Source organism: Pseudoalteromonas issachenkonii (assembly GCF_002310795.1).
GTDB classification, from domain to species: Bacteria; Pseudomonadota; Gammaproteobacteria; order Enterobacterales; family Alteromonadaceae; genus Pseudoalteromonas; species Pseudoalteromonas tetraodonis.
In genome coordinates this window covers 1-115343 of record NZ_CP011031.1, presented here as the reverse complement: position 1 = coordinate 115343, position 115343 = coordinate 1, and the positions used below count along the sequence as shown (strand labels likewise).

At 40.1% G+C, this 115343-nt stretch carries 97 protein-coding genes and 1 pseudogene (1 of these 98 running past the window's edge); 36 read left to right on the top strand and 62 right to left on the bottom strand.

Annotated elements, in window-relative coordinates; genetic code table 11:
• Window positions 1-1441, bottom strand: partial view of a DNA phosphorothioation-dependent restriction protein DptF gene (gene dptF, locus PISS_RS16260; RefSeq protein ID WP_058155661.1) — the 5' portion only. 152 nt of this gene lie to the left of the window's left edge; only the first 1441 of its 1593 coding nucleotides appear in the window; the start codon lies at window positions 1439-1441; its stop codon lies off the left edge, out of view.
• Window positions 1442-1938: 497 nt separating this feature from the next.
• Between dptF and PISS_RS16255 the strand changes: the two genes are divergently transcribed.
• From PISS_RS16255 to PISS_RS16245, 3 genes are all read left to right on the top strand, one after another.
• Complete coding sequence (locus PISS_RS16255) at window positions 1939-2721, top strand: substrate-binding periplasmic protein (RefSeq protein ID WP_058155660.1); 783 nt, start codon at window positions 1939-1941, stop codon at window positions 2719-2721.
• Between the two features lie 35 nt (window positions 2722-2756).
• Window positions 2757-4268, top strand: a complete 1512-nt coding sequence (locus PISS_RS16250; RefSeq protein WP_058155659.1) for an ABC transporter substrate-binding protein — start codon at window positions 2757-2759, stop codon at window positions 4266-4268.
• Between the two features lie 140 nt (window positions 4269-4408).
• Window positions 4409-5140: a substrate-binding periplasmic protein gene (locus tag PISS_RS16245; RefSeq protein WP_058155657.1), complete on the top strand. Its 732-nt coding sequence runs from the start codon at window positions 4409-4411 to the stop codon at window positions 5138-5140.
• Between the two features lie 274 nt (window positions 5141-5414).
• Here PISS_RS16245 and hepT read toward each other — a convergent pair whose 3' ends face one another.
• Window positions 5415-5834, bottom strand: coding sequence for a type VII toxin-antitoxin system HepT family RNase toxin (hepT, locus tag PISS_RS16235; RefSeq protein WP_058155654.1), 420 nt, complete (start codon window positions 5832-5834; stop codon window positions 5415-5417).
• Window positions 5827-6216 (bottom strand): type VII toxin-antitoxin system MntA family adenylyltransferase antitoxin, encoded by a 390-nt coding sequence (gene mntA / locus PISS_RS16230; protein WP_058155652.1) that lies wholly within the window; start codon window positions 6214-6216, stop codon window positions 5827-5829. The genes hepT and mntA overlap by 8 nt, the downstream gene beginning before the upstream one ends.
• A 731-nt stretch (window positions 6217-6947) precedes the next feature.
• Here mntA and PISS_RS16225 point away from each other — a divergent pair.
• Window positions 6948-8549 carry an ABC-F family ATPase gene (locus PISS_RS16225; RefSeq protein WP_024601143.1) on the top strand — a complete coding sequence of 534 codons (1602 nt, stop codon included), beginning with the start codon at window positions 6948-6950 and terminating at the stop codon, window positions 8547-8549.
• A gap of 872 nt (window positions 8550-9421) precedes the next feature.
• Here the strand turns inward: PISS_RS16225 and katG are convergent.
• Complete coding sequence (katG, locus tag PISS_RS16220) at window positions 9422-11602, bottom strand: catalase/peroxidase HPI (protein ID WP_058155650.1); 2181 nt, start codon at window positions 11600-11602, stop codon at window positions 9422-9424.
• A 920-nt stretch (window positions 11603-12522) separates the two neighbouring features.
• Between katG and PISS_RS16215 the strand changes: the two genes are divergently transcribed.
• A complete protein-coding gene (locus tag PISS_RS16215; RefSeq protein WP_058155648.1) occupies window positions 12523-13407 on the top strand; it encodes a tetratricopeptide repeat protein in 885 nt (294 codons plus the stop codon).
• Between the two features lie 199 nt (window positions 13408-13606).
• Here the strand turns inward: PISS_RS16215 and PISS_RS16210 are convergent, their stop codons facing one another.
• The 5 genes from PISS_RS16210 to PISS_RS16190 form a co-directional block, all read right to left on the bottom strand.
• Complete coding sequence (locus PISS_RS16210; protein ID WP_008467890.1) at window positions 13607-13927, bottom strand: hypothetical protein; 321 nt, start codon at window positions 13925-13927, stop codon at window positions 13607-13609.
• A 9-nt stretch (window positions 13928-13936) separates the two neighbouring features.
• On the bottom strand, window positions 13937-14638 hold the full coding sequence (locus PISS_RS16205; RefSeq protein WP_028834673.1) for a nuclear transport factor 2 family protein: 702 nt from the start codon (window positions 14636-14638) through the stop codon (window positions 13937-13939).
• 90 nt (window positions 14639-14728) lie between these two features.
• Window positions 14729-15472: a ferredoxin--NADP reductase gene (locus PISS_RS16200; protein WP_058155647.1), complete on the bottom strand. Its 744-nt coding sequence runs from the start codon at window positions 15470-15472 to the stop codon at window positions 14729-14731.
• 903 nt (window positions 15473-16375) lie between these two features.
• Window positions 16376-17077: a purine-nucleoside phosphorylase gene (gene deoD, locus PISS_RS16195; protein WP_008110728.1), complete on the bottom strand. Its 702-nt coding sequence runs from the start codon at window positions 17075-17077 to the stop codon at window positions 16376-16378.
• A gap of 65 nt (window positions 17078-17142) precedes the next feature.
• The gene (locus tag PISS_RS16190; RefSeq protein ID WP_028834670.1) at window positions 17143-18360 is read right to left on the bottom strand and encodes a phosphopentomutase; all 1218 of its coding nucleotides are present in this window, start codon (window positions 18358-18360) and stop codon (window positions 17143-17145) included.
• 192 nt (window positions 18361-18552) lie between these two features.
• On the opposite strand from PISS_RS16190, the gene udk reads away from it, so the two are divergent.
• Window positions 18553-19182: a uridine kinase gene (udk, locus tag PISS_RS16185; protein WP_013462847.1), complete on the top strand. Its 630-nt coding sequence runs from the start codon at window positions 18553-18555 to the stop codon at window positions 19180-19182.
• A gap of 17 nt (window positions 19183-19199) precedes the next feature.
• Window positions 19200-20423: a NupC/NupG family nucleoside CNT transporter gene (locus tag PISS_RS16180; RefSeq protein WP_013462846.1), complete on the top strand. Its 1224-nt coding sequence runs from the start codon at window positions 19200-19202 to the stop codon at window positions 20421-20423.
• Window positions 20424-20982: 559 nt separating this feature from the next.
• On the opposite strand, the gene PISS_RS16175 is transcribed toward PISS_RS16180, so the two are convergent.
• The 13 genes from PISS_RS16175 to PISS_RS16115 all read right to left on the bottom strand — a co-directional run bounded on the left by PISS_RS16175 (window position 20983) and on the right by PISS_RS16115 (window position 32091).
• Entirely contained in the window at window positions 20983-21741 is a 759-nt protein-coding gene (locus PISS_RS16175; protein WP_058155645.1) for a substrate-binding periplasmic protein, read from the bottom strand.
• Between the two features lie 213 nt (window positions 21742-21954).
• Window positions 21955-22164, bottom strand: coding sequence for a cold-shock protein (locus PISS_RS16170; protein ID WP_008467029.1), 210 nt, complete (start codon window positions 22162-22164; stop codon window positions 21955-21957).
• A gap of 260 nt (window positions 22165-22424) precedes the next feature.
• Window positions 22425-23138: a hypothetical protein gene (locus PISS_RS16165; RefSeq protein WP_028834668.1), complete on the bottom strand. Its 714-nt coding sequence runs from the start codon at window positions 23136-23138 to the stop codon at window positions 22425-22427.
• Complete coding sequence (locus tag PISS_RS16160) at window positions 23135-23875, bottom strand: FTR1 family protein (protein WP_058155643.1); 741 nt, start codon at window positions 23873-23875, stop codon at window positions 23135-23137. Before PISS_RS16160 ends, PISS_RS16165 begins: the two co-directional genes overlap by 4 nt.
• Window positions 23862-24215, bottom strand: coding sequence for a cupredoxin domain-containing protein (locus tag PISS_RS16155; RefSeq protein ID WP_028834667.1), 354 nt, complete (start codon window positions 24213-24215; stop codon window positions 23862-23864). Before PISS_RS16155 ends, PISS_RS16160 begins: the two co-directional genes overlap by 14 nt.
• On the bottom strand, window positions 24208-25509 hold the full coding sequence (locus PISS_RS16150) for an ATP-binding protein (protein ID WP_029609982.1): 1302 nt from the start codon (window positions 25507-25509) through the stop codon (window positions 24208-24210). The genes PISS_RS16155 and PISS_RS16150 overlap by 8 nt, the downstream gene beginning before the upstream one ends.
• A gap of 62 nt (window positions 25510-25571) precedes the next feature.
• Window positions 25572-26231, bottom strand: coding sequence for a response regulator (locus PISS_RS16145; protein ID WP_013462838.1), 660 nt, complete (start codon window positions 26229-26231; stop codon window positions 25572-25574).
• Between the two features lie 11 nt (window positions 26232-26242).
• Entirely contained in the window at window positions 26243-26890 is a 648-nt protein-coding gene (locus PISS_RS16140; protein WP_013462837.1) for a hypothetical protein, read from the bottom strand.
• A gap of 13 nt (window positions 26891-26903) precedes the next feature.
• Complete coding sequence (locus PISS_RS16135; protein ID WP_058155642.1) at window positions 26904-27674, bottom strand: SDR family oxidoreductase; 771 nt, start codon at window positions 27672-27674, stop codon at window positions 26904-26906.
• Window positions 27671-28360: an iron-containing redox enzyme family protein gene (locus tag PISS_RS16130; protein ID WP_058155640.1), complete on the bottom strand. Its 690-nt coding sequence runs from the start codon at window positions 28358-28360 to the stop codon at window positions 27671-27673. Before PISS_RS16130 ends, PISS_RS16135 begins: the two co-directional genes overlap by 4 nt.
• A complete protein-coding gene (locus tag PISS_RS16125; RefSeq protein WP_058155639.1) occupies window positions 28353-29831 on the bottom strand; it encodes an AMP-binding protein in 1479 nt (492 codons plus the stop codon). Before PISS_RS16125 ends, PISS_RS16130 begins: the two co-directional genes overlap by 8 nt.
• Entirely contained in the window at window positions 29828-30484 is a 657-nt protein-coding gene (locus PISS_RS16120; RefSeq protein ID WP_058155637.1) for a thermostable hemolysin, read from the bottom strand. The genes PISS_RS16125 and PISS_RS16120 overlap by 4 nt, the downstream gene beginning before the upstream one ends.
• Window positions 30485-30570: 86 nt before the next feature.
• Window positions 30571-32091, bottom strand: coding sequence for a sensor domain-containing diguanylate cyclase (locus PISS_RS16115; RefSeq protein WP_058155635.1), 1521 nt, complete (start codon window positions 32089-32091; stop codon window positions 30571-30573).
• A 303-nt stretch (window positions 32092-32394) separates the two neighbouring features.
• Between PISS_RS16115 and PISS_RS16110 the strand changes: the two genes are divergently transcribed.
• From PISS_RS16110 to PISS_RS16100, 3 genes are all read left to right on the top strand, one after another.
• Window positions 32395-34206 carry a glycoside hydrolase family 3 protein gene (locus PISS_RS16110; protein ID WP_058155633.1) on the top strand — a complete coding sequence of 604 codons (1812 nt, stop codon included), beginning with the start codon at window positions 32395-32397 and terminating at the stop codon, window positions 34204-34206.
• A gap of 1 nt (window position 34207) precedes the next feature.
• Entirely contained in the window at window positions 34208-34942 is a 735-nt protein-coding gene (locus PISS_RS16105; RefSeq protein ID WP_058155631.1) for a 5-oxoprolinase subunit PxpA, read from the top strand.
• A gap of 154 nt (window positions 34943-35096) precedes the next feature.
• Window positions 35097-37115 (top strand): S9 family peptidase, encoded by a 2019-nt coding sequence (locus tag PISS_RS16100; RefSeq protein ID WP_058155629.1) that lies wholly within the window; start codon window positions 35097-35099, stop codon window positions 37113-37115.
• 745 nt (window positions 37116-37860) lie between these two features.
• Here the strand turns inward: PISS_RS16100 and PISS_RS16095 are convergent.
• Window positions 37861-39462 carry an isocitrate lyase gene (locus PISS_RS16095; protein WP_033103227.1) on the bottom strand — a complete coding sequence of 534 codons (1602 nt, stop codon included), beginning with the start codon at window positions 39460-39462 and terminating at the stop codon, window positions 37861-37863.
• Window positions 39463-39699: 237 nt separating this feature from the next.
• On the opposite strand from PISS_RS16095, the gene PISS_RS16090 reads away from it, so the two are divergent.
• On the top strand, window positions 39700-41877 hold the full coding sequence (locus tag PISS_RS16090; protein WP_058155628.1) for a malate synthase G: 2178 nt from the start codon (window positions 39700-39702) through the stop codon (window positions 41875-41877).
• A gap of 231 nt (window positions 41878-42108) precedes the next feature.
• On the opposite strand, the gene PISS_RS16085 is transcribed toward PISS_RS16090, so the two are convergent.
• The 4 genes from PISS_RS16085 to PISS_RS16070 form a co-directional block, all read right to left on the bottom strand.
• Window positions 42109-42834, bottom strand: a complete 726-nt coding sequence (locus PISS_RS16085; RefSeq protein ID WP_013462824.1) for a YebC/PmpR family DNA-binding transcriptional regulator — start codon at window positions 42832-42834, stop codon at window positions 42109-42111.
• Window positions 42835-42988: 154 nt separating this feature from the next.
• Entirely contained in the window at window positions 42989-43606 is a 618-nt protein-coding gene (locus PISS_RS16080) for an HAD family hydrolase (protein WP_013462823.1), read from the bottom strand.
• Window positions 43607-43857: 251 nt separating this feature from the next.
• The gene (locus tag PISS_RS16075; protein ID WP_016899988.1) at window positions 43858-44352 is read right to left on the bottom strand and encodes a DUF6702 family protein; all 495 of its coding nucleotides are present in this window, start codon (window positions 44350-44352) and stop codon (window positions 43858-43860) included.
• Between the two features lie 2 nt (window positions 44353-44354).
• Complete coding sequence (locus PISS_RS16070) at window positions 44355-46799, bottom strand: M1 family metallopeptidase (protein WP_033103223.1); 2445 nt, start codon at window positions 46797-46799, stop codon at window positions 44355-44357.
• 429 nt (window positions 46800-47228) lie between these two features.
• Between PISS_RS16070 and PISS_RS16065 the strand changes: the two genes are divergently transcribed.
• The 4 genes from PISS_RS16065 (at window position 47229) to PISS_RS16050 (ending at window position 53092) form a co-directional block, all read left to right on the top strand.
• The gene (locus PISS_RS16065) at window positions 47229-47465 is read left to right on the top strand and encodes a hypothetical protein (protein ID WP_013462818.1); all 237 of its coding nucleotides are present in this window, start codon (window positions 47229-47231) and stop codon (window positions 47463-47465) included.
• Window positions 47466-47531: 66 nt separating this feature from the next.
• Window positions 47532-48779 carry an exonuclease SbcCD subunit D gene (locus PISS_RS16060; RefSeq protein ID WP_058155627.1) on the top strand — a complete coding sequence of 416 codons (1248 nt, stop codon included), beginning with the start codon at window positions 47532-47534 and terminating at the stop codon, window positions 48777-48779.
• The gene (locus PISS_RS16055; protein WP_058155625.1) at window positions 48776-52426 is read left to right on the top strand and encodes an AAA family ATPase; all 3651 of its coding nucleotides are present in this window, start codon (window positions 48776-48778) and stop codon (window positions 52424-52426) included. Before PISS_RS16060 ends, PISS_RS16055 begins: the two co-directional genes overlap by 4 nt.
• Window positions 52427-52435: 9 nt before the next feature.
• Window positions 52436-53092, top strand: coding sequence for a class I SAM-dependent methyltransferase (locus tag PISS_RS16050; protein ID WP_016899984.1), 657 nt, complete (start codon window positions 52436-52438; stop codon window positions 53090-53092).
• A 102-nt stretch (window positions 53093-53194) separates the two neighbouring features.
• Here the strand turns inward: PISS_RS16050 and PISS_RS16045 are convergent, their stop codons facing one another.
• Both PISS_RS16045 and PISS_RS16040 read right to left on the bottom strand, forming a co-directional pair.
• Entirely contained in the window at window positions 53195-53404 is a 210-nt protein-coding gene (locus PISS_RS16045; protein ID WP_008463923.1) for a cold-shock protein, read from the bottom strand.
• A 289-nt stretch (window positions 53405-53693) separates the two neighbouring features.
• Window positions 53694-54146, bottom strand: a complete 453-nt coding sequence (locus tag PISS_RS16040) for an Lrp/AsnC family transcriptional regulator (RefSeq protein ID WP_013462814.1) — start codon at window positions 54144-54146, stop codon at window positions 53694-53696.
• A 114-nt stretch (window positions 54147-54260) separates the two neighbouring features.
• Here PISS_RS16040 and PISS_RS16035 point away from each other — a divergent pair, with 114 nt between their 5' ends.
• Entirely contained in the window at window positions 54261-54905 is a 645-nt protein-coding gene (locus PISS_RS16035) for a LysE family translocator (protein ID WP_058155623.1), read from the top strand.
• A 14-nt stretch (window positions 54906-54919) separates the two neighbouring features.
• Here PISS_RS16035 and PISS_RS16030 read toward each other — a convergent pair whose 3' ends face one another.
• Entirely contained in the window at window positions 54920-55456 is a 537-nt protein-coding gene (locus tag PISS_RS16030; protein ID WP_058155621.1) for a DUF6942 family protein, read from the bottom strand.
• A gap of 1 nt (window position 55457) precedes the next feature.
• Window positions 55458-55913, bottom strand: a complete 456-nt coding sequence (locus PISS_RS16025) for a YaiI/YqxD family protein (protein ID WP_058155619.1) — start codon at window positions 55911-55913, stop codon at window positions 55458-55460.
• Between the two features lie 68 nt (window positions 55914-55981).
• On the opposite strand from PISS_RS16025, the gene PISS_RS16020 reads away from it, so the two are divergent.
• Window positions 55982-56515, top strand: a complete 534-nt coding sequence (locus tag PISS_RS16020) for a lipocalin family protein (RefSeq protein WP_058155617.1) — start codon at window positions 55982-55984, stop codon at window positions 56513-56515.
• 206 nt (window positions 56516-56721) lie between these two features.
• Here the strand turns inward: PISS_RS16020 and PISS_RS16015 are convergent, their stop codons facing one another.
• The 3 genes from PISS_RS16015 to PISS_RS16005 are packed head-to-tail and all read right to left on the bottom strand — an operon-like array spanning window position 56722 to window position 58990.
• A complete protein-coding gene (locus PISS_RS16015) occupies window positions 56722-57063 on the bottom strand; it encodes a DUF3325 domain-containing protein (RefSeq protein ID WP_058155615.1) in 342 nt (113 codons plus the stop codon).
• On the bottom strand, window positions 57060-58649 hold the full coding sequence (locus PISS_RS16010) for a PepSY-associated TM helix domain-containing protein (RefSeq protein WP_058155614.1): 1590 nt from the start codon (window positions 58647-58649) through the stop codon (window positions 57060-57062). Before PISS_RS16010 ends, PISS_RS16015 begins: the two co-directional genes overlap by 4 nt.
• On the bottom strand, window positions 58646-58990 hold the full coding sequence (locus PISS_RS16005) for a hypothetical protein (protein WP_016899979.1): 345 nt from the start codon (window positions 58988-58990) through the stop codon (window positions 58646-58648). Before PISS_RS16005 ends, PISS_RS16010 begins: the two co-directional genes overlap by 4 nt.
• A 1013-nt stretch (window positions 58991-60003) precedes the next feature.
• On the opposite strand from PISS_RS16005, the gene PISS_RS16000 reads away from it, so the two are divergent.
• From PISS_RS16000 to PISS_RS15990, 3 genes are all read left to right on the top strand, one after another.
• Window positions 60004-60513, top strand: a complete 510-nt coding sequence (locus PISS_RS16000) for a hypothetical protein (RefSeq protein ID WP_058155612.1) — start codon at window positions 60004-60006, stop codon at window positions 60511-60513.
• A 131-nt stretch (window positions 60514-60644) separates the two neighbouring features.
• On the top strand, window positions 60645-61412 hold the full coding sequence (locus PISS_RS15995; protein ID WP_232311369.1) for a fimbrial biogenesis chaperone: 768 nt from the start codon (window positions 60645-60647) through the stop codon (window positions 61410-61412).
• A 3-nt stretch (window positions 61413-61415) separates the two neighbouring features.
• Window positions 61416-64634 (top strand): SPOR domain-containing protein, encoded by a 3219-nt coding sequence (locus PISS_RS15990; protein WP_058155608.1) that lies wholly within the window; start codon window positions 61416-61418, stop codon window positions 64632-64634.
• Here PISS_RS15990 and PISS_RS15985 read toward each other — a convergent pair.
• Window positions 64621-64950, bottom strand: a complete 330-nt coding sequence (locus PISS_RS15985; RefSeq protein WP_058155607.1) for a hypothetical protein — start codon at window positions 64948-64950, stop codon at window positions 64621-64623. The genes PISS_RS15990 and PISS_RS15985 overlap by 14 nt on opposite strands.
• Window positions 64951-65112: 162 nt before the next feature.
• On the opposite strand from PISS_RS15985, the gene arfB reads away from it, so the two are divergent.
• Window positions 65113-65526 (top strand): alternative ribosome rescue aminoacyl-tRNA hydrolase ArfB, encoded by a 414-nt coding sequence (gene arfB, locus PISS_RS15980; RefSeq protein ID WP_028834645.1) that lies wholly within the window; start codon window positions 65113-65115, stop codon window positions 65524-65526.
• A 119-nt stretch (window positions 65527-65645) separates the two neighbouring features.
• Here the strand turns inward: arfB and PISS_RS15975 are convergent, their stop codons facing one another.
• The 6 genes and pseudogenes from PISS_RS15975 to PISS_RS15950 all read right to left on the bottom strand — a co-directional run bounded on the left by PISS_RS15975 (window position 65646) and on the right by PISS_RS15950 (window position 70635).
• Window positions 65646-66695, bottom strand: a complete 1050-nt coding sequence (locus PISS_RS15975; RefSeq protein ID WP_058155605.1) for a DUF2955 domain-containing protein — start codon at window positions 66693-66695, stop codon at window positions 65646-65648.
• An 11-nt stretch (window positions 66696-66706) separates the two neighbouring features.
• Window positions 66707-67771 (bottom strand): HlyD family secretion protein, encoded by a 1065-nt coding sequence (locus PISS_RS15970; protein ID WP_036983582.1) that lies wholly within the window; start codon window positions 67769-67771, stop codon window positions 66707-66709.
• Between the two features lie 2 nt (window positions 67772-67773).
• Window positions 67774-68250 (bottom strand): MarR family winged helix-turn-helix transcriptional regulator, encoded by a 477-nt coding sequence (locus tag PISS_RS15965; protein ID WP_024602437.1) that lies wholly within the window; start codon window positions 68248-68250, stop codon window positions 67774-67776.
• A 91-nt stretch (window positions 68251-68341) separates the two neighbouring features.
• Window positions 68342-69054 (bottom strand): annotated as a pseudogene (locus tag PISS_RS15960) (glutamine amidotransferase-related protein).
• Window positions 69055-69125: 71 nt separating this feature from the next.
• Window positions 69126-70022 carry a spermidine synthase gene (locus tag PISS_RS15955; RefSeq protein WP_058155603.1) on the bottom strand — a complete coding sequence of 299 codons (897 nt, stop codon included), beginning with the start codon at window positions 70020-70022 and terminating at the stop codon, window positions 69126-69128.
• Complete coding sequence (locus PISS_RS15950) at window positions 70009-70635, bottom strand: fused MFS/spermidine synthase (protein ID WP_013462798.1); 627 nt, start codon at window positions 70633-70635, stop codon at window positions 70009-70011. The genes PISS_RS15955 and PISS_RS15950 overlap by 14 nt, the downstream gene beginning before the upstream one ends.
• A gap of 161 nt (window positions 70636-70796) precedes the next feature.
• Here PISS_RS15950 and PISS_RS15945 point away from each other — a divergent pair, with 161 nt between their 5' ends.
• Both PISS_RS15945 and PISS_RS15940 read left to right on the top strand, forming a co-directional pair.
• Window positions 70797-72872, top strand: a complete 2076-nt coding sequence (locus PISS_RS15945; RefSeq protein ID WP_058155601.1) for a TonB-dependent siderophore receptor — start codon at window positions 70797-70799, stop codon at window positions 72870-72872.
• Window positions 72873-73131: 259 nt separating this feature from the next.
• Window positions 73132-73740, top strand: a complete 609-nt coding sequence (locus PISS_RS15940; RefSeq protein ID WP_024602442.1) for a hypothetical protein — start codon at window positions 73132-73134, stop codon at window positions 73738-73740.
• Window positions 73741-74033: 293 nt separating this feature from the next.
• On the opposite strand, the gene PISS_RS15935 is transcribed toward PISS_RS15940, so the two are convergent.
• Entirely contained in the window at window positions 74034-76115 is a 2082-nt protein-coding gene (locus tag PISS_RS15935) for a TonB-dependent hemoglobin/transferrin/lactoferrin family receptor (protein WP_058155598.1), read from the bottom strand.
• Between the two features lie 137 nt (window positions 76116-76252).
• Between PISS_RS15935 and PISS_RS15930 the strand changes: the two genes are divergently transcribed.
• From PISS_RS15930 to PISS_RS15915, 4 genes are read left to right on the top strand one after another with little or no spacing between them, the layout of a single operon-like run.
• Window positions 76253-77062 carry a heme/hemin ABC transporter substrate-binding protein gene (locus tag PISS_RS15930; RefSeq protein ID WP_058155595.1) on the top strand — a complete coding sequence of 270 codons (810 nt, stop codon included), beginning with the start codon at window positions 76253-76255 and terminating at the stop codon, window positions 77060-77062.
• The gene (locus tag PISS_RS15925; RefSeq protein ID WP_058155593.1) at window positions 77059-78111 is read left to right on the top strand and encodes a FecCD family ABC transporter permease; all 1053 of its coding nucleotides are present in this window, start codon (window positions 77059-77061) and stop codon (window positions 78109-78111) included. The genes PISS_RS15930 and PISS_RS15925 overlap by 4 nt, the downstream gene beginning before the upstream one ends.
• The gene (locus tag PISS_RS15920; protein WP_058155591.1) at window positions 78108-78896 is read left to right on the top strand and encodes a heme ABC transporter ATP-binding protein; all 789 of its coding nucleotides are present in this window, start codon (window positions 78108-78110) and stop codon (window positions 78894-78896) included. The genes PISS_RS15925 and PISS_RS15920 overlap by 4 nt, the downstream gene beginning before the upstream one ends.
• Window positions 78893-79612, top strand: coding sequence for a HugZ family pyridoxamine 5'-phosphate oxidase (locus PISS_RS15915; RefSeq protein WP_058155589.1), 720 nt, complete (start codon window positions 78893-78895; stop codon window positions 79610-79612). The genes PISS_RS15920 and PISS_RS15915 overlap by 4 nt, the downstream gene beginning before the upstream one ends.
• Window positions 79613-79678: 66 nt before the next feature.
• On the opposite strand, the gene PISS_RS15910 is transcribed toward PISS_RS15915, so the two are convergent.
• Window positions 79679-80611, bottom strand: coding sequence for a ChaN family lipoprotein (locus PISS_RS15910; protein ID WP_058156104.1), 933 nt, complete (start codon window positions 80609-80611; stop codon window positions 79679-79681).
• A 153-nt stretch (window positions 80612-80764) separates the two neighbouring features.
• Here PISS_RS15910 and PISS_RS18935 point away from each other — a divergent pair, with 153 nt between their 5' ends.
• On the top strand, window positions 80765-81184 hold the full coding sequence (locus PISS_RS18935; RefSeq protein ID WP_036959702.1) for a hypothetical protein: 420 nt from the start codon (window positions 80765-80767) through the stop codon (window positions 81182-81184).
• A 44-nt stretch (window positions 81185-81228) separates the two neighbouring features.
• Here the strand turns inward: PISS_RS18935 and PISS_RS15900 are convergent, their stop codons facing one another.
• Complete coding sequence (locus PISS_RS15900; protein ID WP_058155587.1) at window positions 81229-81666, bottom strand: GNAT family N-acetyltransferase; 438 nt, start codon at window positions 81664-81666, stop codon at window positions 81229-81231.
• Between the two features lie 160 nt (window positions 81667-81826).
• Entirely contained in the window at window positions 81827-82327 is a 501-nt protein-coding gene (locus PISS_RS15895) for a lactoylglutathione lyase family protein (protein WP_008130525.1), read from the bottom strand.
• A gap of 104 nt (window positions 82328-82431) precedes the next feature.
• On the opposite strand from PISS_RS15895, the gene PISS_RS15890 reads away from it, so the two are divergent.
• The gene (locus PISS_RS15890; RefSeq protein ID WP_058155585.1) at window positions 82432-83298 is read left to right on the top strand and encodes a LysR family transcriptional regulator; all 867 of its coding nucleotides are present in this window, start codon (window positions 82432-82434) and stop codon (window positions 83296-83298) included.
• Window positions 83299-83335: 37 nt separating this feature from the next.
• On the opposite strand, the gene PISS_RS15885 is transcribed toward PISS_RS15890, so the two are convergent.
• From PISS_RS15885 to PISS_RS15860, 6 genes are all read right to left on the bottom strand, one after another.
• Complete coding sequence (locus PISS_RS15885) at window positions 83336-84415, bottom strand: heparan-alpha-glucosaminide N-acetyltransferase domain-containing protein (protein ID WP_058155583.1); 1080 nt, start codon at window positions 84413-84415, stop codon at window positions 83336-83338.
• Window positions 84399-85037 carry a hypothetical protein gene (locus PISS_RS15880; RefSeq protein WP_058155582.1) on the bottom strand — a complete coding sequence of 213 codons (639 nt, stop codon included), beginning with the start codon at window positions 85035-85037 and terminating at the stop codon, window positions 84399-84401. The genes PISS_RS15885 and PISS_RS15880 overlap by 17 nt, the downstream gene beginning before the upstream one ends.
• Window positions 85030-87327, bottom strand: coding sequence for a GNAT family N-acetyltransferase (locus PISS_RS15875; RefSeq protein WP_058155581.1), 2298 nt, complete (start codon window positions 87325-87327; stop codon window positions 85030-85032). The genes PISS_RS15880 and PISS_RS15875 overlap by 8 nt, the downstream gene beginning before the upstream one ends.
• Window positions 87328-87401: 74 nt before the next feature.
• Entirely contained in the window at window positions 87402-88580 is a 1179-nt protein-coding gene (locus PISS_RS15870) for an MFS transporter (protein ID WP_058155579.1), read from the bottom strand.
• Window positions 88577-89896 carry a lysine N(6)-hydroxylase/L-ornithine N(5)-oxygenase family protein gene (locus PISS_RS15865; protein WP_058155577.1) on the bottom strand — a complete coding sequence of 440 codons (1320 nt, stop codon included), beginning with the start codon at window positions 89894-89896 and terminating at the stop codon, window positions 88577-88579. The genes PISS_RS15870 and PISS_RS15865 overlap by 4 nt, the downstream gene beginning before the upstream one ends.
• Window positions 89896-91434 carry a pyridoxal phosphate-dependent decarboxylase family protein gene (locus tag PISS_RS15860; RefSeq protein WP_058155575.1) on the bottom strand — a complete coding sequence of 513 codons (1539 nt, stop codon included), beginning with the start codon at window positions 91432-91434 and terminating at the stop codon, window positions 89896-89898. Before PISS_RS15860 ends, PISS_RS15865 begins: the two co-directional genes overlap by 1 nt.
• A 382-nt stretch (window positions 91435-91816) precedes the next feature.
• Between PISS_RS15860 and PISS_RS15855 the strand changes: the two genes are divergently transcribed.
• The gene (locus PISS_RS15855; protein WP_058155572.1) at window positions 91817-92266 is read left to right on the top strand and encodes a GyrI-like domain-containing protein; all 450 of its coding nucleotides are present in this window, start codon (window positions 91817-91819) and stop codon (window positions 92264-92266) included.
• Window positions 92267-92597: 331 nt separating this feature from the next.
• Here PISS_RS15855 and PISS_RS15850 read toward each other — a convergent pair whose 3' ends face one another.
• Window positions 92598-93278 carry a haloacid dehalogenase type II gene (locus PISS_RS15850; protein WP_058155571.1) on the bottom strand — a complete coding sequence of 227 codons (681 nt, stop codon included), beginning with the start codon at window positions 93276-93278 and terminating at the stop codon, window positions 92598-92600.
• Between the two features lie 620 nt (window positions 93279-93898).
• Between PISS_RS15850 and PISS_RS15845 the strand changes: the two genes are divergently transcribed.
• Together PISS_RS15845 and PISS_RS15840 are read left to right on the top strand one after the other, a co-directional pair.
• Window positions 93899-95497 (top strand): DUF4435 domain-containing protein, encoded by a 1599-nt coding sequence (locus PISS_RS15845; RefSeq protein WP_058155569.1) that lies wholly within the window; start codon window positions 93899-93901, stop codon window positions 95495-95497.
• 111 nt (window positions 95498-95608) lie between these two features.
• On the top strand, window positions 95609-96277 hold the full coding sequence (locus tag PISS_RS15840; RefSeq protein WP_058155567.1) for a hypothetical protein: 669 nt from the start codon (window positions 95609-95611) through the stop codon (window positions 96275-96277).
• A 344-nt stretch (window positions 96278-96621) separates the two neighbouring features.
• Here PISS_RS15840 and PISS_RS15835 read toward each other — a convergent pair whose 3' ends face one another.
• Both PISS_RS15835 and PISS_RS15830 read right to left on the bottom strand, forming a co-directional pair.
• The gene (locus tag PISS_RS15835) at window positions 96622-97659 is read right to left on the bottom strand and encodes a methionine synthase (protein ID WP_058155565.1); all 1038 of its coding nucleotides are present in this window, start codon (window positions 97657-97659) and stop codon (window positions 96622-96624) included.
• A 31-nt stretch (window positions 97660-97690) separates the two neighbouring features.
• Entirely contained in the window at window positions 97691-98665 is a 975-nt protein-coding gene (locus tag PISS_RS15830) for a DUF1852 domain-containing protein (protein WP_058155563.1), read from the bottom strand.
• A 462-nt stretch (window positions 98666-99127) separates the two neighbouring features.
• Between PISS_RS15830 and PISS_RS15825 the strand changes: the two genes are divergently transcribed.
• Window positions 99128-99937, top strand: coding sequence for a sulfite exporter TauE/SafE family protein (locus PISS_RS15825; protein WP_058155561.1), 810 nt, complete (start codon window positions 99128-99130; stop codon window positions 99935-99937).
• 65 nt (window positions 99938-100002) lie between these two features.
• Window positions 100003-100377, top strand: coding sequence for a hypothetical protein (locus PISS_RS15820; RefSeq protein ID WP_058155560.1), 375 nt, complete (start codon window positions 100003-100005; stop codon window positions 100375-100377).
• 69 nt (window positions 100378-100446) lie between these two features.
• Here PISS_RS15820 and nhaR read toward each other — a convergent pair whose 3' ends face one another.
• Window positions 100447-101340, bottom strand: a complete 894-nt coding sequence (gene nhaR / locus PISS_RS15815) for a transcriptional activator NhaR (protein WP_058155558.1) — start codon at window positions 101338-101340, stop codon at window positions 100447-100449.
• 109 nt (window positions 101341-101449) lie between these two features.
• On the opposite strand from nhaR, the gene PISS_RS15810 reads away from it, so the two are divergent.
• Window positions 101450-101761 carry a hypothetical protein gene (locus PISS_RS15810; protein WP_008110823.1) on the top strand — a complete coding sequence of 104 codons (312 nt, stop codon included), beginning with the start codon at window positions 101450-101452 and terminating at the stop codon, window positions 101759-101761.
• A 274-nt stretch (window positions 101762-102035) separates the two neighbouring features.
• On the opposite strand, the gene PISS_RS15805 is transcribed toward PISS_RS15810, so the two are convergent.
• Together PISS_RS15805 and PISS_RS15800 are read right to left on the bottom strand one after the other, a co-directional pair.
• Window positions 102036-104366 carry a S9 family peptidase gene (locus tag PISS_RS15805; RefSeq protein WP_058155556.1) on the bottom strand — a complete coding sequence of 777 codons (2331 nt, stop codon included), beginning with the start codon at window positions 104364-104366 and terminating at the stop codon, window positions 102036-102038.
• Window positions 104367-104500: 134 nt separating this feature from the next.
• Window positions 104501-105388: a LysR family transcriptional regulator gene (locus PISS_RS15800; protein WP_058155554.1), complete on the bottom strand. Its 888-nt coding sequence runs from the start codon at window positions 105386-105388 to the stop codon at window positions 104501-104503.
• Between the two features lie 71 nt (window positions 105389-105459).
• Between PISS_RS15800 and PISS_RS15795 the strand changes: the two genes are divergently transcribed.
• Complete coding sequence (locus PISS_RS15795) at window positions 105460-106356, top strand: MBL fold metallo-hydrolase (protein WP_096040847.1); 897 nt, start codon at window positions 105460-105462, stop codon at window positions 106354-106356.
• Window positions 106357-106431: 75 nt separating this feature from the next.
• On the opposite strand, the gene PISS_RS15790 is transcribed toward PISS_RS15795, so the two are convergent.
• The 5 genes from PISS_RS15790 to PISS_RS15770 all read right to left on the bottom strand — a co-directional run bounded on the left by PISS_RS15790 (window position 106432) and on the right by PISS_RS15770 (window position 115183).
• Entirely contained in the window at window positions 106432-107229 is a 798-nt protein-coding gene (locus tag PISS_RS15790; RefSeq protein ID WP_024602469.1) for a DODA-type extradiol aromatic ring-opening family dioxygenase, read from the bottom strand.
• A gap of 104 nt (window positions 107230-107333) precedes the next feature.
• Entirely contained in the window at window positions 107334-108803 is a 1470-nt protein-coding gene (locus PISS_RS15785) for a DNA recombination protein RmuC (RefSeq protein WP_036955571.1), read from the bottom strand.
• 590 nt (window positions 108804-109393) lie between these two features.
• Window positions 109394-112540 (bottom strand): DEAD/DEAH box helicase, encoded by a 3147-nt coding sequence (locus PISS_RS15780; protein WP_036955573.1) that lies wholly within the window; start codon window positions 112538-112540, stop codon window positions 109394-109396.
• 426 nt (window positions 112541-112966) lie between these two features.
• Complete coding sequence (locus PISS_RS15775; RefSeq protein ID WP_058155551.1) at window positions 112967-113929, bottom strand: hypothetical protein; 963 nt, start codon at window positions 113927-113929, stop codon at window positions 112967-112969.
• Between the two features lie 15 nt (window positions 113930-113944).
• Window positions 113945-115183 carry an AAA family ATPase gene (locus PISS_RS15770; RefSeq protein WP_008464468.1) on the bottom strand — a complete coding sequence of 413 codons (1239 nt, stop codon included), beginning with the start codon at window positions 115181-115183 and terminating at the stop codon, window positions 113945-113947.
• Window positions 115184-115343 lie beyond the last annotated feature (160 nt).

The following is a 115343-nucleotide window of genomic DNA, read 5'->3' as shown; positions in this document are numbered from 1 at the left end:
GTTTATTTGGTCGGTAACCATCGGCAATTCTTTTCATCAACCGTAATAAGTTGATGTTTACTGGGATTGCTAGTGAGCGCTCTTGAACTTTAATAAAAGCCGTAAAACTTGCAGATGACTTTGGTAAGAAGTTTGAAATACTCTTTAAATCGGCCTTAATTTCTAACTCTGAAACTAACTGGAAGCCGTTTAGCTCAGATATTAGATAATGACTTTTATCTAGATTAGGCGCGTTGCGGTTATTATATTTTCGTATAGCTGTGCGAAGCGTATTATTGTAAAAGTCTTTAATCTGTCTTTTATGCTCTGTGCTATTGTCAAAATCTCTGTGTAATTGATATACATTTATGTACTGTTCAATCAGGGATTCATTGAAATCTTGTTCGAATTTAGCATGATAATCATTAGAGAAATGACCACCTTTAAGAATATAAAATAAACGTAAGTAAGAAAGACTGCTATTTAACGTCTCTATTCCTAAGCTTTTTAAAGACTCTTTGAACTCTGTAAACTCTTGATCTGGTAAGTGCAGATCATTAGCTAATATAAAACGATCTATTTTTTTTGTTCTTAAATGCGCAGGGTCAAACTCAATTATTTTATTTGCCAACTCATTATCGCCACCGGAAAAAAGGTTATCGAAGAGGTAACCAGGACCAGCCAATAACATGAAAATAAAATCGAGTAACGCACGAGCAGTCAGAAATTGATCCCGCATTAATCGCGCTTTAAACAGAAGTTCAATTATAGTTTTTTGTATTTCAGGGACACTCAAGAGCTCATAATTAGCTTGCAGCCTTTTACTAGCTTGGCTCGTTTGTTCTGATTTTTCTTTATCGAAAATCTGACGAATAATATTGTCATCTTTTGCTGTTAGTTTTTGAAGTAACTTTTGCGCGAACTCAGAAGTATATCCCTCTTTATCAATAAAAAATTTAGGGTAATCTTCAAAATTTATAAAGGTTATGTCTTCAGTTAAACTTTTATTTAATAAATAATTTTTTATTACTTGTTTGAATTTTTCGTTCGAGCCTTCCTCAGCGTAATTTCCCAGCATACCGGTATTAATACCAACGATAAGTGGCATAGTACCTGACTCAAATTCTTCAAACACTTTATCTAAGGTTTGAATTGCATTTTCGCGAGGATCAAAGCTGTGAGTTGCATCTAAGTGGAAGTGTGCTCGATTACTAAAACGCTTTTTGCAATCAGTCAATATTTCTGATTTACCATCGCCACTGCTACCACATAAAAACAATACTTCTGGTTTACCTGATGAAAAGCTTGATATCTTCTTCTCTACATCAACAGCTATTGGCATTTTGATGTACAAATATTCTTTTACATCATCAAGCTGACTTTTATTTTTGCTGTCTCGTTCTGTAGACACAGCATAGGGTGATGATTTTGATAAAACGCTGAGGGCTTCTTTCAACCGCATAATTGACCTTTATCCAACGTAATGCGGTTTAATAAAACCGCTCCTTGGTTTATTTATTAACAGCGCGAGCTATTAATCTGGTATTCATTTATAACTAATCTACAGTATCAACATTTAAAAATATAGAGCCACAGCAATATATACGCCCTAAGTAGTATGTTTTTATTACAAAAAAGCACTGTTTAACCTTATAAATCCATGTTATTTACACTTTTACCTAATAGCTCTACACCTTTGAAAAGGTTTAGGTTGTATAAAAAATACGCGCAGCTGTTTAAATCATTATCGCTTGTTAAACTCTGCAAACACTTGCTTTAATCCCCTTAAAAATAGGGTTATTAATTAACCACTTTAGAGTTAAAATGATGCTATTTTACACCGTTCACTTATTGGTCATTATAGTGTGCTATGTTTACCCATAAGATCGTTATTCAACTTTTTCTAGTATGAATATACTGTTGGTGTTGCTGTGTTTAAGTACCGAGGTGTTACTTACAATGAATGTTAGGTTTAGGTGGTTTTTAGCTGTACTTTTAGCGCTTTGTTTAGGCGTGCCTAGCAGTGGTTGGGCGTCGAGCGATATTAAAAAAATTGTACTGGCTACCGACACCATTGACGGGCTGGTAGAAAAAAACGGCTCTGGCCTTTATGTAGATATGCTTACTAAAATTTTTGCTGCGCAATCGATTGAACTTAATATTATGATTGTACCTCAGTCTCGTGCTTATCGATGGACGGCCAATGGCAATGCTGATGCCATGTTAAGCGCAAGGCAAAATGAGGTAGAAGGCTTGTACTTTCCGGTGTGGCATTACGATATTACTTTTGTGTCGGCGATGTTTAAAAAAAGCCGGTTTAAAAATTGGCAAGGCGAGTATTCGTTACAAAACAGATCGGTGGGTACGTTAAGGGGCGCTAACTACAATAATTATCTGTATGTGCCGATTGATTTGCAGCAGGTTACCCAGCGAATTGAAGGCGTTAAAATGCTTAAGCTCGATAGGCTTGATTTCTTTTTAGATAACCGTAAAGCGCTGCAGCAAACCCTGATTGCTAACGCCACTGAGTTATCAAAAATGAATTTTGACCCACAGCAGTATCAAATCGAAAACATTGTGCCTGTAAAACAATACATTGCCTTTACCGATAACGCCAAAGGCCGCGAGTTAGCACAAATTTTTGACGCCGGATTTGCAAAATTACTTGCCAGTGGTGAGTTAGAGGCGTTGTTTATTGCTTACAACTACCTGCCTTTTCCCTTTCCGCAAAATATAGACTAGAGTAGTAATTACATATTGTTGTAGTTGAGTTTTTTATGAGAGTTGTATTTGCTTTAGTTATAAGCTTAATGTTGGCTTTTCAATGCGTTGCACAAATTACCCTGCCCCACTCTAAAATAGAAAGCCAACCAAGCACACCGCAACAAGCCACTACCCAGCTCAATGTGCTTACAGTTGATTTAGGCACCCTCATTAGTAAACCTTTAATTCAACGAGGCTTAGAGTTTGAACAACAAACTGGTATTAAAGTTAATGTCACCAAAGTGCCTTTTGGCCAGTTATATAACGAAATAAACAAAGATTTAAGCTCGCCAACGAGCCAATACGATATTATTGCCTACGCCTCACTCTGGATGGTGGATTTTGCGGAAAATAATTATTTAGTACGTTTAGATAATTACATAGCCTCCGACTCTTTAATTGAATGGAATGATGTATCGCGTTTTTTTAGAGACTTTAGCTCTAAATATAACGGCCAAATTTACTCAATTCCGCTCGATGGTGATATACATTTACTTTATTATCGCCTCGATATTTTAGAAAAATATGGTTTGGCACCACCTAGAACCTGGGATGATTACCTTGCTATTGCCAAGCAATTAAATGGCGTTGATATGAACGGGGATGGCGAGGGCGATTTTGGCTCGTGTATTTCTAAAAAAGCCAATGAGCAATCGTATTGGTCTTTGCTTTCGATTGCGGGCAGTTTTTTGCAAAGCAAAGGCACTTCTCAAGGCATATTTTTTAATACAAGAACTATGGCGCCATTAGTGAATAACGATGCCTTTAAAAAAGCCTTAAAAATTTATAAAAAAACCACTGAATTTGGCTCTGCTGATGAGCTTAACTTTGATACCAATGATGTAAGGTATGCGTTTATAAGCGGTCGCTGCGCCTTAGCCATTGAATGGGGCGACATTGGTACTATGGCCGTGTTACCTGAGTCTAAAGTAAAAAACAAAACAGGGGTGAGTATATTGCCCGGAGCTACTGAGGTATTAAACCGTAAAACAGGCCAGCTTGAACGATGCAATGCTAACTTATGCCCGTTTGCCATTGGCGATATTAACTATGCCCCTTATGCAGCTTTCGGTGGTTGGGTAGGCTCAATTAATAATGCCAGCTCAAAACACAAAAAAAACCTCGCTTATAACTACTTGTCGTATGTTACTCAGCCTTTGCAATCGAATGAAGATGTAACCATAGGTGCCACCGGTATGAACCCGTATCGTACCTCTCAATTGGTTAACCACAAAAACTGGCTTAAACAAGGCATGAGTAAAAGTACGCTGCATTTTTACTTGGGCTCTATTTCTAAAACCGTTAATAACGCCAATATTATTCTTGATTTGAGAATTTTTGAAAACAACCGCTACTTTAGAGACATACTCGACACTGAAGTGGCTAAATACCTAAGGCACACCCAAACCGTAGACCAAACGGTTGAAAACATTGAGGCCGGCTGGAATAAATTAACCGATGAAATTGGCCGCGACAAACAGCTTAAAGCTTATAGGGCGTCGTTAGGGCTAGTGCCAACCCCTTAGTGATAGTGTTATTTAACGTACTTGCCATTATTAGTAAAACATAGGAAGCCAGCATTGTTGCTTAATTGATGTAAAACGAGCTAAATTTGTAGTCTGGTTTATACTTTAGTAATGATAACGCTGTAGCCTCGAGTAATAAAATGCATAAAGTCGCTTTTGTTGTATTACTGCTTAGCAGCTGTAACGTATTTGCTTGCTTTAAAACACTTAAAGTAGGCACAAATGAAAACAATTGGCCACCCTATGTAATTGCCGTTAACGGTAACCTGACGGGCGTTGAAATTGACGTGTTAAACACGATTTTTAACGGCTCATCTTTTTGTTTAAAATTTATGTTACTGCCTACCTCATCGCGCGCTTTTGAAGAATTAAAAGAAGGCCGTATTGATGTTATTTTTGCCGCCAGTAAAACATTAGCAAGAGCTGATTTTGCCTATTTCAGCGATGCCTATCGTGATGAAGTAGTTCGCCTGTATAAATACACCGAATCGCCTGATTTAAATAACATTAGCGATATTTTTTATAAAGATTTAACCTTGGCGGTTAACCGTGGCAGTTATTCTGGCGTTGCGTTTGAGCTGTTTAAACAGAACCACCCCGCTAACGTTATTATGATGCCTACCGCCGAGAAACGTTTTGCAATGCTCAATAAAAATAGAGTTGATTACGCAATTGAAGACGAACTAGCAGCGCAATATTTTATAAACCAATACCCAGCAATAGAAGCGGTTACTAATATGGCGGCCATCAATAAGAGTTCTATTCATTTAATGCTAAGTAAAAAAACCATTAGCCAAATAGAGTTACAAGCTATAAATGAGTTAATTAGACAAAATAAATCCGCTATACAAACCATTTACCCACATTACTAAACCCGTAGATTTCGCAACATTTAAAAGCTGCGCTTTTCGTGCGAGCAAACTCTGAGACTACAATCACAAGCCGGATTATAAACTCCCGCCTACGGATATGATTAACGTTGACGGTTATCGTAGGCGGGGCTTTATGCCGCACAAGATCATTATTCACAAAGAGGTTATGAGGCGCTGCGCTGAAAAGAGAAGGCCCTTGGTAAAAGGCGCTGGGTGCTAGGTTGTGCCCGTAGCCCACTACCCGTGAACTTTTATCCTTCCCCTTTAACCTCAATCAGCTTGCTAATTCGGCCATCGCTTTTTGGCTAAACAAATGCATAGTTACATAATGTCGTTTTTTAATAATCGTCTTCACAATTTCTTGATCTATATTCAAATAATCATGCACAAGCGCATTGCGTAAACCGATTATTTTACGCCATGAAAGCAACTCATTATCGGTTAAAACACCGAGTTGCGTTAGTTCACTAAATGTTTGGTAGGCATTACTGCTTGTCGTGTCTTTATACTTTTTAAGCCAGTGCTTAGATAAACCAATACACACTTCTGTCATTAACTGTAACAAACGCTCTGCGGCACGGTAGTCTCTATTATTAAGTTGCTCTATTTGGCTTAATTCGTCGAGTTCTTGCATATATTCATCAATATGTCGTGTTACTTCACTTATATAAAGCGCTATTCCTGTATCAGTCATGCTTACTCGCTATCATCTCAAATTCAAATTGGCTATAAATACGCTGCTGCTCTTTCATCGCTCTAAGGCTATTTTTACCTAAAATTACACTCCCGTACTCCACGATATTGAATGCAAGGTAGCTGGGGATTAAATTTATATCAACGATTGAAATAAGCTGCTCGTTTAAACTAAGCGCATTACTGATCTCTAACTCGAGCTCCTTTGGCCTGAGTCGTTTATCAAAAGAGCTAAGGTCAAAATTTTTAAAAGCGATAGCAAGATCTATATCACTATGAGGTTGCGCTGTACCTTTGGCGTGAGAGCCATACAGCCAAACTACTTCAATGTCGCTATTTTTCTGCAAGTAATTAACTATTTGTTGAAAAATATTATTGCTCAAAATAAAAAACCATTAGTAAAAACTAAGATAATCATAACTTATCTGTTTTATACTGAACACTAAAACCGATAATGTACTTTTATTCACGTAAATTAATTTTAAGTGATGTATTCACCAAAGAAGCCCTAGGTAAAAGGCGCTAGCTTCTGGGGAAGTAACTAGGTGCTAAATTATGCCCATAGCCCAAAACCCGCCGCCCGAGAACTTTTACCTTTAATCACTTTCTCTGTGTACTCTGCGACCTCGGTGGTAAATAGTGTTTTAATTTATTTATTCACCACAGAGGAAGAAGAGGCGCTGCGCTGAATGAGAAAGCCAAAGGCGCTAGGCTGTGTTCGCTACTCGTCGCTCGCAACCTTTCATTTCAACCTTTCACTTTTTTCATTTACTTTTTCTCAGCCAAAACAAGCTGCATTTAGTGGGCATTATTATGTCGGGCAGTAAGCCTAATCACCCTGAATGAAGTCATGGTCTGGCTTCTTTACACCCAGCTTGCTAAGCTTTATGACTTCGCTGCGAATTTTTGTAGGCGACATAACTCACTCTTTTTTGATATTTTTACCACAATAAAGTCGCACTTAAAAACAATCACGTATGTTAGCGTTTAAATAGGCTAGCCTTTAGTATACTTGGCCTGTATAATTTGCCGCCTTATTTACACCTATTGCCTGGTCTATTTTCGCACCTGCTGCGCCCATAACCCTGTCAGTATTTTTCTAGGATTACTTTTTTTGATCTCCACCGCAAATATTACGATGCAGTTTGGCGCAGAGCCGTTGTTTGAAAACATTTCAGCTAAATTTGGTAACGGTAACCGTTACGGTTTAATTGGCGCTAACGGCTGCGGCAAGTCGACATTTATGAAAATTTTAAGCGGTGCGCTTACGCCTAGTGCAGGTAATGTGTCTATTACGCCGGGGCTAAAATTAGGTAACCTAAGCCAAGATCAGTTTGCGTTTGAGCAATACAGCGTAGTTGATGCGGTAATTATGGGGGATGTGGAGCTTTGGAAAGTAAAACAAGAGCGCGACCGTATTTACTCTTTGCCTGAAATGAGCGAAGAAGACGGCATGAAAGTAGCCGAGCTTGAAAGCGTATTTGCTGAAATGGACGGTTACACCGCAGAAAGCCGCGCAGAAGAAATTCTGCTTGATGCGGGTATCGATAAAGAGTTTCATTATGGCTTAATGGCAAACGTAGCCCCAGGTTGGAAATTACGTGTGCTGTTAGCACAGGCGTTATTTGCAAACCCTGATATTTTGCTACTTGATGAGCCTACTAATAACTTGGACATTCATACTATTACGTGGCTTGCGAATGAGCTTAACCAACGTAAATGCACCATGATCATTATTTCCCATGACCGTCACTTTTTAAACTCGGTATGTACTCACATGGCCGATATTGATTACGGTGAGCTGCGTATTTACCCAGGTAACTACGAAAAGTACCTTGAAGCTTCAGGCTTACAACGCGAGCAATTACTTGCTGAAAACGCGAAAAAGAGCGCTGAAATAGACGAGCTCCAAGACTTTGTTAACCGTTTTGGTGCTAACGCCTCTAAAGCGAAACAAGCCAGCTCGCGCGCTAAAAAAATGGATAAAATTAAGCTTGATGAAGTTAAATCATCGAGTCGTATGAGCCCATCACTCAACTTTGATGAGGGCAAAAAAATGTATCGCCAAGCGCTTGAGCTAACCAAGCTCGGCCATGGGTTTGACGGTGAAACGTTATTTACTGGTGGTGATTTACTACTCGAAGCCGGTGCTAAACTGGCGGTTATCGGCGAAAACGGCGTGGGTAAAACCACCTTCTTACGCTGTTTAGTTAACGAGCTTAAAAGCAACGAGGGCGAAGTTAAGTGGTCAGAAAACGCCACGTTTGGTTATTGCCCACAAGACAGCACCAAAGACTTTGATAACGACTTAACTTTATTTGATTGGATGTCGCAATGGCGTACCGCTAAACACAACGATTTAATGGTACGTGGTATGTTAGGCCGTTTATTGTTTACTGCAGACGATTCAAATAAAAAAGCCCGTAACTGTTCAGGTGGTGAAAAAAACCGTTTGTTATTTGGCAAGTTAATGATGCAAGACGTTAACGTACTGATAATGGATGAACCAACTAACCACATGGATATGGAAGCCATTGAAGCACTTAACAATGCGCTAAAAGACTTTAAAGGCACGCTTATTTTTGTAAGCCACGATCGTGAGTTTGTATCGTCACTGGCAACCCGTATTGTTGATATTAAAGACAAGCAGGTAATTGACTTTCAAGGTACGTTTGACGAATACCTTGCGAGCTGCGAAGAAAATAAAGTAGCTTAAGAGCTAGGTTAAAGAAATAGCCTAAACCATTTAAAAGCGGTGCTTGTTTAAGCGCCGTTTTTTTGTGCCTGTAGTTCGGGGTTCGGGGTTCGGGGTTCGGGGTTCGGGGTTCGGCAGAATTTTGCTTGGTATCAATTAAAACGCAATTGGTAATTTGTTTATAAAAAAGGTCGAGAAAAGCTGTATTTTTTATTTGCTCTCATTCTTTGCTCTTTGTGCAAATAGGTTTTAAGTTATTTATTCACCACAGAGATTAAGAGGCGCTGCGCTCAAAGAGTAGGTTAAAGGTTCATTGCTGATACGACTAGGTGTCAAACTATTTGTACAAGCTCGCTGCTCGCCACGCGAAGCCCGTTATCTTCTTACTCGCTTCTCTGTGCTCAAACAAGAAATTAGATTTAGACGTTAGATAAAATGCGCGAGGTAAACTCCCACCTACGGATATGATTAACATCTGGATTTAACGTAGGTGGGGCTTTATGCCGCGCAAGACCATTATTCACAAAGAGGGCTATGAGACGCTGCGCTTTTAGAGGAAAAAAGCAACTATCAGGGTGTAGCAGCGATTTTATATCGTGTCAGAGTTAAACCTAAATATGTATTTACCACCGAGAACACAGAGTTCACAGAGAAACGCTTAAAAAATACCAAACCACCTCTGTGCAGCGCAAAGCGCCTCGGGAACCTCTGTGGTGCAAAAATTGTTTTTAGCAGAAAATATCTTTCGTAGCAGCGATTTTATATCGCGTCAGGCCAAGGTCATTGAACTATACCCGCTCCTCGCAGCCCGCAGCTCGTGACCTTTAACCTTTAACCTTAAAGTAATTATAAAAAAAGGAGCATTACTGCTCCTTTTTAAATTTTACTTAGGTTTATTTAATATCAAACCGGTCGGCGTTCATCACTTTTACCCACGCGGCGACAAAGTCGTGTACAAAACGAGTTTTGTTATCGTCTTGAGCATAAAACTCTGCCAGTGCACGGAGTATTGAGTTTGAACCAAATACTAAATCAACCCGCGTAGCCGTGTACTTAGTTTTACCACTAGCGCGGTCAACTATGTTGTACTCGCCTTTAGCTGCAGGCTCCCAGCGGTTGTTCATGTCGGTTAAATTAACAAAAAAGTCGTTACTCAGTACGCCTACCTTGTCGGTAAATACACCATGTTCACTATTGCCATAGTTAGTGCCTAGTACGCGCATACCGCCTAGTAATACGCTCATTTCTGGTGCGGTTAGCCCCATCAATTGGCTGCGCTCTAGTAATAGCTCCTCGGCGGATACAGCATAGTCTTTTTTCAGCCAATTTCTAAAACCGTCATGAATTGGTTCTAATGGCTCGAATGACTCTGCGTCGGTCATGTCATCACTAGCATCGCCACGCCCTGGGGCAAACGGTACGGTTATATCAACCCCTGCCTTTTTAGCCGCTTGCTCAACCGCAGCGGTGCCGCCAAGTACAATTAAATCGGCCATACTAACAGGCTTAGTTAAACTCGCTTGCAGTGTTTCAAGTGCGCTAAGTACTTTAGCTAAACGCGCAGGCTCGTTACCTTGCCAGCTATTTTGCGGAGCTAGGCGAATACGGGCGCCATTTGCACCACCACGGTGATCGGAGCCTCTATAAGTGCGGGCGCTATTCCATGCGGTATTAATTAAGTCGGTTTCACTTAATCCACAATTAAGTAGCTTCGCTTTTAAATCGGTTATTTCAGCGTCGCTTAGGGTGTAATCAACTGCAGGAATAGGATCTTGCCAAATTAAATCTTCGCTGGGTACATCGGCGCCCAAATAACGTGATTTTGGCCCTAAATCACGGTGGGTTAACTTAAACCATGCGCGGGCAAATACGTCAGTAAAGTACTCAAAATCGTCATTAAAACGCTCAATAATTTTACGGTACGCTGGGTCGAGCTTCATTGCCATGTCGGCATCGGTCATTATTGGGTTTAAACGAATCGATGGGTCTTCCACATCAACGGGTTTATCTTCTTCTTTAATATTAACCGGCTCCCACTGATGAGCACCTGCAGGGCTTTTGGTTAGCTCCCACTCGTAATTAAGCAGCAGTTTACAATAACCGTTGTCCCATTTAGTTGGGTAGGTTGTCCATGCGCCTTCAATACCTGAGGTCATGGTATCGCGGCCAATGCCACGGGTTTTATGGTTATTCCAGCCAAGGCCTTGCTCGTGCACATCGGCGGCTTCTGGCTCTGGGCCTAAGTTTTCTTCTTTGCCGTTACCATGCGTTTTACCTACTGTATGGCCACCGACCGTTAGCGCTGCGGTTTCTTCGTCGTTCATTGCCATACGCGCAAAGGTTTCGCGCACTTGTTCTGCGGTTTTAAGCGGATCGGGTTTACCATTTACCCCTTCTGGGTTTACGTAAATTAAACCCATTTGCACTGCCGCTAATGGGTTTTCCATGGTATCGGGTTTATCAACCTGGGTATATCGCTCATCACTTGGCGCAAGCCATTCTTTTTCTGCGCCCCAATAAACGTCTTTTTCTGGATGCCAAATATCTTCACGACCACCGGCAAAACCAAAGGTTTTTAATCCCATTGATTCGTACGCCATATTACCGGCTAAAATAATTAAATCGGCCCATGAAAGCTTGTTGCCATATTTCTTTTTAATTGGCCATAATAAACGGCGCGCTTTATCTAGGTTGGCATTATCTGGCCACGAATTAAGTGGTGCAAAACGTTGATTACCGGTACCACCACCGCCTCGACCATCAGCTAAACGGTACGAGCCCGCAGAGTGCCATGCCATACGGATCATCAGGCCTCCATAGTGCCCCCAATCAGCTGGCCACCAAGGTTGGCTTTGAGTCATTAAATCTTTTAAATCGGTTTTAAGTGCTTCTAGGTCGAGTGAATTAAAAGCGTCGGCGTAATTAAAGTCGCTGTCGTAGGGGCTGCTTTTGCTATCGTGCTGATGAAGAATGTCTAAATTAAGTGAGTTTGGCCACCAATCTGTATTGGTGTTTTCGGTTGTAGTATTACTGCCGTGCATAACTGGGCATTTACCCGCTTTATGATTATCCATATTGAGCTCCTTTTTAAGTATAAATAAAAACGCCCATGCTTACTGCTTTTGGTATTCACCAATTGGGAGCGCTGTTATTTTTTTGCCATTATATTAGGGTCTGTTGACCTTTGTGGATTAAAATTCGTTCAAACTAGGGGCGGTTTAATCGCGGCGCGAGGTTTGTAACCTAGTGGGCTAAGTCAAAACCGAGCAACAAAGAGTAAATCGCCCCTGGGCAGAACCCTTCGGGCAGCGCCTGTTTGGAATTGATGCTGCGTTATCGCCTATTTATGGGGAATAACCACACCACATAGGCGCTGCCTTGCCTAAATACCAAACAGACTACTGCAAATTTAACCTTAAAAGGTCAACAGACCCTAATGACGTGTATGGTCTCTACTTATTCAATATACGTGTAGCTGCTTTGATACGCTAGGGCAAAGTAATGCTTTAAAACGATTACTCTCATTTATAAATATGATGATGCAGCCAATGTTTGTGCTTAGCGTAAATAAATATTAAAACTTTTTATAAAATAGATGATCGTTATTAAAAATAGCCACGTAATGTACGATGAAGGGTTTGAAAGTGACTTAGGTTTTCTTAAGTGCACAGTGGAATACCCCCCTTCGCCATGAAATTATAGTTATAAAAGGTGTATAAGTTACTTATGCACCTTTATTTCTTTTTTATTTTTATCTATTTGAATTTAGTTAAGTAAAAATTCAGGTAGGCAAACTTACAATAGCACCTATCTCCTATTGTTCCCTTGATATGTTGATGTAGTTTTTTCCAGCCCAACTTGGGCTGGATTTTTTTTGCCTGTAATAAAAGATTTTTGAGTTAATTCCAGCTTCCCTATCCTCACCCTAGTACCAATGATGTGCGCATGTTAAAGTTAACAAAGCGATTAACTAATTTTTTAACTAGGCATATCAATGCGTTTTTATTTTTTACTATTTATTGTATTTATTGGTGTTTTTTCATCTGCGGTGCAAGCTGCTGATAAAAACACCGAAGCACTCAACGAGCAACAACAGCGTGAATTAGCACAGCTAGAAGCCCCTTTGTACAAACCATTACTTGAACGTTATATTCTCGATGAATTAAAGTCGGTTCGCCAAGATCAACAAAAACTGCGTGAAGACGTGACCAAACAAGTTACGCATGCACAGTTAGACACCGCCGATCGGGCGCTTACCTACACCACAGATACCATTAATAATGTATTTTTTATTATTACCGCCACCGCGTCTATTTTGGTATTAGTGGGCTGGAACTCGTTACGTGATGTAAAGAACAAAGTAGAAGATATAGTAAACACCCGAGTGAGTGTTATTACTGATGAGTATGAAGATCGCTTGAAAATATTAGAAGAAAAACTGCGAGTACGCTCTGAAGAAATACTCAGTAACCAAGAACGCATATCAATCACTAATGAAGTTCATTCGTTATGGATGCGAGCCAACCTTGAAAGTGATATTGCGAATAAAATTGAAATATTCGATGAAATTTTAAAACGTAAACCAGAAGATGTAGAAGCCATTGCCTACAAAGCGGATGCTTTATTAGAATTAAATGAGACTGAGCAAGCTATTGAGCTTTGTAATCAAGCAATTGATATAGATAGCGACTATGGTTACGCATACTGGCAGCGCGCCTGTGCGTATGCTTTAACGCATGAGCATGCAGATGCTCTAGCCGATATAAAAATGTCGCTTGAATACTCACCCAACTTACGAAACGAGCTACTTCATGAAAGTGCCTTTGCCAGTCTGCATGATAACGACAGCTTTAATGCGATAGTTTCAAACGAAGCCTAAACTTCGTTGCCTACAGGGAGGGTGGTAAAAAGCGTGAGCAAAACGCGAAAGTTTTGCTCAGTTTTTACTTATTATTACAAGGATGTAAGCCAGTAGAATAACTTAGGCGCAGTTATCGACCCCACTAGGTTAGAAGCTCGCGCCGCAATTAAACTGCCTCTAGATTAAATAAATATCAATCTACAAAGGTCAATAGAGCTTAGCGTTTAAAGTATAAGTCTATTGACTTAGTAAGCAGCTCGTCGAGCTGCTCTTCAAAGTCTTCTATGTTGATTTCAAAATGATTTAAATACGCTTTAGCCTGCACTTGAGATAAGTTGCGGTTTTTAACGCTGTATTGCCGCTCATCTTTTTGCTTATCGTATCGAGGTAAAAATAATAACTGCGCATAATAAGGCGACTTAATATGCTTGTTCGCAAAGCGACAAAAGTCTTCAATGTGGTCTGCGCCCTCAGGGCCTAAACAGCCAGGCTCTACACGATACATTACACGAATTTTTTTCTCGTCACTTAGCTGCATAATTAATAATTACCTAAAAAATAATACCCTAACCACTTTGCCATCTTTAATTTGATAGCTTGAAATAAGCTCTGAACGTTTATCTATCACGTTCGGATCGTTAGAGCAGGTTTCTGATAGCTCATGGTCAATCACAATGTCACCATGCACAATACGCTTAATAGGTGATGAGTGAAGACACTTTAGCTTTTTAAACATAATGCCATAACGCGCAATTAATTTTTCTTTACCTTTAAATAATAGCTCATTCGGGAAAATATAAAACTCAACATCTTCATCATACATACGAATAAATTCTTCAATGTTACGCGCGTTGTAAGCTTTAACTAATTGCTCTATAACAGCAAGTGACTCACGAGACTGTTTTGCTTTGGCTTGTTGCCTTGCTGTAAGTGCCTCTTTTGCTTGCGTTACTGCTTGCTCAGCCTCGACGACCGCTTGTGCTTTATCTACTTTACTTTTAGGCTGTTCAACCGGCTTCGTTGATTCGCTGCCAAGTACTTTAGAATCATCTGCAGTCACTTTCTTTACATCGGGTTGTTTAGGTATGTTAGCCTCTTGAGTTAACGTATCAAGTGCATCTTGTTGCGGCTGTACTTTTTCTGGCTGTGTCAGTTCAGCATTGTTTGATGATGCCGATTGCTCTATGGCATGACAGTTTAATGTGAAAGCGGCGAATAAACACGCATATATAATGAATGAAGGTTTCATGGTTTTCCTAAGTACAAAGACAAAATGCAATTAACGCGCAACATAGCAAATTTTACCCTCATGAGATAGTTATTATAGCGTTATAGCTCATTACCAATACTGCTCAACCGTAATATGCCCCGGCTCTTTTCGACGATTACGCTTATAGTTTTGAGCCACTAATAACTCACTGGTATCTTTAACCATTTGCGGATTACCACACAACATAAACTGCGCATTATTGGGAGTAGCACACAGCCCCACATGTTCAGATAGCGCGTTATTTTTTATCACTGTGGTTATTCGCCCTGCTAAACCTTGTAAAGGCTCCTCACGGCTAACTACTGGCACATAATTAAGCTGCCCAGGATGAGCCTTTAATAACTTATTAATTAGCTCCTGATAGCTTAAATCGCTATTTAGGCGCACCCCATGTACTAAGTTGATATGTTTGTATTTTTGCCATACCTCACTTTGCTGCAATATAGATAAAAACGGGCCAATAGCGGTGCCGGTGCTAAGCATCCAAAGTTGTTCACTCGCTGGCACTTCGTCAAGGGTAAAAAAACCGCTAGCGCGGCGCTCTATTAGTACAGTGTCACCTGGGGTAAGTTGTGCTAAATGCGATGACAATTGGCCATCGACTACATTAATTAAATAAAATTCTAAATTTGGATCATCTGGTGCGTTAACATACGAGTAAGCACGAGCAATGCGTTTATCACCGTCCATAACAGAAAGCTTTGTAAATTGCCCTGCTTTAAACGGTTCTACATCGGCGTTAACCGTTAAGCTAAATAACGATTCATTCCACCATTTAACTGACTTTACTGTGGCATCAATCCAATTAGACATAATTACTCCAGAGTGTAAAACGTGTTTTAGCTATCAGCTAAAACTTTAAAGTGGTTCATTTTAAAAGCAAGTTTTATAACTTAAACATTAGCATTAAGTTATAAATACTGACAGGGAAATAAATGAGAAGGCAGCGAGCTTCGAGTGACGAGTATCGAGTATCGAGCAACGAGCTAGTGCTAAAACCTGAGACTTTTAATCTACTCTTTTAGCGCAGCGTCTCTTTGTCCTCTTTGTGAATAATGACCTTGCGCGGCATAAAGCTCCGCCTACAGTAAATTCAGAAGTTAACCATATCAGTAGGCGGGAGTTTACCTCGCGCATTTGTGTTTAATATCCTAGACCTGACGTGATATAAAATCGCTGCTACGAAAGGCACTTACTGCTAAAAACAATTTTTCACCACAGAGGACTCCGAGGCGCTTTGCGCTGCACAGAGGTGAATTGGTATTTTTTTAAGCATTTCTCTGTGAACTCTGTGTTCTCGGTGGTAAATATTTTTTAAATTAATGACCTTGCGCGGCATAAAGCCCCGCCTAAAATAAATTTAGAAGGTAACCATATCAGTAGGCGGAAGTTTACCTCGCGCATTTTAATCTGACATCTAAAGTCTAATTTCTTGTTTAAACACAGAGAAGTGAATGAGAGTAAATGAGAAGACAACGGGCTTCGAGTGACGAGCTGCGAGCTACTGCTAAAACCTTTGACCTTTAACCTGAAACCTAGGAACCTAAAGCCCGTAGCTCGAACCCCGTGGCCCGCACCCCGAGGCCCGAATCTCACACCTAAATTTCAGGCATAAAAAAAGCCGCATAAAATGCGGCTTTGGGGGTTTAGTCTCACTTCACTTTGGGCGTGTCTCCAAAACTTAGTGAATACGTTACCAAGGAACTGTTGTATTTATTAAATTGACTCTAGGGCAATTTTAACCATTTCGTTGAACGTGGTTTGACGCTCATCTGCAGGTGTTGCTTCGCCTGTGATTACATGATCACTGACGGTAAATAATGCCATTGCTTTTGCGCCGTATTCTGCTGCTACGCCGTATAAGCCAGCTGTTTCCATATCAACAGCGAGTACACCTAGTTTGTCTAGATCTTTATAAAACGTGTCGTCTGCTTGATAAAAAGTATCGGTAGTAAATACGTTGCCTACTTTTGCATCAATACCTAAATCTTTAGCTGCATTTACGCCGTTTAAAAGTAGGTCAAAGTTAGCAATGGCAGCAAAGTCAGTACCACGAACGCGGGCACGATTTACGTTTGAATCTGTGCTTGCACCTTGTGCAAAAATTACGTCGCGAATTTTAATATCGCTACCAATACCACCACAGGTACCTATACGAATAATATTTTTAACGCCAAAACTGACAATAAGCTCACGAGCATAGATTGACATTGAAGGAATGCCCATGCCAGAACCCATAATGCTCACTGGCTTACCTTTGTAAGTTCCAGTAAAGCCGTACATGTTACGTACGCCGGTTACTTGCACTGCATCATCTAAAAAGTTTTCAGCAATATATTGTGCGCGTAGCGGATCGCCTGGCATTAATACTGTTTCGGCAAAATCACCTACGTTTGCACTGATATGCGGAGTACTCATCGATTGTTTTCCTTTTGTTTGGCTAAAAGCCCTATTACTTTAAAAATAGCGAGCGTATTTTTAAGTTACTTAACTGTGTTCAGCTTATCAATAAAGCCATCACCATATTCTAACGCTTTAAGGTTAAACCATTGTGCAAGCGTTTGGCCAATATCGGCAAAGCTATTGCGTTCGCCCAGCGGGGTATTTTTCATCCCTGTCTGATAGGCAATAACCGGCACATATTCACGGGTGTGCTCAGACCCTGGAAAGGTCGGGTCACAGCCATGATCGGCGGTGATCATTAATAAATCATCCGGCTTTAATTGCGCTAAAATAGTGGGTAAGTAATCATCAAACTCTTTGAGCGCTTTCGCATAGCCAACAGGATTTCGGCGGTGACCAAACTTTTCATCAAAATCAACTAAATTGGTAAAAATCAAACTGTGATCCGGCGCCGTCGCCACCACTTCGCTGGTTTTTTCTAGCAAGTTCATTAACCCTGGCGCTTTATGCTTTTGGGTAATGCCTTGATGCGCATAAATATCTGAAATTTTACCAATACTGATAACTTCGCCACCGTCTTTTGCAAGTACATCAAGCAATGTTGGCGATGGCGGTAATACTGAATAATCACGACGATTACCTGTTCTGGCAAAGTCTTGATTATTAGAACCCAAAAATGGCCGCGCAATCACTCGCCCTATATTCATTTCATCAAGCAGCGCCCGTGCGATTTCGCAAACTTGATAAAGCTTCTCTAGGCCGAATGATTCTTCATGCGCGGCTATTTGAAACACACTGTCAGCTGAGGTGTAACAGATTGGTTTACCTGTTTTTACGTGCTCTTCACCTAGCTGCTCTAAAATCGTGGTTCCTGAGGCATGGCAATTGCCTAAAATGCCCGGAATACCTGTGCGAGCAATAAACTCGTCTACAAATTCTTGTGGGAAACTCGGCTGTGTTTTAGGGAAGTAACCCCAATCAAATAACACTGGCACGCCTGCCATTTCCCAATGACCCGATGGCGTGTCTTTACCGCTTGAAAGCTCTTTTGCGTAACCCCATGCACCTTGTGGTTCATGTCGCTCAGCAACTAAACAGGGTTCTTTACCAGCGGCTTCACATGCATCCACTAACCCTAATTTTGAAAGGTTAGGAAGCGAAAGCTTACTGCCAGTCTCGTCATAATATGCCTTGAGTAAATGTGCGAATGTATTAGCACCAACATCACCAAATTTATCTGCATCGGGTGCTGCGCCAATTCCTAAACTATCCGCCATTAAGATAATTGCTCTTGCCATTGTGACCTCACATCTGTTCTAGGTGGTTACTTTATCTGCTCTTCGAATTTTCCGTACAGGACATAAGTCCTGTTTCATAAAACCTAAACATTATAAATTTGCACTCTTAAGCGAAGCAAAAGAGATTAATCGTGTCTTTTTTGCTATTGTGATCTACCAACAATATATCCTTCTGTGTGGGTGAGAACTTTAGTGACACGAACTATTATAGCTATTGCAGGCGCATCGGCGTCCGGCAAATCTCTATTTAGCCAAACTATTTACAATGAATTGGTAAATGAGCTTGAACCAGGCGCTATCGCCATTATTGAAGAAGATGCTTATTACAAGGATCAATCGCATTTGCCGATGGCACATCGTACGCAAACGAATTACGACCATCCTGATGCATTTGAACACGAGCTATTGCTTGAGCATTTAACGCAACTTCGTAATGGCCACTCTGTTGAAGTACCAACTTATGATTATGCTCAGCATACACGTAGCGATAAAACGCGCCGTGTGGCTTCGGCTAAAATACTCATTGTAGAAGGTATTTTATTACTGAGTGATAAAGCGCTTAATAAAGAATTTGATATCAAGGTGTTTATAGATACGCCATTGGATATTTGTTTAATGCGCCGAATGCAACGCGACATGGAACAAAGAGGCAGAACATTACAATCTGTTGTTGAGCAATATCAAGCAACTGTTAGACCGATGTTTTATCAATTTATTGAGCCTTCAAAGCATAACGCTGACTTAGTTGTGACTCGAGGCGGTATGAATCGCGTTGCGATTGATATTATAAAAAGTAAAATAAAGTACATTTTACAAGAATAACAACGGGAAACGTTTGTATGACAACATTTATGAGCTTAGTAGGCATGCTAGTGCTACTAGGCATCGCTTTTGCGGCCTCAACTGATCGCAAAGCAATAAAACTAAGAACCGTGGGTATCGCATTTTTAATGCAAGTCATTATCGGCGGTTTTGTACTGTTTTTTGAAGCAGGCAAAAATGTATTAGCGAGTATGTCTCGCGCCGTTTCATCGGTTATTGGGTATGCCAACGATGGAATTGGCTTTTTATTTGGCCCATTAGCATCGCAAGATACGCTAGGGTTTATTTTTGCCATTCAAGTATTGCCAGTGATTGTGTTTTTCTCAGCACTTGTTGCTGTGTTATACCACTTAGGCATTATGGATTGGATAATTAAAATTTTAGGCGGTGGTTTACAAAAATTATTGAAAACCTCTCGCACCGAGTCGCTTTCAGCCACCGCAAATATTTTTGTTGGCCAAACTGAAGCGCCACTCATTGTTAAACCGTTTATTGCGACAATGACCAAATCTGAGTTATTTGCCGTAATGGTAGGTGGTTTGGCCACCGTAGCAGGCTCTGTAATGGCCGGTTACGTAATTATTGGTGTAGACCTTAAATATTTAATTGCAGCCAGTTTTATGGCAGCACCAGGTGGTTTCTTAATGGCAAAAATGATAGTGCCAGAGACAGAAACACCTAAAGATGATTTAGCCGATATAGATTTAGGCGACGACAAACCGGTTAATGTTATTGACGCAGCAGCATCAGGCGCAGCAAACGGTATGCACTTAGCATTAAACGTAGGTGCCATGCTTTTAGCATTTGTTGCACTGATTGCGTTATTAAACGGTTTATTAGGCGGTATTGGTGGGTTGTTTGATTACCCTACATTAACGCTACAAGAAATTTTAGGCTACTTATTTGCCCCTGTTGCATGGTTATTAGGTGTACCGTGGAATGAGGCAATTTTAGCCGGCAGCTTTATTGGTCAAAAGTTAGTAGTAAATGAGTTTGTTGCTTACTTAGACTTTATAAATTATCGCGATACGTTGAGTGCGCATACACAAGCAATTGTTACCTTTGCTTTGTGTGGCTTTGCTAACTTATCATCGATAGCCATTTTACTAGGTGGATTAGGCGGTATGGCGCCTAGTCGGCGAAAGGATATCGCACGCTTAGGGCTCAGAGCAGTGTTAGCAGGATCTATGGCTAACCTTATGAGCGCAGCAATTGCTGGGTTTTTCCTCTCGCTAGCTTAGAAACTTAATGAGACGATCCAACTGTTGCAAAACAATAGGATAGCGCTTTAAGGGGTTAAAGCACTATCTGACTTGAACGATACTTCACCAAGGGCCGCAAGGCCCTTTTATCGTTTTTATAGCCTCTATTTTCTAAATCCTCAGCAATTCATACCTAAAAATTCCTAGCAAAGCTTTCATTCACGCACTCTTTACGCCATCAAAAGCCATCATTGCACTTATACCAATCCGCAATAATACTTAATCATTTTGCGGGGCTAAACGTGTCGCTACCTGTGTTAAAAAATTCTCATTTAGAACAACTAAATAGCGAATTTTTTGCCTAGCTATCAACTCGTTTTTCCAGCCTCAAAATAGACCACTTAATTAAGCGAATTGGTATTACTAAAAAATATGAACAACTGTGTAGCTGTAGGAGCATTTACTTATTAGCCCTTTACAAGGCACTTGAGAGTATAAAAGGTAGCGAAGTTAACAAGAATGAATGGCTGTGAAGAGGTAATATAGGCATTATTGAGTGGGAACTTTTTGAGTTTTTCTGTGCTTATGGTCTAAACGCTTAATTTTTTACATAACGTTTAATGTAAGCCTCATAGCCAGACTCAGCCTTAAGCTGCTCAAGTGCTTGATTAAAGCGTTTTACTACCACAGGTGAAGCGGCTTTATTAAAGCCAATATAGTTGCCTTTAAGCTCATCCACATGAATTTGCTTGAGTTTCACCAAGTCATCCCTAGTGTACCCAAATGGCTCAGTTTGATGATCAATAGTAAAGTCAGAGCCAATAATTAAATCGATGCGTTTTTTAAAAAACAGTCGCATAAATGAGTCTGCTTCACTAAACAGTAGTAAGTTTTTATCGGTAACAAACCCAAGTCGACGCACCAGCATTTCATAAATGTCGCCTCGCACTATGCCCAACGAGTAGTTTTTAGCTTGTGAAATATCATTCATCACAATATGGTCGCTAGTTTTTAATTTAAAAAAGTAGGTTTGGCTCGATACCAAAGGTCCCACCCATTCAAAAAGAGGAATACGTTCTTGCGTTTTTGCTAGAGAAATGATGGCTGAGTGTGGGTTATTTTGCACTAACTGGTAAGCACGCTTCCAAGGTAACATAATAAATTCGCACTCTAGTGCGGCACGAACACAAGCATCTTTCACTATATCATGATTAATACCCGCTAGCTGCCCAGCTTCATTTTGAAAATTGTAAGGGGCAAAGCTTTCGGTATAAATAACCAATTTAGGCGCATTAGCCTGGATATTATGGCTAAATAGCAACCCTAACGCTAATAATGTAAATTTAAAAATAAACACCCCCTATAATTTAAGTAATAACCTTAACCTAGAAAGCATGTAGAAACTATTAATTTATAGCACTTTTATAATGTTAAAAATAGCAGGTGATGTAAATAGAAATGAAAATGACCGTGGTGATATATTTGCGCAACACAGTGGTGGCAGATCTTAAATTTTAGACACAAAAAAAGCGCCTTAAGCGCTTTTTTTTCATTTTACTTAAAAGTAAAATTATAGAGCTGTGATGTTATCAGCTTGAGGACCTTTTTGACCTTGTGAAAGAGTGAACTCTACACGTTGGCCTTCAGCTAAAGTTTTGAAGCCTTCGCTTTTGATTGCTGAGAAATGTGCGAAAACGTCTGGACCATTTTCTTGCTCGATGAAACCAAAACCTTTAGACTCGTTGAACCACTTAACTGTACCTGATACGATGTTAGACATAGTATTATTCCTGATATAAAAATTAAATTGTGCCCTAATGGGCGGTGTAGCAAAAAATGAGATGGTACTTAAAAACTTCAGGACGGTACTACAAGTATTACTTATACAACAACGAAATGGAGATTTATAAATTATCATGCTTTCTTTCTAGCTGCGGACTACTATATAGAGTTACAGACTCAAGTCAACCCTTAATGCGATTTAATTTATAAAATAGCTTAAGCAGCCCGTTTTATAAATTAAGTACTTGTTTAAAGAGCTTAAAATTCAAATTCTAGTGCCATTCTAAAGCTATGATTTTTCTCTGACTGGCTGATTTCAGTAATAAAACCGGCTTCCCACTTTAATTGTTTTTGTCCATCAAAGCGATGTAACCCTATAAATCCGGGGCCAATACCGACAAAGTCTTCGCCAAGATAAACCTCAACCGCGGGCTGAAAAGCAGACAAATAGCGGTAGCGATATTGCGCTCTAAATTCGCTTTCCCACTCATTTTGTATATCTTGGCCCCACTCGTACACTAAAAATGCATTCATAGTGAGACTTGCACGACCAAACTCTTTTTCAATCACAAAACCGGTGGTTGCTTCGTATGCGTCGGCGTCATGCTGTTTTTCAAATTCAAATAACGCGCCCCAATCAGCCCATAGCCTGCCCTGCTCTATTAACTGCCAACGAAGTTCTAACTCATACGCTTGCAAGCCAAAGTCACCATTATCATCGCGCTCGCCCACTAAATAGCCTTCCAATGCCATGGTGTCGTTAATTGCGCCGCCTAAGCCAACGCGCTGCGCTAAAATATTACCACTGTCGGTTTGATGTGACACAAGCCGCCACTCTAGCTCGCGCTCAAACGGCAACACATAAGGATGATAAACTTTATCAACCACTATGCCATCAGCATAAGCCAGCTTAGGTATTAATAAACAAAAACCAATTAATACAGTGGCTGCAAATAGGTTTATTGCTTTCATGATTGTTCCTTAGTTATTGATTTAGGAATAAAATAACAAACTGATAAAAATAACACGCTGCTCAGCACATAACTTAAAACACTGGTTAAACTAGGCGTAGCCTCATAACCGATAAGTGCGCGCAAAACCCGTCCAAACTCTGAGTTTTCAGTTAAAATAGCACGTAAATCCCATACGGTTGCCGTTGTTGCTATCAAATCAATTTGGCTCGCCAAATCAAGTGCCACAACCAGTTTTGCCGCACTGTTTAATGCTAACAATACCAATAAAGGGATAAGCCCAAAGCGCTGTTTGATTGCACTCAATAAAAAATACAACAACACACTAAAGCTACTGCATATCCCTAAGCCTAAAAAAGTGCCAATAAATAAGCTTTGTGCTGCTTCGTTGTTTTGCCAAAAGCCAATCAGGTAAATAATGTAATGACTTAAATAAAGAGTCATTACACTGATAATCGCAATCATAAATGCAGGCGTTGCTTGTTTAATGGCGTAGTACAGCGCACTGATAAACACTAAAACACATAAAGCAATTTGGGTATATTCTAAACCCTGGTAGTCGAACAAGGGACTAATTAGCGGAGCACTTTTTACAAATAAAAATGATAACCCCACACCTAAAACAAGCATCCCCAGTACCTTCACTAAACTTTGCTTGGCAATCACTTGGAGTAAAATAAGTAAAATGGCCACCGGCAATAACTGATTGAGGCTCATCACAAGGCTAGTTATTAGCATCAGAACCCTCCTTTTCGGTCGCTATTACAGCACCACGCGCCGTATTGGGCGAGAACTCGCCAAAAAATTCATAACGCCCAGGAGTTAGCGGCCCAATATAGATAACGCTTTTGCGATTAGGGTAAAGTACTTTCTCTCGGTTGAGATCGAAACTGTCGAATTCTTCAGGCGTACTATCTTGATTTTCGATTAACAAGCGTACCTTTTTATTGGCTGGCACCACGATTTCTGCGGGATAAAACAAATGATCTTTAAGTACAATAAGATAGTCTTTACTGGCGGCGTTAAATGATAAAAATACGCAACAATATAAATAGGGGTGAATAAGTCGTTTAATCACATTTAGCTCCTGCAAAAACTACCTGTACTTTTAAGCCGCCCAAATCGCTGTCTGTTAAATTAATTTCAGCGCTATAAATAGCAATAATGTGCTGGACTATTGCCATGCCTAAGCCCGCACCTTGTTCACCCGAAGGATGTTGGTCACCGCCAACGCGATAAAAACGGTTAAATATCCGTTGTTTTTGATCGTCCGTCATACCTGGACCGCTGTCTTCTATTTGCCAAATACGCTGCCTGTGCATCTGCTTTAGGGTAATTTTTATTTGTCCGTTTGCAGGCGCGTACTTTATAGCATTACTCAGTAGGTTTGAAATCAACGTCACTAAGGTAAACTCATCACCGTTAATAGTAAAGTCATCTCCCTCAAGGCTAATAGTGTGATTTTTAGCCTCTATTTTTTCATATAGTTGGCTAACTACTTCTTGCGTGATCGCTAATAATGACTGTTCTTTAAACTGCTTTTGCCACTGCTCTGGCTGAGTACGCCCTAGTATTAGCATTTGCTCCACTATATTGGTGAGTCGATTAATACCTTGAGTCATGGCTTGTAATTCTTGGTTATCGCCTTGTTGGGCGGCCAAATTATGCACATTAATTTTTAAACTGCTCAGGGGTGTACGTAATTCATGGGCGGCATCTGAGGCAAAAAAACGCTCTCGTAAATAGGCCGTTTCTACGCGTTTAAATAAGTCGTTTAAGCGGCTGATCACTGGTTTTATTTCTTCATCCGTCACCTGCCAATTGATCGCTGTGAAATCATTTGCTTGGCGCAGGGCTAACTGTTTTGATAAACGGGTTAACGGTGCCAGTGCATATTTAACAAAAAAGCTAATAAATAGCGCAAGCAAAGGAACCGCCCATAACATGGGTAACATGGCTGATAAAATCACCGCCTCGGCAAGCTCAAACCGCTTAGCAATCGGCTCGGCAACAATAACAGTGCGTAAAGAAGTAGCAAAAACGAATACCCGCATTCGCTGCCCTGCAATATTAAGCGTTTGAAAACCCGCTTGATATTGGCTCAAATCAAGATTTAATTCGTCAGAACCGCTAAGTAGTTCACCACTTTGCCAAATTTGATACAGTAACTGGGCGCTTTCTTGCATTTTTGGCGCCATAGCGTTAATAGATAGAGGCTGTTGCATCAAGACTCCAGCCACCACTTTTAGCTCACTATCGAGTAATTGCTCACCATGGCTCATACTTTTTTGATAGCCTTTTACTAAAGCTAAAAAGCAGGTTAACACCATCATTGACAGTAAGATAAGTGTTAAACGCTTACGAATTGACATAGTGCATGGTTACCTTTGTAAATTCAAGTTTGTGCAATCTAGGGGCGTTTTAATCACGTGAGCTATCTCTTTCCCACAACATAGCCAATACCACGGAGAGTTTTAATAAAATCGCTGGGGAATTTTTTTCGTAGGTGATGAATATGCACCTCAATGGTGTTAGAGCCAACCTCTTCACCCCATTGATAGAGTTTATTTTCTAACTGCTGCTTAGATTGCACGCGACCTTGGTTTTCCAGTAACGCTTTTAGCAGCATGTACTCTTTTCGCGGCAGAGAAAGTAGCTCATCGTTAAGTGTGACACTGTGCGCTGACGTATCCATAGTAACATCACCACATTGTAATAAGCTCGACTGAGCTTGATTTACACGTCGGCTCGCTACGCGCAAACGAGCAAATAATTCGGCTGGTTCAAATGGCTTAGCTAAATAATCATCAGCCCCCATATCAAGCCCTTGCACTTTGTCATCTATGCTACTGCGAGCGGTTAGTATCACCACCGGAATGACTTTTTTTTGTGCTTTTATGTGCTTTAAAATTTGCGAACCATCACCATCAGGTAAGCCTAGGTCAAGTATAACCAACTCTATTTCGCCACTGCCTAAACATTGCAACGCATGCTTAACCGTTGCGCTGTGTTCTACACTGTAGCCTTCTTGGCGCAATGAGCGGCAAAGCCCTTGCGCCACAAGATGATCATCTTCAACTAATAATAAATGCATTGTTTGTTTTGTTATCTCTTTAGTTTTTTATCAACTTTAGCTAATAATTGGCTAATTGCTTGCTGACGATATTTGTCCGCTTTAGCGCGAGTATCACGAATACCGGCCGCTTGTGCAACTAACAAATGGGCTTTGGCTTGCTTATATTCACGTTCGTCGTATAAAAACTCACCATACAAGTAATTAGTATCAATGCCTTTTTGATTAAAAGCGAGTGCTTGCTTAAAAAACTTATCGGCGGTGTCATCATCACCAAAGCCAATTGGCCACCCTGGTACTTTACTGTATAAGGTTGCCAGGCTGGCATACGCTGAGCCACCTAAAGCACTGTCGTCTATTTTAAGGGCTTGCTCTAATGATGCCTTTGCATCTTTGGCATAACCCAACGCCCCTAAGCCGCCTTTTGCACCCGCAAAACTTGCCAGCACAATGCCGTTCCATGTATAGCTATTTGCTGAATTAGGATAGTTTTCGATAAATTGAGCACTTTGCTCACTCAGTTGAGTAAAGGCTTTGATTTGTGCGTCATCTTTAAGCTCATAATTAGCGACCGCCCATTGCTGTTGAATAGCGAGTAAGTCGCTTTGTTCGTCTGCAAATACCGGCGATGAAAACACACTAACAATGCTTAAATAAGCTGCTAAAGTAAATTTTTTCATAATAAATCCTCTATTAACCTAAAAAGCTTTTTATTTTAGGGAGTTGTTTAGCAATTGCGTTATCCACAATACTTGGAAAAACGCCATTGATACGTGCAAAAAGTTTCTCAGGAAAACCAATAAATCGTCTGGTTTTATTTGAGTTTAATAACGCAACTAACTCATCAGCCACCAACTGCGGAGAGTCCATTTGATTACCAAGCGCTTTGTTCATTGCCCGCGTTTGAGCATCATTAATGTCGGTATCAGTTGCTCTAGGTGCCAAATAAGTAACTCTAACGCCAGTGTCTGAAAGCTCTCGTGATAACGCTTCGCTAAAACCACGCAAACCAAATTTACTGGCACAATAAAGTGTTTGATATGGGTAACCTATGCTGCCAAAAGACGACCCAACATTAACTATGGTGCCTCTATTCGCTTGCAGCTGCTCTAAAAACAGCTGGCATAGTTTCATCGGGACGGCTAAATTAGTGCTCAGTAGATTATCAATTTGTTCACTACTACAACTACTTAAGCTTTGCATAACATTAATGCCTGCATTGTTTATGAGTAATTTAGCACCGCCCAATTTTTTGGCTTTAATTGCCAATGCCAGCATGTTTTCTGCAACGGTTAAATCTCCCACAAAAGTCATACTACCTGGGCACTGGCTACTTAGCACATTTAGCGCATCGCCATTACGCCCTACTAATAGTAATTGCCAACCTTGTGCGTGCAGTGTTTTGGCAATCGCTTGGCCAATTCCCCCTGTGGCTCCTGTTAACACACATAAGCCGGTATTCATGCGTGTTGCTCTTGCGCTGATGCTTTAAAGAACGGCTCGTCATCTAAAGCGCGAAAAATATCACCGTACAAACGATAAAAACATTTTGCGCCATGTAAAATAGCTTGCTGATCGGCCTCATTAGTAATTTTGTTCATCAAGTTTTCAAAAAACTTTACGTGCTCTATATCAAGCGCACCATGAGAGGTTAAATAGCTAAATGCTTTTTTAGGTAAACCAACTGCATCAGCAATATTTGAAGCTGCGCCATCAGCCAGGGCAATTGAAGTCCCTTCGAGTACATGAACCATGCCAAAAAAGCTTAATGGATTTTTACGAGCGATACTGTCATACGCATACGAGACCATCATTTCGGTAGCAAATTGTGGCTTACTATGGCGCACACTTTCTTTATCAAAACCACACGCGGCAATATCGTTAAGCACCCATTCTTGGTGGCCAATTTCCTCTTCAATGTATTCGGCTACGGCTTCACGTAACCATTCTTGTTCGTCGGTTAAATGGGCACCTAACGACATCATTAATGGCACAGTGTGTTTTACATGATGGTAGGCTTGCGCTAAAAATGACGCATACTCTTCAAGTGATGCTTGGCCTTTAAAAACGCGCTGTATAATTGGCGCAGCTAATAAGTACTCACGCTCGTTTTGAGTTTGTGCTTTTAATGTATTAAAAAAATCAGTCATGGATCACTTCTCCAAGTCGGTAAAATTGTTCAAAAATAAGGTTAAATTGCTGGCTAATAGCCTGGCGCTTAGGGCGATTATTGGTCGTTAGTAACCCTTGCTGAACACTTAAAGGCTGAGCTAACCGATGCCACTTTTTAACTTGTGCATAATCGGGTAACTGTTGATTTATAAATTTCATATGCTCACTGAGTTGTTGCTCACTAAACTCAGGGATTGCATAAATAATCGCGGTTAAAAAAGGTTTGCCCTCACCAAAAACAACGGCTTGTACAATCGCGCTTTGGCTCAATATTAATGACTCAGGCCATTCAGCACTAACATTGCGGCCCATGCTGGTAATAATCAGGTTTTTAAGTCGCCCTTTTATAAACAGCTTATTGGCATGCTGGGTCACTAAATCGCCCGTGGCATACCAGTTATTTGGGTTGTGCGGCGCTTGATTTAAATACCCTAAAAATAGCTCACCCTTTATGTACAGCTGGCCTTTTTCGACTTTGGTTTGTATGTGCGGTAGTACAGTACCGGCACTATTTAAATCATCATTTTTGGGCGTATTTAAACTTACGACAGATGCCGCCTCTGATAATCCATACCCCTGATAAACAGGTAAATTAAGCTCTCTGGCGGTGGCAATTAAAGCATCACTCACGAGCGCTCCGCCAACTGCAATAAACTGTAATGACTTTGGCGGCTGCCAACCTTGTTTTGCAAACGCAATTAAACACGTTAATAACTCAGGCACTAAAATAAGGGTGTTAGGTTTTACACTGTCAATTGCACTAATTAGTTTTTCAGGATTTTTTAACCCTGAACCAACAAAACCCAATTCGTTTAACGGCATTAAATGTACACAACCGCCACTTAATAATGGTGCATAAATACCTGCAATATTTTCCAGTAATACAGGTAATGGCAGTAAACATAAGTGAGTTGGTTTACTTATACCTATTTGCTCACATAACGATTGTGCAACTTGCATTTGGCTTTGAGTTGATAAACACACCCCTTTAGGCTCGCCTGTAGAGCCTGACGTAAAAGTGATTTTTTGCGTGCCCTCAAAGTAACGAATCGGTTCTTTAACGTTGAGCTGATAAATATATAAGGTGTAATGATCAAACAAAGTAATAGACAATGTATGCACACCCAAAGAAAGCCTTGGCATATCACTTATAAACAGCTGTGCACCACACTGTGCCAACACATATTGCGTTTGTTGTTGACTAAAAAAATGGGCGATCGGTATAGCCACTTTATTAGCAACGCTGGTCGCAGCATCAAGTACCAACCAAGCAGGTGTGTTATCAAGTTGAAATGCAATTGCATCAGCATCTGAATTAGCAAAAATTTCCGCTACTTTATTTATTTCTTGAAGCAGCTCAGCACCTGTGAACTGTTGTGTTTGATTCGCAAAATGCGCGACAACCGCCGGCTGAGTAGCTAAATCACTTAAGCTATTTAACATACTCATACCGCCTCCAGCGCATTGATTAATGCCGTAATGCCATGTGTATTTTGTTGTTTAATATCAAGTAGCATTGGCGTATTAAGTACTTGTAGATGTGCTTGCTCTAAATTAACAATGCATACTGTAGGCTGGTTCGCGTAGTAACTTCCCCAGCTTTTTGGTTGCTCAACAACACTGCTGTTAGCCAATGCAATTTCATTACACGTTACCCCTAATAAACGCAATAAAGCGCGTACATGTTTGGTGGCACAAAAAACCAAATTAGTAGCACCAATAGCTCTTAAAGCTTCATTAACAATAATAAAATGCGATAACGTGGCTTTTCTGTGTGTTGAATAGAGATTACCTAACTCAAACACTTTACTGCGCTGTGTGCCCATTGGTAAAAACTGCTCAATGGGCGCTGCTAAATATTGTTCAATAAATAAAGGAGAAGCGGCGTTTCTAAGCCCTAAAGTGCAATGCCCTTGCTGAGTTTTATACTGACAGAGTAATGGCATAAATGAAGTTAGGCTGGCATTGTACGCAGCTAAAAAGCCTTGTTTTACTGTATCTTCAAGGCGCTGACGGTGTTCATCACATTCTCTGGCGCTCACAAACTGTGTGAACGACTGAAAAAGTGTTGATGATGACTGTTGTTGTTGAGCTAATTGCATAAAAGCATCGCCTGTATTAAATCTATAGGTAGAATTTAATAGGCGAAACTTAAATAAAACTTAAGGTAAATTAATTTTTAAAAAATTTAATTTAGACTGGCAATAACGGTTTTATTACGGCCCGTTTCTTTTGCATGATAGAGCGCTTTGTCAGCACATTTGTATACTTGATCAATATCATCACTGTGCTGCGGCCATGTAGCAATGCCGATGGAGACATTTATACAACCAACTTTGGCCATCGGTGTATTCGCCACTTCATTACGTAACCGCTCAGCAATAACAAACGCACTATCGCTATTTTCGTTCGGTAATATAAGTAAGAATTCCTCCCCACCAGTTCGCGCGACAATATCATCTTTGCGAGATACTTGCTTGATCACACACGTTAAAGTTTTTAGTACCTCATCGCCCACATCATGGCCAAAGGTGTCATTAACCCGTTTAAAAAAGTCGATATCTATTTCTAGAACCGCAAAGGGGAGCTGTTCTTGAATTAATTTATCTAACAATAAATACAAACCTCGCCGATTATGCGCACCAGTTAGCGGATCGGTGAGTGCATCTTGGCGTAATTGCCCCATTTTCGACTGCAGTATATTAACTCCTTCTAACATGGCTGCTTTAAGTTGCTGACTTTCAAAATACCAAGATTTAATACTTTTAAGATTCGCCACGTTTTGTTGATCAGTCGATAAATTTGCACTGTCAGCCAGTAACCTAAGGGGCTTAGCAATAAAATGCGCTAACACACCAATCAATACAAAAGTAATTAATACAATTGGTAGCATTCGCTTAAGCACCAGCCCTTGAAAAGTATCTAACGTGGCAAGTGTTGCCACCTCACTACGCTGGGCAACTACGCCCCAATTAGCAAGTTTAACGGGCGAATATCCAGCAAGCATAGACACGCCTTGGCTATTTAAAACCCGGGTGTATCCATCTTCGCTTTGCAAAACACGCTCAATTACTGGGTTATTAATGACTTGTTCGCCAATCCGCTTAGTCTCAGGATGATAAAGTAAGGTTTTATTATCAGCCACCACATAAAAGTATGCCCCGCCATCGTAACTATGCTGTTTTAATAAGGCGTTTAAAATGCTCTGTTGTTCTAAATAAAAGCTACCTCCAATATAGCCATAGTAGTTACCAATCTCGTCAAATAAAGGATAAGAAAGTACAACAATTAAGTTATTCGCAAGCGATACATAAGGACGATTAACCAATGGACGCTGTAGTTTAAAGGCTTGTTTAGAATGAGGTGAATTAACGGTTTTATTAATAATATTTAATGAAACAGGTGAGGCCGCTTTAACGACACCTTGCATGTTAATTGCTACCGAATTAAAGCTATGTGTTTGGTTTAAAAGGCGGTTGGTTTCAGCTTGGAGTAACTCAGTATTGGTAATGTCTTTAGCAATAATTTTGGCTGAAAACTCAAGTTGCTGCATCGCAGCTGCTAAAAAGTGATCGGTCGCCGAGGCAAGCTTACTAGCAAATACATGGTTACTTTTGAGAGTATCTTCTATTACCCGTTCTTTTTGTACTTGGTAACTAATGTATAAACCACTGAACAAAATAGCGGCTGTAGCAGTGATAGCTAACAACAGAATTAATTGCCTAAGTTTAAAAGTAAATGGTGATCGAAAACGCAACTTATTATCATCCTAAGCAAATAAAAACGACTGCTATGTACTACATATATCCTAAATATAATACAGAAATTAAACTAAGTAGCCTAATTTTTGTTATTTTTGGAATAATAAAATGACATTTATTATATATGTCGGGTTTTGCAGTTAAGCTCAATAATAGTTAAGCTGCATGCACTTTATTTTTATTTAGCCTTGAGGTGTGTGTTGCTAAATAAGTACCTGTTGTCGTCTTCTCTTTTTTTAATCGGATGTTTCATGCCAATAAAATCTTCTTTTGCCGATTCTGCGCTGTCGCTTGAACAGCAACTTGGGCAAAAGCTCATGCTCGATTTACGCTATTTTTGTCACCAAGGCAGCAGTGAGCGCTGCAGAACAGCGTTAACTGAATTACCAGATACACTAGCCAAAGCGATTAGCCGTTATGATATTGGCGGGGTTATTTTATTTTCTGAAAACACCCAAAGTATTGAACAAATAATTAGCCTTAATCAGCAACTGCAACAAGCTGCGTCTCACTCTAAATCAGGCTTACCGCTTTTTATTTCAATTGACCAAGAAGGTGGACGAGTAGCTCGACTGCCACGTGATGTGGCCACTTCATTTACTGGTAATATGTCAATTGGCGCCACCTACCCTGAGCATGGCACTTATTTCGCAACTCAAACCGCGAATGTTCTTGCCACGGAGCTTTCAGCATTGGGGATTAATGTAAATTACGCGCCAACCGTTGATGTTAATATGAACCCAGACAATCCGGTAATTAATGTCCGCTCTTTTAGTGAAAACCCAAATGATGTAGCAGTATTAGGTGCCGCACAAGTTAGTGAATTTGAAAAAAATGGCATTATTAGCGCACTAAAGCATTTTCCTGGGCATGGCGACACTAATGTAGATAGTCATACCGGCTTGCCTAAAGTGATGCATTCAAAAGAGGTGATTTACGCACAAGATTTAGCGCCCTTTAAACACATTATTGAGCAGCATAGTCCGGGCATGATAATGACCGCGCATATTCAGTATCCAGAGCTCGATAGCAGTACCTTGACTAATGTTGATGGCAAACAAATGATCAAGCCCGCGACAATGTCGCGTAAAATCATGACCGATATTCTACGTAAAGAACTTAACTATCAAGGTGTGGTGGTAACCGATGCACTTGATATGGCAGGTATTAGTCACTTTTTTAGTCCAACTCAAGCAATTATAAACACCTTTGCCGCTGGGGTTGATATTGCGCTTATGCCAATAGAGATTAGAACGCCAGATGACATTAAAAAGCTCGATGCCCTCATTGAGTCATTAGTCAGTGCGGTTAAATCAGAACAACTAAACGCACAGGAAATTGCGCATTCAGCACAGCGTATTACCTCACTTAAAAGTAAATTTAAATTAAACGCTTTTCCTGATCCTATTAAAGCATTAGCCAATGCTAAGCACATTATTGGTAATAAAGCACATCGCGAATTAGAAGCGTCACTGGCATTAGCGGCGATCACCCAAATAACAAATAACAACAACACCTTGCCACTTAAGCTTACTGCTGGCCAACACATTCATATTATTATGCCCGATACGCGTAAATGTATGGCCATACAACAAGCCATAACGGCGCTCAGCTCACACGCATTAGTTTATAGCTGTAGCAGTTTACAAGGTTTTGACCCTGTTGATGCTCAGCGTAATATAAACCAAGCTGATATTATTATTGCCGGAAATGCCACGCCTAATCAAAGCGCGGTGGAAATTGGCGGGATGGATGATTTAGCCGATAACCCAGACTTTGCCCTCAATAACGCAGAGCAACCTAAAGCACTTGAATCATTACTTAAAATGGCTAACAAGCACCAAATACCCACCGTGTTTATTAGTTTGCGAGCCCCTTATGATATTGCTCAGTTTGGCGACTCTGCCGATGCAGTATTAGCTTCATATGCTTATAATATTGACGTAGACAAAAACGAGCAAGTATCTGGGCCTGCATTTACAGCACTTGCTAAAGTATTACTCGGTCAAGCCCCTGCTAAAGGCAGCTTACCGGTAACTATTAAACAATCAAAGAGCCACTAATATGAAACTCAATTGTGATTTAGGTGAAAGCTTTGGCGCGTGGAAAATGGGGCTTGATGATCAAGTAATGCCGCATATTGATATGGCAAATATTGCCTGTGGTTTTCATGCGGGCGATCCTAGCGTTATGGCCAATACTCTTAAGCTCGCTAAACAGCATAATGTTATGATTGGCGCTCACCCAAGCTACCCCGATAAACAAGGATTTGGCAGACGCTCAATGAACCTGAGTGTGGCCGAGCTCACTCAGTGTTTACACTACCAAATAGCTGCTCTTGATGGCATGGCAAAGGCACAAGGGTTAACCCTTAGCTATGTTAAACCCCATGGTGCGCTTTACAACGACATGATGAAACACCAGCCACTACTTAGTGCTGTGATGGGCGCGGTTGCCAGCTACCCTGCTGACCTAAAATTAATGATACTGGCCACGGCCGATGCTAAACACCACCATACAATGGCACGTCACCTTGGACTAACGCTTGTTTTAGAAGCGTTCGCAGACAGGCTATATACAGATCAAGGGCACCTCGTAGCAAGAAATATAGCAGGCAGTGTGCATAACAAAGACGCATTATTGACACAAGTTAAACAGCTTTTAACTAGTAACAGTGTGACTACCCAGTCAGGAAAATCGTTAAAACTTAACGCCGATAGTATTTGTGTGCACGGTGATAACGCCCAAGGTGTTGCGCTTATTGAAGACATTAAGGCTCTTTGTAGCGCAAGCGTATAACTTCTTCTAAGCTGTAAACCCCCTTTACAGCTTTTACTTTCTTTTATCATCTTCATTCATTGGTAGTTTTAAATACTGGCTTCGTCGCATCTGACTGTTAATTATCCCTCTCCTACCCTATAAATAGAGCAGTGATTTAAAACAGGGATAAATAATGAAAACGCTTTTAGCTATGAGTCTTATACTGGGCAGCAGTCAATTAGCTGTTGCCAATACCGATACATTACAACTTCAAGATATCTTCAATCTTGAATATGCCAACCAAATAGACATAACAGAAGACGGTAAAACCGTGTATTTTGTCCGCAACCGCATGGATATTAAAACCGACCGTAAAGTAGGCAATATTTGGTCTGTTGATTACAGCACAGGGCAACTACAACCATTAACTTCTGGTGTATATATGGATTACTCGCCAGTAGTCTCTCCTGACGGACAGCGACTTGCTTTCATATCAAACCGAGATGGTAGCAACCAAATATATATTAAATGGTTAAAAACAGGGGCTATCGCTAAGGTTAGTAATTTAACTAGCAATCCAAGCTCACTAACTTGGACTCCTGATTCAAACCAGCTGGTATTTAGTATGTTTGTTCCAATGGCGACGTCTGCGCCTGTCAGCTTACCTGGAAAACCAAAAGGTGCCACGTGGGCAGAGCCTGCTAAATATATTGATGATGTTTATTATCGTGCCGATGGAGGGGGTTATACTGAAAAAGGATTTAGTCAATTATTTACACTTGATGCCAATGGCGGTAATGCTCAACAACTCACCAACGATAATTTTAATAATGGTGGGGAAGTCAGCTTTAGTAAAGACGGTAAAACATTGTATTTTTCTGCTAATCGCAATGAAAATAATGAATTGAAGCCCACTAACACTGAGGTATATCAACTCGATTTAGACTCGCTAGCCATTCTCCCTCTAACTGAGCGTAATGGGCCTGATCAACAACCTAAAGTGTCACCTGATGGCAAATACCTTGCTTATACTGGGTATGACGACAAGCGTACTAATTACGAAAACACCCAACTCTATATTCGCGATTTAAAAACAGGGAATACTCAAAGCCTAACCACCGATTTTGATAGAAGTGTTGGCCAAATTAAGTGGAGTGCGAACTCAAAAGGGCTTTATTTTAGCTATGCCGATGAAGGGCAAACTGCGCTGGCTTATCAACCTCGAAGTGGCAAACGCAAAGTGATTACCGAACAAATAGGCAGTGTTGCGTTTGGTCGCCCTTATTCCGGTGGCGATTTCGATATTAGTGAAAATGGTCATGTTGCATTTACATTGGCCGATACCCAGCGCCCTGCTGATGTAGCCACAATAAAGCGTGGTAAAGCGCAACGCTTAACCGATTTAAATTCTGATGCACTCGCAACCAAGCAACTCGCTGAGGTTGAAGAATTATGGCTTAAATCAAGCCACGATGAGCTGCCAATACAAGGCTGGATTGCTTACCCACCGGGTTTTGATAAATCAAAAAAATACCCACTAGTGCTTGAGATTCATGGCGGCCCTGTCGCTAATTATGGCCCGCACTTTAGTGCCGAAGTACAACTTTTTGCCGCTAAAGGAAACGTGGTTTTATACATGAACCCACGTGGTAGTGATTCATACGGTAAAGAGTTTGCGCAAACCATTCATCATAATTACCCAAGCAATGACTACGATGATTTAATGACGGGTGTTGATGCACTCGTTGCCAAAGGGTTTATTGATGAATCTAAACTATTTGTAACCGGTGGCTCTGGCGGCGGTGTATTAACTGCTTGGATTGTAGGTCATACAGATCGCTTTGCTGCAGCTGTGGTTGCCAAACCAGTAATTAATTGGATCAGCTTTGTACTCACTGCCGACTTCTATCCTTTCTTTGCCGATTATTGGTTTCCGGGCAAACCTTGGGATCATATTGAGCATTACATGAAACGCTCACCCATCAGTTATGTTGGCAATGTTAAAACCCCAACCATGTTACTCACGGGTGAGGCAGACTACCGTACGCCTATTTCAGAAACAGAGCAGTTTTATCAAGCCTTAAAATTGCAGGGGGTTGATACTGCGATGGTGCGTATTCCAAACGCCTCACATGGTATTACTGCCCGTCCATCTAACTTAATGACCAAAGTGGCATATATTCAATGGTGGTTTGATAAGCATTCGAAATAAAACGCAGAGTTATGAGTGACGAGCTATATAAGCTCGAAGCTCGAAGCTCGAAGCTCGAAGCTCGAAGCTCGAAGCTCGAAGCTCGAAGCTCGAAGCTCACAAGTGTAAACCCCCTTTACAGCAATAATGTGAGTAACCCCTTACATACTCAAACTAAATATCGGACTTAGCTTCAAACTGAGTTGGTAAAAAATCGGTTTATAGAAGAAATAGTGCTGTGAGTTAGTAAAAAATCGGTTTGAGTCACTGTTTATAAGCCCTCAGTTAGTAAAAAAATGTTTTATAAGCTGCAGCAGTTAGTAAAAAATCGGTTTATTACTCTCTCGATACCTGCCTAAAACCTTTAAATTAATCGTTTAAGTGGCCAAATTGTGGGTTAGAAAGACAAATCCCCCCCTTTAATAATAAAAAATGGCCGTTATTAGCATGGTTAGTTAAAATCTGATCTGTATTAAGAGCAGCTAGTTAAATCGTGATCTGCTTTAAGTCAGTTAGTTAAACTCTGATCTATATACGGCAAAAACAGTTAATTTATCGTGCTTATACATGTTAAAGCGTAACCAGACTATCAAGCCCTCCAGCCGAGCATAAACATCCTTTAAATTTTATTTACACTTTTAACCTGCATTGCATTGAAAACTATCACTAACCAAGTAGCTAGTAAAATACTGATCTATTAAATTTTTCCTTTATGCAAGCATAAAAAAAGGGCCTTGCGGCCCTTAAGTAACACTATCTAGTTGAATTAAAATTGGTTCATGGTGTTAGCTTCACCACCGGCTTTAAGTGCATTCTCACCTGAGAAGTACTCTTTGTGTGTATCGCCAATGTTTGAACCTGCAAGGTCTTGGTGTTTAACAGACGCTTGCTCACGACGGATTTCTTGACGCTGTACATCACGTACATAAGCCAGCATACCTAAGTCACCAAAGTAACCTTCAGATAGAATATCTGTGCTTAATGCTGCTGTATGGTACGTTGGTAACGTGATTAGGTGGTGGAAAATACCCGCTTCACGTGCACCATCGCGTTGGAAGTTTTGTACTAATAAGTCAGCGGCTGCTGCAAGCTCTGTTGCATCCATTTCTGGAGCCATAAGCGCTTTGTTATCATCAAGACTTGGGTAAGCGCTCAGGTCACGACCTTGTTCCTGCCATTCTTGGTATACTTGCTCACGGAACTTCAGCGTCCAGTTGAACGATGGTGAGTTGTTGTATACTAATTTAGCATCTGGTACTTGCTCTTTTACGCGATTAACGAGTTCAGCAATTTGTTTTACATGTGGTTTTTCTGTTTCAATCCACAGTAAATCAGCACCTGACTGTAGGCTCGTTACACAATCTAGTACTACACGGTCTTTTTCAGTGCCTTCGCGGAACTGGTATAAACCATTGTCTAGGCGTGTTGGCTTACAAAGCTGACCATTAAGCTTCATTGCTGTTTCGCCTTCATTTAAGTCATCAACACTGTTTACTGGGGTTGTTTCTAAAAATGCATTGTATTGGCTTGCTAAGTCACCTGGTTTTTTTGAAACCGGTACTTTTTGCGTAAGGCTTGCACCTAGTGAATCGGTACGCGCAACGATAATACCGTTATCAATACCTAGCTCTAGGAACGCGTAACGTACTGCGTTAATTTTTGCTAAAAAGTCTTCATGTGGAACCGTCACTTTACCTGCTTGGTGACCACATTGCTTAGCATCTGATACTTGGTTTTCGATTTGGATAGCACATGCACCCGCTTCAATCATCTTTTTAGCTAACAGGTAAGTTGCTTCTTCGTTACCAAAACCGGCATCAATGTCAGCAATAATTGGTACAACGTGCGTTTCAAAGTTATCAATTTTGTTAAGTACTGCTTGAACGTCGCCGCCGTTTGCTTTTGCGTCGTCTAGTTCATTAAATAAGTGGTCAAGTTCACGTGCATCCGCTTGCTTTAAGAAGGTATAGATTTCTTCGATAAGTGCCGGTACTGATGTTTTTTCATGCATACTTTGATCTGGAAGAGGACCAAACTCAGAGCGAAGCGCTGCAACCATCCAACCGCTTAGGTATACGTAACTGCGCTTAGTTGTTTTTTGATGGCGCTTAATTGCCATCATCATTTGTTGCGCAGTAAAACCATGCCAACAACCTAAAGACTGTGTGTACTGGCTTGTGTCTTTATCGTATGCAGCCATGTCTTCACGCATGATGTCTGCTGTAAATTGTGCAATATCAACACCAGAGCGAAAACGATTTTGTAAACGCATACGTGTTGCGTATTCAGGATTAATTGTTTTCCATGCACTGCCTTGTGATTGGCATAATGTTGCTAGTGTATCTGTTTCGCCTTGATATGTTGTCATAATAAAGTCCTTCGAACGGGTATTAATATTTATTGTTGAGAGAGTGACTACATCACGTTAGCTCTGTAGCGCTTAATTAAACATTAGGCTTATTTTTTAGATTTAGTAAATTTATAGTTTTTATTGCGGCTATACATATAGTGAATGACTAAAAAGCATTCAAAGCCACTTTTTTGCGATATGGTAGGTGTACGCATATAAAATTGCACACTGTCGGACCGTTTAAGGATATTAATTATGAGCCACACTCTCACCCATTCAGGACTCAGCGTTGATAAGCAACTTGCTGAATTTGTTAAAAAACAATTATTACCTGGTACCCATCTTGATGAACACCAGTTTTGGAAAAGCTTTGCCAACATCGTGCAAACACTTACACCATTGAACAAATCACTACTGGCTAAGCGTGAACAGCTACAAAAGCAAATTGATGACTACCACCTTGCAAATAAAAATGCTGACCAAGCTCAGTATCAAGCGTTTTTAAAAGATATTGGCTACCTAGTTGATGAGCCTGAAAACTTTAGTATTGAAACTCAAAATGTAGAGCCAGAAATAGCGTTGACTGCAGGGCCACAGCTAGTGGTGCCGGTTAGTAATGCACGCTTTGCACTTAATGCAGCTAATGCACGTTGGGGGTCGTTATACGATGCTTTATATGGAACCGATGTTTTAAGCGAAGACGACGGCGCCGAAAAAGGCAGCCAATACAACCCTGTTCGTGGCTTTAAAGTAATGGCTTACGCAAGGCAGTTTTTAGACAAAGCATTACCGCTTGAAAATGGCTCGCACATTGAAAGTACAAATTATTCTATTGTTGACGGCGCCCTTGCTATTACCCTGCGCGACAGTTCGCACACCACACTTAAAAACCCTGAGCAACTGATTGGCTATCAAGGTGAAGCACAAAACCCGAGTGTTATTTTACTTAAAAACAATGGATTGCATATTGAGCTGCAAATAGACCATCACCACCCTATTGGTCAAGCTGATAAAGCAGGGTTAAAAGATGTGGTGCTAGAAGCCGCACTAACAACCATTATGGACTGTGAAGACTCGGTTGCCGCAGTGGATGCAGAAGATAAAGTACAAGTTTACAAAAACTGGCTTGGTTTAATGCAAGGCAACTTGGTTGAAACGTTTAGAAAAGGCGACAAAATGGTCGACCGCACGTTACAAGCTGACCGACAATATACAGGTCTTGATGGCCAAAAACTGACCCTCAAAGGGCGCAGTATGATGTTTGTGCGTAACGTGGGACATTTAATGACAAATCCAGCCATTACCGATGTAAGCGGCAATGATGTGTTTGAAGGCATTATGGATGCCATGTTCACCGCAACAGCTGCTTTGCACGATTTAAACACTAAAAATACGATTAAAAATTCAACTGCGCAAAGTATTAATATTGTAAAACCGAAAATGCATGGCCCTGATGAAGTCGCCTTTGCTAATACTTTATTTGGTATGGTTGAAGAGGCACTGAGCTTGCCTAAAAACACCCTTAAAATGGGTATTATGGATGAAGAACGTCGAACATCAGCCAACTTAAAAGCATGTATTCATGCAGCAAAAGAGCGTGTTGTGTTTATTAACACTGGCTTTTTAGACCGCACTGGCGATGAAATTCATACCTCAATGCAAGCGGGTGTTGTGCTGCCGAAAGCGGCTATTAAAGCACAGCCTTGGATCAGCGCTTACGAAGATCGCAACGTTGATATTGGCCTAGCCTGTGGCTTAAGCCATAAAGCGCAAATTGGTAAAGGTATGTGGGCAATGCCAGATAAAATGGCGATGATGATGGAGCAAAAAATAGCGCACCCTCAATCTGGCGCAAATACCGCTTGGGTGCCCTCCCCTACTGCCGCCACATTACACGCAATGCATTATCATGATGTTGATGTATTTAGCCTGCAGCAAAGCATTGCCACGCGTCAAATAGCAAGCCTAGAGAGCTTACTTACACCGCCGCTCATGCCAAACCCTGAAACGCTATCAAAAGAAGATATTCAAAGCGAGCTTGAAAACAACGCGCAAGGTATTTTAGGCTACGTAGTACGTTGGATTGACCAAGGAATAGGCTGCTCTAAAGTGCCTGACATTAATCATATTGGCTTAATGGAAGACAGAGCCACCTTACGTATTTCAAGCCAACATATCGCCAACTGGCTACATCATGGTGTATGTAGCAAAGAGCAAGTACAAAAAGTGATGGCAAAAATGGCTAAGGTTGTTGATGGCCAAAACGAGCATGACAGCCTTTACACGCCAATGGCAACTAATGAGCAGACATTAGCTAAAAATATTGCGTATCAAGCTGCTTTAGCACTGGTATTTGAAGGGGTTAGTCAACCGAGCGGTTACACAGAGCCGCTACTACACAGCTACCGCTTGAAATATAAAGCACAGCACTAACTTAAAACTTAACCTAAAAATAAAAAAATCAGCTTTCACTTTATTTCAGGCACAAAAAAACCGACTCAGTGTCGGCTTATGTATCATTTTTACTTAGCCCACTAGGTTACAAACCTCGCGCCGCGATTAAACCGCCCCTAGTTTGAACAAATTATAATCCGCAAAGGTCAACAGACCCTAAGCTAATTTTTAATAACGCTAGTGAATAATCACTATTCAAATCACTACGAATTAATTTTTAATGGTCGCGTTGTGATAAACATTTTGTACGTCATCGCAATCTTCAAGCATATTGATAAATTTATCAAAGTTGGCAATAACTTCTTCATCAGTGATTTCAACATGTACTTGTGGCACAAAGGTAATTTCATCAACTTCAAAGTTAATGCCTTCAAATGCCTCTTCCAGTGCCGTTTTAGCTTTAAAATACTCAGTATGCGGTGCAAACACCGATACCTTGCCATCTTCGGCTTCTACATCGGTTACATCAACGTCAGCCATCATGAGGGCTTCTAACACAACTTCGTCGTCATCGCCCGCAAATCCTAAAACAGCAAGGTGATCAAACATATGTGCAACACACCCAGGCGTACCTATTTTTGAATCTGTTTTAGTAAACGGTAAACGTACATCTTTAATTGTGCGGTTTGGGTTGTCGGTTAAACAGTCAACAATCACCATACAATTACCAGGGCCGTAACCCTCGTAACGGGCTGAAGAGTAATCTTCCCCTGCCCCGCCGGCTGCTTTTTCAATTGCTTTTTCGATTACGTGCGCAGGAACTTGGTCTTTTTTTGCTTTTTCAATTAAGCGGCGCAATGTTTGATTTACATCGGGATCGGGTTCACCACTTTTGGCTGCAACGTAAATTTCTTTACCGTACTTCGAATTTACTTTAGTTTTTGCGTTGGCTGTTTTAGCCATCGAACTTTTGCGGACTTCAAATGCTCTGCCCATCTTGTGCCTCTATTGAATACATTTGGTTTGCGATATTTTACCAATTCAAACCGTATTGGGCTAGTGGTTCAACATGCTATGCTGTGCAAAAGCAGCTGGGTATTAATTTAAATAATACCCATTATGTTATTAAACAAATAAAACAAAGCTCAATTTAACATAACTCAACTTTTTCAGCGTAATTGTCAATTAATGACACCAACTCATCAAATGCATGAATAACAAAATCGGCTTGTTCGGCATACCCGGGGGTCACATCAGGTGCATACAAACAGGCACGCATGTTGGCATTGTGCGCCGCTTGAATGTCGTATAAATAATCACCAACATAAATCACATTATCGACCGGCATTTCCCATTGAGTTGCAACCGTTAATAAAGCGCTCGGATCGGGTTTTGCTGGTGCGTCTGTTCGGGTGAGTACTGTTTCTATTGGTAGCGGGTTATTCTGTAACTTTAATGTCGCCGCCTTATCAAAATTACGTGTAACAATGGCCATAGGTATGTTTTTAGCTTGTAGCGCTTTAACAGCCTCTACAACGCCAGGTAGAAGCTTAGCCGATTGTGCATCTAACAACTCATGCTGATGCACTATATTCATTGCTTCTTCACGCATATAGGGGGAAGGCAGTTGTTCTATGTAATCGAGTAAGTCTTGCTCTGCAGGGCAACCTACTTGGGCTTTTATCAATGAAAAGTTTAATTCTGAAGATACTAAAGTTCCGTCTAAATCAAAAATAACACCTTTGATTGCCTCAATTTGCGTTTTCATTTCATTCCTTGCGCTAAATAATTAGCTCAGTATGCTAGGTTTGGCTTAGGTTATCTAAACCTTTAATAAAAAGTATATCAATAAACATATAAAAAACAGCTCAGTCCATTGAAATTTAATTATAGCTCATTTGATAACGTAATAGTTTGGGTTTGTATAACTGATATAGTAAAGACTTTACGATGCAATTAATTAACTCGATCAGCTATAAAGGAAAGTGCGCACCCTCTAAAGGTGCGCAATAATAGTGGTTATTTCGGCTCAAATTTCGCTTCAAGCCAGGTATCGTCTTGGCTAAAGTTTAAGGTTTTTATCTGTCCTCGCCCTTCAACGTTCACCATATTCACTTGTGCAGGCCACAAATCACGCAGTGCACCATGACTCATTCTAATGCCCTCAATCTCATCGGGAATAGCAGCTTCTTGGTACACCCAAAAAAACTTACCATCCACTTGTGCACCTACATAATTAAGGGTGAGGGGCTCACCGCTCAAGGTTTGTAAGGCAACATGAGATTCAACATACTTGGCAAAGCGTTTTTGGTCACGCTTGTTACTCATAATATCCACTTTGCCTTTAAACAAGTTACCAACAGCATGCTCTGTGTCATGTAAATAAAAACGATGCATCAATTCAATGTTGTGCGTACGCTGATTAAATAACACCGTTGTAACGGATGATTTTAATTGATGCGCCATACTTGGCGCAGCAATTAAAAAACAAACAATAATAAGCAAAAAGCGCATTATTATTGGTCCTCGTCGTTATTTTTTTCGTCTTTTGGCTCGTCTTTTTTCAGCTCTGTTTTGATATCTTGCATAATATCACGGCTTACTTTTGCCTTGCTCTTTTCACGTTTATACACTTCAATACGCGAAGGAATAATACGACGTGGGTAGTGGTTATTTTCTACATCAACATCCGCTGTTTCCCAGCCTGGATCAACCGTTACTGAGGTAAGCGGTTTGTTTTTGTCGGTAATAATCAGCTTTTGTACGTTTTTGTGATTACGACGCCAAATTTCTGCAGGAATATAACGTTCCTCTTTAGTGCCATCTTCATACGTTAGCTCTAAAAGAATTGGCATCACTAAGCCACCGAGGTTTGAAAACTCCATCACGTAGTAGTTTTTGTCTTCTTCTAGCGCGCGATCAAGTGTTTTACGCTCCCACGGCTTTAAGCCTTTTAAAAACTTGTTGTACGTATTACGCTCTTTGTTTGTAACGGTAAAGCGGTCGTTTTCGTCATAAAAGTCTGTCACATCTGGATTTTGTTCAACCCACGTTTTTTTACCTTCAGCGCGATTACGCTCAACAAATAATGAACTTGGCTTATCAGCTTCAATATCACGTAAACGTTTAAAGTCGATATCTGGATTTTTAGTGTCTAAACGTAATTGATATACTTTATCAAGCGAGATATCAACATGGTCTGTGGTGTAGAACCAACCACGCCAGAACCAATCTAAATCAACACCTGAGGCTTCTTCCATAGTACGGAAAAAATCAGCGGGAGTAGGGCGTTTATACTTCCAGCGCTGAGCGTACTCTTTAAAGGCAAAATCAAATAATTCACGCCCTAAAATCACTTCACGTAAAATATTTAATGCCGCAGCTGGTTTAGTGTAGGCGTTAGGGCCTAAACGTAGCACGCTGTCTGATTGCGTCATGATAGGCACTTGAGTCTCTGACTTCATGTAAGCCACAATGTCACGTGGTTCAACGCCCCATGGAATGGTTGGATCCCATTCACGCCCAGCAACACCGTCTAAAAAGCTATTTAAACCTTCATCCATCCAAGTCCATTGGCGCTCATCTGAATTTACAATCATTGGAAAGTAAATATGACCCACTTCATGAATAACAACACCAATTAAAAAGCGCTTTTCTGCTTGAGAGTAAGTGCGTGTACCATCGTCTTGTAAATCTGTACGTGGGCCATTAAAAGTGATCATTGGGTATTCCATACCCCCTACAGGGCCATTAACTGACTGCGCAGTTGGGTATGGGTAATCAAATGAATACTGTGAATACACTTCCATCGTGTGTACAACCGCTTCAGTTGAGTATTTCTTCCATAAGTCGCCACCTTCTTTAGGGAAGAACGACATCGCCATAACGAGTGGTTGTTCATCACCACCTTGCTGGTAACCTTTAGCATCCCACATAAATTTACGTGATGATGCCCAAGCAAAGTCACGAACATTTTCTGCTTTAAAATGCCATGTTTTTGTTTTGTCTGTACCGGCTTTTTCGTTTTCGAGCGCTTCTTCTTCGGTAACAACAAACACAGGGCGTTTTGCTGTTTCAGCTTCTTTTAAACGCTTGCGCTGAGTGCTGGTCAATACCGAGCTTGGGTTATCAAGCTTACCAGTTGCCGATACAATATGATCCGCAGGAACCGTAATTTCAACATCGTAGTCACCAAACTCTAAAGTGAACTCACCACTGCCTAAAAACGGTTTGTTTGTCCATGCTTCGTAATCGGTGTAAGCCGCTAAGCGAGGAAACCACTGTGCAACTAAGAAAATATCGTTACCGTCTTCTTCAAAATGCTCGTAACCTGCACGTGCGCCTACCGCGTCTTCTTCAACGAGGTTAAACGCAAAGTCCATACTAAACTCAACATCTTTACCGGGTTTAAGTGGCGTATTTAAATCAATGCGCATTAAGGTATCAACCACAGTCACGCGCAGCGCTTTACCATCTTCATCTTTAACATTGCTGATGGTGTAACCCAGTTCATTATCGTCCATAAATTGCTGACGACGTAAATCACCTAAGCTTAACTTAGCTGGTTTTGCATCTGGTTCGTTTTGTAGGGTACTTTTAAATGTTTGCGTGGTTTCTGCAATTGAGTCATTTTTAAAAATATTTTGATCAAGCTGAAGCCATAAATACTTTAATGTATGCGGAGAGTTATTTTTATATTCAATTGTTTGACTCCCCGTTAAGCGACGCTTTTGCTCATCAAGCTTTACATCAATATCGTAATCAACGCGTTGTTGCCAATAATTTTCAGCAGGGGCACCAGCTGCACTGCGGTAAACGTTAGGCGTAGGTAAAGCTTCATCTAGTTGACGAAACTTATCAACATAGCTGCCTTTAGTTTGCTCAACAGATGAGGCAAGCACAGAGCTTGCCATTGCCAAAGGCAATACAAACGCGCTCAGTGTAAATAAATTTTTCTTCATTGTTAATCCTGATCGATTTTAATAACGCTACTGTGACAAATTTACAGCTTAGCTTCAATAAAATAGCGATAAAACCCTGCTTTTATAGGGTGATATTCCCCACCTTTTTGTAAATACAATAAATAGCGTTTTATACAACAAAAAAGAACGGACATTTCGTCAGAAATTGAATAAAAAAAACAAAGGCAATTAATACGCCAAACAAAACTGTAAAGGGGGTTTACAAAACACACTGGCTATCACTAAAAGTAGAGATAAAAGCAAAAAACACAGCTATTTTCATTAAAAAAGCTAAATAACGCAGTTTTAGGTTGATCTTTACTATAGTTTGTAATTAGAATCGCCCACTTTTTTAATTTGAGAGCATTTTTTTAGCGTTTCTCTCAAATATTTTTTGTTCTAACTAGTCGTAACAAGTGTGGTGAGTTTATGGATTTTTATGTCCTAAAAAAGCAGCAAAAACTAATTGCAATACCAGCAGACGTGCAAAATTGTAAGCAGTATATAAACTCGGGTTATCTGTATATTGATAAAGTCGCTGCTTGTAATGAAACTAATGCACTGCAAGTATTACAAGCTAAAAAAGCCAAAGCATTAAAGTGGCCTTTAACAATCGCGCTCGCTGCTTTGCCCGTTATTTTTATAGCTTGGTATACTTTAACCTAAAGCGATACTTGCATCTTTAATTGCCTTGGGTATATTGGCGCTCTTATGGTTTTTTAAGAGCGCAAAATGAAAGTTCTTCACACTTCAGACTGGCACCTAGGTCAGCAATTTTATGAACATGATCGCCGTCATGAACACCATGCTTTTTTCTCTTGGCTGTTAACCACCCTCGTTAACCAACAAATCGATTTATTGCTTGTTGCAGGTGACATTTATCATACTGCCACACCGAGTGCTAACGCCGAAAACCAACTCTATCAATTTATAAAAAACGCCAAAGCCCAGTGCCCACAATTACACGTTGTTATTATTGCGGGTAATCATGACTCCGCTAATCGTATTTTGGCTGCACAGCCCTTATTAGCCCAGTTTGATACTCATGTGGTAGGGCGGTTTGATCCTGCTAAACCCAGTGACGTTGTAATAACGATTAATAACGATGATAAACGCGCTGTGGTACTCGCTATGCCTTTTTTACGCACCAGTGACATAAGCACGCTTAGCCAAACCGAAAATGGCCCCAGTTACGCACAGGGCGTTGCAAAAGCCTATGAACTTGCTCTTGAACATGCGCTAACACTTAACGCTGAAAATACGCCTTTAATTGTTATGGGTCATTTGCATGCAAAAGGCGGTAATATTTCCGGTGACTCTGAACGTAATTTGGTCATTGGCGGTGAAGAAGCTATTTCAGCGTCGGTATTTGGTAAGCAAGCCAATTACGTCGCACTAGGCCACTTACATAAAGCACAACTAGTAGCTAAAAATGAGCAAATACGTTACAGCGGCACGCCTATTCCAATGTCGTTTTCAGAAAGAAAGTATACCCATCAAGTAAATGTGGTTGAATTTAGCGAGCAAAAAAACCAACCGTTGAACACTACTGTAAACCCCCTTTACATTCCGCGCTTAGCTGAAGTAATTGTACTTCCTGAAGGAGAATGTGTGCCTTTAGCGCAGCTGTGTGAGCAAATAAAAGCACTCGATACAGAGCAATACGACATTGCTCCCTACTTACGAGTAAAACTTAAATCAAGTGATATCGATACCACCTTTCGAGAACAAATTGAGCAAGCACTTAAAGGAAAACAGGTTAATTTTTGTGGCATAGAGCGAGTTCGTGACCAGCAAGTGAGTAATTCCTCAGAAACGGTATTTGAAGATTTAAGTTTTGTGGAAATGCTCAACCCAATTAGCTTACTCGAACAAGCATTTAATAATGATAAAGATATGGCCACAGCAACCGTGCCCAATGAATTAAAAGCACTGTTAACCGACGTAATTGAAGAACTTGAACAGGAGCAACTGCTATGAAAATAACGGCTGTTCGTATTCATAATTTAGCCTCCATTGCCGATGCCGAAATCGACTTTTTAGCTTCACCACTCAAAGACGCAGGCCTCTTTGCCATTACAGGTGACACCGGCGCAGGTAAAAGCACCGTACTCGATGCCATCTGCTTAGCGCTTTATACAAAAACTGCGCGTTTGAAAGGCGATAAAGGTAACCTAATTGATTTTAATGGCGATAACATTAAGCTTAACGATGCCCGCAATTTATTGCGCCGTGGCAAATGGGAAGGGTACGCCGAAGTAGATTTTAGTGGCCAAGACCAACAACTTTACAGAGCACGTTATAGTATTCAACGTACACATAAAAAAGTAACCGGCAAACTTAAAGTGGCCGAACATACTTTACATAGCCTACCCGATGAAACCTTAATTGCTGACAAAAGTGGCACCTTAAAAGCCATAGAAAATAAAATAGGTTTAACCTTTGAGCAGTTCTCGCGTGCGGTGTTACTAGCACAACATGAGTTTGCCGCCTTTTTAAAAGCCACTGGCGATGAGCGCGCGCAGCTTTTAGAGTGCCTGACTGGCACCGATAAATTTAGTCGAATAGGGCAGCGTATATTTGAGCGCAACAAAGCTATTAAAGATAAATTTGAATTACTAACGGCAAGTTTAGCCAGTTATACGTTATTGTCTGACGATGAGCTGAGTGAAAAACAACAAACGCTGGCTGATTTAAAACAACAAATTGAACACACTAAAACAACTTTAGCAACGACAGAGCAAAGCGTTAATTGGTATAAGCAAGCGCATAGCTTGGAGCTGGCATTAAAAAATGCTCAGCAAAACGAGCAACAAGCACATGCCGCACTTAATGCTGTTAAAGCGCAAACTGAGCAAGCAAAACAAGCGCAAAGTGCGCTTGAAATTAAAGATAACCGCCAGCGCTGTGAAAGCTTAACAGCGCAAAATAGCCAGTTAAATACACAAATAAAACAATTAAACGAGCTTGATCACAACGCGCAGATCACCGAGCAAGCAGGTAACGTTAAAAAACAGCAAAACGAATTAGATACAGCAAAACAACAAAAGCTAACGGCAGAGCCTCTGATTGCAAAAGCACGAGAGCTCGACAGCCGATTAGCAATATATAACCAAACTATAAAAAGTCTGACTCAACAAAGCACCAAAGAGCAGCAACAATTAAGTGATTTACAACAGCAGCTACAACAAAACAAAATAAGTGCAGAGCAAGCCACAACTCAAATCACAGGGCATCAGCACTGGTTGAACGAGCAGAGTCAATTAAAGCCATTGGCAACTGATTGGAACTATTTTCATCATAGTTTTAAGCAGTTTTTTAATACTCAGACACAACTAAAAACAACCCAGCAGCAAGCTCAGGCTCACGCAGAGCAACAAACAATACTCACAGCAAAACTTAGCGAGCAAAATAAACAACTCGAACAAGCAGAGCAAACGCTTACAACGCAGCAGCAAAGCCTAAATAAGCTAAACCAGCAGCACGCTCAATTTAACATTGAACAATGCGACAGTAAGCTTAAAAACATTGATTATTTAAAAGATCAGCGCACACGCTATAAGCAGTTTAACCAAGAATTAAAACACACGGTGCAACAGCAACGTGATGTGGCAGAAAAGCTCAGCCACAGTGAACACACTAAAACTACGCTGCTTACGCATTTAACCAGCAAAGAGCAGGCACTTAAACACGCAGAGCAAGCGCTTAATCAAGCGAGGCTTCGTGCCAGTGAGCATGTTGAGCATTTACGCGCACAACTGGTTCCAAATGAGTCGTGTGCCGTTTGTGGGGCTACAGAGCACCCGTTCGCGAGCAATCAAAGCCAACCTTTTACAAACCTAATAACCGACTTTGAAAATGCATATAATAACGAAAAGCAGCAACACCAAGATGCTCAAACACAGCTTCATCAGCACCAAACACAACACGCGGTTTTGGTGGCAGAGCATGCTCAGTACAGCCAAGCCATTAGTGAAGCACAAGCCAAAATGCTGGAAATTAAAAATACCATGCAAGCGGCTAAAACCGAGCTTAATGAGTTAACAGTTGAGCAGCTTGATGAAACTTATAAGCAATTAAGTGAACAAAAAACACAGTATTTTTCGGCGCAAAAACAGCTCAGTAATTTGCAAGAAACTGTTAACCAGCTGCAAAGCACAGTTAAAAAAGAACAAGCGACACAGCAACAATTAAATACACAGCATGTTGAGCTGAGCAATCAGCAATCTCAGCTTAATAACAAATGCGATGAACTAGCAACTCAAAGCGAAGCGCTTATAAAAGAGCTCAATTTACATTTTGAACACAGTGATTTTTGGCACGCATTGCAAGCAGGATCGTTAACGCTTAGCGATTTAGCTCAGCAGGTAGAACAATACCAGCAAATCCAAGCACAGCTTGAGCAAAGTCAAAAACAATTCGACAGCGCCAATGTACAGTTACAACAACTAACACCGCTTATAACCAAAGCAGAGCAGCGAATTAACACGCTCAATGAAGAATTAACTCAAACACAGCAACAGCACAATAATACGCAGCAACAGCGCTTAGCCTTATTTGATAACCAAACTATTAGCGCCGATGACTACCAAGCTAAACTGTCAGCACAGCTAGAGCACTGCCAAAACCAATTAAGTGCCAGCCAACAAGCACACGACAGTGCCGTAAAACAGCGCGATGAACACGCCATCACGCTTAAAAACCTTGAGCATCGTCTGGCAGATAACCACCAAGAGTTAGTGATGCTTGAAACGCGTTACAACGACTGGTTTAAAGAATTTAACATCCTTCATGGCGATATCAGTCATGAGCAAGTCACATTTTTACTAACTATCAGCAACGACGATATTAAAACTCAGTTAAAACAAGGCGAGCAACTATCGCAAGCAGTCGTTGATGCCAGTGCCGCCTTAAAGCAACAGCAACAAGCTAATGAACAGCATCAACAAAATAATCAGCCAACGCAAAGCGAAGCACAGCTAATTGAGCAACAAAACCACTTAAATACCCAGCAAACACAATTGCAAAATAGCTTACTCACCATCAACACCGCGATTGAGCAGCACAACCAAAATGCAAAAGCGCTTGAGGGCAAACAAGCTGAACTGAGCCAGCTCAAGCAACAGGTTGACCAATGGCATTTACTTAATAAAGTACTAGGTGATGCCACAGGTAAAACAATGCGTAATTTAGCGCAAACACAAACACTCAAAATATTGCTGCATTATGCTAATAGCCATTTAAAAACCCTTAACAAGCGTTATGAGCTCACTGCAATTGCTGAGTCACTTGATATAGCCATTATCGACCGCGATATGGCCGATGAACAACGCTCGGTCAATACGCTATCTGGCGGTGAATCGTTTTTAGTGTCGTTGGCATTAGCACTGGGACTTGCCTCACTATCTTCGAACAAAGTGCAAATTAACTCGTTATTTGTTGACGAGGGCTTTGGAACACTAGATAGTGAAACACTCAGTATTGCCATGGACGCGCTAGATTCATTGCAAGCGCAAGGTAGAAAGGTCGGTGTAATTTCACATGTAAGTGAAATGAGCGAACGCGTTGCTACGCAAATTCATGTCGCTAAAAAACCGGGTGGATACTCCACCATAAACGTAATTTAGGGAGACAGCATGCCCACTTTCAAAGGCGAAGAAGCACAAGAATATGATAACCGCATTACCCGTTTAGTCCCAGGCTATGAGCTACTTCATCAACTAACCAATGCACAACTGCAAACCACGTTAAGCGACGATGCACACATTTTAGTGATTGGTGCCGGCACAGGTAAGGAAGTATTAGCATTAGCACAAATAAATCCTAAATGGCAGTTTACTGCCCAAGACACCTCCAGTGATATGCTCGATATTGCAAAACAGCGCTTTGCAGAGCAAGGTATTGATAGCCGTGTCACTATTGAATGTAGCCCAGTTGATAAAGTAAAAGCGAAAGCAGACGCCGTATTATGTTTACTGGTGATGCATTTTGTAGAAGATAACGGCGACAAAAAACAAATTCTTAAAAGCATTAAAACTAACCTTAAAAAAGGAGCGAATCTTTACATTGCTGATTTAATGCGCCCAGAAACAACATTTGAGCGTGAGTCACAATTAAACACCTGTGCTCAATTAGGCTTAACTGAAGCTGGCAAAACTCAAATGGGGCATAACCTCGAAAGAGAGTTTTACCCCCTAGATCGTATGCGCTTTAGTGAACTACTGAATGAATGTGGATTTGGTATTCCAAAGCTTTATTTTAAAGCACTTGGCTTTAGCGGTTACGTTGTATAAATTTTTGTCAAAAAAAAAGCTAATATCATAATGATATTAGCTTTATTGCTTAACACTAGTTTAAGCGGAGTGAGTGCGCTTTAAAGCCCACTCCCTCTATAATTAGATGCAAACGATGTTTTCAGCTTGCGGGCCTTTTTGACCTTGCGTTACAGTAAACTGTACTTTTTGGCCTTCGGCTAATGTTTTGAAACCGTCGCCAGAGATAGCACTGAAATGTGCGAAAACGTCAGCGCCAGATTCTTGCTCAATAAAACCAAAACCTTTTGCTTCATTGAAAAATTTTACTGTACCAGTAGTTGTATTAGACATAATAATATCCTAAAAAAATAATAAAAAATTTGCCTTAAAATAGGCGTTTAACAGGAAGAAAACAAACATTTAACTTGAGGATATCGCGAAGGATTATTACTAATAACAACGAGGTACTTACAAATAAACAGGGCTTTCTATCAACCCGATGGCAAGCAGAATAACAGCAATACACTTTATAACAAGCTTTATTTACACTTTATTTTTACTTATTTAGGCAAAGCCCGCTGCCATAGGCTTTGCAGCGTCATCGGTTTAACTTTTTAAACTTCGTGTAAAACATAACCTGTTAAAAGTGCAAGTTACGCGCTCTTACAATATCTTTCATCACAATGGTTGAGGTTAAACGTTGTACACCCGGTAAGGCTGATAGCTTGTCATCGTAGAGTTGCTGAAACGCGGCTAAATCTTTAGTAACGACGTGTAATAAGTAATCAGGGGTGCCAAATAAGCGTTGTGCATTGGTGATCTGAGGGATAGCATCCACCGCTTGCTCTAATTTGCTTAACGACGCTTTATCACCTTCTTTAATAGTAATAAATACTAACGCAGAAAAGTTTAAACCCACTTTTTCAGGTGATATTTCTGTTCTGTAGCCAACAATTGCTTTGCTTTTCTCAAGCTCTTTTACACGACGATGACAAGGTGACACGCTTAGCCCAACACGATCAGCCAATTCAGAAAGGGTGAGCCTGCCATCAACTTGCAACTCAGCAAGAATTTTCCTATCTATAGTATCCATAGTTGATTATTTCCTAAAATGAACGCTCATATCAATAAAATACAGTAACTTTTACTCATCAGAAAGAAATAAAATAACAGCTCACTTATTTTGGGTTTTAGCGCATGGATACGTATGGATATTAATATTATTTTTTCTTTTTGGCTGGTATCAATCTTGTTTGTACTTACCCCCGGTGCCGATTGGGCTTATACAATCAGTGCAGGTATAGCGGGTGATAAAATCATTCCTGCAGTAGCGGGGTTAATACTTGGGCATTTAATGGCTAGTTTGATTGTGGTGATAGGGTTAGGCGCGTTATTAGCGTCGCATGCCATTTTTATAAAACTGTTAACCTTATTTGGTGCTTTGTACATAATTTGGATTGCCGTATCACTGTACCGATTTCCTTCAATGCCTGCAGCCTATAACGATGGCCAAGAACACACCTCAGACACGCCTCTAAAGTGGATGAGAAAGGGCTTTATAATTAGTGGCTTGAATCCCAAAGTGATGCTGTTATTTTTAGCCTTATTGCCGCAGTTTGTTTTACCAACACTGTCATTTTCTATTACTGAACAATTGCTGGTACTTAGCATTATTCATTTAGTTGGCTGTGCGCTGGTATATTGGTTAATAGGGGTAAGTGCCAGAAAAATCCTCAGCAATAATCCGGCGCTCTCACTAAAATTTGGCCGTGCATCGGCCTGCATCCTATTTATTTTGGGCTCGCTCATGCTAGTTGATAGCGCTAACACACTGAGCGTAACACTTACCTAAAAAACGAAAGTGGCTCAGGTTATTCGCAACTGGGCCACTAATTCACTCAAACGAGCAATTTTAATATTACTCAGCTGCCTATAATCAAAATAGGGGCAAACAATAATATTCTGACTTTTATCTATAGCAAACTCATCATCAAGCCAATCAAGTTGGGCGTTTAATTTACCTTGTTGTATTAAGTTTTTAGCGTGAGTTCTTCCTGCAATAATGTGCAATTGATTTTTATGCTCAGTAAGCACCGGCGCACTAAATAGTAATGCTGTACCGTTATGCTGCTGTAACAACAGCTCATCGCGATATGCTTGCCAACTCACGGCTTGTTTAGCAAAAGCGTAATACTCGCTTGGCAGCGCAAATAAAACCTTGGCGTACACATTAAAGACTTTTCGCCAGCCATTGCCACAGTGCTGGTTTATGCTATTTATTTGCCCACTAACTACAGGCTCTAGCTGCGCAAGTGTTTCAAAGTAAGGCATAGGGGGCGCTTTTGCTACATACACAGCAACACTGAATGAGTCATCACCTAACCCTATTAACTGGCTGCTCACTTTAACTGCTCTTATTTTGCACTAAAATACGATCAAGATTGTTAGCAAAGTTTTGTCTGTCACTTTGGCTTAATGGAGGCGGCCCACCACTCATTTCTACACCACTTGAGCGCATAGTATCCATAAAATCGCGTACATTTAGTAATGAACGAATGTTTTCAGTGGTGTAAAGCTCACCGCGCGGATTAAGTGCTTGGCCGCCATTATCAATCACTTCACTTGCCAGTGGAATATCTCCTGTGATCACTAAATCGCCTTTTTCAATCCGTTTTACTATTTCATCATCAGCCACATCAAAGCCCGATGACACTTGTAGTCGGCTAATAAATTTTGACGGTGGGATGCGCATGGCATGATTTGCAACCAGTATTGTTTCTGTTTGCGTACGCTCTGCGGCTCTAAATAAAATTTCTTTTATTACCACCGGACAAGCGTCAGCATCAACCCAAATTTTCATGCTAAGTTCTTTAAATTGCTTTAGTATTAAGGCGATCCTATAGCAATTTCTAAAGAAAAGGAAACAACATGAAACTCGCTTTTAAAACCGCATTATTTATTACCACCGTGTTTTTACTCAGTGCCTGTACCAGCGCACCCGAAGGAATAACCCCTGTTAAAAACTTTGATTTAGAGAAATACCAAGGCAAGTGGTATGAAATAGCACGATTAGACCACTCTTTTGAACAAGGAATGGAGCAAGTAACAGCCACTTATTCAATTAACGATGATGGAACGGTAAAGGTATTAAACAAAGGGTTTATTAGTAAAGAACAAAAATGGGACGAAGCTGAAGGCTTAGCTAAATTTGTAGAAAACGCCGATACAGGGCATTTTAAAGTGTCATTTTTTGGCCCGTTTTATGGTGCCTATATTATTTTTGAGCTCGACCAACCTGATTATCAATATGCCTTTATTACCAGTTATAGCAAAGATTACTTATGGTTTTTATCGAGAAAACCTACAGTGAGCAAAGAGCTCAAGCAGCACTTTTTAAGCCAAGTAAAAGCGCTTGGTTTTGCAACAGATGAGATTATTTGGGTAAATCAAAAATCGCTGTAAAGGGGGTTTACATGCCCCTAGGTTGTAATAAAACATTCACCTTACTGTAAGGTAAACTAAATAAAGAGGGGCTATATTAGCCCCACTTGCAAAAGGAAAGGCAAGTACAAGACATAATGACAATCCCCCTTTTTAATTGGCAAGCCTGATGGCTTGCCATTTTTTACCTCAATTTAGCCTATTCTTTGGGATCAGGTTTTTACTAACTAAAGCCTATTTAAACCAAAAAATAACGTACTCGTGGCTAATATCAATAATACAAGCAAGTTAAAAAGCTTAGTTAGATTGACTAAAAAACTATAAAAAATCATTATAATTAAAGCACTTAACGACATAAACCCGCAAAACTGTAGAGCGCCATAGCCGTGTAATTCGCTAACGCAAAGCAGCAAACTTAGTAAAATACTGATCCAAGCAACACTCAATAAAATTAAACGCTGCTGATCAGTCGGGCGCTTGTTAAAAACATCCTTAAAATGATTAAACTTAGCCAGTGCAAAGCAGTTAAAAGCCACCAAACATAAACTAAAAGGGAGCAATGCCATCATACTTTTTGCTCCTGAGTGTTTATCGGACTAGGTTTTTTAGCTTGCAGTGCAGTACGTAATTTTTCGGTTTGTAACAAAAACAGCAAACCAAACAGTAAAAAGAGACTATCAAACATAAATAAAGCCCACTGTTCATTACGTAAATAACTGATTATATTCCCTTGTGTTGTTAGCGCATTAACCACTGGCACGCTAAAACAAGCAATGCTGTTTATGGCAGCCATAACACACCACTGCAACTTGTCACGCTTTACAAAAGCGATAATAAGTACACACAGCCAAGTTAAAAAGAAGGCAAGTATCTCTTTATCCGCGCGCTCCATTGCGCGTGTGCTAATTAATCGGTTTGCTAAAAAGAACGCAGACGTTGCCAAGGGCAATCCCATTAAAGTTCCTAAATTAAGCGCTTCGACGAGTTTTAAACCCCATGATGGCCGGGCATTTTTTTTCATTCGCTCCCGAATACGCTTCGCCCACATAATACAGCCCGTGGCTATCATTATGCAGCCAGCAATGCCGCCTAAAAAGTATAAAACACGTAATAATGGCTCTGCTAAACGCCCAGTGTGCATTGAATTTAGTGACTCATACAGCGCTTTACTGCCGGTGAGTTCATCATCAGTTTGAGCAACAAGCTCACCACTCGCTCCACTAAATATCAAACGCGGTGCTTGATCCCTTAATGTTTTTCCAGGACTGACCAAAACCATAATAGTCGCAGCGGCCTTATTCGGCTTATTTATAATCACCCGAGTTATATCAGCCTCTGGCCACTTAGTATAAACCTGATCCAAAATAGTATTGATAGGCACTAACGGTGCAGTGCCTTGCAACGACTCTGTTGCAGAACTACTTGGCGAAACATCATTAAAAAAGCCTCGTATTCCATCCTCATAAACGGTTTGCGCGGGGTAGGGGAAAATCATAAATATCAGGGTAATAATGCCCGTATAAGTAATCATTAAATGAAACGGTAAGGCAAATACCGAACTTAAATTATGCACGTCTAACCAGCTACGGCTGCCTTTATTAGCTCTAAAAACAAACATATCTTTAAAAATACGTTTGTGAATAACGACGCCAGATATCAACGCAATGAGCATAAATAAACTAGCAAAGCAGACAATCCAACGCGCCGTTTTAACATCAATATAATGCAAATCAAAATGCAGGCGATAAAAGAAATTCCCCCCTCGAGTATCTACAAAGGGTGCTAAAGGCTGCATATTATTTGGATCTAAACGGGTATTTTCGAACTGCGCTCTGCGCTGTCCAGGCTCTTTTGGTTTTGCATAACCATACGTTAAATAAGGTATACGCTCCTCAGGAAGCGTTATACGCCAATTAGGCGCATTAGGTGCTTGCGCATTTAAATACTCAACACCCGACACGATTTGTTGCTTTTGCGCGCCAATACGATCTGCCTGCTGCTCAATATTATGGACACTTGGCTGATTCCATAAGCTCACTTCATCTCTAAAAAAGCTAATAGTGCCTGCAAAAAATATTAAATACAGTAACCAACACACGAGCAAACCCACCCATGTATGTAACCACGTCATTGAACGAAAAAAACTCCCTTTCATAACCATCCCTTCAATAGCGATAACACGACAAGTTGCGCTGCAATACTTAGTAAAATACTGATCCAAACAGTTTTTAATGAATGAATATAAAAGCTATAAATAAACACCAGGGCATAAATTAAAATACTCGCAGACACACTAAGCAAAACCGCGTCAACTTTAGGCACAGGCACTACTGCACTTAATAGCGACACACTTACGGCTGTAAAAAAATACCCGCCAACAATGGCAATAAAAAAACGCGATAAAACCGCTAATTCATAGCTAAAGCGTTGCATAAATTGCCATAACATAGAAAAAACGGGTTTGGGAAAGTCTAAAAGACGGTTGGTGGCCTGCATAAACTGCAAATTCCTTTTAAACATAGCTAAAAAAAGATGGCGATATTATAACGCCAACAAATACAAAAGATAGTAATTCTTATTTGTATTTGAATGCAGTAATAGGCATTTAATTGAGTTAGTTAAATAGTGATCTATATAAAGATTAAAAGTCAGCTATAAAATAACCTATCTAAGTGAATGCTTACTCTGGATGCGTTGCTGTTACCGGCTAAATACATAAAGACACAGTAAACACACGTCCGTGTATGAAATTAAAAGTTAAATAAAGCACTCTATTTAATAAGTTTTTCCATAGCCTTAACAGGTAATTTTGATATAAGAAGCTAATAATTAGAGACCTTTTAAGCTATAAATTTCTCTCAAATAACACTGGATCAGTATTTTACCAACAAGGCATAAAATACCGCTGGCATAAACCGATTTTTTACTAACTTATTACCAAAGAAAGCTAAAAAACAACCAAAACGATGAAAAAACAGGCTTGAAAAATTAAATTTTATACTTTTAAACCGACATGTTAGTAAAAATCTGATCTTTGATAAATGCAGTTTAATCCGTAATGATTTTAACTGGGAAGGTAACAATAGAGATACAACGCGTAAATTATGCTCAAAAAATAAACATGTCGCATAGATGTTGCAGCCACTTTATTTTACTACTTAAGCACAGGCCTCCAGCCATACAAAACTACAAAATGGTTCTGAAAGATTAAAAATAGTTTATAAACATCTATATAGATTCAACATAAGTTAAGTCACTATGACTATGCCTTAAAATAACTCCCTCTAGCGTTAAAATATAATTTACATCGGTGTTATTTTTCTTGTTGCATTTTGCTGGTCAAAATTAATAACTTCATATTGCTTATCTCTTTTAAAAAGCCTTAATGTTAACAAAAGATTTCATTTTGATAACAATTGTGTTTAAATCCGAAACAATGGACTGAGATAACCCTCTAAACTAATTTGCACGGAAGTAAAAAAATAATAATTTTTAAAAATGGAAAAACTATGAATAAAAAAATCTTTGCTGCTTCCGCTTTACTAGCAATCTCATCAACTTCTTTACATGCATCTAACCAAACATTTCAAGCAAGTGTAAACGGTTGGACTGAGCCTACTTTTGCAGAAGATAGCGCACTGCACTTTGGTAAAATTCGCTTATCTACAAGCTCAACCTGTACGATGGATAATGCTGGCGTTGTATCGGGTGACTGTGATGCGTCAGATGCAAACATTCAATTAGGTGGAATTACTGTATCTGGTTTAGCGCCAAATTCAGCAATGAATATTACTGTATCTGGAAGCACAGGCACTAACTTAACTTTTGCTCCAGTAACAACGGCTACAGATGGAACAACCAGTGTAACAACTGCTGACAATGTTGCGTCTCCTTTCACTACTGATGCAAGTGCAACAGATATTACCGTTAATGTATATGGTGATATGACCGTTGATTCTACACTGACAGCGGGCGCTGCTTACACTGTAGATTACACTGTAGATGTGTCTTTCCAATAAGACTATGAAAGCTGAGGCAATAGTAATTTACTAATTTAGTCTCAGTTTATTTTTTGCGCAATTGCGCATTAAAAATAAAATGTGTGGAGCATCGCGCTCCACTTTTTATTATCATGTTGTTGAGTTGTCCCATGATTCTTAAACTTTTTTGTTGGGCCGCCCTTTGCCTAACTCTTTTACTACCTGAAATTTGTAGTGCCAACCTTGCGCTGTCTGAATACCGTTTATACTTTGATGGACGTACTAAAAATAATTCACTACTTATCAGAAATACCTCTAATAAAAATCTCGATTTTAAACTTGTTGTTACCCATAAAGATATGACCGAAGAAGGAGCACTTATAGATGTTACTCCGCAACAAGTTGAAGGACGCTCTGCCAAAAACATGCTACGGTTTTCTCCACGTCGCGGCACTATTGCCCCAAAAGGGATGCAAGCTATCAGAATGACCGTTCGCAAAAAAGCTGAGCTTGCTGTAGGCGAATATAGGGCGGTGCTTAAAATCATAGCCTCTGAGTCACAAAACCCCGACATTGATGGAATAAGCATTAGACCTAAAGTTGCTTACAGCGTGCCTGTTATTGTTCGTCATGGCCAATTAGAGGCTGACTCAGAATTAATAAACCCGCAATTAATTACTCAAAATGGGCGTCCGACTCTAACATTTTGGCAAACACTCACAGGGAATCGCTCTGTGTATGGAAACTTTGAATTAGTCGATGAGAATAATGTAATGATTGGTGAAATAGCCAATGTGGCGGTTTATACCCCTTTATCACGTCGCAAGGTATACATCACTTTACAAGCCCCTGTGACAGGGCCTGTGACACTCAATTACAAAGAAAACGAGCTTTACGGCGGTAAAATCGAGTTAGCGATCCCTATTAATATCAAATAACAAATGCTACACATTAATGCCTTATACTATGGTATAACGGCTCGCTTGTTACTTTGTACATTACTGTTAATTGTACCCAAAGCAATCATCGCAAAGCAGTTACCGACTCTTTATCAATGGCCTATTGATGAGGAGTCTTTTGTGATTATAAATGTCAGGGTAAATGGGCGCTCAGTTGTCTCCGACTTAGAAGCTTACTACTCAAAATCAAATAAGTTGCTACTTCCCATAAGCGGCCTGAAATCGACCATGGGAATTAGCTTAAACGTGTCACAAAATACACTGTCTGCTAACGTTGACTCAAGTGAGCAGGTGCTGAATGCTGAGCTTTCCTCAACTTTAGCCCCCTCAGAAAATGTTTCATTGTGGGCTGTCGATGACTACGACCACTATGTTGATTTATCTGTTATAAATACACTTTTAAATACCGACTCGCGCTTTGATTACTCACTGATGCAGGTTTCATTTTCTAGTAACTTGCTTACTTATAATAACAACCAAGTAACGAGTGGTATTACAAAAAAAATTAAGTCCAAAGCACTGCAATACGACCACTTTATAGACGACCAATACCAAGCGCTAACCTACCCCGTGTCTGAATATTCGCTATCAGCAAGCTATAAATCGTCTAATAATCGTTATAAGGGACTACTCAGGCTTAATAGCTATTTTGACTTATTTCATCATCGAGCTGAACTACGATTCAACAAAAACGAAAACACCGCTAATACCTTTTTAAAAATAACTAAAGACTTTAACTTAAGTGAACAAGATCACTCACTGGCACGCATTCACTACCAATTGGGAGATATTCAATCCCAGTCAGATCAGCTTATTACTAGCTCAAACCAAGGCCGGGGATTTTATATTTCAAATGCTAACCCGCATTCGGCACAAAATTTTTCAACTATCACCATTGAAGAACCGGCACTACCTGGCTGGCAAGCAGAGCTGCATCGAAATGGCCAATTTATTGCCACGACTCAAGCTAACGACGAAAATTTGGTTCGATTTACCGATGTTGAAACTTTTTACGGCAACAATATCTTTGAAATTAAACTTTTTGGCTCACAGGGTGAGCAAATTACACGCACTCAAAAATATACAATAGGGCAAGACGCACTATCGCCCGGAAAAATAAGCTATCAGGTGGAGTTTTTAGAAACAGATAAAAGCTTTTTTAATCAATCCAGTAACTCCTCAACGGCGATGAGTAATGCCTTTAAAAGTAATCTCTCTTATGGCATTAGTGAGTTTATTACTTATGACGCTCAAATTACTCATTTGCAAACTGAACAAAATAACAGCAGCTATCTATCATCTGGGCTAAACACACTTACAGATCACGGCAGTTACCGTTTTTTAGCCACAAAACAACTCGATGCTGGCTATGCTTATTTTGCCGGTTTTAGAGGCCTACTTTCTAATAAACTTTATAACGATATTAATGTTAATGTTGAATACAGTGCCCTTAATAACTTTTCTAGCGCTTTATTTGTAGCAAAAGAGAACTCACTCAAAAATAGGCTGTCACTGAGCCTCAATGGCCGCACTGATTTTTTTAACTCCCTTAACTGGAATATGAGGTGGAACAATGAAGTACGTAAAAATACTAACACTAAAAATCGGTTCTCATTAGGCATCAATAAAAGTTATGTCGCAGGAACATGGTCAAGCCAACTATTTTATGATGACGATACAAATAACCTAATAAACCGGCTTTATTCTTCAATAGATATTGCCTCTTGGAAATGGACCAACACCTTAGATTGGCAGGCTAATAATGGCGCAGAACTCACTCGTTTGAGAAGTAGTTTACGCTGGCCACAAACACAAAGCACCTTTAATCAAACCCAGCTGACGTATCAGTCTAACTCTGCGGCAAGTACGCTTTTAAATCATCAATATACTTACCGCCATGAGATATTTAATATACAAGTATCAGGGCAAGTTGATAATCAAGGAGATTGGCGCTTATCTTTAGGCTTAAATGGCACATTTAGTTTTGATCATTTAGAAGCAGACTTTAACTTTGACACTCCTCGCTCATTAAATTCCGGGCAAATAGAAGTTAGTTCGTTCATAGATTGGAATGAAAATGAAATCTTTGACCAAGGCGATGAGCCAATTCAAGACGTTAATTTTACTGGCAACTACCTATGGCGAGATAAATACACCAATAATGACGGAAAGGTCTTGCTACCAAGCAGTTACGGTGGCCAGGTTTTAGATGTTAATTTACGCTCGTTGTCTAATCCTTACTTGCAGCCCTCTTTAGGAAAAATTAAAACATTGGCTCATAGAGGCGGACAAACCAAAGTAAATATTCCTCTAGTGGTCTACAACGAGGTTGAGGGGACTATTTATCTATCGAGCAATGAAAAGAGTAAACCTATCGCAGGACTCACGGTTGTAATTAAAGAAAAAGACGGCGAAAAGCATTATTCAACGGTCACTGAATATGATGGTTATTATTATTTCCCCAATGTTTCTCAAGGAAATTATATGCTTGAAATAGAAAAAAATGAGCAACTCTCAGAAAACATAACTATAAAAAATCTTCCTGAGCAGGTCATCACTGAAAAAAGCGGCGATACCATAATATTGCAAGATATTATTGTATACACAAATAACGCTGATACCTTAACTGAACAAGCTACAATAGCAGCTGAATCAAACCAACAAACACCTTATTTTGTGCAATTAGGCGTATTCAAAAAGTTTCAATCGGCACTTACTGTTGCGAATAAAATTGATAAAGCAGCCTATGCTTTGCAGTTATATAAGCATGAACGTCGTGATAGCTATTACCTCGTTGCAGGCCCATATAACAATGCAGCTAAAGCACAACAAACCATTAATGATGTTTATTCAATACCAGCGCTTCATGGTAGCTTTATGGTTGATGCAAGGCGATATGGCTCACCACAGTGGCGAAAAATAGGAGAGTGGAGCAATGTGGAAACCAAAAATACTGAGACTTATTTTTGCCAGTATGGTGCATATACCTCTAAAAAATCCGTTAACAAAAAACTGCTAAGAGAAAACCCATCACTGTTCATAGCAGTACGAGCAATAAAAGGTAAAGCCCACTATTTGATGCTGTCAGGACCTCATAATGCAAAGCAAACAGCTTGTGATACGCAAGTGATTAAACAAATAAAAGGGCTCACCACCGCGATAAAGAAACCTTGGCACAGCATTTTTACTATAAATCAGTAGTAAAGTACTGCGCCTGTGTTTTGCCATCACTGTTTAAATGCGACTCACATTTTATTTCACAACGCGCTCCCGCAGATTCAGCAACCCAAATCGATTGCGCGCTCTTTTTGATATAACACGCAGAATACAGAGCATCTTCTTTTTGCGCAGCAACAACAAAGCAACGCTGAAAATCACCCAAAGCTAATACTTTGATTGGATAAACTTGTTCTTGTGCAATTACACCAGCACTAAATGTTTGTGATGATTTAGCATAAACAGCAAATGAAATAGCGAGCATACACACCAAAAACATTAAAATAGATATTTGTTTCATATAATTAAAGCGAATTAAAAAGCAATATAGTAAGTGTAGAATAAATTAGTTTTTATGTGTTTATTTAACAAATATTAGACTGTAAATAGCAATGACCGCTTGATTCACCACAAGTCAATGTACTGATGATATAATACATTTTTTGCAAAAAGAGCGGGGACTATGTTAACTATTTCAAATACCGTAACCATAGATGAATGGGAAGTAGAGCTCAGCGCTATTCGCTCACAAGGTGCAGGCGGGCAAAATGTTAATAAAGTAGCCAGTGCTATACATTTACGCTTTGATATTAATCGCTCTAAATTACCTGACTTTTATAAAGAACGATTACTTGCTTTAAAAGATTCAAGGATCACCAAAGAAGGGGTATTGGTTATTAAAGCGCAAAGCCATCGCACCCAAGAGCTCAACAGAGAAGATGCGCTAAAACGGCTAAAAGATTTAATTTTAAGCGCGACTAAAGTTAATAAAGCACGCCGTGCCACCAAACCTAGCCGTAACTCACAGCGTAAACGCATGGACAAAAAAACCAAACACGGCCAAACCAAAGCCCTACGCGGTAATATCAAGCTATAACTTAAGTAATCTAAACTCTGGATAATAAATCTATCTCAAGCAGCTATTTTCAGCGCTAACTGCGTTGCATTTACTTGCAATAGGCTAGTATAAAAAAGGCTGCGAATGCAGCCTTTAATTTAATCATAAGTATGATGGCGGGTGACGCTAAATCGGTTGAGGATTCGATGCACTACATACACTGCACTTAAGCTTACTGTTACTGCAACAGCCACCGAGCTAAATCGATACAAAGCACTGTATATTAAATCTTGCCCTGGGCCTAACGACTGACCAAATAAAATGCCAAACGTGGTTAATACCCCAAACCCAACACCCGGTGGACCACCACCTAAAATATGAAAACGACTGAATATAAAAGACAAAATCCATAATATAGCCACCGGAAAAAGCAAAACGTCGGTATGATTATACAAAAACAACTGCGAAACCAAAGCAGCATTACAGCCTATCAGTGTACCAATAATACGTTGCCAACTTGCGGTGCCCGCTGCCTTAAAACACAACGAAAACAAAATTAAAATAGACGCCGCTTGCGCCGAAATTGAATCTTGTAAATCAAGTACCTGAAAAACTACGAATGATAAAGTCGCAACGCTAGCGCATAGCAACACCTCGTGACGAATACTTTCTTTGTCCTTGTGTGGCACAGCGCGCATGGGCCGCGCTGTCACATCAGGAAACAAACCATGCATCAAGAGCGCAATAATAATAGTAATAAAAATAGCCATACCATTACTTAAAATAAGCGGGTAAATGCTGCTTGCTTGATCAACATGGCTGGCAAAGTGCAACTGAATCGATAAGCTCACCGCACCTAACGCACCAAATAAAAACGCGCTGCCAGAGCTCATTAAGTAAAACAATATACAAAAGCTGGCAAAAATAATGAGCGTCATTAACACCGGCAAGTGTGAAAATAAGCCCTGCAAAACAAGCACAATAAACGCACTGTAGGCAGCACTGGCAACAAATTGACGGATCACACCTTTGTTAATACTTGGCACTAAACCCAGTAATAACATAGGGTAAACTGTAAAAAATATCCCATTTGGCCAATTCATTAACTTACATAAAGTAAAACCAATAGTGCAACCACCGGCAATCCGCAGCGCTTGGCGTAAGCCATTTGAATCGAGTTGTGGCGCTTGGCTAACATGTTGTGTCATTACTCGCCCCACTAATAAATGTAATGTAACCAACTAATAAAGCGGATCTGTACTGACCCCAACCATTGACCTATTGCCGATTGTGGGAGTAACTGCACGGTGGCACGCGCACCACTGGGCATATTATTTATAAGCTGAGTGTTATTTGGTAGCACTAAATGAATACGCTGGCGCTGAGCGTCACGAACCCAGCGGTTGCTGGTTTCGGTGGTGCTAAGTAATCCATTCGCACTAAGTTGCCCGTCACTGACACCGGCCTCAAAAGTTTCAATTTTAGCGTCGAATACTTCACCAGGTCGGCTATCAAACACTACTTTTGCTAAACTCCCAGGCTGCATATTTAATAGTGACTTTTCACGAAAATCAGCCACTAAATCTGCTTTTTTTGCCACAATAGCAAGTAATGGCTTACCCGCAACCGCATAGGAACCCTCAAGTAACTGTAAATTAGCCACTACACCATCGCTTAAAGCACGCACTTGTGTATAGGATAAGTTAAGCTCGGCTTGCGCTAACTGATTGGCCGCATGGCGCAGCGCTAAATTATTTTGCCCCGAGTCGCCACGCGCTAAAACAGCTTCAGCAAGCTGTGCTTCAAAGGCAGCTAAATTAGATTGACTTGCTGCAAAGTTAGCACGAATGCTTTCAAGCTCTTGCTCCGAAATAGAGTTTTGTTTGTAAAGTGTTTCGCCACGCTTTTTTAATAGCTGCTGCTCATGCAATTTAGCGTTAGCTGCACTTATTTGTGCCTCCAACGCTTTTACATTGGTATCAAGGCGTTTATTTTGTAGTTTGGCATCATCAAGCGCGAGCTGTGCTTGTTCAAGTGCCAGCTGATAGGTGTTTTTATCTATCTCAAATAATACATCACCCGCTTTAACCGCTTGGTTATTACTGACCAAAACATCGGTAACACGGCCATTTATTTGCGGTGATATTTGCACAACCGGATGATAAACCCGTGCCTGTGGCGTAACCGGCAACCATACATCGGCAACAATATAATAAAAAAAGACAACAATAAAACCAACAAGCGAAACTTTAACGTAGCGGGCAAATTTTTGATCAGGTGTCATACTTATTTATCTCCAGATAAGCTTGCAATACAACGCCGCGCGTTTTCTTCCATTTGCACTAAACTGTGCGCCATACCATCAAGTTGCTCAGTACTTAAACCGGCATATAAACGCTGTTTAATATCGCTTGTTAGCTCTTTTAAGTGTTCTAATAACTTTATACCCTCATCGGTAAAGTACAATTTTTTACTACGTTTATCGTGTTCATCAACTTGTCGAATAACCAGATTTTGCTGCTCTAATTGCTTAATGGTGCGCGTTAATGAGGGCATTTCAATACCTAAACTGGTCGCCAACGCTTGCTGTGTTGCCCCTAAAGGTAAATGATGTAAGTGGATCATTGCCGTCCAGCGCGACTGAGTTAAACCTAAGGGTTCAACCGCCACTGTCACCGCTTCTCGACATAAGCGGTGCACTCGACCCATATTGCCGCATAAGGTTAAATCGAGTGTTTCATGAAAAGGAATAGTGCTACTCATAGGAACTCTTACTTGTGAATATACGGCAAATTTTAGCATTAGTTAGCAGGCTAAGTAAATATTTGGCATTTTAACTTCACGTAAATAAGTATTATTTAGATAAATAGTGTACGGCAAGCTTATCTAAGAAAGTATAAAGCTTATTGTTCATTTCACTATAGTCATGACTTAAGAGCTTTTCGGGATTTTCTACAAAGCGATGGTTTTGGGCATTGCTTAAATCATCGTTGGCAATGAGGAGGGTAACCACCTCGGTGGTCAGTTCCATGTGACATTGAAAACCAAATACTAAATCGCTATAAGCGACTATTTGCCTTGGACAACCTTCGCTATAGGCAATAATACTGGCTGTAGTAGTCAGCCCTGGCATATCGTTATGCCAATGCCCCACATTAAGCTCACTGCCAAAATGGCTAAATAACGGATGATTCAAACCTGCATCAGTGAGGGTAATCGCAAACTTACTAATTTCCTTTTCTGGACTAGGTTGATAAGCCGCGCCTAACGCTTCACCAATTAATTGCGACCCCAAACAAACGCCCAACTCTATTTTGTTTGCCGTGATCATGCTGGCAATAAAGGCTTGTTCTTTTTTGCTATCAAAATAGGCGCATTCTGCAAGCTATATAGCGGGCGATTGTGGCCCACCCATTACAATTAAAAAGTCTATATCATCAGCATGTTGTGGTAAGTGTTCAGCTAAATAAATACGGTTTAAGACAGCGTATGACCATTCATTTTAGCCCAAGCTTCATAAGCGCCTGGCGCTTCAAAATGTTCATGAATAATAAAGTGAATGTGCATTATCGCTTCCTTAAAATATTATCTTTTTAATAAGTAATGGCCACCGGATATAAGTGACCATGTAATAGCAATCAAAAATTAAGTAAATTAGCTGGAGAGTATTGATCTGTCAGCACCTTAGTATCACTTGGCCAATCTTTACCATCTTTGGTGAAAAACATACGCTGGCTAATTGCCTTTATATCTACGTCATAAGGAGCAAGTAACGGAGCTAGCTGCGTCACCCGCTGTGCTATTTGTTGCTCTGTAGGGATATTGCTATAACCAGCCAAAATAATACGATTACTGTTATTATTGGCTGTTACATTAATAAAATCGCCAAATACCGCATGATAGGTTGCCGACTCATGTTCATAGAGTTTACTTGATGAAAACGTGTTAGCAGCCACAATTCCGCCTTCGGCTAATACGCTTTTTATCTCTTCAAAAAACTCTTTTGTGAGTAAGTGCTCAGGAATGTAGTCGCCATTAAACGCATCCAAAATAATCCAATCAAATTGCTGTTTTTTAAGCGCCGCACGTTTAATAAAAATACGCCCGTCTTGCACTTTAGCAGTTACGTTATCGGTTTCTATAAAGTTAAAATAATCGCGCGCCACTTTAATTACCGCAGGGTCTATTTCAACATTTTCAATGTGTGCCTTTGGGTATAGCTCATGAATCATATTAGAAAGCGTACCGCCACCTAAACCAATAATGAGCACTTTTTTAGGGTTATCAATCAGTAACAAACTAGAAAAAGCCAGCTTAGTGTAGTTAAACACGAGTTTTTTAGGGTCGCTAATGTACATGCAACTTTGGCTGCTTTGTCGGGTTTTTTCATCAAACTTTAAACAGCGTAAATCGCCAGTTTCTTCAACGAGTAAATTTCGATATAAAGAGCGCTCTTTATGCACCACATTACTCATACTATGAGCTGAAAATAGCAGCGCCATTATACTAATAAACAATAATTTAAGCTTGTGCATAAACGACCTCTCGCACTTTAAGTTTATCAAAGCTAATAGCAATTAGCCCAAGCGTGCCTAACACACCAGCAAAACCTAAAATAATGGTGTTAACATCAAACGCCAGTACCATATAAAAAGAGGTAATAATGGTGCCCAGCGCACTGCCTAAGGTACTTACAAAATAAAGGCCGCCAGCCACTTGGCCGCTGCGCTCACTATTGGTAACCAGCAAACGTACAGAGTAGGGCGAGATCATGCCTAAAATAATGGTGGGTATAAAAAATAACGCGGTTGAGGCGAGTAACGAGCCGTAGCGGCTGTCTTCAATATGCGAAAAAATAAATGCCATAATTGGCTCAGCAAACAAAGCAATGGGCACCACCATAATACTGGCAACTAAAAAGATTAACCCATATTTGGTCAACGAAGGATGACGAATAGACAGCTTCCCTCCCAGTAAATACCCGAATGATAAGCTAAGCATAAATACCGTAATAATACTGCCCCAGATATGTACGCTACTGCCAAAGTAAGGCGCTAAAATGCGCCCACCTAACAGCTCTATTCCCATAATACTAAAGCCACTGCTAAAGGCTAAAAAGTAAATTAATGCATTTGTTTTTGTTAACATTATATTGTTCTTATTGTGTTATTTTTATCCATCTTAACGTGATAGCTGTATAGCCGCTAGTGTAAAAATTAGACGCACACATAGAGCGCAAAAAAACATTTTGTTATAAAGTAACACATGCTATAGTTTTAGTTATAATATAACGTTACCAAAAACATTTTATGAAGTACTCATTAATTTACTTAGCCTGCTTAAGTGCAAGCGCACAAAGCATTGCCCAAAATCAACCAATAGAGAAAATTGCGGTTACATATAAACAAGCTTACCGAGGCGATATTCCTCAAAAGCAAATGCCACAATCAATCGAAACCCTCGATAACGCGATACTTGATCAAAAAGGAATAACTCAATTACAAGATGCGCTGGACTTTTCTGCCAGTATTTCACGTAAAAATAACAGTGGCGCATTATGGGATAGCTTTTCGATTCGTGGATTATCGGGTAACGAAAACATGCCATCGGGTTACTTAATTAATGGTTTTAGCGGTGGGCGCGGATTCAGCGGCCCTCGTGATGTATCAAACATTGAGTACATTGAAGTATTAAAAGGCCCAGGCTCCGCACTTTATGGCCGCTCAGAGCCCGGCGGTACAGTTAATATCGTGACCAAAAAACCTCAGTTTGAGCAACAGGGTGAGCTAAAGCTCAGCTTAGGTCGTGATAATTTTAATCGCGTTGAAGGTGACTATACAAACGGCATTAACGATAACACTGCATTTAGAATAAATGGCGCATGGCAAGATAGCGACAGCTACCGCGATGAGGTGTACACCCATAAAAAGGTGGTTACACCATCGATTTATCATCAAATAAACGCTTCAACCAGCATCACTTATGAATTTGAATACGTTGATTTAGCCCAGCTATTTGACCGTGGGGTTGTTGTACTTAATGATAATTTTAATACTGTCCCTAACTCGCGCTATTTAGGCAATCCAAACGATGGTGACACGCAAGTATATTCTCGTGGTCACCAAGTGACTTTAAATCATGATATAAACAATGAATGGTCACTCGTTGTAGGCGCAAACTACCGCAGCTCTACACTAACTGGGTTTTCGTCTGATGCTGAACTTGCACCCTCGCGCCAATCATTATTCGATGATGGCCGCACACTTACCCGCCAACAGCGCTACCGCGATTATGAAGTTGATGATACCAGCCTTAAATTTGAGCTAAGCGGGCATTTTGATACCGCAGGAATTACCCATCATTTATTAATGGGAGCCGATGCATACAAATACGACTTACGCACTGGACTTTATCGTTATCGCGGCGGTAACGGCACCTACACAATTGATATTTATCAACCTAATTATAACGTTGCGCGTCCTGAAGTAGGTTTACTCTACGAAAACAACGAACAACAAGATGCTTATGGTATATACGTTCAAGATCAAATGGATCTGACTGATAAATTTAAGCTATTAGTTGGCCTTAGGTTCGATAGCGTAGATCAAGACATTTTAGAAACCAAAAGTGCTGTGCTTTCAAGTAGCTCACAGAGCCAGGTAAGCCCGCGAATAGGCTTATTATACGAGCTAAACAACGCTGTAACCTTATACAGCAGTTACTCTGAAGGCTTTTTACCATTAAGTGGCACAGATGCAAGTGGCGACCCATTTGGCTTTGAATACAGTGACTCATTTGAAGTAGGCGCTAAATTTAGCTACCAAGGCATAACGGGAACCCTAGCATTATTTGATGCCACTAAAAGTAATATGTTAGTAGCCGACCCTGTAAACGTTGGTTTTTCAGCGCCTATTGGTAAAGCAAACAGTAAAGGTGTTGAACTCGATTTAAGTACTTACATTACTGATGATACAAAGTTTAATTTATCTTACGCTTATATAGATGCCAGTACGGCAAACGACATAATAAATGCTGATTGGGGCGTGCCAATAAAAAAAGGCAGCCCATTAGTCAATGTGCCTAAAAATAACTTAAACCTAACGCTTAGCCATCAAACAGCCTTGCTTGGTAAAGAGCTTGAGCTAGGGGCTAGTTATCAGTACACCAGTGAACGATTAGGCGATGCCGCCGATTTAACATTTAACTTACCGAGTTATCAACTAGTTGGTATTTTTGGGCAGGTAAACTTAACCGAGCGCACCAAGTTAAATATCAGTGTTAACAATATTTTTGATGAAGAATATGCTCAAAGTAGCTACAACGCATTATGGGTTTACCCCGGTGCGCCTACTCAATTTAAGATGTCATTGGCCTATCAATTCTAACAATTTCATAGTCCCGATTAGCTATTTTAACGTCTAGTTATTTATAGTTTTTCATCCAAAGCGTCTTAATGTAGTGGTTAAGGCGCTTTTTTATTTTTTTGTATAATACATAGCCGCTGTTAACCCCCTTTACAGTCACTTTCATATCATAAAATAGCTGTCTGCATTATGACATTTTAGGTACGCTGTATTATAAAACATGTTATAAATATCACACTAAAATACAGCGACTCCGGTTAGATTTAAAGGACAAAAATAAATGGATACAAGCAGCAATAATAGCTCGTTAATTATTTTTCTTATTTCTGCATGTTTATTGTTACCATTCCTAGAAAGCATGCACGGGGGAGCGCTATGGGGGTTAAATTGGCACTCACCACGGCTTATGGATACATTAAGCCATAATCTACTTTATATAAAATTAGTGTTGGTAATTACGGGTTTAATACTGCTTTTCACCAAACCTAAAAAAATTAAAAGCATAATTAAAAATAAAATAGCCCAGTGGTTGTTCTATATCATTCTTACATTAGTCGGTGTAATACAAATTCCTTTTTTGTGTTTAGGGATTTTAGTCAATGGTTCTTCATTATCAACGCCTGATTATATTCACAAACAAAACACGTTTACTGATCGTACTATTTATATTTATACCGCAGACCCTGGGGCAATGGGGAAAGCCTATCATTATGCGTATTTAAATTGCCCGCTAGCATTTGGCCGTTATGAGCTAAAGCGAATTGCTAAACTCAATTGGATGCGCGAATACACGTTTTACATTGAAAAGAATAATCTGATAGTAATTGATAAAAATTCTGATGGTTTAACGCATACTTTTGGTATGAGTGATGTAACCTGTTCGAGCTGATACCTCCTTTTTATAATTAGCTTAGGTTTCTCGTGTTGAATACGCATGCCATAAGTGCCTTTAGTAAACCAATATTGATTTAAACGCACTCTTTTGAAAATGTATGCATAGTGCTATTGAAATATATGAGCAGTACAAAAATTATAGAGACGTAAACCCCCTTTACACTATGGTGCAATACGCAGTGTTTTCTAGTGCTTTATATACCAATCAGCTTAAACATAAAAAAATTCAATCCGTTAAATTATTCAGATATTTATGCCGATTGGTATATATACAACTTTTAATATTAATTAAAACTGATAGCTTATCCGAGCCGAAACATTACGTCCTGGTTGGCTATATTGGCTAAAATCAGTACCTTTGGATTGACCAGCAATAAGTTCAAACGGTACGTACTCTTTATCGAGTAGGTTAAGTAAACCTACATTCATTTGCCATGCTTGCCACTGATAATTTGCATATAAATCAACAACACCATAACCGTTACCTTGTGTTGTTTTATTACCATTAGTATCAAGTACTACATCAGACTGCGCCTTAGCTAAACGCCAAGCAGCGGTCCAATTAACATTGCCAAACTCAGTGCTTACTAATATAGAACCATTTAACGGGCTAATACTAGTGAGTGGCTGGTCAGAATCTTTGTTTTCACCATCTACGTAAGCAACATTGGCTTCTAATAAAATATCGTCGGTAACATACATAGCAATACCAGCTTCTACACCGCTGATCTGGGTTTCGCTAATATTTTGATATTGGTAAAATGTTTTATTTACATTAGGAATATAAGTTGGTTCAACACCCGCGATTGTTGTTTCGATAAAGTCATCATAGGCAGCATAAAAAGTACTTAGATTTACACTAATATCGCTACTTGCGTATCTTAATCCGATCTCGAATGAGTCACTGCTTTCAGGGTCTAAATCTGCGTTTGGTAATATTTGATAAAATGGCTCAACACCATGGCTTTGATAAGCTTGGTCATGTGGCGGTATTTTAAAGCCTCGAACATATTGCCCATACCAAGATAAATTATCGTCTACCTGATAAATCACACCCAGCTTTGGTGAAAACGCAGACTCGGTAATATCATCAAGCTCGATGTCAGCGTATAGCGCATCTTTTTTTGCTTCAAGTGCATAATAATCGTAACGAATACCCGCAACTAACGACCAATCAGTCTCATTAAATTTAATACTGTCTTGCATATATACACCAACTAAAGAAGTATCGGCGCCAGGAAATGCTTTTTGTTTTTCATTCGTAAAATCAACAGTACCATCATTTAATACACGGGTTTTTAAGCGTGGTCGAGTAGTATCATATAAATCAATATCTACTCCATAGACAAATTCATGCTCGGTATTTACTCCTTTAACTTCCTTACTAAATACCGCTTTTAAGCCTAAAATATCTTGTTCAAACCCGTAGTCATTATAATCGATGTAATTTCCAGCTGCGGTTATTTGGTCACTTTGTTGCTCGTATCGACTATAAGATAGTTGCCCATACCATTTATCAAATATAGCGGTTGCCATATCTGAATCATAATCGAGTGCAAATGAGATATTTGTGTCTTCGTCTTCGATTTCTTGAATGGATGGAGTGATTACTTGTTCTGTCGCTTGATTAAAGTAATCTAAGGTGTATTTAAGGGTGCGTTTTTCATCAAGTTTTTGCTCAACTTTAAGCAGCAAAGCGTCCGAGCGGGCATCGTAACCTGGTAAATCTTCAACGTAATTTTGTACTTCTTCACTATCGCGATGGCTATAAACAGCGCTAATAGCAAAGTCACCTAAATCTTTTGCTGCTGTAATATCAGCAGCAACCTGATTACTTTGGCCTTGGTAGCCTAACGCTACTTTTACCAAGCTTTGTTGATCCACTAAATAATCACTCGGGTCTTTAGTTGTTATTACTACAATTCCCCCTAGTGCATCAGAACCATATAGCGATGATGCCGCCCCTTTTGCAACTTCAACTTGTTTAACACCCGCAACATCAAAGTAGCTTCGACCCACTAAATAACCGCCGCCGCCAGCGTAGCCATCGTTTGTGCGTCTTCCATCTTTAATAAAAACAACTCTGTTGCCACCAACACCTCGTACAGTTAATGTTTGCGCGCCTGCGCCACTGCCAGTACTTGAGATACTTGGATCGTATTTAAACATCGTTTGTAAATCTACAGCGAGTTGACGCTCAATATCTTGTTCGGTAATAACCGTTACTGAGCCAGTCACATCTTCTAGCTTTTGTTCAAAACGAGAGCCACTAACCACAATATGATCGTCAATAACATTTTCGGCCAGTGCGCTACCAGAGCTAATTAACAAAGAGGCTAATGCTGTAAATTTAAAAGAAAAGGGATTCATCTCCACTCCAAATGATAATAGTTATTATTTACTTTTAAATGGTACAACTAACCCAAAACAAGATCAATTGATTATGATAATCATTTCCATTTAGATTAAAATAGTTATAATACTAAAAAATAAAATCGGAGTTTGTTATGAAGTACCTAATTTTTTTTCTGGCTTTAGCCACTCAATCAGCACTCGCGAAAGAGCGTATGATCAGTGCTGGCGGCACATTAACTGAAATAATCTACGCATTAGAAAAGCAAAATAGTTTAGTAGCGGTTGACCAATCAAGTATGTATCCGCAACAAGCAACACAGTTGCCACAGGTAGGTTACTATCGAGATTTAGCCGCTGAGGGAGTGCTTTCAATGCGCCCAACTACGTTACTTGCACTTGAAGGTGCAGGAAGAGAGCAGGCGCTAAAGCAAATAGAAGCGACCGGAGTGAAGGTTATTCACTATAAAAAGCCGACATCTGTAAATGAACTGCTTGCGCTAATTAAGCACCTTGGTAGTGATTTAGATGCAAACCTAAAAGCTCAAAACCTAATTACTAAAATAAAAAAATCGTTACCTACTAAAGCAAAAACACAGACTCACAACGCTTTGTTTTTACTTTCAGCTAATGAGCGTGGGCTCGTCGCAGCAGGACAAGAAACGGTGCCCAACTTACTGTTTAACTATGCGGGCATTACCAATATAGCTGCATCGCACTCAGGCTTTAAAGCAATTAACAGTGAAGTGCTGGCTGTAAGTCAGCCCGATTTTTTAGTAGCGCCAGCTCATGTTGTGCAAAGCCTTGGTGGTAAACAAGCCTTTTGTAAACAGCCTACACTTCGCTTATTAAAAGCAGCGCAAGAGTGTCAGTTACTGGTCATGGACAGTTTACTTTCACTGGGCATGTCGCCGCGTATTGCAACTGCGATTCAAGCATTGCATGAGTATAAAACACGCTTATGAGCACGTTAACTTTGAATCGTTTTAACGCCATAACACTCAGTAATCCGCATAAGTGGATGCTATTAAGTTATGGCTGCATTTTTGCTTTAGCATTACTTAGCATAGGCTATGGAGCTGCAGGGTGGGATTGGCGCTTAGCGATTGCATGGCTAGCCCCTGAGCATTTTAGTCAATTTGATGCGCTACAAATCAATGTGGTTACACAAATACGCCTGCCTCGTTTTGTCCTTGCTGTGATGGTGGGTTTAGTACTTGCACAAACAGGGGCTGCAACTCAAGCGCTGTGCCGTAACCCGCTTGCCGATCCCTCAATCATTGGTATAAGCGCAGGCGCTGCAATGGTCGCGGTTGCTTTTATTGCCCTTAGTGCACAATTTAATTTTAACGCTCAACACTACTTACCTTATGCCTCATTTTTGGGCGCATTATCAGTAACCTCGCTGGTATATTTAGTCTCAAAACAACAAAAACAAATTAATATCAATACGCTTATATTAGTCGGTGTCGCTATTAATGCATTGGCATTTGCTGTTATTGGGTTATTAAGTTTTTATGCTGATGACAGCGCACTGCGGTTAATTAACTATTGGACCATGGGCTCATTAGGCGGTGCGAGCTGGGATAATATAAAACAGGCGAGTCCTTTACTTTTACTGAGCGTTATCGGGCTATGGCGATTAAAAGAGCCAATGAATCTACTTCTTATCGGTGAATCACAAGCTCAATACTTAGGCGTCGATACCAGCAAGCTTAAATTATACGTCATTATATTAGTTGCATTGGGCGTAGGTGCGGTGGTTGCGCTAACAGGTTTAATTGGCTTTGTTGGTTTAGTTGTCCCTCACATCACACGCCTCATGGTTGGCCCACACTTACGGAATATGCTGCCACTTTGTATGCTTTTAGGTGTGATTGTGTTGCTACTTTCAGATTGGTTAGCACGCTTGGTTGTTATGCCTGCGGAGCTGCCGATAGGCATTATAACGGCGTTACTTGGCGCTCCACTATTTATATATTTAATCATTAAAAATAAGCGAGATTGGTCATGATCACGTTTAACAACCTCAATATAGGCTTTAACACGCATCGTGTTTTAGAGGGTATTAGCGGCAATATCCAAGCAGGACAACTTGTCGCTCTGATAGGCGAAAATGGTGCAGGTAAATCAACCTTACTGCATACTTTGGCAGGCATGCATCCCTTTGAGGGAGATATACTATTTAATACCAAGCCTTTGCATTCATTTTCTAAAGAGCAATTAGCTAGCAAGCGCGCTGTAATGATGCAAAGTAACCATGTTGGCTTTGATTTTAGTGTATTTGAACTCATTGCTATGGGTCGCTATCCCTATACAGAGTCTCTTAAAACACAAGCCAATAAAGTGCAAAAATATGCCTCACTTATGGATTTAACCCATTACCTAACACGTCGAATGAGTGCGCTTTCGGGCGGCGAACAGCAGCGTGTTCATATGGCGCGCACATTAGCCCAGTTAGATGCTTTTACTGCGCAAACGGAGCCTAAATTAATGTTGCTCGATGAGCCAACATCAGCGCTAGATATGCGTCATCAACACACTTTACTTAGCTGTGTTAGAACCTTTGTAGAGCAAGGAAACAGCGCCATTATTGCTATACACGATCTTAATTTAGCAAGCCTTTATGCAACCAACGCTATTTTATTACACAACCAAAAAGTGCTGCAAAGCGGGTCTATAAATACCGTTTTAACAGCACAAAACTTACAACAAATGTACGCCATGAAATTGCACGTTAACCCTCATCCTTATAACGATGCGCCCATGGTTTTTTCTCAACGTCAGGAGTTTTCATGAGAGAACAAGCATTAAACGACGCACGTACGCTCGTTTTTAAAACCCATGCCGGCGTAATGTCGACCATTTCAAATAATTTACGCGGCTATCCGTTTGGCTCTGTTACACCTTATATGTGTGACGAACAAGGCCGCATCTACTTTTTTATTAGTGACATAGCTCAGCACACCAAAAACCTAAAACAGGACTCACGCATGAGTCTGACTATTTTTGATGCCGCCGATTATGGCGATCAAAACGAACATGGGCGAGTAACACTTGTAGGTGATGGCTCTATTGTGACAAAGGATCGATGCGAAGTACTACTTGATAAATATATAGCTTTGTATCCTGAGGCTGCAGGCTATCGCAATGCGCATGATTTTCAGCTTTGGCAATTAGATGTAGTCCGTGTACGTTATATTGGCGGCTTTGGAAAAATATTTTGGCTTGAGCAAAACGAGTGGCAAGCTCAGCCTAAAAAGTGGGATGAAAGCCAGCAGCAAAGCATGATCACTCATATGAATGAAGATCATCAAGATGCCATGTCGCTGATATTAATGCAGCACTACAGCGTAGCTGATAACACCCCAATAATGAGCGGCTTATTATCAACAGGCTTTTATATACAAAGCCACAAGCGTAATTACTTTATTAATTTTGCGAACGAGTGCGATAGCCCATTAGCCGTGCGAAAAGCACTTGTAGCCTTAACAAACCAAGCTCGAAGTAACTAAACTAAATACATGACGACATAGCTAACCTGAGCCCCGGTTAAGAGATTCAGCAACTATGTCGTTATTTTATAAGCAAGCTGTTTGCTCACCTCGCTTGCCTAACGCTTTAAATGCCGCTTGTTGATGTGCTTTTTGCACATAGCGAGCAGGCAAAGCGTTAACTTCTAATTGATAACCATTTTGCTCAGGTTGTACCTTTGATACTGGCGATATCCATACAACATTAAGCTCTGGGGCAATTCGCTTAATTACCCGCGCTATGCCTTCACCATTTCTCACATGAAAGTCACCGGCTAAATGTATAACCTGCGTGCCCTTATTTTGACTAATATAGTTAACGATAGACTCAGCCATGGTTTCGTCCCAAGTAACTTGCGCGGCGTAAAGTTTTTCGTTTTTACTCGCCGTTCCATGATGCATAGATTGCATAAAGCGCTCTTTATAAAGGCTTGGAGAAATATCTATCTCTTTTGCAATAAAACTGCGCTGCTGTGCGTCGAGCTTATTAATATAATTAATACCTTGGCGACCAATACAGGTAACAATATGCTTAGGCGCATTTGCAGCTATTACATCGCTATTTTGCATCTTCGCCAATTCCACTAACGCACGATAATCACTCTTATAATTAGGCCAAGCCTTAGTGTTATCAATTAAGTATTGTTCGCCACTTTTACTCTCAAGGTAAAGGTTTAGTGTTTGCTGATCAGCGCGGCTAAATTGCTCAAGCGATAAGGCAATAGGCTTATTTTTTGTGCTTAATTGCTGAAACAGCTCAGCCTGAAATAAGTGCACACCGGGGTGTGTATGCCACTCACCGACTAAAACAACATCGGCATTCAAAAGCGTGGACTCTGACAATATTGAATTAACTCGCTGGCCCTTTGCATTATAAAGCCCGTAATTATACAAGGATGAACTTTGAGATACTGATACTGTGTTTATACTGCAGCCTGATAATCCACTGAGTAAAACAAGTGCTAAAAATGGTTTTTTCATATCGGTTTTTATAAAAATAAGGATCAAAACAATGACATTAGTATACACAACTAACTGCTTTAAACCCATAAACGCAAATAAAAACAATTATCATTTGATGTTTGAGAGTTTCTGTTTTACAGTCTTAAAAAATAAACATATATGGAACGTACCATGGCATTACCTTTTTTATGTGCTCGACACAAACAACATGTTTTATGTCAACCAGAACAAGCAATTATAGATATTCAAAATGCGCAGCTAAGTGGCGAAGCGCTGTTTAAACGATACCAATTTGCACAAGCATTGCCGTATTTGGGGTGTGCACTTGAAAGTGCGTCCTTATTAGCTCAAATGTATAACTGTGCAAATAACCAGCAAATCATACAAATTACCTCACTTACAGAGCGCCTTTATTCCACACTTCACTTTTTAGGCGAACAAAGTGCTGCGCACAATGCACTCATACAATCTATTAATCTGTTAAACGAGATATTGTATAGCGATGATGAATATCATGACTTAGCGCTTTCATGCATTACACAGCTAAAAAATTTGGCATTGCAACATCCTCCACATCTTACTAAGCACTAATTTTTATGACGATAAGCAACGCGCTAAACACAATTGGGTTAATTTTATATATTAATAATGGCTAACATATCTTCTTCGTCTTCATCTAGGCCAACTTCTTCAAACCCAAAACTTGAATAAAAATCTTTAGCAACAGGGTTTTGCGGGTTATAACAAATCTCGATTTGTTCAAGCTTAGAAGTCGTTTTAATCTCTGCAATTGCCATGGTAAGTGCTTGGCGGCCAATACCTTTATTTTGATGATGTTCATCTACCATAAAACGCCAAATAGAAACCTTTGTAGGGGTTTCTTGCACCCACATAAAAAAGCCTACAGGCTCATTATTTTGGTAAATAGCTTTACAGGTATGCCCAACATTATAATGAGACTCAACAAGCGACCACATATTACACGCTACATATTCTTGTTGCGCTTCGGTAACGTCTAAATCGCATACCTCTTCGTAATTAGCAGAGGTGACATCTTCCAATGAAATGTTCATTATTGTCCTTAATTTAAAACATGGAGTTATAAGTAGTTTTGTTTTATCACGTTATCAGCACTAATACATCTAGGCAACGTATTCTTTTTAGGCACAAAAAGCCGCAGTAATAAATACTGCGGCTTTTGTTTTTAGCTAAACTTTTTTAGACTAGCTAAGTTTAATAAGCACCAGCGCTGTATATAAGCTCATAACTATGGCTGTAAATCTCAAGGATGTTACCAAACGGGTCTTCCATGTAGATCATGCGGTACGGCTTTTCACCAGGGTAATAGTAGCGTGGCTCTGGCATACGTTTTTTACCACCTGCAGCAACAATACGATCCGCTAAGCCTTCTACATCTGGGTCTTGTACACAGAAGTGGAAGATACCGGTTTTCCAGTATTCAAAGTTGTCTTTAGGGTTTTCTTGGTCTTTAAATTCAAAAATTTCGACACCAATACGATCGCCTGTTGAAAGGTGCGCTATTTTAAATTTTTCCCAATTTGGACCAAATACATCGGTACACATTTCGCCAATTGGGCTGTTATCTTCAGTGATCACGGTAGGCTCCATTATGGTGTACCAGCCCATCACCTTAGTGTAAAACTCTACGGCTTTTTCAACATCCGGTACTGAAATACCAATGTGCGAAAAACTACGTGGATATGTATGACTCATAATAAATACTCCTACTTAACTATGTTTAGTTGATGGAGTTAGTTTACGAATTGACCAACATTAAGTAAAATTATCATTAATCATCATTTTGAGTATATTTTGTAATGATAAATCCTACATGGCTAAATACATTTTGTACTTTAGTTGAGGTAAACCATTTTACCCAAACTGCCGAGCGCCTTTATATGACCCAGTCAGGCGTAAGCCAACATATAAAAAAGTTAGAGCAGCAAGTAGATTGCGCCTTGCTTGAGCGCCACGGTAAACAATTTACGCTTACCGTTCAGGGTCAAAATTTATATCAGCAGGGTAGTCAGTTACTCAAAGAATGGCAGTTTTTAGAGCAGCAATTAAAAGATGATTCACCTTACAGCGGTTTAGTTAAAATACAGTCGCCAGGCAGTTGCGGGCTGCAGTTTTACAATCAACTATTAGCACTGCAAGTAGAGCACAAGGAGCTAATTATAGATTACCGCTTTGCTCCAAATACCAGTGTTGAACAAGCAGTGGCAAACCATAGTGCCGATATTGGCTTTTTAACTCAAGCACCTACTCTAAGCGAGGTAACCAGCCATAAAATAGGCCAAGAGCCTTTACTATTGGTAACACCGGCCGCAATAAAAAGCCCAACATGGAGCGCATTAAATGAACTGGGCTTTATTAGCCACCCCGATGCAAAACATCATGCACAGCTTTTATTAAGTGAAAACTACAGTGAGTTTGAACATGTTGATCAAATTAAGCAAACGGGGTTTTCTAACCAAATAAGTTTAATACTGGAGCCGGTAAGTTTAGGATTGGGTTTTACGGTTTTACCCGCACACGCAGTAAGTGCTTTTAATAAACCTGCGCTTATTAAAACGCATCATTTAACAAATCCAATTAGCGAAAATATTTATGTGTGCCATCACCGAAATAGGCCGTTAGCAAAGCGTATGCATAGCGTTATTGATGCGATAAAAGCAAGCTAGGGTAGCCAAAGCAGCGCCCGTAAAGCCCCTTTACAGCTTAAGCTGTACGTTTAGTTTTTTGCGTAATGTCTGTGAAGCTCTGTTTGCTTTTTAAATAAACCTTATGCACAGCAAAAGTCAGTAAAGTCATTAGTACCATCATACAAAGTGTCGGCCAAAGGCTGAGGGTATGATAACCAAGCGCCCCCATAAACCAGCAAATAAGTACCCATTGAATAACATAGAGCGCGGTTACATGTTTACTGGCATATAAAAGAGCACGTGTAATAGGGCCATTATATTTATCAGCAAAAATATACTGTATAGCCGCTAGGGCACATAAATTTAAGCCAACTAAATAGCTAATACCGCCGCCATTTAAATGGAAAAAGTTGCCAAACTGCCCTTTAAAATCAATGGCTAACCATATGCCGCCAATAACAAGTAAAGCAGCACCAAGTTGTGCACATACTTTGTATAAGTAATCGGCATTCTGTCGATTACTAAGGTATAAACGACCAAGTACATACCCCGTTAATATCGCACTTACCCAAGGAAAAACCGGAAAATACACCTGATAGTTATTAGCAAAAAACAAATCACTAATATAAGGTGAAAGCGTAAATTGTTGCCCCCTTACAAACTGGCTCAAAATTGCAATTGCAATGGCTAAAACCGCAATCCATGTTGTTTTCCAACGGGCAATATTAAGTACACCAAACAGCAATAAGCTAACTCCAGCCAGTTGTAAAATATCACCTGTTAACACCATAAATTGTAATTGCCCAGCACTCAAAGGGCTTTGCCAGCCATAAGCATTTATAAACGCCTCAGGCATGGTATTAAATACTTCAATAGGCAGCCAAAACTTGGCCGCATTCATTAAATAGGCAAGCAATAAAAGCTGTAAACCTCGCTTAATTAACAGTAAGGGTGTTTGCCTACGCGAAAGTGCCATAGACAGTCCCATTGCCACTAAAAACGAGGCAGTGCCTTTGCCAAGTATATGCACAACCGTACCAAATGCGCTTTCACTTTGAAGCGCTGTGGTGGCATACATCCATAAGGTATGCACAATAATCATAATGAAAACGCTCGCACCACGCGCAAGATCAATCGTTTTAAGACGTTGGTTCATTGGTTTTAATATCCTTTTTAGGGCAGGTTTGGCATTTGCTATAACCGGCTAAATAATAGCGGCAACAGGTTAAACGCTGGGGGTTTTCAGTAAATGGCGCATCAAGGCTAAAGTGCTCACAAATAAGGGTGTGTAGCTGACGATGGCAATTGTTGATATGTAAAGTAGTAGCAAGGGCTAAGCTATGAGCTCGCTCAATAGCACTACTTAATGAATCGAGTAATAACCGTGCTTGTTCTTTTTTACCCAGCGCGTAGTCGGTATTTACCCATTTACCAACTTGGCTTATAAAATGAGTAAACGCTTTGGTTTGCTCAGTTTTACCTACTAACACGTCATTATTCAGGTTAAAGCCACGACAATAAGCGCCATTTAGCGCTAACGGCATGTTAATGGGATCAGCCGTACTTTGCTTGCAAGCAAACCAATAGCAATAAGCGTAAATAGCTTGCCAGCAAAGCTGCAAATACAAATGCCGACTAATAAATTGCTTAGGCGCAGTAGGATACTGCGCCTTACAACGAACTGTTAAAGCGCGAACTAATAATAAGCTCGGTTTAAAAGTTCGTTGTACGGGTTGATGGCAATATAAAAACTGCGCAAGGGTAATCGGTTTAGCCATACAGCTTTGCCGATACGGGGTTGTTTAAGTTACCAGCAAACTCCAAACTACCTGCCGGATCGGTTAAATCAACCATTTGCTCATTATTACCCAGCTGTAAGCGGTTTAAACAAGAGTGAGCAAACTCATCACTAAAAAAGTCATACTCTTTAAATCGCTCATTTAAAGCAGGATTAGCATGTTGATATGCTTTAACACTTTGGGTAACACACTGCCAAAAGTCATGCTCTGTAATATGCTCTTCTCGCACTAAAATTGCTACTAAGTATCTAAAGAAACAGTCAAATATATCGGTAAATATACTTAACAGCTCAAGCTCTTTAGGCATAGAAACATGAATACGTTCAACCCCTGCAGGCAATACTTCAGTGCTATTAAGTAAAGCAACCTCTTCACCTATGTCTTTCATATACGCGCCCACTGGCACCGAATTTTTAAGCTTTAAAATGAGGTTTTCGCCGTGAGGCATAAACACTAATTTATGCGCGTAAAAACAATGTACTAGCGGAATTAAATAAGCATTAAAGTAGGCATGTAACCACTGCTGCGTGCTCAAACCACTTTGCGTTATCCATTCGCCCACTAAACTTTGGCCATTATTATCTAAGTGTAATAACGCTGCCATGGTGGTCAGTTGTTCATCACTATGTAAATTATGGTTTGGGTTTTCTCGCCATAAGCAGGCAAACATTTTACGATAGGGTGTATCTCCCAGCGCGCTTTGCTCAAACGTATGATGGGCATAACCTAAGGTGGCGTATTCTCTAAGCGCTGTAAAATTAGCGCCTGCGAGTTGTTGATCTTGGCTAACCTTAGCAAATACCCAATCGTTAATGGCAGGAGTCACCGCCATGTAAGCACGCGATAGGCCACGCATAAATCCCATATTTAAAATAGACAACGCTACTTTTAAATACGGTTTATGCGGGTGAGAGCAGTTATATAAGGTCCGAATTGATTGTTGCGCTTGATATAAATCGTCACCTTCACCTAAATACACTAATCGCTGATTTGCCAACTCATTTGCAAATACCACACTCAATTTGTGTTGGTACTGCCAAGGGTGAGCAGGAATGAGTAAGTAATCACCGGGGTTTAGGTTTTGAGCTTTTAGCGCTGTGTTAAACGCATCTCGAGTGGTTAAATCTAGTTCATCACTTATATGGCTTGGGTAATCGGCAAAGTATTCACTATGGGCAAAGTCGCATACCGTTTTATGCGCTGCTAACCACAGTACTTTAAACGGTTTGCCTACTTCTGGCGCATAACGTAAAAAGTCAGCTTTACTAAAACCAATGCGGCCATTATTAGCAACAAAGGCAGGATGCCCTTCACTCATTGCAGCTTCTATTTTTTGCAGCCCTAAATTAGCTAACTGCGTCGCTGTTAAAGTGTTATTTTCGCGCTTAAAGCACGCACTGGCTAAAGTGGCATTTAGCTCTTCAAGGTAGGTGGCAAGGCGCTTACCCGTTAAACCTAGCGCAGGCCCTTGCATACTAAAAAAGTGCAACACATCTAGCGGTTGAAGCTCTTCGTTAAGGTTGTAAAAGCATAAGCTTGGCTCATCTATATCTATATGATTCAGTGCCATAGCACGGCCATTAAAAATAAAATAACCGCCTTCAACATTCACTTTAAAGCCTTGCTTTGTTGTCTCTGCGGCCAATAAACGCTCGTGCACAAGCTCGGTGAGTGCTTTAGCTTGTAAATGCCGATTTGCCCATTGCCAATGTGGCTGTATCACGTAATCAGTTTGCAAAGGTGCTAACGAATCAGTAAATAGTTGGCTGTGCCTATCAAAGGCTGCTTTATTACAAAAGCCTAAATAAGCGGCTTTTTCGCCCAGTTGAATTTGCTGGGTGTGAACAAATCCCAAACGTTTATTTAACGTATGAATTTTACTATTAGCAATGTCGGGCTCAACCACAACACGGGCGGCACTGTTTTGAGCAAAAATACTTTGCAGCACGCACTGCATCATTTCAAAACTAAAATGGCGCTTAGGTGCCGTGTTAGGCACTAATAAAATATGCATACCCACATCATTCGGTTCCACCTCGTACGCCGCTTTCATTAAGCTTTCGTGCTCTGGGCTATAAAGCTCAACTAAAGCCAATAGGTTATTATTTTGCTCGATCACGTATGCCTGATGATGAGGCGTATCAATAATAGTTTGATACGCTTTAGTTATTTGTTGCTCGGTTTGCTGCTGCATCCCCCAAAAGTGCGCATACGGTTGCTTAAGCCAATCGCATATTGTTGGCATATCTGTTTGCTGTAATAACCGCATCGTTACTTTGCCGGAATGCTGTAGGGTGGTTACAAAAGATGAAAATACATAAAAACTCCAATAAATCTTAAAAACTAAGACGCTGAACGCGCAGTTCGAGCAACAGCCTTAACCCGCCAAAGCAAAATAAAGGCAAGGCTTGCAAAGCCAATGGCAGCAAAGTAAAACACAACCGTGGTTGAAAGATGCTCTACGCTCATACCCACTAGTAACGACGCTAAAATAACCCCTATATTTTGAGCAATGTGCACTTTGGCAAAGTCGCTGCCGTAATGTGCAGGCTCACTTTTAGCAAATAGCATTACCTCTAGTAGTACCATCACTTGGAATAGCGCAAAACCATATAAAACACGTGATAAAATCACTAACCACACCGACGCCTGCGCTTGTAAATAAAGCCCAAGTGCCCCCAAAATAAGTGCACATAACAAAGTGCTCGTGCGGCTTAATGTTGGCAGTGGTAAATGCTGCCTGAAATGGTTAAAAGCCAGCATAACAAGCGCTGCAAAAGCAGGAATGGCGTATACAACAGCGCTTTGCAAGGTGCTGCTTTGTGCGTTTAATGCTTGCCAATGAGTAGTAAAGAAGGGGCGAATTAAAAACGCGCTAAAATAAACCACCACACTTAAAAAGCAAAATTGCCAAATAAAATAGGGAATACGTTCTCGCGGTTTTTCAGTCGCTATTACTTGCTGATAAATACCTGTTTTTAATGAATACATTAAGTAGGCGCATAATAAAACCTGAACTAGGTCACCGGCACTACTAAGTAATAACGCATAGCGTGGCTCTGCTAAACTAAAGAAGTAACCACCAATTAAAGCGCCACCAATCGCACCAAAATGCATCAATACAGAAAACAAACCAATAATAGATAAATGCTTAGTTTGTTGCTCTAATCGCAGTGCAAATGGGTATATAAGTAGGTAACTTGCCTTTAGCACCAACATTAGTTGGTAGTAAATCCAAAACTCCCATACATTGGTCGCAAAGTAGCAAAGCAGGCCAAAACCAGCGGCTACTACTTGGGTTACTAACCATAAAGCCAATTCATTGTATTTTTTAGCGACCTTAGCCCATAGCGGCAAAGCCAGCATCACAGTAATACAACAGTTAGCCACAAAGAGGCCGATTAGAGTGGCGTTACTAATAGCAAATTCACTAGCAAAAAATTGCGGATAAAACGGTAGCAACAAGGTATCGCATACCACCGAAATAACCGTCAGCAAAATTAGCGCTAAACGAAGACTCATGCGGCGCTACTCTGCTGTTGTGTTGATAGGGTGACATCACTTAAATCAAAGTTTTGAAAAGCAATTTTTTGCTCAACCTGATAAGGCGAATAACCTAAAATTTCACGTAAAATAATACTATTACGGTAGCAAGCCATACCTAAATCTGGAGTTACAAAACCATGAGTATGCTGCTCAGCATTTTGTACAAAAATACGTTTTTGTTCACTATCTACCGCATATTCACGGCTCACTAAATAACGACCTTGCTCATCTTGGGGTAATTGCTGGGCAATATTATTTAAAAAAGCAGGGCGCTGATATTTAAAGCCTGTAGCACAAATTAAAAAGTCGGTTTCTATTGAAAAGGGCTGCTCAAGCTCCTGATGATAAAACTCAGTCAGTAAACGCTTACCTACTTTTTGAGTGCTTGTTAGCTTGCTGTTAGTTTTAAATGTAGTAGAAATTGGCCCATCAAGACTTTGCGCGTAGAGGGTGTCGAAAATGTCGTTAATTAAATCGCCATTAATGCCCTTAAATAGATTTTTTTGGTTTTGATTGAGCCAACCTCGCTGCTCAGTTTTTAAATTATAAAAGTAATCTACATACTCAGGAGAGGTCATTTCAAGGGTGAGTTTAGTATACTCAAGCGGAAAATAGCGCGGTGAACGTGCTATCCAATCTAACTGCAAGCCTTGCGGTACTGCTTGCTGCAATAAGGTGTGGTAAATTTCTGCTGCACTTTGTCCAGCCCCTACCACGGTAACCCGTTTAGCCGCTTTTAATTCATCAAGCCGATGACAAAAATCACTACTGTGCATTACGTTATTTGAGTTACTTTGCACAGCGCAATCAGGAATATACGGTGCAGGCCCTGTGCCCAAAACAATATGGCGAGTCACATAATGTTGTATGCCATTAGGGGTGTTACAGCTAACGGTATAACACTCACTTTGCGGGCAAAACTCAACGTGAGTGACTGTTTGTTCAAAATTAATATTTGAAAGCTGCGAGCAAACCCATTGGCAATATAAGTTGTATTCACGGCGCAATAAAAAAAAGCTTTCGCGAATATAAAACGGATATAACCGATTATTTAATTTGGCATAATTTAAAAAACTATACTGGCTGGTTGGATCTGCCATGGTTACTAAATCCGACATAAACGGAGTTTGTAATGTAACGCCTTCCAGCATCATTCCTGGGTGCCAATTAAATTCACTGCGTTGTTCTAAAAACAGGCTTTTTACATCTTCGAGCGGTTCACTTAAACACGCTAAAGATAAGTTAAATGGGCCAAGGCCAATAGCGATAAAATCGTAAGGTTGATTATCCATTATGCAATTTCCCTATAAGTTTGCCATGCAATGTGGCTAATTTGCTCAATAACAGCGCGTACATCTGTTAATTGGCAATGCGCATTAAGCAATGTAAATTTAAGATAATGACGACCATTTATTTTTGTACGGGCAATCATGGCTTCACCGGTTTGTAAAAACGTTTGTCGTACATGCAAGTTTAAAGAGTCGAGTAAATCAAGGTCATGTTTTAAATCATCAGGGGCAAATCTAAATACCAAGGCACTAAGCTCAGGGTAGTTAACTACTTCAAAGTCGGGGTGATCGTTAAGTACAATATGCGTTTGGCGCGCAAGACCAATAACTTTATCGAACGCGCGACCCAGCGGTGCTTCTCCAGTGGTGCGCAGTGTTAGCCATAACTTTAAGGCATCAAAACGGCGAGTGGTTTGTAGGCTTTTATCAACCAAATTAGGCGTGCCATTTCCCGCCTCTGCTAATGGGTTTAAATAATCGGCATATAAAGTAATGTGGCTAAAATGGCGTTTATCGCTTAATAAAAAGGCACTACAACTAACCGGTTGCATAAATGATTTGTGATAATCAATCGTTATTGAATCAACCAACTCAATGCCATTAAGCGCATTGCGGTGGTGCTCGCTCACCAACAAACCGCCACCATAAGCGCCATCTACGTGGCACCATAGCTGCTCTTCTTTAGCCAGCATGGCAATATTATGGATTGGATCGATAGAGCCAAAATCGGTTGTGCCGGCGGTAATAACCACCGCAATGGGTAAATCACCTTGCGCTTTGCTTGTTGCTATGGCGGTTTTAAGTGCCTCCATATCCATTTGCATTTCGCGGTTTGTAGCCACTGGCACCACGGCGTCGTAACCTAAGCCCAATAACGCCGCTGCTTTTTGAATACTAAAGTGCGCCACCTCAGAGCAGTAAATTTTAAAGCGCGAGGCAACAGCTGGTAAGCCCTGAAGTTTTACCTGATGTTCTGGCGCATAGCGGCTAACAGCCACTTCACGAGCAACCAACATAGCCATTAAGTTTGATTGCGTGCCGCCACTAGTAAATACCCCATCGGCAGTGCTTGGCAATGCTGCTTTTTGGCATGTCCAATCAATCAGCTTTTGCTCAATTAAGGTCGCACCTGCACTTTGATCCCACGTATCTACTGAGGTATTAATAGCAGCAATAATGTGTTCGGCCACCACAGCAGGGTAGGTTACAGGGCAGTTTAAATGAGCCATGTAGCGAGGATGATGAAAATACACGGCATGATCTAAATACACGCCTTTTAGCTCTTCAAGCACCGCTGGAAAGTCAGCCAAAGGCTTTGATAAATCAACATCGTTTACTACTTTTGCTAACGTATTTACCGACACACCTGAAAATGGCTTTTGGGCTTTAGCCATCGCTTGCTGTACTGCCGACAGCCCTTGCAAAGACGCTATTTGATAATTAATGAACTGCTCTAAATTGAATTGTGGGGGCAGGCCGCTTTGTTCAAATACAGCCTGTTTTTCAATGGTATTAATATTTAACACGTGAGATTGAGACACATCAACATTCCTTGAGTACACTTTTTAGGTGCAAGGATCTTAATGATAATGATTTCTATTTACAATAATGAAAAAAGATTAGATAGCAACTTTTTTTTAATTAGAGCTAATAAGCTTGTCGTATATTTTTAACAAAATCGATAAGCCATATTATTAAACGACAAGCATTACATGCAAAAATAAAGTTAAAAAAGAGGGAAGTTGAGCAATTATTTTAGCGGTAGCAAAGCTACGTTTAGCGATTGGCACCTATTTAAACATGAGCAATAAACACGCAATTGAGGTTAATAATCACTGTTTATGAAATATTTAATACAAAATTTAAAGTATTGGCGGTTTTTCTGTTACGTTGGTGTTTGTATTAACGCTAAAGGACGTCATGATGGAAGTAAAACAATTAGCAAGTCAGACCTTAATCGGCTTAAAAGTAAGAACCTGCAACGCCAATGAAATGAACACTGGTACTGCAAATATAGCTGAACTTTGGCAAAAATTTGGTGAAAAGTTTGCCAACAGCCTTACAGAAAACACCAAAGTGTATGGTGTGTATACTAATTACGAAAGCGATCTCACTGGGGACTTTGACGTAATTGCCTGCTGCGATAATTTATCAATTAAACTCCCTGAAGCTAAAAAAGTAACCACCCGAGCGGGGCGTTATTTGGTATTTAAAGGTGAGGGTGAAATGCCCGATGCAGTAATCGATTTATGGGGCGAAATTTGGCAATACTTCAGCTCAGACGATTGCCGTTATGCCCGCACCTACACTAGCGACTTTGAGTACTATAAAAGCAGTAACGAGATAGAAATTGCCATTGCAATTGAAGACTAGGGTCTGTTGACCTTTGCGGATTAAAATTTGTTCAAACTAGGGGCGGTTTAATCGCGGCGCGAGGTTTGTAACCTAGTGGGCTAAGTAAAAACCGAGCAACAAAGAGTAAATCGCCCCTAGGCAGAACCCGAAGGGCAGCGCCTGTTTGGCATTGATGCTGCGTTATCGCCTATTTATGGGGAATAACCACACCACATAGGCTCAGCCTTGCCTAAATACCAAACAGACTGCTGCAAATTTAACCTTGAAAGATCAACAGACCCTAAAACGGCTAGGTTTGTAAGCGCAAACCTAGCCTTTCATTGGTGTAATTTAACCCCTGCCCACTAAATCATTGGTTATTACTGGCTAGCTTAGTTTTTAAATCATGTATATCGCACGCCGTTATTGTAGGCTCAAGTTCCCAGGGGTCAAAAATAGCCTCACTTGAGCGCTGTATCCACGCAGCACGCATACCGTGCGATAACGCCCCAATAACATCAAACGGGTTACTCGATATAAGCCAGGTATTAGCGCCTGTTGAATGTGCCTCGCGTAAAAAATGACTATAAACACCGGGGTTGGGTTTAAAGGTTTTAATGTCATCGGCGCTCACTACGCCTTCAAAAAGCTCACTTATGCCTGCGGCTTCGAGCAAGGTATTTACCGCACTGGCCGCACCATTAGAAAACGCAAATAACCGATAGTTTTGTGCTTTTAAGCTCTCAAGCCCTGCTTTTACATCATCAAATGCGGGTAGGGTTTTATAGCGTGCTAATAACTGTGCTTTTTGCTCATCGCTTAAAGTTACCTTGTGTAGTAAACACGCATAATTAAGTGCCTGCTCAGTACACACCGAAAACGGCACGTAGTTTTGCATTAAGCCGCGTCTAAACGAATATTCAAGCTGTTTTTCACGCCAAGTAGTTGAAAATGCGTGCGCGTTATCACCAACCATATTTTCAAGTAACGACACCACGCCATGGGTGTTTATAAGCGTACCGTATACATCAAACGCCAGTGTAGTTGCCATTAATGACTCCTGTTTAAATCGTTACTAAAACGCAATTTTACTACTCAATATTAATCACCTTATCAGTTAATAAAGTACAGTAAAAGCGCCCGCGTTTTAAGCAGTTGCTGTAAACCCCCGTTACGGTTTGGTTAAAAATACCGCATTGTAAGATGGTATTTGATCAAGTAATTAATCAGCAGCGCTTTCAAACCCGAAATACTCGCCTCGTTTTAGAATGGGTAGAAGAGTTGTTAAGTTTATAAGTTCTGAGCAGCAATCAAAGTACGTAATAGCTAAAAGTAGTGTTTATTAGCCTATCTTTTCGGGGTAGGCTTGTGAGCAGTCAAATCTGAGCAAAAACTGAACATTGAGATTAAATAAATATAATAGCTAATCAATTCATCAAACAGCTCTTTGCTCACATATTTTTAAAAATGAGCAAAGAGCGCATAGTGTTCTATTTAACTTTACTTTAAATTTTTAGAAAACTTAATGATAGTAATACCTTAGGTTATTTGCTAAAACTATATAAATTAGACAAATGAGCGTGGCATTGGCAGAAATATGCGCGATGAGCGCACTATTAAATTGTTGTATCTCTTAAGTTTTTCAATTAGAGTTTGATAAAAGGAATTACCGTGTTACCAAAATTATTTTTACCAGAACAATCAGGAAATGGAGCCAAAGTTGAAGTTAATCATAATGGCTCTGTAGTAATCGTAGGTGCTAATGGTGCAGGTAAAAGTAGGTTAGGAGCGTGGGTCGAAAAGAATGCAGAACAAAATACCATTGTTCATAGAATATCAGCACAAAGAGCATTAGATATACCCGAATATGCAAGAGTAAAATCGCTTGAGCAGTCTTTAAACGATTTACTTTGGGGTAATGAAAACTCTCAATATGCCTCTATGCAATATAAAATGAGTCATAAATATCAAAATCGACCTGAAACCTTCATGCAAAATGATTACGGTAAGGTTTTATCTACGTTATTTGCAAAGTCAGCAGAAAGGGATAGAAATCACACAGAAGAAACTATGAGATTACAATCTTATGTTCCTGTTCCAGAATCCCCAATAGAAGTTCTTATAAATTTGTGGGATGAAATTCTTCCACATCGAAGTATATCGTTAAGAGACGGCAAAGTAACAGTTACTGATACCCTTCATAGCACTGAATATCACGGTAAAGAAATGAGTGATGGTGAGCGTGTTGCATTGTATTTAATGGGGCAAATATTAGTTGCTCCAGAAGGGGCTATATTGGTTATTGATGAACCTGAAATTCATCTTCATACATCAATTATGCAATCGCTTTGGAATAAATTAGAAGAAGCAAAGCCACATTGTCTTTTTTTATATATAACCCATGACTTAGGATTTGCATCTACTAGGGTTAGTTCTACAAATATTTGGATAAAAGAATATGATGGAAAGTTAGCATGGCAATGGGACTTTGTTCCTGATGTTGATGATTTTCCCGAGAGCTTGTTATTGGAGCTAATGGGCAATAGGAGAACAATCGTCTTTGTAGAAGGTGAAAAAGGCGGGAAAGATCACTCCATTTATCAATCTATATATAGAGGCTATAACATTGTGCCTCGAAATGGATGTCAAAAGGTAATCGATTCTGTTAAATCTATGAGATTGAACTCTTCTTTCCATCATATTAATGTGTTTGGAATCATTGACCGAGACTATAGAACTGATACTGAAATAAAGGGATTACAAGCTCTTGGTATACATACCATAGATGTGGCTGAAATTGAGAACATATTATTAAATGAATCAACTTTAAGGCTTGTTGCAGAGAATCAACACCTGGATCCTGACAAAACAGTAGACAGTGCGAGGGATATTGCTGTAACAATGCTCACAAAAGATCTTGAACGGCAGATCTCATTACGTACTTGTCGCTCAGTCGAAACTCAATTAAGTAGAATTGATAATAAAGCCAAGGGTTTGGAAGCCATAAAATCTACTGTACGCGACACCATATCTACTATTGATATAGATTCTTTATTTGCACAAAACCAAACACTATATAACGATCTGATTACTTGTAATAACCTAGATGAAATATTGAAGTATTTTAACAATAAAGGATTGCTTTCAAATGTTTGCTCTGCTTTTGAGTTAGGTAAAAATGGATATGAAAAGTTAGTGCTTAGGATGCTAAATTCAGAAAATAGAGAGCAACTTTTAACCGGTTTAAATAAATATGTACCAGAAATATAACAAGTTGCTCAAACGGAAAAATAACAGTTGGCCATCGCTTCGCGATTATAGCCAACCATTATTTTCCGCTTAGCAAAGCGTTATGCAACTTTAAAGGAGTAGTAGCTAGCGATGGAAGCTAAAGAACCTAACCTAAGACAGAAGATAGTCGATGAATCCCTTATTCTTTATAGGGATTTCGTAAGAACTGGTGGTCAATATCAAGAGCTAGGGAAACCACATATGCTCAGAATATCCATTATGTTAGCTGATTTTTCAGCCGCTAATAGTTACCTCGAAGCGTCTAATTTTGTTGAAGAAAACTATGATCGCATATTAAGAAAAAAGAAAGGGGTGTATAAAGAATTTGAAGAGCACTTGTTTCACTTAAATCGATCCGCTAAATATTCAGGCGTCCTTTATTTCGTAAAAGCTCTAAAAAGTTCCGGTGGAGATGAGCATGGAAATGTAGCTCGCTTCGGCGGTGGTAATAAAGTAATAAAGCCAATGATCGAAATAATGAAAAAACATCTTCTTAAGCATCATAAAGAAATTGATCAGGCAATAAAAGATGCTGAAATGGTTCGAGATAAAATGATTGCTCATTCTGATGCGGACGCATACTCACCTGTACTAAAAGAAGATGATGGTGTTTCGTATTCCATGAATGATCTAACCATACATGTAACTGACGACATGGTTGAAATATTAAAAGTAATATCAAATCTATTTATCTATATTCTTGGGGACATGATGGAACAGATTCGAGTTAACTCAAGCAGTGAAGTAGCCGTTGCATAGCAAGTCATTGCAGCAGAAAAAATAACAGTTGGCTTTGCTCCTGCGTCGCTATTTTAGCCAACAATCATTTGCCTCTGAATGAGGCGTTGCCGTTCTCTGTAAATGGGGTACTTTCCAATCAATAATACCTAGCGGCTCGGTTAGGTTTAATTACTTTTGCTAGGTTTGTTGCACTCTACCCAACCAATATTCAACTAACTTAAAACCTTTCACCTTTTGCCTTTAACCTTGCATTTCAGCTGTAAACCCCCATGACATTTTGATTAAAAAAGCCACACCTCAACATGTGTTAAAGTGTGGCTTTTTTGTAGCAGCTATAACTAAAAATTAAGCGACAATCACTGCTAATAACTGGCTGCTAATAACTCGTTACGTACTAGCTCTGCGCCTTTGCTTAAAGCGTTGAGTTTGCCGTTTGCAATATCGCGGGGCAAAGGGGCCATGCCGCAGTTGGTGCAGGGGTAGAGTTTATCGGCATCTACATATTTAAGCGCTTCGCGTAGGGTTTTGGCCACCTCTTCGGGGGTTTCTATAGTATTGGTGGCTACATCGATTGCGCCTACCATTATTTTTTTACCGCGTACGAGTTCGAGTAGCTCTATAGGTACATGTGAGTTTTGGCATTCTAGCGAAATAATATCTATATTCGATTTTTGCAGCTTAGGGAATACTTCTTCGTATTGTCGCCACTCGGTGCCGAGGGTTTTCTTCCAATCGGTGTTGGCTTTAATGCCGTAGCCGTAACAAATATGCACGGCGGTTTCGCATTTTAACCCTTCTATAGCTCGCTCTAGGCAGGCTATGCCCCAGTCGTTTACCTCGTCAAAAAACACGTTAAAAGCAGGTTCATCAAATTGAATTATATCAACCCCAGCGGCTTCTAACTCTTTGGCTTCTTGGTTGAGTATTTTAGCAAATTCCCATGCTAGTTTTTCACGGCTTTTATAGTGATCGTCATACAGGGTGTCGATCATGGTCATGGGCCCCGGTAATGCCCATTTAATTGGTTGGCTGGTTAGCTGGCGTAAAAACTTGGCGTCTTCAACAAATACCGATTTAGTGCGAGACACAGGGCCAACCACTGTGGGTACGCTGGCGTCGTAACGGTCGCGAATTTTAACTGTTTGACGGTTTTCAAAATCAACGCCATTTAAATGTTCAATAAAGGTGGTTACAAAGTGTTGACGGGTTTGTTCGCCGTCGCTGACTATATCTACGCCTGCGGTTTGTTGCTCGTACAGGGAAATACGCAGGGCGTCGTGTTTGCCATCAACCAGCTCATTGCCTTGTAATTTCCATGGTGACCATAAGGTTTCGGGCTCAGCAAGCCATGACGGTTTTGGCAAGCTGCCTGCTGATGATGTAGGTAATAGTTTTTTCATAATAAATGCTGCCTTTAATTTTGTTGTGTGATTAGGCGATACTCGCCGAGAACTGCTGCAGTACTGATTGATAAGGCTTAATAAAATGCTGCTCGGTAAATTTGCCTTGCTCAACCGCTAATTGACCTCGTTCTGCGCGGTCATACACAATTTGCGTTAATGAATGATCATCATTTTTTAAATTTGGTTTATAACGACTACCTGCAGCGGCATTAGCGTTATAAATTTCTGGACGATAAATTTTTTGAAACGTTTCCATGGTGCTAATAGTGCTAATTAGTTCAAGGTTGCTGTAGTCGTTAAGTAGGTCACCAAAAAAGTAAAACGCTAACGGTGCAACGCTGTTTGGTGGCATAAAGTAGCGCACTTGTAGGCCCATTTTTTTAAAGTATTGCTCTGTTAACGACGACTCATTAGGCTGATACTCTACGCCTAAGATAGGGTGTAAGTTTTCGGTTTGCTGATAGATTTTGTTATCAGACACGCTTAAGCAAATAACTGGCGGCTTTTTAAAATGCTGTTTATAGGTATCTGAGTTTACAAAGCATTTAAACAACTTACCGTGTAAGTCACCAAAATTATCGGGAATGCTAAATTGCGGTTTGCTTTTGTTATGCTCAAGCAATAACACGCTAAAGTCGTAGTCGCGCACATACGATGAAAAGTTATTACCCACCATGCCTTCAATTCGCTCATTAGTTTGGTGGTCAATAATATTGGTTTTTAATACCTCAATTGACGGAAATGCCTGACCACTACCTGCAATGTCTAAATCAACCGAAATGATCTTGAGCTCAACCTCGTAACGATCCCCTTGTGGGTTATCCCAACTGGCCAGTGCATTAAAACGATTGTTGATCATTTTTAGGGTATTACGCAGGTTTTGTTGGCGACTTTCCCCCCTTGCTAAATTAGCGAAGTTGGTCGTAATACGTGTGTTATTTGATGGATGGTAGTTTTCATCCAAGTTAGTGCTTTTAATCGTAAATGTAAGATCAGTGCTCATAGCCGTATCCTTTCAATTTGAGTTGTTGCTGCTTTTATTGATGGCGCATTACTCGCTGTTAAAACCGACATAACGGGTTAGCTGTAATGGTGCTGTGCAGAGTTAATAAATTTATACGCGCTATGTAGCATGAAGAAAAACGGTATTATTTCAGGTAAAACATGAGCCAGATTCATTCTGTAGCAAAGTTAAATGGGTAAATTCAGCTAATTACCTATGACCCTCTCACAAAAACCACTTTAGAAGTCTAGATTTCTAGATGTTTTTACGGGTGTTGTGATTTATTCATACAAAACGTGAGTATTATTCAATACTTATAAGTACTTAAAGTGCCATTTGCATAAACGGTTGTTGATATACTCGAATAAACCTTGGTGAAATTAGATGTTTTATTAAACGTTTTTACACGCAACTCACCGCCACAGAGCATAACAACCCCTAACATAAGAAGAGACAATAGGAATGAGTGATTTAATAGTGTTAATTATATACTGCGCCATATTAGGTAGCGGTGTTGGTTTTTTAGCAGGCTTATTAGGAATAGGGGGCGGGCTGGTAATTGTGCCCATACTCAGCATGATATTACTGCACTTTAATGCTTTGCCACCTGAACAAGTAGTGGTAGTTGCCATTGCGACCTCGCTGGCCTCTATTTTATTTACTTCGACCTCGTCGGCTATTGCGCATCATAAAAATGGCAATGTACCCTGGAATATTGCACCTTGGGTTATGGCAGGCGTTGCCTTTGGCGCGCTCATTAGTGGCTTTATGGCCGCGCTGTTACCTGAGCATGTGGTACGTTTGGTATTTGCAGTAAGTGTGGTGCTAATTGCACTTAAAATGATTTTTTCAGGTAAGAATGATTCAGCAATAGCGCGCCCGTTGCCAAGCAAAGGGCTACTCAGTGTTTATACGACCATAACCGGTGGCTTGTCTGCCATGATAGGTATTGGCGGCGGGGCAGTATTAGTGCCGCTACTAACGTTTTTTTCTGTTGATATGAAAAAAGCCATTGGCTGCGCCTCTGCCTCAGGCATTGTGATAGCACTGTTTGGATCAATGGGTTATATCAGCTCTGGTAGCCAGTTATTTAGCCTAAAAGAAGGATTTGCGGGCTTTGTGTATTTGCCCGCTTTATTGGGTATTGTATGCACCTCATGGTTTACCGCGCCACTCGGTGCTAAAGCTACGCATTATTTGCCAGTTTCAACCATAAAGAAAATATTTGCCGGCTTATTAATTGTAATGGCAATTAATATGTTTACTCGATAAGGTTAAAGTTCGCACGCTTGCTTGTGAATATATTTTGAAATAAAAAACTTTAAGGCAAGGATGCTATGAAAATAATTAAATTAAGGGATAAAGTTGATAAAACAATCTTAAGTGTTGCTTTGTTCTTTTTGATATCACCTATTATAGGGTTAATTACAGGAACTGCTCATCAGCTTGGAACGACAGGCAGCGACTATCAACAAGCATCGTTAATTGATGACCCAGAGCAATACTGGCAAATTATTATCATGCAACTTACTATTACTTTAGCTATCGGTATCCAAGGGTTTATTACATTTCCAGCCTTAATTGCCGCACGCCAAAAAATATTAAAGTTTAGAGATAACAATAAAATAGTAGCCAATATCATATTTTATTTGCTCACTCCGGTATTCTTTATCGCTTTGTTGATATTTTTAATATATTTATTTGAAGTATGAGAAGTGTAAGGTTTTAGATCCGTAACCCGCACCCCGACGCCCGTTAATCTTAAGACGGTTAACTAAAATCTACGTCATTTGCGCGTGCTTTATAAATTCATCATAAATACTGTCTTTAATTAGCCTGTCAGGCGTAAAAGCATAATAATGCTGATAAACATTATCAATTGTACCAATGTAATTAACGCCGTAATGGCGCTCTACTTCGGCTCTTACCAAAATAGGCGCAGGGAATATACCAAACCCTTGCTCACCTAACGACTTCATTAATGCGCTGTCGTCAACATGGCCTGCTATTGTCATTTCAATGTCTTGCTCTTGCAGCCAATAATAAATAGCACGCGCGACGGGGCTTTCTTTTGCAGGGAGCACTAAAGGCTTGTTATTTAAAGACTGCGGAAACTGCTTATGTAGTTGCGAATGCCATGTTTCGTTACCAAAAAGAGCGATTTGGCTTTTACCTATTTCATGGCAAAACGCCTTAAATGGCAAAGTAGTATCGAGTGGTTTATCAGCTAACACTAAATCGAGCTTATGAATCGCCATTTGTGCAAGCAGTTCATCTTGTTGGCCGTCAATACAGTGTAAGTTTGTAATACGGTCGTTATTAATTAAAGGCGCTAGCCACTTCGACACCAGTGATTTGGGTAACACATCTGAAATACCGACCTTTAGTGTTCGTGAGTATTGCGTGGTATCACCTTGTGTGGTTTCTAGCCATTCGTGAGCAATAGCAAACATATCATTAGTGTACTGCTGAGTTACATGGCCAAATTCCGTTAACTGTAGGCCTCGGCCTTGGCGAATAAATAGCGGTTTTCCTAGTCGTTGCTCTAAGTTAGTAATTTGCGAGCTGACCGTTTGCGGCGTTAAATTAAGTATTTTACTCGCCGCTGCAATACTGCCGTGCTTACTTACTTGCCAAAAATAATATAAGTGATTGTAGTTAATGTTGGTAATCATTCGAAAATACCTGTTTTAAAGTAAGAAATAATCAGCTTTTTCCTTTGCCACTAAGTTAGTAGATTACAGTCATGCCTGCAACATAGTTACTATTAAAAGGTGTAATTGCATGAAACTAAAACTTACAGTTAAAAACAAGATAATTAACGCAAGTGAAAAGATGTCGCTTTTGAAGTTGATAAAAAGCCAATTGGCAAAACATGCTTTAAATATTCGTAAAGTTGAGATTCAAATAAATGATCTTTCGAGTGAGCGCCACGGCACTTTGCAGCAATGCAAAATTAATATTCTTTTGCCTGGGCTACCCAGTATTAATGTAAATACAAAGGGAAGAAGTATGCTGCAAGCGATAAAGCGAGCACTTAAAAGTTTGCAGCACATTCTCGTTAATAAGTATCAACCTTCGCAACCAAGCTCTTAGTTTTTTATTAATATCGCACTTGCAGTAGCATGGATGCTACTCTTTTTATTTCTATTCTCGTACCAAGCTGTGTTTAACATTAAACGATTCACTTATTACCTAATGAGCAGTATTTCCTTGTTGGGTTTCGTTGCACTCTACCCAACCCACCGTAACTAAAAACCTTTGACCTTTTTCCTTTAACCTCAGCTGTAAACCCCCGTTACATTTTGATTAAAAAAGCCGCACACTAATAATTAGTGTGCGGCTTTAGTATTTTATTTTTTTAAAGCGCTTACTTGTTTAGTAAGTGCTTTTCAAAAAAATCAGCCATCATAGTGTGGTAATGCAAAGTGGTGCCTTTGCCTTCACGTAAGCTATGTGAGCGGTTAGGGTATGAGAAAAACTCAAACTGCTTGTTATGCTTTACAAGCTCGTCAATTAAGCGCTCCGAGCCTTGATAATGCACGTTATCATCGCCTGTGCCGTGAATAAGCAATAGCTTACCGGTTAGGTTTTTAGCAAAGGTAATCGGCGAGGTGTTATCGTAACTCTCAGGATCGGTGTTTGGGTTACCCGCATAACGCTCTTGGTAAATGGTGTCGTATAAACGTATATCTGGCACGGGTGCTGAGGCAATGCCTACTTTAAATTTATCGCCATGGCGGAACAGTAAATTAAGGGTTGAGCTACCGCCCCCTGAATGCCCCCATACGCCAACGCGGTCTGTGTCTATTACATCCCAACGTTTAGCCATAGCATCTAGGGCGTCTACTTGGTCTTGCACTGTGATAGAACCAATTTTTTTATAAATCGATTTACGCCAATCGCGGCCTTTTGGTGCACGTGTACCGCGGTTATCAACCGATGCCACAATAAAGCCTTTTTGCGTTAGTAACGATTTGTATAAATAACTGTTACCTTCCCAGCGGTCTTGCACGGTTGAGCCCCATGGTTCGCCGTATACGTAAAACACAATTGGGTATTTTTTACTTTTATCCATGTTCTCAGGGAACATAATGTAGCCGTCAAGCTCGGTGCCATCTTGCGCTTTTACTTTAAAAAACTCATGCTTTGGTAAGCTTTGCTCAGCAAGCTTTTGTTTAAGCTTTGTATTTTCAACTAAGGTTTTTACATTACTATGATCGCTCACTTTAATGATCTCTTTAGTCGGTGGCGTACCAAATTTTGAGTAAGTGTGCATTGCCCATGAGGCATCTTTTGACATGTAGTAGCTGTTTGATCCCTCAAACTCAGCAGGTGTTACCCGTACCGGTTTGCTGCTGCCATCAAGCGGTGTGCTGTATAAATAACGCTGACCAGGATCGTTTGGCGAGGCAATAAAATACATTACGTTTTTGTCTTCATTGATGGTAAGCATATCAATAATGTCGTAATCGCCTGGCGTTAGGTCGATAATAGTTTTGCCATCGCGCGATACACGATAAAGATGACGCCAGCCGTCGCGTTCGCTATGCCAAATAAAAAACTCGCCGTCTTTTGACCAGTTTGCTTTATAAAACCATTCGATAAACGCATCGTCTTTGTCTTCTAAAATCTTGGTCAGTTGCTGCTTTTGCCAATCAAACAACCACACTTTGTTATGGCTTTGCGGGCGGTTTAAGTCTTGAATCATTAATTCATTACCGGTGCCTGCCCAGCTAATACGCGGAATATAACGGTCGCGGTTATCGCCTTCAAGCTCAGCCCAACGGGTTTGTTTATCAGCAAGGCTTACCACACCAACACGCACGGCAGAGTTGGTTTCACCGGCTTTAGGATAAGGGAATTCTTTTAGGGTAGGGTACAGTTCGTCAGTGTTGTTGATCATAGTGAAAAATTTAACGTCACTAGTATCAAGCTGCCAATAGGCGATTGATTTGTTGTCGGGGCTCCAACGAAAACCATCGGCAATAGTAAACTCTTCTTCGTATACCCAATCAAAATTACCGTTAACAATGGTGGCACTGCCATCGGTTGTGAGCGCAGTTACATCGTTACTACCAACCGCTTGCATATAAATATTGTTGTCGCGTACGTAAGCCACTTTTGAGCTATCTGGCGAGAACTTAGCAAACATTAACTTAGTTGGCTTAACGTCTTTACCACCTAATTGCTGTAATTGGTTTGTCTCAAGGTTAAGTAACCAAAAGTCGCCTCTGCTGCGCGAACGCCAAACTTGCTCGCTGTTGGTAAATACCATCAACCATTTACCGTCTTTTGACCACTGATAGCTTTCGATTGCAAATGGCTCGTCTGCGCCCTCTGGCAACAGCTTTTCAAACTCAACCAATACTTTACGGCCTGTGCCGTCAGCATTGTAAAATACAATGTCGTTGCCTTTTACGCCGTGCTCTTTTTCGTCATCGGCGTTGTTATCATCTTCTTTTTCGCTTTCGCGCTCTTCAAGCACAGTGTAGCCAGTACCATCGTCTAGCCACTTAAAGTAAGTGCTTCGCTGGGTTTTAAATTCTTTATCTTTATAAATTTGCGCTAGGCTTAATGGATTATTCACGGTACTCATCGCTGCATTATTGTTGGTTGTTATGCTGGTACTTGAACATGCTTGCAAGCCTAAGCCCGCAACAATGGCCAGTGCCAAGCCCGATGTTTTGATCAGATTCATTATTATTGTTCCTTGGGTCTGCTGACCTTTATAGATTAAGGCGCTTATTACATTTACTGTAACAAAATAACCTACAGAATATCAGTATGCTTAACGCACAAAGCTATGGTTTAAACCCAAACTTTTATAATTTATTACCATGCTGGATTTTTAAATTCTTCACTGAGCGTGTCGATTAGTGCTCTTACTGTTGCCGATAAATGCTGACGAGAAGGGTAAAGCACATATATTTTCATTGGGTTTAATGTCCATGGCGCTAATACACGCTGCAAGCGACCATCAAGTATATATTGATTTGCCAAATACGTAGGTTGCACTGAAATACCACCACCTGCTATGGCTGCATGAAGTAATGTGGTGGCCTCGTTTGCACTTAAATTGCATTTAACATCAACCGATTGAAACTCATCCCCGTTGTGTAAATGCCAAATATATCGGTCGAAGTTTTTATAGCCTAAACATTGATGAGTGCTTAACTGTTGTGGTGTCGTTATTGGCGGATAATCTGCGAGGTAATCAGCTGAGGCCACTAATATAGATTCACACTCGGCAATAGGTTTACCTATTAACGAAGGATCAGGATTGGCTGCAATACGTATTGCCAAATCAACACGTTGCTCTATTAGATCTGTGGTTGAGTCTTCAAGATCTATGTCTATTTGCACGTTAGGGTGACGTTTCATAAAACGTGTAAATATAGGGGCTAATTGTGCAAAACCTAACGACATACTGGTCGCTACTCGTATTTTACCTGACAACTGTTGCTGGCTTTTAGTTTGTTCAACTAAACGGTTAGCCTGTGCTAACCATTGCTCTATTTCGGGTAAACAGGCCTCGCCGGCGGTGGTAAGCGTTACTTTACGGGTAGTGCGATGCAATAAGCGCGTATTTAACCAGGCCTCTGCCGACTCAATATGACGAGTAACCATAGGGCGTGACATTTCAAGCCGATCGGCAGTGGCAGTAAAACTGCCTGAGTAGGCAACATCCACAAAAACCTGCGCTGCGGTGAGTTTATCCATAGTATTTGCACGATTTATGAAACAATGATGCTAATTATTGGTTGTTTTTCTGAACATATCAAACCTTTATTATGCTCGCATTAGCAACCAATGATGAGAATACCATGAACCTACGCACGCTTTTACTAAGCACACTATTAGCCAGCAATATCGCTATTGCAGACGAAACCCCATTAACCCTTGATGTGTATAACGCTGACAGCAATAGCTTTCATGTTAATGCCACGCTGGTTTATGGCCGTACCGATGCAATTTTAATTGATACCGGATTTACCAAAGCAGATGCACTGCGCATTGCCGCCAAAGTAATTGACTCTGGTAAACAACTAAAAACTATTTTTATTAGCCAAGCCGATCCTGATTACTACTTTGGCGCTGAAGTGTTACAACAGTTTTTTCCTGAGGCAGAGGTTATTACTACGCCCGCAGTGCACCAAAAAATAGCAGCAAAGCTTAAAGGTAAACTTGCTTTCTGGACCCCAAAAATGGGGGAAAACGCACCAAAAAACCCCGTCGTACCTAAGGTATTTAATGGTAATAGCTTAAAAATAGAAGGCCATACCATTGAAATTCGTGGCACAGAGGGTGAGCATAATCATCGCCCATATTTATGGATACCTGATAATAAAGCTATTTTAGGGAATGTGGCTGTATACGCTAATGTTCATTTATGGATGGCCGATGCACAAACTCAGGCAGAGCAAAATGCATGGGCAAAGCAACTTAATGAAATGAAAGCACTCAACCCTGACGTGGTGATCCCTGGGCATATGAAAGCAGGCACTCAATTAGATGCTGCAAATATTGATTTTTCAATCCAGTATTTAAAGGATTTTGCACACGCTAAGCAAAGTAGTGATAGCAGTAAGCTGCTGATAGATAAAATGACCAACTCATACCCAGAGGCTTTATTACCTATGGCTCTTAGCATTGGCGCTAAAGTTCATAAAGGCGAAATGAAATGGTAATTGCTTACGCTTAACCACTGTAATAAATACAGTAGAACCAAAAAACACGCCTAGCAAAGTCTGGCGTGTTTTTTATTATTGCCACAAATACATACTGGCTCGCTTATTGGCAATATTTAATTCAAATACCTCAGTGCTTGCACACATAGCAGCGCCATAGCATACATGTAGCGGTAACAAGTGCTCTTCTCTGGGGTGATTAAAGCGTGCAGCTGGAGCTTGCTGCCATGCTAATAATTGCTGTTCACGCTGTTGCTCGGTTAATGTTTGATCTGCGATTGTGCTTACCAGCCAATTTTCAAATGCCTGATTTTGCTGGTTAACATCGTTTGACTGAGTAACACCAAAAGCGCGCATATTATGGAAGGTAAAGCCTGAGCCTATAATTAATAAGTTATCGTAATCAATACTTTGCAACGCTTTACCAATTTCAACATGCAACAGCGGATCAAGGCTTGGGTGCAAGGATATTTGCACACAGGGAATATCGGCCTCTGGATACATAATTTTTAACGGTACAAACATACCGTGATCGTAGCCACGCTGTGGATCGAGTTTTGAGTCAATATTATGTGTTGCGAGCGCTTGCTGTACTAAATTAGCAAGTTGCGGCTCGCCAACACAAGGGTAAGTTAATTGATACGCCTGCTCAGGAAAACCGTAGTAATCGTAAATAAGTGGCGGTGAAGAGTGCGCGGTTATACTAATTGGTTGAGCTTCCCAATGCGCGCTGACCATTAAGATAGCAGAGGGCTTTGGGATTGTAGCGGCAACCTGTTCTAAGCAAGCTCGCATTTCTGCATGGTTGGCATCACCTAGTAATGGCATTGGGCCGCCACCATGTGAAATGAAAAAAACGGTTGGGCGTTGCATGTGGTTAATCCTAAAGGACAGATATAATTATAGTGCCTGCGCAGTTAGTAAATAACTAGCCACATAAACGCACAACCTCAGTGCGCAAAAATTATGTGTGGTGTTTATTCATCAAGCTCTAAGTGAGCGCGTTCAACGCTTTCTTGAGGTAACTCTTTTTGCACCGATACACCCAGCTCTTTAAATTCTGAGGCTTGTTTAATTAAGTTACCTTTACCACGGTATAACTGAGAAAATGCTTTATCGTAGGTTTCTTTGGCTTTATCGAGCTGTTTACCCACGCCTTCCATACTGGTTAAAAAGCCGTTGAGTTTACTGTAAAAACGCTCAGCACGATTAGCCAGCTCTTTTGAATATTTAGTTTGCTCTTCAAAGCGCCATAACTGTTTAACAATATTTAAACTGGTTAGCAGGGTAGTAGGGGTAGCAACCAAAATGTTTTTTTCTATTGCTTGCTGGTAAATGTCGCTTTGGTATTTAAGTGCTTCTACAAAGGCGGATTCTATGGGTACAAACATAATAACAACCTCAGGCGAGTTTATTCCTGGTAGGCGGTCATACGATTTACTGGCCAGCTCATTTATACGGGCAGTTACGGCATTTACATGCTCTTTAATCGCTTGTTGAGACTCAAGCTCTGTTTCGGCATTTACATAACGGGTATAGGCATTTAACGATGTTTTTGCATCAATCACTAAGTGGCGACCTTGAGGTAAATACACCACAACATCAGGGCGCAAACGGCCGTCTTCGGTATTAAACGACACTTCTCGCTTGTAATCGGTGCCAGCGCGCAGGCCTGCGCTATCAAGCACGTTTTCGAGCATGAGTTCGCCCCAATTACCTTGGGTTTTCTTTTGCCCTTGTAAAGCATTGCTTAGCTTATCGGCCTGCTCGGTAATTGCTTGGCTTTTGGCTTGTAAATGAAGCAGCTCGGTTTTAAGTGCTGCACGTTGCTGTAAGTCTTCAACGTGAATAGACTCCATTTTATCTCTAAAGCCTTTTAGCTCACCTTGAACCGGCTTAAGTAACTGCTCTATGCTTTCTTGATTGAGGGTTTTAAATTTTTGCGACTTTTCTTCTAATATTTGGTTAGCTAAATTTTCAAATTCTTTTTTAAGCGTTTCTTTACTTTGCTCTATATGGGCGAGTTGTTCACTAAAATGCTGCTGCTTTTGCTCAAGGGTAGTGCGTATATTATTAAGCTCTACATCGCGAAGATTGTATTGCTCGCGCAGGGCGGTTAGCTCGGCTTCGGCTTTACGCCAATATTGATTATAAAGTTGGCTTTGCTTTTCTTGCTCAGTTAAACGGGTTTTAAAATGCTGAGACTGATCCCGCTGCTCTTGATGTGTAAGTCCTAACAAGTCGTGCTCTTCCACTAAAGAGGCATATTGATTTTGCGTATGCTCATACTGGCTTTGTAATAACAATAACTGTTGTTGCTGCTCACTCACTTGGCGCTTTATTTTTTTGCTTAACTGGACTGATACAACGCTGAAAATAGCCATACCGGCTATAGCGCCAGTACCAACACTTAACCAATCTAAATGGGATAAAAACGAAGTAAACATAGAATAAACTTTTAAAATTTAGTGACATGCCATCATAACGAATTACGCTCTTTAGCAGTAGGGTAAAACACTAAATTAAGCGCATAAAAAAAGCCAGCTAGTAAAGCTGGCTCAATATTACTAAATTAGTAATCAAACAGGGAAATCAACATGAAACTTGTAAAACAACATATCAACTACAAGCATAATTGTAGACGCGCTCTGATTAAATTAGTTCAAAATAATTTTAAAAAAGTTGAATTTGAGGCATAAAAAAAGCCAGCTAATAAAGCTGGCTCAATATTACTAAATTAGTAATCAAACAGGGAAATCAACATGAAACTTGTATAACAACACATCAACTACAAGCATAATAATAGACCCAGCCATTTGTGATTAGTTCAAAATAAATTAAATAAAAAAATAAATATTTTTAAAAGCAAAAAAAAAGCCAGCGCATTACTGGCTGGCTTAATCATTACTATGTCTAGTAACTACTATATGGGATATCAACATGAAAGCTTGGAGAAACTGCAATTTAACCAAGCATATTAATAGACGCCTACAATTTAAATAAGTTCAAAAACTCGTCATGATTTTTTAAAATTATTTTAGCTTTTAATTAAAGACAGCATTTGTTGTTCGTCAAACTGGGTAAAACTCATTGATTTTTCGGTAAATAATGCATCTACAAGCGCTTGCTTATCTTGCTGCATTTGAAATACTTTTTGTTCAATAGAGTTAGCCATAATTAGTTTATAAACAAACACTGGGTTTGTTTGCCCAATTCGATAAGCACGATCGGTGGCTTGTTTTTCAACGGCTGGGTTCCACCATGGATCAAAATGAATAACGGTGTCGGCTTGGGTTAAATTAAGCCCTGTACCACCGGCTTTTAAGCTAATTAAAAACACGGAAGTGTTACCACTGGTGAATTCGTCTATTACTTTATCGCGATGACGCGTTTGCCCAGTTAGCATACTAAAATTAATATTTAGCTCATTTAAACGCTCGGCAATTAAATCAAGGGCAGAGGTAAACTGGCTAAATATAATCACTTTACGGCCAAGGCTAAGCATTAAAGGTAAGTGACTCGATAACCATTCTAATTTAGCACTGGCTGCCTCAGTTTCAGGTTCAATGAGTTTAGGATGACAACAAATTTGGCGTAACTTTAATAAAGCTTCTAAAAAAGCGAGTTTACTTTTTTGTACGCCTTGCTCGGCAAATAAATCAATGAGTTTCTCTTCAAGCGCACGGGTTATACCTTGGTACATATCTTTTTGTTTAGGTTCAAACTCAAACTCTTTTATAAGTTCGGTTTTTTGCGGCAGCTCTTGAGCCACTTGGGCTTTAGTACGGCGCAAAATAAACGGCATAATTAACGCTTTTAGTTGCTCTGCACGTTCAATATTGCTTTCGCGTTCAATAGGGCCTTGAAAATGCTGCTTAAAGTGCGCCTGTGAACCTAATAGCGAAGGCATAGCAAAGTCGAGCAATGACTTTAATTCAAATAAATTGTTTTCAATTGGGGTGCCACTTAAACAAAGCTTAAAGTCGGCATTTAAACGTTTTACCAACCGCGAAACTTGTGCGGTATCGTTTTTAATATACTGGGCTTCATCAAGAATAATGTTTTCAAAATACAGCGGTGAGTAATAAGCAATGTCACGTTTTAATAGCGGATACGTGGTTAAAATACACTGAGCTTGTGCCAAATGCTGCAACGAATCATTTCGGTGTGCACCAAAAATAGTGGTCACTTTTAAGCTTTTTGCGAACTTGGTAATTTCGTTTTGCCAATTACTCACTAAACTTGTAGGGCACACAATAAGCGTAGGCCCTGCTTGCGGTGTATTGTATGAGCTTGCTAAGTAGGCAATCACTTGTAACGTTTTACCCAAGCCCATATCATCCGCTAAAATCCCACCTAACTGATTACGCTTTAAAAAGTTAAGCCAAGCCACGCCTTCTTGCTGATACTCTCTTAATACTACAGAATCGTGTAAGCCATGAATGGCAGTGTTAGGTGATAGCAGTGCATCGTTATTTAGTTCATCAAGGTAACGCTCTAGTGACGGGTCATGTAGCTCTACATTAATAGCTGTGTGCTGAACTAATTCAGGTAAGTATGAAAGCGGAATGTTAAATTCGTCACGGGTTTTAATAAATTCAAATCGCAGTTTAAACTCAATTAATAAATTAAACGCTGCTTTATCAATAACCCCAAATTGACGGCCAACAGGGTAGTAATAAAATAATTCACTTTGACGGTTTAACGATTCATACAGTTTATTATTTACATTTAATAGGGTGGCTACTTTGGTATCGTTTAGCATTACTTTACTATGCATTTGATGACCTGCAGCTCTGTTTACATGCAATGAGATTTGGCTTTTAGTATCAGCAACATTAACTTTGCTCATTGATACTTGCCAACCGCGTTGTTTAAAGCTGGGCAGTACCTCGTGAACTAGCCAATGTAAGTGAATAGCCGATTCCTGACTAAAAATAAACTCGCTGTGTAAACCCCCTTTACAAAAATCGAAGCCTAAGTTGACTAACTCATTGGTAACGGTGTTTTCGAAGGCGCTATTAATTAACTTTGCAGGCGCGGTGCCCGCTAAATAGTTTTTATTTTTATACTTAAACGATAACGAAATAGCCATTACTGAGCCCGACATGCTGACTTTAAGTATGGCATTACTCAACGACTTAACAGGCGTGCTTGGTGTATTAGTAGGGTGGGGAATAACACCTACACCAAAGTTATCAGCAAGCTGCTTATAAATTCGGTCAAAGTTTGTATCGTGCAGCGCCGGTATAGTTTGTAAGTGCGCAATTTCATCAGCACTGAGGGGCGTACGAATACGGCCTAATTTATATTTATCTAAATCTAAGTAGATAGGCGGCGTTGTTTTAATTAACGCCCAATTAGGAATTTGATCCAAGTGAATTTTTAACTGGGTTACCTCTTTTTGTTTTTCCCAAACAAAGTTAAGAGGTAAACCAGGTTGCGCTTTAATAGGTACTCGAGAGCGTTGTAAAAATAATCGGTCTGTGGCAAGTAATTGCTGCAGGGCATTAAATCCCCATTGCCCTTTAAGCTCAATATTACCGACCGCATTTTGCGATCGGATCCAGCTATATAATCTAAAATCACTTTCGAGCAAATCGCTAGGGGTTACAAAACTATTAAGCTGTTGCTCAGTTAAATTTCGCCCAAGTGCATAATTATTATTTTTATCGTAGTTGGCAATTTTAGGGGTTAAAAATACTTTGTTGTTTTCTATATCTAATACAAACAGTAATACTTGCGAGGGTTGAGCTTGGTCGGTGTTTTTAAGTGCGCTTAGTTCACTAAACCAATCATTAATAAAATAATCTTCACCGTACTCACCAGAATGCTCAATTTTAAGCTTTAACAAAATAGCGGCCAAATGGCGGCATTTAGTTTTAACATTACAGGTACAGTGGGTATCGACCGAATAACCAGTTGGTAATTTACTGATCTCAATACGTTGGTTGAACGCGATTCCTTTATCACCTTGCACCGTAGAGTCAACCACAGAAAAATCTGCATTATGTTCTAACCAACTGATTTGGCCGTTTTTATAGTACGATTTTCCTTTGGCCAACACCGCGGGTTTAAATAATTTTTTTATGAATCGCTCAGAAAGAGGAAACTGGGTAGCCTGCTCATTTTTAATTTCTTCAAAAATAGCCATTAAATCATTTTTTGATAAGTTAGCAGACATGTCACTCAAAGTATTAAAATTTAAAAACAATTTTTCCAGTATATGCCTTATCAGCGCTGAGCTAAAGCAATATTATTTTTAAAATAAACTGGTTGGATCTGATTGGTTAGTAAAAAATTGGTTTATAGCGAATTGGCGATCATTGTTTAATTTTGCTCACTAAAAAAGCACGTTTAAATTACAAAATAAAAACAATTAATTAACTTCAAAAGGAGGTTTAGTTAGGCTTAGATCAGGTTTTTACTAACAAGGTGAAAAAGGGCATTAAAAGGAGGTGTTTAGTTAGTAAAAATATGATCCTTGATGGTTTAAGCCATGTTTTTAGTCTTTTTATGCCACTAAAGATCAGATTTTTACCAACTAAAAAAGAGGTTTAGATCATGATTTAACTAACCCAACCCCTTTTACAGATCACGATATTACTAACTAATTAAAGGCACTTAATAACTTAGTAAGTTGCTCTAAGCGCTTTTCTGTCATCACTTTATTATTTATTTTAATTGAAACGTCACCACTTTTAAGGTTGCGTTGCACACTAATAAAGTCATTTTCTAAAACCGCTTCACGTTTTGATGCTGTTTTAGGCTCTGCAGTTAGGTATTTAGTAATTAGCATAGCGCGCTTGTCGTCGGCTTCTAAGGCGTTAATTTCATCATTACTGGCAAGTGCAACAACTAACTCGTGAAATGCTTCCTCATCGCGCTCCTTTGCGTTAATCAGCTTTTTAGCAACTTCTCTACCAACATGATTAGCTGTTGGGTAAAGGGCTATAACATCTGCAGATATTTGCTCATACGCTTTTATCGCATCAGCAATCGCTGTATGCGATACCCCTTCAATAACAGCAATTTCACGGTACGAGCCTTTTTTGCCTTGTTGAATAAGATCGTTTCTAGTTTGCTGATACGCTTGACCCAACTCCCAAAGACTAGGGGCAATGTATTGATCTGATGAAACCGCAAGTACTTTGGCATCTTGCTCGCTAAAGTCACTAGAACTCAATACGAGGTAGTCTGCGCCACCTAAAATACAGGCTTTACGACGTCTAGAGCCAGCTAATACAAGGCTCATATCACCTTGCTCCCACAATAGAGCAGGGTGCTGATTACGGCCATCTTCTTTAATAGCAGGAAGAATATCTGCGACTGACTTTTCGTTTAAAAGCGCTTGTACGCGACGATTTTTACCATAAACTTGGGTCGAGTTTTCAATCTCGTTATGTGCTATCACTTTACAAACAAGCGTAATTTCCCGATTAGGATCACTAGGAGCAGGCATACGAATAACATCGCCTGCATTGGCTTGCTCTAAAAGGGCATCTAAGCTGCTACTGCCAACAGCGGTTGCAAAGGGATCTAAGCGGGTGTCATTTTTACGTTTTTTAGCCATTTTTAGTCAACATCCTTACTTAGGCGTATTTAATTTAGATTGAGTGGATTGCCAATTAGAACGAATTAGCATTTCGAGTTCATCAACTACATCTTTGATATTTTCTTGTGCGCGCATTAATGACTCTCTACTTGCTAAGCTGTCAGATGCTTTTTGGTCAAAAATAGTATTGAACGACGATGAACTGGCGGTAATTGCTGAACTATGATTAATAGGATAGCTCATTACTTGGCGGCCAAAAGCACTACGAACATCTTTAACTATGTCACGTTGTGAATGATTGCCTTTGACATAATTGGTAACTAAAAATTGCATGAAATCCCAACCATCATGGCCAAGAGCGGCAACGGTATGATAAATCTCACCTAAACGTTTTAAATATTTATTATTTGCATCAAAGTCTACCGCTTCAGGGTGAACCGGAATTAGCATCGCCGTTGAAGCCATTAATGCATTGTAAAACATAAAGTTAAGCGTTGGCGCTGTATCAATTAAAAGAATGTCAAACTCATCTTTTACCGGATTTATTACTCGTTCTAGTAGTTTGTGGTAATGGCGTGTTTGCTCATAATTGGAGGTGTCTTTGAGTAATGTTGCTGTTTCGTGCTCAAAATAAAAGTCATCCATACCTGATGGTAAAACACGAATATTAGGAATATGTGTTGGTAAAAAAGAGTTAGACACAAATTCAGGCCATGTTTCACCTTCATCAAGGTCAATGCAATCACGCATCAAATCACCAACGGTAATTGGATCGGGCTCTGAAGATGGGAAAAAGCTTGATGATGACCCTTGAGGATCTAAATCAATTATACCGATACGGTAACGTTTAATGTTAGTGGTAGCGAGTGCAGCAGCAATGTTAACCATGCTTGTTGTTTTACCACAACCACCTTTTAATGAATTAATAACAATAACTTGGAGTTTGTCTGTTGATGCGCGGTGATCAGGCTGTATGTCCATAATATCAGCCATAGCAAAAATATTAACTAAGGTGTAGGCATAGTGGCCGTTTGCACCGCGTTTTATATTTAAATCGTCAAAGTCACCATTGTCATGGCGTCTTTTTAAGGTACGATTATTACAGCCAAGTAAATCAGCTGCTGCTTTTTGGGTGTAAGTTCTTAATTCTTTTTCTTCAGATTTAAGATGGGCGCGATAATGTTGGATACGTCCTTCTAGTGATTTTTCAGCAACTTCCGCGGTTGCTTTCAAAAGTCGATAAGTATCTAGCGCGTTTTTATTGATAGACATACTTTATTCCTCAAAGTTAGGTGTTTAGTATAATGTCCATTCAATTAGCTGTAAACAACTATTTAAGGCGACATGTCTTTTAAATACATGACATATAAAATAATTTTTACACCTTTAAGATTGCTTAGTATAAATAAAGAAGTTTAAGTATGGTTAAATA

What these genes read in the sequence shown, in the direction of transcription:
- PISS_RS16090 (WP_058155628.1), top strand. Translation starts at nt 39,700, where the DNA reads ATGAGCCACACTCTCACCCATTCAGGACTCAGCGTTGATAAGCAACTT.
- PISS_RS16105 (WP_058155631.1), top strand. Translation starts at nt 34,208, where the DNA reads ATGAAACTCAATTGTGATTTAGGTGAAAGCTTTGGCGCGTGGAAAATG.
- PISS_RS16045 (WP_008463923.1), bottom strand. Translation starts at nt 53,404, where the DNA reads ATGTCTAATACAACTACTGGTACAGTAAAATTTTTCAATGAAGCAAAA.
- PISS_RS16210 (WP_008467890.1), bottom strand. Translation starts at nt 13,927, where the DNA reads ATGCAGCTAAGTGACGAGAAAAAAATTCGTGTAATGTATCGTGTAGAG.
- PISS_RS15870 (WP_058155579.1), bottom strand. Translation starts at nt 88,580, where the DNA reads ATGAGTCTTCGTTTAGCGCTAATTTTGCTGACGGTTATTTCGGTGGTA.
- PISS_RS15785 (WP_036955571.1), bottom strand. Translation starts at nt 108,803, where the DNA reads ATGTTTACTTCGTTTTTATCCCATTTAGATTGGTTAAGTGTTGGTACT.
- PISS_RS15875 (WP_058155581.1), bottom strand. Translation starts at nt 87,327, where the DNA reads ATGCGGTTATTACAGCAAACAGATATGCCAACAATATGCGATTGGCTT.
- PISS_RS16025 (WP_058155619.1), bottom strand. Translation starts at nt 55,913, where the DNA reads ATGAAAATTTGGGTTGATGCTGACGCTTGTCCGGTGGTAATAAAAGAA.
- PISS_RS16035 (WP_058155623.1), top strand. Translation starts at nt 54,261, where the DNA reads ATGGATATTAATATTATTTTTTCTTTTTGGCTGGTATCAATCTTGTTT.
- deoD (WP_008110728.1), bottom strand. Translation starts at nt 17,077, where the DNA reads ATGAGTACTCCGCATATCAGTGCAAACGTAGGTGATTTTGCCGAAACA.
- PISS_RS16100 (WP_058155629.1), top strand. Translation starts at nt 35,097, where the DNA reads ATGAAAACGCTTTTAGCTATGAGTCTTATACTGGGCAGCAGTCAATTA.
- PISS_RS16150 (WP_029609982.1), bottom strand. Translation starts at nt 25,509, where the DNA reads ATGTCAATTCGTAAGCGTTTAACACTTATCTTACTGTCAATGATGGTG.
- PISS_RS16255 (WP_058155660.1), top strand. Translation starts at nt 1,939, where the DNA reads ATGAATGTTAGGTTTAGGTGGTTTTTAGCTGTACTTTTAGCGCTTTGT.
- PISS_RS15850 (WP_058155571.1), bottom strand. Translation starts at nt 93,278, where the DNA reads ATGGCAACTACACTGGCGTTTGATGTATACGGTACGCTTATAAACACC.
- PISS_RS16005 (WP_016899979.1), bottom strand. Translation starts at nt 58,990, where the DNA reads ATGCAGGCCACCAACCGTCTTTTAGACTTTCCCAAACCCGTTTTTTCT.
- PISS_RS15950 (WP_013462798.1), bottom strand. Translation starts at nt 70,635, where the DNA reads ATGTTAACAAAAACAAATGCATTAATTTACTTTTTAGCCTTTAGCAGT.
- PISS_RS15895 (WP_008130525.1), bottom strand. Translation starts at nt 82,327, where the DNA reads ATGAGTCATACATATCCACGTAGTTTTTCGCACATTGGTATTTCAGTA.
- PISS_RS15770 (WP_008464468.1), bottom strand. Translation starts at nt 115,183, where the DNA reads ATGTCTATCAATAAAAACGCGCTAGATACTTATCGACTTTTGAAAGCA.
- PISS_RS15855 (WP_058155572.1), top strand. Translation starts at nt 91,817, where the DNA reads ATGGAAGTAAAACAATTAGCAAGTCAGACCTTAATCGGCTTAAAAGTA.
- PISS_RS15795 (WP_096040847.1), top strand. Translation starts at nt 105,460, where the DNA reads ATGCTCGCATTAGCAACCAATGATGAGAATACCATGAACCTACGCACG.
- PISS_RS16010 (WP_058155614.1), bottom strand. Translation starts at nt 58,649, where the DNA reads ATGAAAGGGAGTTTTTTTCGTTCAATGACGTGGTTACATACATGGGTG.
- PISS_RS16070 (WP_033103223.1), bottom strand. Translation starts at nt 46,799, where the DNA reads ATGAAGAAAAATTTATTTACACTGAGCGCGTTTGTATTGCCTTTGGCA.
- PISS_RS16165 (WP_028834668.1), bottom strand. Translation starts at nt 23,138, where the DNA reads ATGAAAGCAATAAACCTATTTGCAGCCACTGTATTAATTGGTTTTTGT.
- PISS_RS15900 (WP_058155587.1), bottom strand. Translation starts at nt 81,666, where the DNA reads ATGAACATTTCATTGGAAGATGTCACCTCTGCTAATTACGAAGAGGTA.
- PISS_RS16085 (WP_013462824.1), bottom strand. Translation starts at nt 42,834, where the DNA reads ATGGGCAGAGCATTTGAAGTCCGCAAAAGTTCGATGGCTAAAACAGCC.
- PISS_RS18935 (WP_036959702.1), top strand. Translation starts at nt 80,765, where the DNA reads ATGGCATTACCTTTTTTATGTGCTCGACACAAACAACATGTTTTATGT.
- PISS_RS15940 (WP_024602442.1), top strand. Translation starts at nt 73,132, where the DNA reads ATGGATACAAGCAGCAATAATAGCTCGTTAATTATTTTTCTTATTTCT.
- PISS_RS15810 (WP_008110823.1), top strand. Translation starts at nt 101,450, where the DNA reads ATGAAACTAAAACTTACAGTTAAAAACAAGATAATTAACGCAAGTGAA.
- PISS_RS15920 (WP_058155591.1), top strand. Translation starts at nt 78,108, where the DNA reads ATGATCACGTTTAACAACCTCAATATAGGCTTTAACACGCATCGTGTT.
- PISS_RS15995 (WP_232311369.1), top strand. Translation starts at nt 60,645, where the DNA reads ATGATTCTTAAACTTTTTTGTTGGGCCGCCCTTTGCCTAACTCTTTTA.
- PISS_RS15780 (WP_036955573.1), bottom strand. Translation starts at nt 112,540, where the DNA reads ATGTCTGCTAACTTATCAAAAAATGATTTAATGGCTATTTTTGAAGAA.
- PISS_RS15945 (WP_058155601.1), top strand. Translation starts at nt 70,797, where the DNA reads ATGAAGTACTCATTAATTTACTTAGCCTGCTTAAGTGCAAGCGCACAA.
- katG (WP_058155650.1), bottom strand. Translation starts at nt 11,602, where the DNA reads ATGGATAATCATAAAGCGGGTAAATGCCCAGTTATGCACGGCAGTAAT.
- PISS_RS15925 (WP_058155593.1), top strand. Translation starts at nt 77,059, where the DNA reads ATGAGCACGTTAACTTTGAATCGTTTTAACGCCATAACACTCAGTAAT.
- PISS_RS15985 (WP_058155607.1), bottom strand. Translation starts at nt 64,950, where the DNA reads ATGAAACAAATATCTATTTTAATGTTTTTGGTGTGTATGCTCGCTATT.
- PISS_RS16015 (WP_058155615.1), bottom strand. Translation starts at nt 57,063, where the DNA reads ATGATGGCATTGCTCCCTTTTAGTTTATGTTTGGTGGCTTTTAACTGC.
- PISS_RS15820 (WP_058155560.1), top strand. Translation starts at nt 100,003, where the DNA reads ATGAAAATAATTAAATTAAGGGATAAAGTTGATAAAACAATCTTAAGT.
- PISS_RS16250 (WP_058155659.1), top strand. Translation starts at nt 2,757, where the DNA reads ATGAGAGTTGTATTTGCTTTAGTTATAAGCTTAATGTTGGCTTTTCAA.
- PISS_RS15805 (WP_058155556.1), bottom strand. Translation starts at nt 104,366, where the DNA reads ATGAATCTGATCAAAACATCGGGCTTGGCACTGGCCATTGTTGCGGGC.
- PISS_RS15885 (WP_058155583.1), bottom strand. Translation starts at nt 84,415, where the DNA reads ATGAACCAACGTCTTAAAACGATTGATCTTGCGCGTGGTGCGAGCGTT.
- PISS_RS16200 (WP_058155647.1), bottom strand. Translation starts at nt 15,472, where the DNA reads ATGTCTAATTGGATTGATGCCACAGTAAAGTCAGTTAAATGGTGGAAT.
- PISS_RS16215 (WP_058155648.1), top strand. Translation starts at nt 12,523, where the DNA reads ATGCGTTTTTATTTTTTACTATTTATTGTATTTATTGGTGTTTTTTCA.
- PISS_RS15975 (WP_058155605.1), bottom strand. Translation starts at nt 66,695, where the DNA reads ATGACACAACATGTTAGCCAAGCGCCACAACTCGATTCAAATGGCTTA.
- PISS_RS16095 (WP_033103227.1), bottom strand. Translation starts at nt 39,462, where the DNA reads ATGACAACATATCAAGGCGAAACAGATACACTAGCAACATTATGCCAA.
- PISS_RS16160 (WP_058155643.1), bottom strand. Translation starts at nt 23,875, where the DNA reads ATGCTAATAACTAGCCTTGTGATGAGCCTCAATCAGTTATTGCCGGTG.
- PISS_RS15830 (WP_058155563.1), bottom strand. Translation starts at nt 98,665, where the DNA reads ATGAGCACTGATCTTACATTTACGATTAAAAGCACTAACTTGGATGAA.
- PISS_RS15910 (WP_058156104.1), bottom strand. Translation starts at nt 80,611, where the DNA reads ATGAAAAAACCATTTTTAGCACTTGTTTTACTCAGTGGATTATCAGGC.
- PISS_RS15890 (WP_058155585.1), top strand. Translation starts at nt 82,432, where the DNA reads ATGATAAATCCTACATGGCTAAATACATTTTGTACTTTAGTTGAGGTA.
- PISS_RS16050 (WP_016899984.1), top strand. Translation starts at nt 52,436, where the DNA reads ATGCCCACTTTCAAAGGCGAAGAAGCACAAGAATATGATAACCGCATT.
- PISS_RS15915 (WP_058155589.1), top strand. Translation starts at nt 78,893, where the DNA reads ATGAGAGAACAAGCATTAAACGACGCACGTACGCTCGTTTTTAAAACC.
- PISS_RS15930 (WP_058155595.1), top strand. Translation starts at nt 76,253, where the DNA reads ATGAAGTACCTAATTTTTTTTCTGGCTTTAGCCACTCAATCAGCACTC.
- PISS_RS16135 (WP_058155642.1), bottom strand. Translation starts at nt 27,674, where the DNA reads ATGAATACCGGCTTATGTGTGTTAACAGGAGCCACAGGGGGAATTGGC.
- PISS_RS16190 (WP_028834670.1), bottom strand. Translation starts at nt 18,360, where the DNA reads ATGGCAAGAGCAATTATCTTAATGGCGGATAGTTTAGGAATTGGCGCA.
- PISS_RS16055 (WP_058155625.1), top strand. Translation starts at nt 48,776, where the DNA reads ATGAAAATAACGGCTGTTCGTATTCATAATTTAGCCTCCATTGCCGAT.
- PISS_RS15965 (WP_024602437.1), bottom strand. Translation starts at nt 68,250, where the DNA reads ATGAGTAGCACTATTCCTTTTCATGAAACACTCGATTTAACCTTATGC.
- PISS_RS16000 (WP_058155612.1), top strand. Translation starts at nt 60,004, where the DNA reads ATGAATAAAAAAATCTTTGCTGCTTCCGCTTTACTAGCAATCTCATCA.
- PISS_RS15880 (WP_058155582.1), bottom strand. Translation starts at nt 85,037, where the DNA reads ATGGCTAAACCGATTACCCTTGCGCAGTTTTTATATTGCCATCAACCC.
- PISS_RS16170 (WP_008467029.1), bottom strand. Translation starts at nt 22,164, where the DNA reads ATGTCTAACATCGTATCAGGTACAGTTAAGTGGTTCAACGAGTCTAAA.
- PISS_RS15935 (WP_058155598.1), bottom strand. Translation starts at nt 76,115, where the DNA reads ATGAATCCCTTTTCTTTTAAATTTACAGCATTAGCCTCTTTGTTAATT.
- arfB (WP_028834645.1), top strand. Translation starts at nt 65,113, where the DNA reads ATGTTAACTATTTCAAATACCGTAACCATAGATGAATGGGAAGTAGAG.
- PISS_RS16040 (WP_013462814.1), bottom strand. Translation starts at nt 54,146, where the DNA reads ATGGATACTATAGATAGGAAAATTCTTGCTGAGTTGCAAGTTGATGGC.
- PISS_RS16065 (WP_013462818.1), top strand. Translation starts at nt 47,229, where the DNA reads ATGGATTTTTATGTCCTAAAAAAGCAGCAAAAACTAATTGCAATACCA.
- PISS_RS15775 (WP_058155551.1), bottom strand. Translation starts at nt 113,929, where the DNA reads ATGGCTAAAAAACGTAAAAATGACACCCGCTTAGATCCCTTTGCAACC.
- PISS_RS15790 (WP_024602469.1), bottom strand. Translation starts at nt 107,229, where the DNA reads ATGCAACGCCCAACCGTTTTTTTCATTTCACATGGTGGCGGCCCAATG.
- PISS_RS16145 (WP_013462838.1), bottom strand. Translation starts at nt 26,231, where the DNA reads ATGCATTTATTATTAGTTGAAGATGATCATCTTGTGGCGCAAGGGCTT.
- PISS_RS16060 (WP_058155627.1), top strand. Translation starts at nt 47,532, where the DNA reads ATGAAAGTTCTTCACACTTCAGACTGGCACCTAGGTCAGCAATTTTAT.
- nhaR (WP_058155558.1), bottom strand. Translation starts at nt 101,340, where the DNA reads ATGATTACCAACATTAACTACAATCACTTATATTATTTTTGGCAAGTA.
- hepT (WP_058155654.1), bottom strand. Translation starts at nt 5,834, where the DNA reads ATGACTGATACAGGAATAGCGCTTTATATAAGTGAAGTAACACGACAT.
- PISS_RS15825 (WP_058155561.1), top strand. Translation starts at nt 99,128, where the DNA reads ATGAGTGATTTAATAGTGTTAATTATATACTGCGCCATATTAGGTAGC.
- PISS_RS16120 (WP_058155637.1), bottom strand. Translation starts at nt 30,484, where the DNA reads ATGCAATTAGCTCAACAACAACAGTCATCATCAACACTTTTTCAGTCG.
- PISS_RS15835 (WP_058155565.1), bottom strand. Translation starts at nt 97,659, where the DNA reads ATGAAAAAACTATTACCTACATCATCAGCAGGCAGCTTGCCAAAACCG.
- PISS_RS15955 (WP_058155603.1), bottom strand. Translation starts at nt 70,022, where the DNA reads ATGCACAAGCTTAAATTATTGTTTATTAGTATAATGGCGCTGCTATTT.
- PISS_RS15990 (WP_058155608.1), top strand. Translation starts at nt 61,416, where the DNA reads ATGCTACACATTAATGCCTTATACTATGGTATAACGGCTCGCTTGTTA.
- PISS_RS16125 (WP_058155639.1), bottom strand. Translation starts at nt 29,831, where the DNA reads ATGAGTATGTTAAATAGCTTAAGTGATTTAGCTACTCAGCCGGCGGTT.
- PISS_RS16110 (WP_058155633.1), top strand. Translation starts at nt 32,395, where the DNA reads ATGCCAATAAAATCTTCTTTTGCCGATTCTGCGCTGTCGCTTGAACAG.
- PISS_RS16245 (WP_058155657.1), top strand. Translation starts at nt 4,409, where the DNA reads ATGCATAAAGTCGCTTTTGTTGTATTACTGCTTAGCAGCTGTAACGTA.
- PISS_RS16130 (WP_058155640.1), bottom strand. Translation starts at nt 28,360, where the DNA reads ATGACTGATTTTTTTAATACATTAAAAGCACAAACTCAAAACGAGCGT.
- PISS_RS15840 (WP_058155567.1), top strand. Translation starts at nt 95,609, where the DNA reads ATGGAAGCTAAAGAACCTAACCTAAGACAGAAGATAGTCGATGAATCC.
- PISS_RS16180 (WP_013462846.1), top strand. Translation starts at nt 19,200, where the DNA reads ATGACAACATTTATGAGCTTAGTAGGCATGCTAGTGCTACTAGGCATC.
- PISS_RS15865 (WP_058155577.1), bottom strand. Translation starts at nt 89,896, where the DNA reads ATGGATAATCAACCTTACGATTTTATCGCTATTGGCCTTGGCCCATTT.
- PISS_RS16075 (WP_016899988.1), bottom strand. Translation starts at nt 44,352, where the DNA reads ATGCGCTTTTTGCTTATTATTGTTTGTTTTTTAATTGCTGCGCCAAGT.
- PISS_RS16205 (WP_028834673.1), bottom strand. Translation starts at nt 14,638, where the DNA reads ATGAAACCTTCATTCATTATATATGCGTGTTTATTCGCCGCTTTCACA.
- PISS_RS16080 (WP_013462823.1), bottom strand. Translation starts at nt 43,606, where the DNA reads ATGAAAACGCAAATTGAGGCAATCAAAGGTGTTATTTTTGATTTAGAC.
- PISS_RS15800 (WP_058155554.1), bottom strand. Translation starts at nt 105,388, where the DNA reads ATGGATAAACTCACCGCAGCGCAGGTTTTTGTGGATGTTGCCTACTCA.
- PISS_RS16020 (WP_058155617.1), top strand. Translation starts at nt 55,982, where the DNA reads ATGAAACTCGCTTTTAAAACCGCATTATTTATTACCACCGTGTTTTTA.
- PISS_RS16140 (WP_013462837.1), bottom strand. Translation starts at nt 26,890, where the DNA reads ATGAAAAAATTTACTTTAGCAGCTTATTTAAGCATTGTTAGTGTGTTT.
- PISS_RS15970 (WP_036983582.1), bottom strand. Translation starts at nt 67,771, where the DNA reads ATGACACCTGATCAAAAATTTGCCCGCTACGTTAAAGTTTCGCTTGTT.